At 70.0% G+C, this 103,275-nt stretch carries 95 protein-coding genes, 1 tRNA gene and 1 pseudogene (1 of these 97 cut by a window edge); 22 read left to right on the top strand and 75 right to left on the bottom strand.

Annotated elements, in window-relative coordinates; all coding sequences use genetic code 11:
- Positions 1 to 494 precede the first annotated feature (494 nt).
- From AAFO60_RS12815 to hisD, 24 genes are all read right to left on the bottom strand, one after another.
- Entirely contained in the window at positions 495 to 1,559 is a 1,065-nt protein-coding gene (locus tag AAFO60_RS12815; RefSeq protein WP_347956585.1) for an isocitrate/isopropylmalate dehydrogenase family protein, read from the bottom strand.
- The gene (locus AAFO60_RS12810; RefSeq protein WP_347956584.1) at positions 1,556 to 2,158 is read right to left on the bottom strand and encodes an SPOR domain-containing protein; all 603 of its coding nucleotides are present in this window, start codon (positions 2,156 to 2,158) and stop codon (positions 1,556 to 1,558) included. The genes AAFO60_RS12815 and AAFO60_RS12810 overlap by 4 nt, the downstream gene beginning before the upstream one ends.
- Before the next feature lie 41 nt (positions 2,159 to 2,199).
- On the bottom strand, positions 2,200 to 4,899 hold the full coding sequence (gene polA, locus AAFO60_RS12805) for a DNA polymerase I (protein WP_347956597.1): 2,700 nt from the start codon (positions 4,897 to 4,899) through the stop codon (positions 2,200 to 2,202).
- 214 nt (positions 4,900 to 5,113) lie between these two features.
- Positions 5,114 to 5,716, bottom strand: coding sequence for an ANTAR domain-containing response regulator (locus tag AAFO60_RS12800; protein WP_347956583.1), 603 nt, complete (start codon positions 5,714 to 5,716; stop codon positions 5,114 to 5,116).
- A 53-nt stretch (positions 5,717 to 5,769) separates the two neighbouring features.
- A tRNA-Leu gene (locus tag AAFO60_RS12795) sits at positions 5,770 to 5,851 on the bottom strand.
- 150 nt (positions 5,852 to 6,001) lie between these two features.
- Positions 6,002 to 6,511: a hypothetical protein gene (locus AAFO60_RS12790; protein WP_347956582.1), complete on the bottom strand. Its 510-nt coding sequence runs from the start codon at positions 6,509 to 6,511 to the stop codon at positions 6,002 to 6,004.
- A gap of 10 nt (positions 6,512 to 6,521) precedes the next feature.
- Positions 6,522 to 7,421, bottom strand: coding sequence for an acyl-CoA thioesterase (locus AAFO60_RS12785; protein WP_347956581.1), 900 nt, complete (start codon positions 7,419 to 7,421; stop codon positions 6,522 to 6,524).
- 56 nt (positions 7,422 to 7,477) lie between these two features.
- Positions 7,478 to 8,911 (bottom strand): pyruvate kinase, encoded by a 1,434-nt coding sequence (gene pyk / locus AAFO60_RS12780; protein ID WP_347956580.1) that lies wholly within the window; start codon positions 8,909 to 8,911, stop codon positions 7,478 to 7,480.
- A gap of 113 nt (positions 8,912 to 9,024) precedes the next feature.
- A complete protein-coding gene (gene lgt / locus AAFO60_RS12775) occupies positions 9,025 to 10,941 on the bottom strand; it encodes a prolipoprotein diacylglyceryl transferase (RefSeq protein ID WP_432211710.1) in 1,917 nt (638 codons plus the stop codon).
- Positions 10,942 to 11,004: 63 nt separating this feature from the next.
- Positions 11,005 to 11,811, bottom strand: coding sequence for a tryptophan synthase subunit alpha (gene trpA / locus AAFO60_RS12770; protein WP_347956578.1), 807 nt, complete (start codon positions 11,809 to 11,811; stop codon positions 11,005 to 11,007).
- Positions 11,808 to 13,172 (bottom strand): tryptophan synthase subunit beta, encoded by a 1,365-nt coding sequence (gene trpB / locus AAFO60_RS12765; RefSeq protein WP_424310415.1) that lies wholly within the window; start codon positions 13,170 to 13,172, stop codon positions 11,808 to 11,810. Before trpB ends, trpA begins: the two co-directional genes overlap by 4 nt.
- 110 nt (positions 13,173 to 13,282) lie before the next feature.
- Entirely contained in the window at positions 13,283 to 14,101 is an 819-nt protein-coding gene (gene trpC / locus AAFO60_RS12760) for an indole-3-glycerol phosphate synthase TrpC (RefSeq protein WP_347956576.1), read from the bottom strand.
- A 128-nt stretch (positions 14,102 to 14,229) separates the two neighbouring features.
- On the bottom strand, positions 14,230 to 14,931 hold the full coding sequence (locus AAFO60_RS12755) for a TIGR02234 family membrane protein (RefSeq protein ID WP_347956575.1): 702 nt from the start codon (positions 14,929 to 14,931) through the stop codon (positions 14,230 to 14,232).
- Positions 14,928 to 16,502 carry an anthranilate synthase component I gene (locus AAFO60_RS12750; RefSeq protein WP_347956574.1) on the bottom strand — a complete coding sequence of 525 codons (1,575 nt, stop codon included), beginning with the start codon at positions 16,500 to 16,502 and terminating at the stop codon, positions 14,928 to 14,930. The genes AAFO60_RS12755 and AAFO60_RS12750 overlap by 4 nt, the downstream gene beginning before the upstream one ends.
- A gap of 69 nt (positions 16,503 to 16,571) precedes the next feature.
- Entirely contained in the window at positions 16,572 to 16,751 is a 180-nt protein-coding gene (locus tag AAFO60_RS12745; protein ID WP_006895384.1) for a tautomerase family protein, read from the bottom strand.
- Positions 16,752 to 16,755: 4 nt separating this feature from the next.
- Positions 16,756 to 17,130 carry a phosphoribosyl-AMP cyclohydrolase gene (gene hisI / locus AAFO60_RS12740; RefSeq protein WP_347956573.1) on the bottom strand — a complete coding sequence of 125 codons (375 nt, stop codon included), beginning with the start codon at positions 17,128 to 17,130 and terminating at the stop codon, positions 16,756 to 16,758.
- A gap of 73 nt (positions 17,131 to 17,203) precedes the next feature.
- On the bottom strand, positions 17,204 to 17,977 hold the full coding sequence (hisF, locus tag AAFO60_RS12735; protein WP_347956572.1) for an imidazole glycerol phosphate synthase subunit HisF: 774 nt from the start codon (positions 17,975 to 17,977) through the stop codon (positions 17,204 to 17,206).
- 36 nt (positions 17,978 to 18,013) lie between these two features.
- Positions 18,014 to 18,844, bottom strand: coding sequence for an inositol monophosphatase family protein (locus AAFO60_RS12730; RefSeq protein WP_347956571.1), 831 nt, complete (start codon positions 18,842 to 18,844; stop codon positions 18,014 to 18,016).
- A gap of 8 nt (positions 18,845 to 18,852) precedes the next feature.
- The gene (priA, locus tag AAFO60_RS12725) at positions 18,853 to 19,602 is read right to left on the bottom strand and encodes a bifunctional 1-(5-phosphoribosyl)-5-((5-phosphoribosylamino)methylideneamino)imidazole-4-carboxamide isomerase/phosphoribosylanthranilate isomerase PriA (RefSeq protein ID WP_347956570.1); all 750 of its coding nucleotides are present in this window, start codon (positions 19,600 to 19,602) and stop codon (positions 18,853 to 18,855) included.
- Between the two features lie 22 nt (positions 19,603 to 19,624).
- Positions 19,625 to 19,921 (bottom strand): hypothetical protein, encoded by a 297-nt coding sequence (locus AAFO60_RS12720; protein ID WP_347956569.1) that lies wholly within the window; start codon positions 19,919 to 19,921, stop codon positions 19,625 to 19,627.
- Between the two features lies 1 nt (position 19,922).
- The gene (gene hisH, locus AAFO60_RS12715; protein WP_347956568.1) at positions 19,923 to 20,558 is read right to left on the bottom strand and encodes an imidazole glycerol phosphate synthase subunit HisH; all 636 of its coding nucleotides are present in this window, start codon (positions 20,556 to 20,558) and stop codon (positions 19,923 to 19,925) included.
- Between the two features lie 3 nt (positions 20,559 to 20,561).
- On the bottom strand, positions 20,562 to 21,206 hold the full coding sequence (gene hisB / locus AAFO60_RS12710) for an imidazoleglycerol-phosphate dehydratase HisB (protein WP_347956567.1): 645 nt from the start codon (positions 21,204 to 21,206) through the stop codon (positions 20,562 to 20,564).
- Between the two features lie 5 nt (positions 21,207 to 21,211).
- Complete coding sequence (locus tag AAFO60_RS12705) at positions 21,212 to 22,333, bottom strand: histidinol-phosphate transaminase (protein WP_347956566.1); 1,122 nt, start codon at positions 22,331 to 22,333, stop codon at positions 21,212 to 21,214.
- Complete coding sequence (gene hisD / locus AAFO60_RS12700) at positions 22,330 to 23,670, bottom strand: histidinol dehydrogenase (protein ID WP_347956565.1); 1,341 nt, start codon at positions 23,668 to 23,670, stop codon at positions 22,330 to 22,332. Before hisD ends, AAFO60_RS12705 begins: the two co-directional genes overlap by 4 nt.
- Positions 23,671 to 24,292: 622 nt before the next feature.
- Here hisD and AAFO60_RS12695 point away from each other — a divergent pair.
- From AAFO60_RS12695 to AAFO60_RS12685, 3 genes and pseudogenes are all read left to right on the top strand, one after another.
- Positions 24,293 to 24,706 (top strand): annotated as a pseudogene (locus tag AAFO60_RS12695) (hypothetical protein); the annotation flags it as partial.
- The gene (locus tag AAFO60_RS12690) at positions 24,703 to 25,458 is read left to right on the top strand and encodes an ABC transporter ATP-binding protein (RefSeq protein WP_347956564.1); all 756 of its coding nucleotides are present in this window, start codon (positions 24,703 to 24,705) and stop codon (positions 25,456 to 25,458) included. The pseudogene AAFO60_RS12695 and the gene AAFO60_RS12690, both read left to right, overlap by 4 nt.
- The gene (locus AAFO60_RS12685) at positions 25,455 to 26,249 is read left to right on the top strand and encodes an ABC transporter permease (protein WP_347956563.1); all 795 of its coding nucleotides are present in this window, start codon (positions 25,455 to 25,457) and stop codon (positions 26,247 to 26,249) included. Before AAFO60_RS12690 ends, AAFO60_RS12685 begins: the two co-directional genes overlap by 4 nt.
- Before the next feature lie 10 nt (positions 26,250 to 26,259).
- Here AAFO60_RS12685 and AAFO60_RS12680 read toward each other — a convergent pair whose 3' ends face one another.
- Both AAFO60_RS12680 and AAFO60_RS12675 read right to left on the bottom strand, forming a co-directional pair.
- A complete protein-coding gene (locus AAFO60_RS12680; RefSeq protein ID WP_347956562.1) occupies positions 26,260 to 26,718 on the bottom strand; it encodes a GNAT family N-acetyltransferase in 459 nt (152 codons plus the stop codon).
- Positions 26,719 to 26,776: 58 nt separating this feature from the next.
- Positions 26,777 to 27,724 carry a dipeptidase gene (locus AAFO60_RS12675; protein ID WP_347956561.1) on the bottom strand — a complete coding sequence of 316 codons (948 nt, stop codon included), beginning with the start codon at positions 27,722 to 27,724 and terminating at the stop codon, positions 26,777 to 26,779.
- A gap of 170 nt (positions 27,725 to 27,894) precedes the next feature.
- On the opposite strand from AAFO60_RS12675, the gene AAFO60_RS12670 reads away from it, so the two are divergent.
- Positions 27,895 to 29,343, top strand: a complete 1,449-nt coding sequence (locus AAFO60_RS12670) for a DUF222 domain-containing protein (RefSeq protein WP_347956560.1) — start codon at positions 27,895 to 27,897, stop codon at positions 29,341 to 29,343.
- On the opposite strand, the gene nadC is transcribed toward AAFO60_RS12670, so the two are convergent.
- On the bottom strand, positions 29,300 to 30,190 hold the full coding sequence (gene nadC, locus AAFO60_RS12665; RefSeq protein WP_347956559.1) for a carboxylating nicotinate-nucleotide diphosphorylase: 891 nt from the start codon (positions 30,188 to 30,190) through the stop codon (positions 29,300 to 29,302). The genes AAFO60_RS12670 and nadC overlap by 44 nt on opposite strands.
- A 5-nt stretch (positions 30,191 to 30,195) precedes the next feature.
- Entirely contained in the window at positions 30,196 to 31,251 is a 1,056-nt protein-coding gene (gene nadA, locus AAFO60_RS12660; RefSeq protein ID WP_424310819.1) for a quinolinate synthase NadA, read from the bottom strand.
- Positions 31,252 to 31,477: 226 nt separating this feature from the next.
- Here nadA and AAFO60_RS12655 point away from each other — a divergent pair, with 226 nt between their 5' ends.
- Positions 31,478 to 32,158, top strand: coding sequence for an NUDIX hydrolase (locus AAFO60_RS12655; RefSeq protein ID WP_347956558.1), 681 nt, complete (start codon positions 31,478 to 31,480; stop codon positions 32,156 to 32,158).
- Here the strand turns inward: AAFO60_RS12655 and AAFO60_RS12650 are convergent.
- From AAFO60_RS12650 to AAFO60_RS12625, 6 genes are all read right to left on the bottom strand, one after another.
- Positions 32,121 to 32,816: a DUF2567 domain-containing protein gene (locus AAFO60_RS12650; RefSeq protein ID WP_347956557.1), complete on the bottom strand. Its 696-nt coding sequence runs from the start codon at positions 32,814 to 32,816 to the stop codon at positions 32,121 to 32,123. The genes AAFO60_RS12655 and AAFO60_RS12650 overlap by 38 nt on opposite strands.
- On the bottom strand, positions 32,813 to 33,052 hold the full coding sequence (locus tag AAFO60_RS12645; RefSeq protein ID WP_347956556.1) for a hypothetical protein: 240 nt from the start codon (positions 33,050 to 33,052) through the stop codon (positions 32,813 to 32,815). The genes AAFO60_RS12650 and AAFO60_RS12645 overlap by 4 nt, the downstream gene beginning before the upstream one ends.
- Before the next feature lie 83 nt (positions 33,053 to 33,135).
- On the bottom strand, positions 33,136 to 34,179 hold the full coding sequence (gene bioB, locus AAFO60_RS12640) for a biotin synthase BioB (protein WP_347956555.1): 1,044 nt from the start codon (positions 34,177 to 34,179) through the stop codon (positions 33,136 to 33,138).
- A 95-nt stretch (positions 34,180 to 34,274) separates the two neighbouring features.
- The gene (gene bioD / locus AAFO60_RS12635) at positions 34,275 to 34,967 is read right to left on the bottom strand and encodes a dethiobiotin synthase (RefSeq protein WP_347956554.1); all 693 of its coding nucleotides are present in this window, start codon (positions 34,965 to 34,967) and stop codon (positions 34,275 to 34,277) included.
- Positions 34,964 to 36,094, bottom strand: coding sequence for an 8-amino-7-oxononanoate synthase (locus AAFO60_RS12630; RefSeq protein ID WP_347956553.1), 1,131 nt, complete (start codon positions 36,092 to 36,094; stop codon positions 34,964 to 34,966). Before AAFO60_RS12630 ends, bioD begins: the two co-directional genes overlap by 4 nt.
- Entirely contained in the window at positions 36,091 to 37,443 is a 1,353-nt protein-coding gene (locus AAFO60_RS12625) for an adenosylmethionine--8-amino-7-oxononanoate transaminase (protein ID WP_347956552.1), read from the bottom strand. Before AAFO60_RS12625 ends, AAFO60_RS12630 begins: the two co-directional genes overlap by 4 nt.
- A gap of 140 nt (positions 37,444 to 37,583) precedes the next feature.
- Here AAFO60_RS12625 and AAFO60_RS12620 point away from each other — a divergent pair, with 140 nt between their 5' ends.
- From AAFO60_RS12620 to treY, 3 genes are all read left to right on the top strand, one after another.
- Positions 37,584 to 38,141: a TetR/AcrR family transcriptional regulator gene (locus tag AAFO60_RS12620; protein ID WP_347956551.1), complete on the top strand. Its 558-nt coding sequence runs from the start codon at positions 37,584 to 37,586 to the stop codon at positions 38,139 to 38,141.
- Between the two features lie 98 nt (positions 38,142 to 38,239).
- Positions 38,240 to 40,468: an acyltransferase family protein gene (locus AAFO60_RS12615; protein ID WP_432211709.1), complete on the top strand. Its 2,229-nt coding sequence runs from the start codon at positions 38,240 to 38,242 to the stop codon at positions 40,466 to 40,468.
- 44 nt (positions 40,469 to 40,512) lie between these two features.
- The gene (gene treY / locus AAFO60_RS12610; RefSeq protein WP_347956550.1) at positions 40,513 to 42,828 is read left to right on the top strand and encodes a malto-oligosyltrehalose synthase; all 2,316 of its coding nucleotides are present in this window, start codon (positions 40,513 to 40,515) and stop codon (positions 42,826 to 42,828) included.
- 7 nt (positions 42,829 to 42,835) lie between these two features.
- Here treY and AAFO60_RS12605 read toward each other — a convergent pair whose 3' ends face one another.
- From AAFO60_RS12605 to AAFO60_RS12565, 9 genes are read right to left on the bottom strand one after another with little or no spacing between them, the layout of a single operon-like run.
- Complete coding sequence (locus AAFO60_RS12605) at positions 42,836 to 43,564, bottom strand: hypothetical protein (RefSeq protein ID WP_347956549.1); 729 nt, start codon at positions 43,562 to 43,564, stop codon at positions 42,836 to 42,838.
- 50 nt (positions 43,565 to 43,614) lie between these two features.
- Complete coding sequence (locus tag AAFO60_RS12600; RefSeq protein ID WP_347956594.1) at positions 43,615 to 44,772, bottom strand: MlaD family protein; 1,158 nt, start codon at positions 44,770 to 44,772, stop codon at positions 43,615 to 43,617.
- Positions 44,772 to 45,872, bottom strand: coding sequence for an MlaD family protein (locus tag AAFO60_RS12595; protein WP_347956548.1), 1,101 nt, complete (start codon positions 45,870 to 45,872; stop codon positions 44,772 to 44,774). Before AAFO60_RS12595 ends, AAFO60_RS12600 begins: the two co-directional genes overlap by 1 nt.
- Entirely contained in the window at positions 45,869 to 46,975 is a 1,107-nt protein-coding gene (locus tag AAFO60_RS12590) for an MCE family protein (RefSeq protein ID WP_347956547.1), read from the bottom strand. The genes AAFO60_RS12595 and AAFO60_RS12590 overlap by 4 nt, the downstream gene beginning before the upstream one ends.
- Positions 46,969 to 47,961, bottom strand: coding sequence for an MCE family protein (locus tag AAFO60_RS12585; protein WP_347956546.1), 993 nt, complete (start codon positions 47,959 to 47,961; stop codon positions 46,969 to 46,971). The genes AAFO60_RS12590 and AAFO60_RS12585 overlap by 7 nt, the downstream gene beginning before the upstream one ends.
- Positions 47,958 to 48,992: an MCE family protein gene (locus tag AAFO60_RS12580; protein WP_347956545.1), complete on the bottom strand. Its 1,035-nt coding sequence runs from the start codon at positions 48,990 to 48,992 to the stop codon at positions 47,958 to 47,960. The genes AAFO60_RS12585 and AAFO60_RS12580 overlap by 4 nt, the downstream gene beginning before the upstream one ends.
- Complete coding sequence (locus tag AAFO60_RS12575) at positions 48,989 to 50,284, bottom strand: MlaD family protein (RefSeq protein ID WP_347956544.1); 1,296 nt, start codon at positions 50,282 to 50,284, stop codon at positions 48,989 to 48,991. The genes AAFO60_RS12580 and AAFO60_RS12575 overlap by 4 nt, the downstream gene beginning before the upstream one ends.
- A gap of 3 nt (positions 50,285 to 50,287) precedes the next feature.
- Entirely contained in the window at positions 50,288 to 51,154 is an 867-nt protein-coding gene (locus AAFO60_RS12570) for an ABC transporter permease (RefSeq protein ID WP_347956543.1), read from the bottom strand.
- A 1-nt stretch (position 51,155) separates the two neighbouring features.
- Positions 51,156 to 52,001: an MlaE family ABC transporter permease gene (locus AAFO60_RS12565; RefSeq protein ID WP_347956593.1), complete on the bottom strand. Its 846-nt coding sequence runs from the start codon at positions 51,999 to 52,001 to the stop codon at positions 51,156 to 51,158.
- A gap of 289 nt (positions 52,002 to 52,290) precedes the next feature.
- Between AAFO60_RS12565 and AAFO60_RS12560 the strand changes: the two genes are divergently transcribed.
- The 3 genes from AAFO60_RS12560 to AAFO60_RS21000 are packed head-to-tail and all read left to right on the top strand — an operon-like array spanning position 52,291 to position 53,627.
- The gene (locus tag AAFO60_RS12560) at positions 52,291 to 52,737 is read left to right on the top strand and encodes a helix-turn-helix transcriptional regulator (protein WP_347956542.1); all 447 of its coding nucleotides are present in this window, start codon (positions 52,291 to 52,293) and stop codon (positions 52,735 to 52,737) included.
- 10 nt (positions 52,738 to 52,747) lie between these two features.
- Positions 52,748 to 53,155 (top strand): VOC family protein, encoded by a 408-nt coding sequence (locus AAFO60_RS12555; protein WP_347956541.1) that lies wholly within the window; start codon positions 52,748 to 52,750, stop codon positions 53,153 to 53,155.
- 43 nt (positions 53,156 to 53,198) lie between these two features.
- Positions 53,199 to 53,627, top strand: a complete 429-nt coding sequence (locus tag AAFO60_RS21000; protein WP_432211708.1) for a hypothetical protein — start codon at positions 53,199 to 53,201, stop codon at positions 53,625 to 53,627.
- On the opposite strand, the gene ilvA is transcribed toward AAFO60_RS21000, so the two are convergent.
- The 5 genes from ilvA to lspA all read right to left on the bottom strand — a co-directional run bounded on the left by ilvA (position 53,624) and on the right by lspA (position 60,479).
- Positions 53,624 to 55,006, bottom strand: coding sequence for a threonine ammonia-lyase IlvA (gene ilvA, locus AAFO60_RS12550; protein ID WP_347956540.1), 1,383 nt, complete (start codon positions 55,004 to 55,006; stop codon positions 53,624 to 53,626). The two genes, AAFO60_RS21000 and ilvA, sit on opposite strands and share 4 nt — an antisense overlap.
- On the bottom strand, positions 54,963 to 55,244 hold the full coding sequence (locus AAFO60_RS12545; protein WP_347956539.1) for a hypothetical protein: 282 nt from the start codon (positions 55,242 to 55,244) through the stop codon (positions 54,963 to 54,965). The genes ilvA and AAFO60_RS12545 overlap by 44 nt, the downstream gene beginning before the upstream one ends.
- Before the next feature lie 61 nt (positions 55,245 to 55,305).
- Entirely contained in the window at positions 55,306 to 58,845 is a 3,540-nt protein-coding gene (gene dnaE / locus AAFO60_RS12540; RefSeq protein ID WP_347956538.1) for a DNA polymerase III subunit alpha, read from the bottom strand.
- Between the two features lie 109 nt (positions 58,846 to 58,954).
- A complete protein-coding gene (locus AAFO60_RS12535; RefSeq protein WP_347956537.1) occupies positions 58,955 to 59,881 on the bottom strand; it encodes an RluA family pseudouridine synthase in 927 nt (308 codons plus the stop codon).
- Complete coding sequence (gene lspA / locus AAFO60_RS12530; protein ID WP_347956536.1) at positions 59,874 to 60,479, bottom strand: signal peptidase II; 606 nt, start codon at positions 60,477 to 60,479, stop codon at positions 59,874 to 59,876. Before lspA ends, AAFO60_RS12535 begins: the two co-directional genes overlap by 8 nt.
- Positions 60,480 to 60,562: 83 nt before the next feature.
- Here lspA and AAFO60_RS12525 point away from each other — a divergent pair, with 83 nt between their 5' ends.
- On the top strand, positions 60,563 to 61,546 hold the full coding sequence (locus tag AAFO60_RS12525) for a hypothetical protein (protein WP_347956535.1): 984 nt from the start codon (positions 60,563 to 60,565) through the stop codon (positions 61,544 to 61,546).
- 47 nt (positions 61,547 to 61,593) lie between these two features.
- On the opposite strand, the gene AAFO60_RS12520 is transcribed toward AAFO60_RS12525, so the two are convergent.
- Complete coding sequence (locus AAFO60_RS12520; protein WP_347956534.1) at positions 61,594 to 62,172, bottom strand: hypothetical protein; 579 nt, start codon at positions 62,170 to 62,172, stop codon at positions 61,594 to 61,596.
- Positions 62,173 to 62,365: 193 nt separating this feature from the next.
- On the opposite strand from AAFO60_RS12520, the gene AAFO60_RS12515 reads away from it, so the two are divergent.
- On the top strand, positions 62,366 to 63,304 hold the full coding sequence (locus AAFO60_RS12515) for an asparaginase domain-containing protein (protein ID WP_347956533.1): 939 nt from the start codon (positions 62,366 to 62,368) through the stop codon (positions 63,302 to 63,304).
- A gap of 61 nt (positions 63,305 to 63,365) precedes the next feature.
- On the opposite strand, the gene AAFO60_RS12510 is transcribed toward AAFO60_RS12515, so the two are convergent.
- From AAFO60_RS12510 to AAFO60_RS12400, 23 genes are all read right to left on the bottom strand, one after another.
- Positions 63,366 to 64,709, bottom strand: coding sequence for a DNA polymerase IV (locus tag AAFO60_RS12510; protein WP_432211711.1), 1,344 nt, complete (start codon positions 64,707 to 64,709; stop codon positions 63,366 to 63,368).
- Positions 64,710 to 64,740: 31 nt separating this feature from the next.
- Positions 64,741 to 64,926 carry a hypothetical protein gene (locus tag AAFO60_RS12505; RefSeq protein WP_347956531.1) on the bottom strand — a complete coding sequence of 62 codons (186 nt, stop codon included), beginning with the start codon at positions 64,924 to 64,926 and terminating at the stop codon, positions 64,741 to 64,743.
- A 24-nt stretch (positions 64,927 to 64,950) separates the two neighbouring features.
- On the bottom strand, positions 64,951 to 68,190 hold the full coding sequence (gene ileS / locus AAFO60_RS12500) for an isoleucine--tRNA ligase (RefSeq protein ID WP_432211707.1): 3,240 nt from the start codon (positions 68,188 to 68,190) through the stop codon (positions 64,951 to 64,953).
- A gap of 269 nt (positions 68,191 to 68,459) precedes the next feature.
- Complete coding sequence (locus AAFO60_RS12495) at positions 68,460 to 69,317, bottom strand: hypothetical protein (RefSeq protein ID WP_347956530.1); 858 nt, start codon at positions 69,315 to 69,317, stop codon at positions 68,460 to 68,462.
- Positions 69,318 to 69,373: 56 nt separating this feature from the next.
- Positions 69,374 to 70,159, bottom strand: coding sequence for a DivIVA-like cell division protein Wag31 (wag31, locus tag AAFO60_RS12490; protein WP_347956529.1), 786 nt, complete (start codon positions 70,157 to 70,159; stop codon positions 69,374 to 69,376).
- A gap of 329 nt (positions 70,160 to 70,488) precedes the next feature.
- Entirely contained in the window at positions 70,489 to 70,788 is a 300-nt protein-coding gene (locus AAFO60_RS12485) for a YggT family protein (protein ID WP_347956528.1), read from the bottom strand.
- A gap of 99 nt (positions 70,789 to 70,887) precedes the next feature.
- Positions 70,888 to 71,685 carry a cell division protein SepF gene (locus tag AAFO60_RS12480; RefSeq protein ID WP_347956527.1) on the bottom strand — a complete coding sequence of 266 codons (798 nt, stop codon included), beginning with the start codon at positions 71,683 to 71,685 and terminating at the stop codon, positions 70,888 to 70,890.
- A gap of 81 nt (positions 71,686 to 71,766) precedes the next feature.
- The gene (locus AAFO60_RS12475) at positions 71,767 to 72,522 is read right to left on the bottom strand and encodes a YggS family pyridoxal phosphate-dependent enzyme (protein ID WP_347956526.1); all 756 of its coding nucleotides are present in this window, start codon (positions 72,520 to 72,522) and stop codon (positions 71,767 to 71,769) included.
- Positions 72,519 to 73,259, bottom strand: a complete 741-nt coding sequence (pgeF, locus tag AAFO60_RS12470) for a peptidoglycan editing factor PgeF (RefSeq protein WP_347956525.1) — start codon at positions 73,257 to 73,259, stop codon at positions 72,519 to 72,521. The genes AAFO60_RS12475 and pgeF overlap by 4 nt, the downstream gene beginning before the upstream one ends.
- Positions 73,256 to 74,413, bottom strand: a complete 1,158-nt coding sequence (ftsZ, locus tag AAFO60_RS12465; RefSeq protein WP_347956524.1) for a cell division protein FtsZ — start codon at positions 74,411 to 74,413, stop codon at positions 73,256 to 73,258. Before ftsZ ends, pgeF begins: the two co-directional genes overlap by 4 nt.
- A gap of 189 nt (positions 74,414 to 74,602) precedes the next feature.
- A complete protein-coding gene (locus AAFO60_RS12460) occupies positions 74,603 to 75,304 on the bottom strand; it encodes a cell division protein FtsQ/DivIB (protein WP_347956523.1) in 702 nt (233 codons plus the stop codon).
- 14 nt (positions 75,305 to 75,318) lie between these two features.
- Complete coding sequence (gene murC, locus AAFO60_RS12455) at positions 75,319 to 76,809, bottom strand: UDP-N-acetylmuramate--L-alanine ligase (protein ID WP_347956522.1); 1,491 nt, start codon at positions 76,807 to 76,809, stop codon at positions 75,319 to 75,321.
- A complete protein-coding gene (gene murG / locus AAFO60_RS12450; RefSeq protein ID WP_347956521.1) occupies positions 76,806 to 77,993 on the bottom strand; it encodes an undecaprenyldiphospho-muramoylpentapeptide beta-N-acetylglucosaminyltransferase in 1,188 nt (395 codons plus the stop codon). Before murG ends, murC begins: the two co-directional genes overlap by 4 nt.
- Positions 77,972 to 79,807 carry a putative lipid II flippase FtsW gene (ftsW, locus tag AAFO60_RS12445; protein WP_347956520.1) on the bottom strand — a complete coding sequence of 612 codons (1,836 nt, stop codon included), beginning with the start codon at positions 79,805 to 79,807 and terminating at the stop codon, positions 77,972 to 77,974. Before ftsW ends, murG begins: the two co-directional genes overlap by 22 nt.
- On the bottom strand, positions 79,804 to 81,300 hold the full coding sequence (gene murD / locus AAFO60_RS12440; RefSeq protein ID WP_347956519.1) for a UDP-N-acetylmuramoyl-L-alanine--D-glutamate ligase: 1,497 nt from the start codon (positions 81,298 to 81,300) through the stop codon (positions 79,804 to 79,806). Before murD ends, ftsW begins: the two co-directional genes overlap by 4 nt.
- Before the next feature lie 2 nt (positions 81,301 to 81,302).
- Positions 81,303 to 82,394 carry a phospho-N-acetylmuramoyl-pentapeptide-transferase gene (gene mraY, locus AAFO60_RS12435; RefSeq protein WP_347956518.1) on the bottom strand — a complete coding sequence of 364 codons (1,092 nt, stop codon included), beginning with the start codon at positions 82,392 to 82,394 and terminating at the stop codon, positions 81,303 to 81,305.
- 64 nt (positions 82,395 to 82,458) lie between these two features.
- A complete protein-coding gene (locus AAFO60_RS12430; RefSeq protein WP_432211706.1) occupies positions 82,459 to 84,519 on the bottom strand; it encodes a UDP-N-acetylmuramoyl-L-alanyl-D-glutamate--2,6-diaminopimelate ligase in 2,061 nt (686 codons plus the stop codon).
- Between the two features lie 139 nt (positions 84,520 to 84,658).
- A complete protein-coding gene (locus AAFO60_RS12425) occupies positions 84,659 to 86,575 on the bottom strand; it encodes a peptidoglycan D,D-transpeptidase FtsI family protein (RefSeq protein ID WP_347956516.1) in 1,917 nt (638 codons plus the stop codon).
- Between the two features lie 22 nt (positions 86,576 to 86,597).
- Complete coding sequence (locus AAFO60_RS12420) at positions 86,598 to 87,386, bottom strand: hypothetical protein (protein ID WP_347956515.1); 789 nt, start codon at positions 87,384 to 87,386, stop codon at positions 86,598 to 86,600.
- A complete protein-coding gene (gene rsmH / locus AAFO60_RS12415; RefSeq protein WP_347956514.1) occupies positions 87,383 to 88,405 on the bottom strand; it encodes a 16S rRNA (cytosine(1402)-N(4))-methyltransferase RsmH in 1,023 nt (340 codons plus the stop codon). Before rsmH ends, AAFO60_RS12420 begins: the two co-directional genes overlap by 4 nt.
- A 232-nt stretch (positions 88,406 to 88,637) precedes the next feature.
- Positions 88,638 to 89,075 (bottom strand): division/cell wall cluster transcriptional repressor MraZ, encoded by a 438-nt coding sequence (gene mraZ, locus AAFO60_RS12410; protein ID WP_347956513.1) that lies wholly within the window; start codon positions 89,073 to 89,075, stop codon positions 88,638 to 88,640.
- 447 nt (positions 89,076 to 89,522) lie between these two features.
- Positions 89,523 to 89,936 carry a DUF3040 domain-containing protein gene (locus AAFO60_RS12405; RefSeq protein WP_347956591.1) on the bottom strand — a complete coding sequence of 138 codons (414 nt, stop codon included), beginning with the start codon at positions 89,934 to 89,936 and terminating at the stop codon, positions 89,523 to 89,525.
- Between the two features lie 108 nt (positions 89,937 to 90,044).
- A complete protein-coding gene (locus AAFO60_RS12400; RefSeq protein WP_347956512.1) occupies positions 90,045 to 90,557 on the bottom strand; it encodes an SAV_6107 family HEPN domain-containing protein in 513 nt (170 codons plus the stop codon).
- 256 nt (positions 90,558 to 90,813) lie between these two features.
- Between AAFO60_RS12400 and AAFO60_RS12395 the strand changes: the two genes are divergently transcribed.
- Both AAFO60_RS12395 and AAFO60_RS12390 read left to right on the top strand, forming a co-directional pair.
- The gene (locus AAFO60_RS12395) at positions 90,814 to 91,482 is read left to right on the top strand and encodes a GNAT family N-acetyltransferase (RefSeq protein ID WP_347956511.1); all 669 of its coding nucleotides are present in this window, start codon (positions 90,814 to 90,816) and stop codon (positions 91,480 to 91,482) included.
- Between the two features lie 98 nt (positions 91,483 to 91,580).
- Positions 91,581 to 92,429, top strand: coding sequence for an LppM family (lipo)protein (locus tag AAFO60_RS12390; protein WP_347956510.1), 849 nt, complete (start codon positions 91,581 to 91,583; stop codon positions 92,427 to 92,429).
- Between the two features lie 24 nt (positions 92,430 to 92,453).
- Here AAFO60_RS12390 and AAFO60_RS12385 read toward each other — a convergent pair whose 3' ends face one another.
- Positions 92,454 to 93,437 (bottom strand): methylenetetrahydrofolate reductase, encoded by a 984-nt coding sequence (locus AAFO60_RS12385; protein ID WP_347956590.1) that lies wholly within the window; start codon positions 93,435 to 93,437, stop codon positions 92,454 to 92,456.
- Positions 93,438 to 93,551: 114 nt separating this feature from the next.
- Here AAFO60_RS12385 and AAFO60_RS12380 point away from each other — a divergent pair, with 114 nt between their 5' ends.
- The 4 genes from AAFO60_RS12380 to AAFO60_RS12365 are packed head-to-tail and all read left to right on the top strand — an operon-like array spanning position 93,552 to position 98,623.
- Complete coding sequence (locus tag AAFO60_RS12380; protein WP_347956509.1) at positions 93,552 to 94,697, top strand: polyprenyl synthetase family protein; 1,146 nt, start codon at positions 93,552 to 93,554, stop codon at positions 94,695 to 94,697.
- Between the two features lie 4 nt (positions 94,698 to 94,701).
- Positions 94,702 to 96,210, top strand: a complete 1,509-nt coding sequence (locus AAFO60_RS12375) for a phytoene desaturase family protein (protein ID WP_347956508.1) — start codon at positions 94,702 to 94,704, stop codon at positions 96,208 to 96,210.
- A 6-nt stretch (positions 96,211 to 96,216) separates the two neighbouring features.
- Positions 96,217 to 97,701 carry a polyprenol phosphomannose-dependent alpha 1,6 mannosyltransferase MptB gene (gene mptB, locus AAFO60_RS12370; RefSeq protein ID WP_347956507.1) on the top strand — a complete coding sequence of 495 codons (1,485 nt, stop codon included), beginning with the start codon at positions 96,217 to 96,219 and terminating at the stop codon, positions 97,699 to 97,701.
- Positions 97,694 to 98,623, top strand: coding sequence for a phytoene/squalene synthase family protein (locus tag AAFO60_RS12365; protein WP_347956506.1), 930 nt, complete (start codon positions 97,694 to 97,696; stop codon positions 98,621 to 98,623). Before mptB ends, AAFO60_RS12365 begins: the two co-directional genes overlap by 8 nt.
- Positions 98,624 to 98,643: 20 nt before the next feature.
- Here the strand turns inward: AAFO60_RS12365 and AAFO60_RS12360 are convergent, their stop codons facing one another.
- Positions 98,644 to 99,009 carry an Rv2175c family DNA-binding protein gene (locus tag AAFO60_RS12360; protein ID WP_347956505.1) on the bottom strand — a complete coding sequence of 122 codons (366 nt, stop codon included), beginning with the start codon at positions 99,007 to 99,009 and terminating at the stop codon, positions 98,644 to 98,646.
- A gap of 94 nt (positions 99,010 to 99,103) precedes the next feature.
- Between AAFO60_RS12360 and AAFO60_RS12355 the strand changes: the two genes are divergently transcribed.
- Positions 99,104 to 100,357 (top strand): protein kinase domain-containing protein, encoded by a 1,254-nt coding sequence (locus AAFO60_RS12355; RefSeq protein WP_347956504.1) that lies wholly within the window; start codon positions 99,104 to 99,106, stop codon positions 100,355 to 100,357.
- Between the two features lie 11 nt (positions 100,358 to 100,368).
- Here AAFO60_RS12355 and AAFO60_RS12350 read toward each other — a convergent pair whose 3' ends face one another.
- Complete coding sequence (locus AAFO60_RS12350) at positions 100,369 to 101,361, bottom strand: AraC family transcriptional regulator (protein WP_347956503.1); 993 nt, start codon at positions 101,359 to 101,361, stop codon at positions 100,369 to 100,371.
- A 196-nt stretch (positions 101,362 to 101,557) separates the two neighbouring features.
- On the opposite strand from AAFO60_RS12350, the gene AAFO60_RS12345 reads away from it, so the two are divergent.
- Together AAFO60_RS12345 and AAFO60_RS12340 are read left to right on the top strand one after the other, a co-directional pair.
- The gene (locus AAFO60_RS12345; protein WP_347956502.1) at positions 101,558 to 102,769 is read left to right on the top strand and encodes a cytochrome P450; all 1,212 of its coding nucleotides are present in this window, start codon (positions 101,558 to 101,560) and stop codon (positions 102,767 to 102,769) included.
- A 3-nt stretch (positions 102,770 to 102,772) separates the two neighbouring features.
- Positions 102,773 to 103,275, top strand: the start of a protein-coding gene (locus AAFO60_RS12340; RefSeq protein WP_347956501.1) for a 2Fe-2S iron-sulfur cluster-binding protein. 526 nt of this gene lie beyond the right edge of the window; only the first 503 of its 1,029 coding nucleotides appear in the window; the start codon lies at positions 102,773 to 102,775; its stop codon lies off the right edge, out of view.

Below are 103,275 nucleotides of genomic sequence, written 5' to 3'. Positions count from 1 at the left end.
CGAGCTGACAAGTCGAGACGAAGCCCACCATGATGGCCGCACATACGACACCAGTCCCACTCGGACAAGGAGCTAGAACCAAGCCTTCCAGCTAGCACCAGACCAGCCAATACCCATTAGAGATACGTCGCCTCGCTGCGCTCGGTGACTACTCGACCACCCTGGAAGGCACACTCGGTGACGCACGACCGGACTGAGGACCAGCGACCCGACACAGGGTCTCGATACGTCGCCTCGCTGCGCTCGGTGACTACTCGACCACCCTGGAAGGCACGCTCAGTGACTACTCGACCACCCTGGGAGGCGCGCTCGGTGACCGCACAACCGGCCTGGGGCCACGCTCGGTGACCGCACGACCGGCCTGGGCGGACGCTCGGCGACCACACGACCACCCTGGGCGGACGCTCGGCGACCACACGACCGCCTGGGGCCACCCCAGGCTGATCGAGTAGTCCGCGAACGGAGTGAGCGAACGTATCGAGATCCCCGGACGCTCAGCCGACGTGCGCGCGGACCGCCTCACCGAAGGCCCGGGTGCCTGCGGTGCCCCCGAGGTCGGCGGTCGCGGTGCCGTCGGCGAGGACGTGGGCCACGGCGCCCTCGATCGCGTCGGCGGCGGCGTCGACGCGCGTGTCACCGGTGCGGCGGGCGTGCCACCGCAGCAGCATCGCCACCGAGACGATCATCGCGACCGGATTGGCCACGTCGAGGCCGGCGATGTCGGGGGCGGCGCCGTGCACCGCCTGCGCCATCGCCTGGGTGGCCGAGGCGTTGATCGACGGCGCCAGCCCCAGCGAACCCGACAGTTCGCCCGCCAGGTCGGACAGGATGTCGCCGAACAGGTTCTCGGTGACGATGACGTCGAAGTCGGCCGGCCTGCGCACCAGGTGCGCCGCCATCGCATCGACGTACTGTTCGTCGACGCGCACGTCGGGGTAGCGCTGCGCGACTTCGAGGCACGCATCGCGGAACAATCCGGTGCTCAGTCGCAGCACGTTCGCCTTGTGCACGATCGTGACGTGCCCGCGCCGTCGCCGCGCCGCCTCGAAGGCCTCCACGGCGATCCGTTCGGACGCGGCGCGGGTGATCACGCCGACGGCCATCGCCACATCGGGGGTCGGCATGAACTCGCCGCTGCCGATGGTCATGTTGCGGTCGGCGTACAGTCCCTCACTGTTCTCGCGCACGATCAACAGGTCGATGTCGGCCGCGACGGCCTCCACTCCGCTCAGCGCGCGGGCCGGCCGGAGGTTGGCGTACAGACCGAACTGCTTGCGCAGCACCGCGCCCGGCGCGGGACTGCGCAGATGCGGCGGATACGAGGCGCTGTGATGCGGTCCGACGACCCACAGCTCGAAGTCCTCCAGTGCATTGAGCGTCGCATCGGGCAGCGGCCCGCCGTCGGCGTCGATGGCCGCCGCACCGAAGTCCAACTCGGTCGCCTCGATCGTCAGGCCCTGCACGGACAGCGCCCGCTCGGCCACCGCCATCGCGACCGGCACCACCTCGGGCCCGATTCCGTCGCCTCGAAGAACCGCGATCGGCAGTGTGTCGGTCATTCTCCACTCCTCACATAGCAGGCGCCCTCGGCGAATTGAGCGCACACCTGGGCCGCTTCGGCCCGCGACGCCGCGGCTCGAACGACGACGTACCTCGTCGACAGGCTCAGCGTCGATCCGGGCAGGATGATCCCGCCGTAGTGGCGGGCCGCTTCCGCCTGCGCATTGCCGTAGTCGTTGAACGCCCCGAACTGCGCATACCAGGTGCCTGCCGTCACGTGTTCGGTCGCAGTCGGGTTCTGCCCAGTCGGGTTCTGCCCGGCCGGGTTCTGCCCAGCCGGGGTCTGCCCAGCCGGGTTCTGCCCAGTCGGGGTCTGCACGGTCTGGCTATCGGGCGACGGGGCTTGCGGCGGCAGTCCGGGTGCCGAGACGACGACGGCTTCACGCGCCGGCGCCGCCGCGGCGTCGTCGTGCATCAGCAGCCAGACCAGCAGGCCACCCAGCCCGAGGACGAGGACGCTCATCGCCGAGACGGCGATCAACAGCCAGTGCGTGCGGCCGGCCGGCCGCTGCGGGTGCAGCGGTGGGGGCGGGGGCGGCGGCAAGGGCAGCGGTTCGCCGTGCAGGGTCGGCGCGCGGCCGAACTCATCGTCGCTCATCGTCGCCTCCTCCCCGGCTCGGCGCGGTCGGGTGGGTCCCGTCAGTGCGCAGCATCGTCCCAACTGCGACCGTAGCCGACCGAGACCTCCAGCGGCACAGACAGTTCGATTGCGCTGCCCATCTCCTCGCGCACCAGCTTCTCGACCTGTTCGCGCTCCCCGGCGGCGATCTCCAGGACCAGTTCGTCGTGCACCTGCAGCAGCATCCGCGACGACAGTTGCTCGGCGCGCAGGCGGTTCTGCACGTTGATCATCGCCACCTTGATGATGTCGGCGGCGGTCCCCTGGATCGGCGCGTTGAGCGCCATCCGTTCGGCGGACTGACGTCGCTGGAAGTTGTCGGAGTTCAAGTCGGGCAGGTACCGGCGACGGCCGAAGAGCGTCGCGGTGTACTCGTTGCGCCGCGCCTCCTCGACCACGTGATGGAGGTAGTCGCGCACGCCGCCGAAGCGGTCGAAGTACTGCTCCATCTGCTGCTTGGCCTCTTCGCGGCTGATGCCGAGCTGAGCGGCCAGCCCGTACGCCGACAGACCGTAGGCCAGACCGTACGACATCGCCTTGACCCGCGAACGCATCTGCGCGTCCACCTGGTCGACCGGCACGCCGAAGGCCCGCGAGCCGACGAAGTTGTGCAGGTCCTCGCCGGTGTTGAAGGCTTCGATCAAGCCCTCGTCGCCCGACAGGTGTGCCATGATCCGCATCTCGATCTGCGAGTAGTCCGCGGTCATCAGGGTCTCGAACTGCACGCCGGCGCCACCGGACTCGCTCACCACCGCTCCCGGCGCCACCACGAAGGCGTGGCGGATCTGCCTGCCGGCCTCGGTGCGGACGGGGATGTTCTGCAGGTTGGGCTCGGTCGACGAGAGCCGCCCGGTGGCGGCGACGGTCTGGTTGAACGTGGTGTGGATCCGCTGGTCGTCGGCGATCGTCTTCTGCAGGCCTTCGACGGTGACGCGCAGCCGGGTGGCGTCCCGGTGCTCGAGCAGGTGCTTCAGGAAGGGATGCTCGGTCTTCTCGTACAGCGAGGTGAGCGCATCGGCGTCGGTGGTGTAGCCGGTCTTGGTCTTCTTCGTCTTCGGCATGTCGAGCTTGTCGAACAGCACGGCCTGCAGCTGTTTGGGCGAGCCGAGGTTCACCTGTTCACCGATGACCTCGTAGGCGGCCTCGGCCGCATCGCGCACACGCTGCGCGAACTCCGATTCCAGCGCGTCGAGGTGCTCGACGTCGACGGCGATTCCCGCCGCCTCCAGGTCGGCGAGCACGAAGGCCAGCGGCAGTTCCATGTCCGTGAGCAGCGCCGAGGAGTCGATGCGGGCCAGTTCGGTGTCGAGGGTGTCCGCGAGTTCGGCCACCGCCTGCGCCGACAGCATCAGCTGGTCGGCGGCCCGCTGGACGTCGGCGTCGTCGTCGAGCAGCGAGAGCTGACCGTCGTCGCCGCCCGGCTCGTCGGCCTTCAGCTCGCGCCGCAGGTAGCGCAGCGTGAGGTCGTCGAGGTTGAAACTGCGCTGCCCGGGCCGCACGAGATAGGCGGCGAGCGCGGTGTCGGAGGTGACGCCGGCGAGCGTCCACCCGCGTCCGTGCAGCGCGTGCAGCGCCCACTTGACCTCGTGCACCGCCTTCGGCTTGGCCGGATCGGCCAGCCACTGTCCGAGTGCGGCGTCGTCGTCGGCACTCAGCTCGGTCGGATCGACGAAGGCGGCCTCGCCGTCGGCGGCGCCGATCGCCAGGTACTCGACGTCGCTGCCGACCACCCGGCGGGGCGCGGTCACGGCCAGCCCGCTGCGCCCGGACGCGGCGTGCTCGGCGAGCCACGCGCCGACCTCCCCGGAGCCGAGGCGGGTGCCGCGCAGGTCGAATCCAGAGTCCGCCTCCGGCTCGACGGAGGTCAGCGTGGAGAAGAGGCGATCGCGGAGCACCTTGAACTCGAGGTCGTCGAACAGCTTGTGGATGCGATCGCGATCCCACGCGTGCAGAGCCAGTTCGTCGGGGCCGGCCGGCAGGTCCATCGTTCGGATCATCTCGGTCAGTTCACGGTTCATCAGCACCGACGCCAGGTTGGCGCGCAGCGAGTCGCCGACCTTGCCGCGCACCTCGTCGACGCGATCGACCAGGGCCTGCAGCGAGCCGTACTCGACGATCCACTTGGTCGCCGTCTTGTCGCCGACACCGGGGATGCCCGGCAGGTTGTCGCTCTTGTCGCCGCGCAGCGCCGCGAAGTCGGGGTACTGCGCGGGCGTCAGACCGTACTTTTCCTCGACGGCCTCCGGGGTGAAGCGGGTCAGCACCGAGACGCCGGTCTTCGGGTACAGGACCGTGATGTTCTCGTTCACCAGCTGCAGCGAGTCACGGTCGCCGGTGACGACCAGGACGCGGTAGCCCGCGGCGTCGGCCTGCGTGGCGAGGGTGGCGATGATGTCGTCGGCCTCGTAGCCCTCGACCGCCATCACCGCGATGCCCATCGCCTCCAGCACCTCTTTGGTGATGTCGACCTGGCCGCGGAACTCGTCGGGCGACTTGTCGCGCTGCGCCTTGTACTCCGGGAACATCTCCGACCGGAAGGTCTTGCGCGAGACGTCGAACGCCGCGGCGATGTGCGTGGGCTCTTCGTCGCGCAGCAGGTTGATCAGCATCGACGTGAAGCCGTAGACGGCGTTGGTGCTCTGTCCGGTGTTGGTCTTGAAGTTCTCGGCGGGCAGCGCGAAGAAGGCCCGGTAGGCCAGCGAATGGCCGTCGAGGAGCATCAGCGTCGGCCGATCCCCCGCCTTCCCCTTCGTCCGGTCGCCGCCACCCGAGGTGGTCGTGGTCTGCCCTGATCTGCTCGTCGCCTGCGCTGCACTCACGCCCCCGAGTCTAGGTGGTGGCTCCGACAACGACCGACGGCGTCGGACGTCTGCCGGCAGTCCCGGTTCGGCTCACCGACGCGTCCGGCGAAGGACCTGGACAGACGCGCGGGTCTCAGCGCTCGCCGAGCGTCTCGACGACGATCTCGGCGACGGCCTTCATGGTGGCGCGCTTGTCCATCGCATTGCGCTGAATCCACCGGAACGCCTCGGGCTCGCTCAGGCCCTGCTTGTCCATCAGCAGACCTTTCGCGCGGTCGATGAGCTTGCGCGCTTCGAAACGACCGGAGAGGTCGTCGATCTCGGCCTCGAGGACCTTCAGCTCGCGGTAGCGGCTCAGCGCGACCTCGATGGCGGGCACCAGGTCGGCCTGGGTGAAGGGCTTCACCAGGTAGGCCATCGCGCCGGCGTCGCGGGCGCGTTCGACGAATTCACGCTGACTGAAGGCGGTCAGCATCACCACCGGTGCGATGCGTTTGCGGGCGATCTCGCTGGCTGCGTCGATCCCGTCGCGCACGGGCATCTTGACGTCCATGATCACCAGATCGGGTCGCAGCTGTTCGGCGAGGTCGACGGCGACCTGTCCGTTGGCGGCCTCACCGACGACGTCGTATCCCTCGTCGCGGAGCATCTCGATCAGATCCATCCGGATCAGCGAATCGTCCTCGGCGACAACGACTCTGCTCGCTGCGCGCGTCGACTGGCCGGGGTCGTTCATCGAGGCGGCTCCGATCGACTCGGCAATGCGTTGAATCCTGTGGTGACTCTGGGTGCCCCGGGCCGGACTCGAACCGGCACCTCGTTAGAGACCGCATTTTGAGTGCGGCGCGTCTGCCAATTTCGCCACCGGGGCCGGTGGTGGTGCGAGAAGTCAGTGTACTCACACCGCCCGCCGAGCCCCGAATCCGCCCCCGCGTTCGTCTGCGGGGTATCGCACCACCTGTGTTGTGCGCCCCGTGTCGCGACAGGGAGCGCAGAACGAAAGTGGTGCGACACGCGGGCGTCAGGACAGGAGCGCGCCGCCCTGCAGGGCGGCCTGTGACGCGAGCGTCCGGTACCGGTCGCCGATCTCCACGGTGTAGAGCCCGGCGACGGGGACGTTCGGCATCTGGAAGCCGACCAGGCAGATGCCGCTGCCCAGCTTTCGGAACTCATCGAGCTTCGCCGATCCGTACAGTTCGCCGGACTTCGCATCGACGATCCGGACGGGGGCACCCTGTCGCAGATCCGGCGCGAAGGGCTTCGCCCGAGAAGCGCAGTCCACCTCCACCGCCCCGGAGGCGGTGAAGTGCGCGCTCGCGTTCACCCCCTGCGCGACGGCGAAGACCGCGGCGCCGACGAACGCCGCCCCGACGACGACGCTGCCCACGCGGATTCCCGTCTTCCAGCGTCGCTGCCAGCGCTTGGGCGGCAGCGGCGGCCCCTGCGGCAGGAAGAAGCGCACGTCGGGGGCACCGGCGACCGACGCCGGAGAGCTCGTGGTGTGCTCGGTCTCGGGGTCGCTGTCCGTCATCGTCGTGACCTCAGCCGCGCGGCGGGAAGTACTTGATCAACGCTTCCTGAACCACCGAGGTGGCGAGCGTTCCGTCGCGTTTGAAGAAGCGTCCGGACCCGATTCCGCGGGAGCCGGCCGCGACCGGCGACTCGGTGGCGTAGAGCATCCACTCGTCGAACCGGAACTCGCGGTGGAACCACATCGAGTGGTTGACGGTGGCGGCGAAGAGCCGATCGATGCCCCACGAGAGGCCGTGCGTGGTGATGATCGAGTCGAGCACCGTGGTGTCCGACGAGTAGGCCATCGCTCCCACGTGCATCAGCGGATCGTCCGGCAGGACGCCGTCGGCCTTCATCCACGCCCGATTGTGGTTGAGCTTCTCCCCGGTCTCCTTCATCACCCAGGTGGGGTCGTTGGCGAACCGGATGTCGACGGGGTGCAGTGCGTTGACGAACGCCTCGATCTTGTCCTCGTAGCCCTTGAACCGGGCCTCCAACGGCGGCAGCTCCTCCGGATAGGGCACCTCCGGGATCTCGACCGCGTGCTCGAGGCCGGCCGAGTTGTCCTGGAACGCCACCAGCATGGTGAAGACGACCTCGCCGTCCTGCTTGGCGGTGACCTGCCGGTTGGCGAAGGCACGCCCGTCGCGGTAGCGGTCGATGTGGTACTCGAGCGGTTTGGAGACGTCGCCGCCGCGGATGAAGTGGGCGTGCAGGGCGTGCACGGGCGGGGCGCCCTTGGTGATCGACCGACCGGCCGCCACCACGCCCTGCCCGAGCAGCTGGCCACCGAAGGTTCGAGCCATCACCTGCTCGGGATGCCTGCCGACGAACAGGTCTTCGTCGACTCGTTCCACATCGAGCAGATCGATCAGCTCGGCGAGATCGCCGGAAGCGGTCGCCACGTCATCGGTGTTGCCGTTGGTCATCGTTCAACCCTATGTCAGCGGTGCGACCCGCAGCCGAGCCGCACCGCCGCTCGGGGTCAGTGGTCCTGCTCACCGATCCGGTGCACGTGCACGAAGTTGGTCGAGCCGATCACCGAGGCGGGTGCGCCGGCGATGATGACGACGGTGTCGCCCTTCTTGACCCGACCGTTCGCGGTCAGCACCTCGTCGACCTGATCGATCATCGAGTCGGTGTGCTCCTTGCGCGAGACCAGGTGCGAGTCGACACCCCAGCTGACGGCGAGCTGCCGATGGGTGTCCTCGGTCGCGGTGAAACCGAGCAGCGGCACCCGCGAGTGCAGGCGGGCCACGCGGCGCACGGTGTCGCCGGACTCGGTGAACGCGATGATCGCGGCGGCACCCAGCCGCTCGGCGATGTCGCGCGCGGCGTAGGTGACGACGCCGCGCCGGGTGCGGGGCACGTGCTTGAGCGGCGGCACGTCGCGCGTGCCGTTCTCCACGGCCGACACGATGCGGCTCATGGTCCGCACCGTCTCGTGCGGGTACTTGCCGACGGAGGTCTCGCCCGACAGCATCACCGCGTCGGCGCCGTCGAGAACGGCGTTGGCGACGTCGGACGCCTCGGCGCGGGTGGGTCGGGAGTTCTCGATCATCGAGTCGAGCATCTGCGTGGCGACGATGACCGGCTTGGCGTTCTCGCGCGCCATCTGGATGGCCCGCTTCTGCACCAGCGGCACCTCTTCCAGCGGCATCTCGACGCCGAGGTCGCCGCGCGCGACCATGATCGCGTCGAAGGCCAGGATCACCGCTTCGAGGTTGTCGATGGCCTCCGGCTTCTCCAGCTTGGCGACCACCGGGACGCGGCGGCCGACCCGATCCATGACCGCGTGCACGAGTTCGATGTCGGCGGGGCTGCGGACGAACGACAGTGCGACCAGGTCGACGCCCAGTCCGAGCGCGAACTCGAGGTCGGCGATGTCCTTCTCCGACATGGCCGGCACCGAGATCTTCATGCCGGGCATCGACAGCCCCTTGTTGTTGCTGACGGTGCCGCCTTCGGTGACGGTGCACACCACGTCGTTGCCGTCGACCCGGTCGACGATGAGGCCGACCTTGCCGTCGTCGACGAGCAGCCGGTCGCCCGGCTCCGCGTCCTCGGCCAGCTTCGAGTAGGTGGTCGAGACCCGGTCGTGGTTGCCGATGACATCGTCCACGGTGATCCGCACCTGCTCACCGTCGTTCCAGTCGACGGCGCCGTTCGGGCGGCCGTTGTCCTCGAACTTTCCGAGCCGGATCTTGGGGCCCTGCAGATCGGCGAGGATGCCGACCGGCTTGCCGGTGGCCTCACTGGCCGCGCGGACGGCCTCGTAGACGCTTTGGTGATCGGCATGGGCGCCGTGGCTGAAGTTCATGCGCGCCACGTCCATCCCGCACTCGACGAGTTCGGTGATGGTGGCGAGGGTATTGGTGGCAGGACCGAGGGTGCAGACGATTTTCGTACGACGAGTCACTCCATAAGGCTAGCCGTCTGGCCGTGGCATGTCGCCTCAGTCTCAATCCCCGCTGGCTGCGGGACCACCCACCGTTTTCCGACTCTTCGGTAACCTGCCGGGAACGGCGACCGTCAGTCCTTGTCGTCGGCGCGGCGGATCTCGATCGCGCCCGCCGATCCACCCGGATTCTCCTCGATGATCGTGATGCCGGACAGCTCCTCGTCGTCGGCGGGGACGATCGTGTACCCCTGGGCCGACACCGAATCGGTGATCGACGGTTCGCGTCCCGGGATCACCCGGCCGGTCGGTTCGACGGCCGGGGTCCCGGACTCCTCGGCGGACTCCTCTGCGGAGGTCTCGCTCTGATCGGGTTCAGCTTGCTCGTCGACCGCGGCCGCTGCGTCCTCGGACTCATCGGTCTCCGGTGCCGCGTTCGCCGGCTCGCCGCCCTCAGGCCCTGCGGACTCCGCAGGCTCTGCCTCGGTCGGCCCCGCATCGGTCGATGCGACTTCAGTCGGCCCTGCTTCAGTCGGCCCTGCGTCGCCCGGCACTTCTTCGGTCGATGCCTGCGCGGTCGGCTCGGATTCGTCCTCGTCGGCCGCGAGCACCTCTGTTGCGACGGCCGGCTCTGCATTCTCGGTCTCGGGCTCGGGCTCCGCCTCAGAAGCGGTCTCCGATCCGGATTCCGACGCCGATTCCGACTCAGACTCAGACTCAGACTCGGCTGGTTCCCCCAGGTCCGAATCCTCCTCGGCGAACAGTGCAGCCCGGGTCGCGGCCACCTCGAACTCCGGCTCGGCCGCTTCCGGTTCAGCAGGCTCCGAAGCGGCGTCGTCCGACGTGTCACTCTCGGGCCGTGCCCATGTCGAGTCGGCTGTTACCGAGTCGGCCGCCGATCCCGAGTCAGCCGGTTCAGCGTCCGCGGCCTCACCAGCGGCTTCGGAAGCGTCCCCCTCCGGCACCGTCGCCGCTGCGGTAGCTGCCGCCGCGCCCGCCGCCGCTGCCGCAGCGGTGCCCTCGACCTCGTCACGATCGACCGCACCGCGGTCGCCCTCGTCCCCGCCCTCGCCCTCGTCGGCGTCCTCCTCCGGTACCTCGGGGGTCACATACCCGGTGGCTCCCTCGGCGGCGAGTTCCTCGGCGCGGTCGGGCCAGTACATCGTCAGACCGGTCTCGCGGCCCTTCGGCGCCATCACCACGTACAGCGCGGCGCAGAGGAAGACGATCGCGGCGGTGAAGACGTTGATGCGGACGCCGAAGATGTGTGTCGCGAAGTCGTCGCGCATCAATTCGACGCCGAACCGGCCGACGCAGTAGCCCGCGACGTACATCGCGAAGAGCCTGCCGTGACCGATGCGGAAGCGGCGGTCGATGAGCACCAGGGCGATCACGACGAGGACGTTCCAGATCATCTCGTACAGGAACGTCGGATGCACCACCGCGTAGACGTGTCCGGTGGACACGCCGTCGATCAGCTTGTAGGAGACGATGCCGTTGGCGTCGACGCGGTCGTAGATCTCCAGCCCCCACGGCACGGTGGTCGGGCGACCGAAGAGCTCCTGGTTGAAGTAGTTGCCGAAGCGGCCGATGGCCTGCGCCAGCAGGATGGCCGGTGCCAGCGCGTCGCCGAAGGGAGGCAGCTTGATGCCCATGTTCCGCGCACCGATCCAGGCACCGACGGCACCCAGTGCCACCGCTCCCCAGATGCCTAGTCCGCCGTCCCAGATCCGGAACGCTCCGCCGAGCCCCTTTCCACCGGGACCGAAGTACGTGTTCCAGTCGGTGAGGACGTGGTACAGACGTCCGCCGACCAGGCCGAAGGGCACCGCCCACAGGGCGACGTCGATGACCTCGCCGGGCTGCCCGCCGCGCGCCCGCCAGCGTCGGCTGCCCCACCAGACGGCGACGATGATGCCGACGATGATGCAGAGGGCGTAGGCGCGAATCGGCACGGGCCCGAGATGCCACACTCCTTGCGAGGGGCTCGGGATGTACGCGAGGACGGTTCCGTCATTCACAGCTGCCACAGTATCTTGCAACCGCGCCATGATCTTCCCCGGACCTCACGGCGCCGACCGGCGGCCGCGGCGGGTGCGCCGCGGCCGGCTGTCTCAGCTACGGGCGCGGCGCACGCCTGCGGCGAGGTCGGAGACCAGTTCGGCCACCGCGGCCTGTCCTCGATCGACCGCCGAGACGATCGCCGATCCGACGATGACGCCGTCGGCGTATGCACCGATCTCCGCGGCCTGGTCGCCGTCCCGGACACCGAGGCCGACACCGATCGGGATGTCGGAGTATTCACGGACGCGGGCGCACAGTTCCGGCGCCGCATTCGACACCGAGCTCCGTGCACCCGTCACACCCATCGTCGAGGCCGCGTACACGAAGCCGCGGCACGCGTCGACGGTCAGGGCGATCCGTTCCGGCGTGGACGACGGCGCGACCAGATAGATCCGGTCGATGTCGTGGGCGTCGGAGGCGGCATGCCATTCGGTGCCCTCCTCCGGGATCAGGTTGGGCGTGATCAGGCCCGCGCCACCGGCTGCCGAGAGGTCCCGGGCGAAGGCGTCGACGCCGTACTTCAGGATCAGGTTCCAGTAGCTCATCACCACCGGCTGGGCGCCGGCCTCGGCGATCGCCTCGGCGGCGACCATCACGTCGCGGACCCGGGTGCCGCCGGCGATGGCCTTCTCGGCGGCTCGCGCGATGGTCGGTCCGTCCATCACCGGGTCGGAGTACGGGACACCGATCTCGACGATGTCGCAGCCGGCCTCGACCATGGTCCGCACCGTCGTCACCGAGGTCTCGAGGTCGGGGTAGCCGACCGGGAAGTAGCCGATGAGCGCGGCGCGGTTCTCGGCCCGGCAGGCGGCGAAGGTGTCGCCGAGGCGCGACGCGGGTGCGGTGTGGACGCTCACTGGTTCTTCTCCCCTGCGCTGTTCTCGTCTGCGCTCGGCTCGGCTGCGTTCTGCTCGGCTGCGTTCTTCGCGCCTGCCGCCAGTCGGGCGGCGTACTCGGTCTCTGACGGCGGCTTGTCGTACAGGCCGAACCAGTGGGCGGCGGTGTCGACGTCCTTGTCTCCGCGACCGGACAGGTTCACCACGATCACGGCGCCCTCCCCCAGCTCGCGCCCGAGCTTCAGCGCGCCGGCGACGGCGTGCGCCGACTCGATCGCGGGGATGATGCCCTCCTTGTGCGAGAGCAGGGCCAGCGCCTCCATCGCCTCGCTGTCGGTGACCGGACGGTACTCGGCCCGCCCGATCGACAGCAGGTAGGCGTGCTCGGGTCCCACGCCCGGATAGTCCAGGCCCGCCGAGATCGAGTGCGATTCGATGGTCTGACCGTCGTCGTCCTGCAGCAGGTACGAGTAGGCGCCCTGGAAGGCGCCGGGGCTGCCGCCGGCGAAGGTCGCCGCATGCCTGCCGGTCTCGACGCCGTCGCCGCCGGCCTCGAAGCCCACCATCCGGACGCTCTCGTCGTCGAGGAACGGGTGGAACATGCCGATCGCGTTGGATCCGCCGCCGACGCACGCGGTCACCGCGTCGGGCAGGCGGCCGATCCTCTCCAGGATCTGCACCCGGGTCTCCATGCCGATGATCCGCTGGAAGTCGCGCACCATCATCGGGAACGGATGCGGTCCGGCGGCGGTGCCGAAGCAGTAGTAGGTGTTGTCGGCGTTGGTGACCCAGTCGCGAAGCGCCTCGTTGATCGCGTCCTTGAGGGTGGCCGAACCGGTCTCGACGGCGACGACGGTGGCGCCCAGCAGCCGCATCCGGGCGACGTTGAGCGCCTGCCGCTCGGTGTCGACGCGGCCCATGTAGACGAGGCATTCGAGCCCGAGCAGCGCGCAGGCGGTGGCCGTGGCGACGCCGTGCTGGCCGGCGCCGGTCTCGGCGATGATGCGTGTCTTGCCCATCTTCTTCGCCAGCAGCGCCTGGCCGAGCACATTGTTGATCTTGTGCGAACCGGTGTGGTTGAGATCCTCGCGCTTGAGGAACAGGCGGGCACCGCCGGCCTCGGCACTCATCCGCTCGGCCTCGTAGAGCGGCGACGGACGACCCGTGTAGTCGCGCTGCAGACGGTCGAGTTCGGCGAGGAAGTCGTTGTCGGCGCGCAGCTTCTCGTAGGTGGCGGTGACCTCCTCGATCACCGCCATGAGCGCCTCGGGAACGTGCCGGCCACCGAAGTCGCCCCAGTGCCCCAACTCGTCGGGCCCGATCGGGTGGACGTTGCTGACGCCGTCGCTGGCGTGTGGGAATTCTTCGGGATTCGCGGTCACGTTCTTCAGTATCCTCATCGTGTCGTGCGGGCGGCAAGTCAATTACCGACGGCCTCGATCCCCCTGCGGCACAGGCGGATCGAGGTTTCGAGAGTCGGTTCGGGCGCGGGTCAGCGGGACGGCTTGGGGCACGACGGGTGCGCCCCGGCCGCCACCAGGTCGGCGACCGCCAGACGCGGATCACCGCTCGTCACGACGCCCTCGCCGACGAGGATCGCGTCGGCGCCGGCACCGGCGTACGCGAGCAGGTCGGCCGGTCCGCGGACACCCGATTCGGCGACCTTGATGACGCTCGACGGCAGGCCCGGCGCGATGCGGGCGAAGCTGTCGCGGTCGACCGTGAGGGTCTTCAGGTTGCGGGCGTTGACGCCGACGACCTTGGCGCCGGCCTCCAGCGCGCGGTCGGCCTCCTCCTCGGTGTGCACCTCGACCAGCGCGGTCATGCCGAGCGACTCGGTGCGGTCGAGCAGCGAGGCGAGGACCGGCTGCTCCAGGGCGGCGACGATCAGCAGGATGACGTCGGCGCCGTGCGCGCGGGCCTCGTGGATCTGGTACGGCCCGACGATGAAGTCCTTGCGCAGGATCGGGATGTCGATCGCGGCGCGGACGGCGTCGAGGTCGGCGAGCGAGCCGCCGAATCGTCGTTCCTCGGTGAGGACGCTGACGATCCGCGCGCCGCCGTCCTCATACGCCTTCGCCAGGTCGGCGGGATCCGGGATGTTCGCCAGCACGCCCTTCGACGGGCTCGATCGCTTCACTTCGGCGATCACGGCGATGTCGGACTGGCTCAGCGCGGCCATCGCGTCGCGCGGTCCCGGCGCTGCGGCCGCGGCCTTCTTCACGGCGGCGAGGTCGAGCACCGCTTCGCGCGCCGCGACGTCAGCCTTGACACCCTCGATGATCGAATCGAGCACTGACTGATTGCTCACGGCTATCGGCCCCTTTCACTGCTTGTCATCAAGAGTAGGCACGAGCGTTCCCGCGCGGGAGTCCGGGGTCACTTCGACGCGGTCGGCGACGATCGCGGCACCCGGTGTCGGCTCGTCCACACTCGTCCTCACTTGCGGTCGGCGTCGTCGGTCGGGTCGATTCCTTCGTCGAGCGAGTCCCACAGGAGTCGCTCGTTGGTCTCGGGCGCCGACTGCTCGCCGGTGGCGGCCGCTCGCTCCCGCTCGGCGAAGATCTGCCGTTCGAGTTCGTCGCGGCGCGCGGCCGGCGAGGAGTACTTCGAGGACATCCCGCCCTGCCGGGCCGTGCGAATCATCAGGACGGCGCCGACGATCGCGCAGATCGCCGCGGCGATGACCAGGTATCCGGGCGTCGACTCGGTCGGAATGCCGAGGACGGCCTTGCGCGTGGAGACGCCCGCCATCCGCGCGACGTAGTTGTTGTCCTGCCCCTCGGTCAGCAGCGAGACGGCCGGGAAGATCGCCAGCACGCCGCCGAGCGCGACCAGGATCGCCAGCGCACGCAGCACCCAGCCGCGCACGGCGAACGCCGCGACCACCGCGGCGGCCATCGCGATCGCGACCGGCACCAGCCACGGACTCCAGTCCGACCCGCGGACGGTCACCTCGTAGCCGGGTCCCAGGTCCTCTCCGACCAGGACCGTCGCCCACGTCATCTGCGAGGCCCCCCACAGCCCGAGGGCGGCGAGCAGGATCAGTACCGAGGAGATCGCCTGGAGCCGGCGGTTCACCGGCTGCGGGGACGATCCCGAACCGGTCGTCGTCTCGGCCGCGCCCTGCTTCTCGCTCATCGGTCCTCCTCCGACACAGTCTTCATCGTGCTTGTGGCCGACACGGGTTCCATCGTGCCTGCGGCCGCGACGGCCGCGAGTACCGCCGAGGCCTTGTTGCGGGCCTCGTTGAACTCGTATTCGGCGTCGCTGTCGGCGACGACGCCGCCGCCGGCCTGCACGTAGGCGGTCTGTCCCGACATCAGCGCGGTCCGGATGGCGATCGCGGTGTCGGCGTTGCCCGCGAAGTCCAGGTAGCCGACCACGCCGCCGTACAGGCCGCGCCGGGTGAGCTCATTGGCCTCGATCAGTTCCATCGCCCGCACCTTCGGCGCACCGGTCAGCGTGCCCGCCGGGAAGCAGGCGGCGACCGCGTCGAGGGCGTGCTTTCCCTCGCGCAGGCTGCCCGAGACCGTCGACACCAGATGCATCACGTGGCTGTAGCGCTCCACCCGACGGTAGTCGGTGACGCGGACCGAGCCCGGTTCGCAGACCCGTCCCAGATCGTTGCGGCCGAGGTCGACGAGCATCAGGTGCTCGGAGTTCTCCTTCTCGTCCTCGAGCAGCCCCTTCGCCAGCAGCTGGTCCTCCTCATCGGTGGCACCGCGCCAGCGCGTGCCCGCGATGGGGTGCGTCGTCGCGACCCGATCGGAGACCGTCACGAGCGCCTCCGGCGACGAGCCGACGATCGTGAACGACTCGCGCCCGATTCCCGGCATCTGCAGCAGGTACATGTACGGGCTCGGGTTCGACGCCCGCAGCACCCGGTACACGTCGATCGGGTCGGCGTCGGTGTCGATCTCGAATCGCATCGACGGGACCACCTGGAAGGCCTCTCCGGCCTCGATCTCACCGACGAGGCCGTCGACGATCTTCCGGTAGTCGTCGAGCGATCGCTGCGACCGGTACTCGGGGGCGGGCCGGGTGAAGGTGGAGACCGTCGACGGGTCCGGCGCGGCGAGGGCGCGCGTCATCGCATCGAGCCGGGCCACCGCGTCGTGGTAGGCCTCCTCGACCCGCTCGTCGCTGCCGTCCCAGTTGACGGCGTTGGCGATCAGCGTGATGGTGCCCTCGTGGTGGTCGAAGGCGGCGAGGTCGGCGACCAGCAGCCAACACATGTCGGGCAGGTGCAGGTCGTCGACGGTCGTCTCGGGCAGCCGCTCCAGGCGCCGCACGAAGTCGTAGGCCATGAAGCCGACGAAGCCGCCGGTCAGCGGCGGCATGTCGGCGAGGGGCTCGGTGTGCAGCAGGCGCAGGGACTCCGCCAGGGCCGCGACCGGGTCGCCGCCGACGGGGGCGCCGGCGGGCACGTCGCCCCACCAGTGGGCCTGCCCGTCGACCACCGTGAGCGCCGACCGCGTCCCGGCGCCGATGAACGACCAGCGCGACCACGACTGCCCGTTCGGCGCCGACTCGAGCAGGAAGGTCCCGTCGCTCCGCTCGGTGGGCGCGTCCGCTCCGGACCGTGCCAGCTTCCGGTACACCGACAGCGGTGTCTCCGAGTCGGCCAGCACCTTGCGCGTCACCGGGACGACGCGGTGGTCGACCGCGAGGTCCCGGAAGGTCTCCAGGGAGGTGGTCTCCGCGTTCATGCTGCTGCCCCGTTCATGCTGCTGTCCCGTTCTGCTCGCGGCCGCGCGCATCGCGGCCCGTGACGGCGGTCATCCGAGCGGTTCTCCGCCGACGCCCCAGTGCTGGCGCGGCACCTCGGTGATCGTCACCCACACCGAGTCCGGGTTCTTGCCGGTCGCCTTGGCGTACGCCTCGGTGACCGCGGCGATGGTCTCGCGCTTGACGCGGTCGGACAGACCCGGGGTCTGTGAGATCTGAATCAGCGGCATGGTCTCACCGTCCCTCGTCGTCGGACAGGCTCGACGGGACCCCGAACTCCAGGGCGTCCGTGTCGAAGCAACTGTGGCTTCCGGTGTGGCAGGCGGCGCCGACCTGGTCGACGGTCAGCAGCAGGGTGTCGCCGTCGCAGTCGACGCGGATGTCGTGCACGTACTGGGTGTGTCCGCTCGTCTCGCCCTTGACCCAGTACTGCTGCCGCGACCGCGAGTAGTAGGTGGCCTGACGGGTGGCGAGGGTGCGTTCGAGCGCTTCGTCGTCCATCCACGCCATCATCAGCACGATGCCGGTGGAGCGTTCCTGCGCGATCGCGGCGAACAAGCCGTCGTCGTTCCGTTTGAGCGATGCTGCCAGCTGTGCGGGCAACGCCATGGTCTTCCTCTTTCCGTGAATAACGCCTGTGCCGGACGGGGCTGTCAGCGAACGGCGTGTCAGCCAACGGGTGTCAGCGGACGGTGATGTGCTCGGCCCGCATGGCGTCCTTGACCTCGCCGATGGTCATGTCGCCGAAGTGGAACACCGAGGCGGCCAGCACCGCGTCGGCGCCCGCCTGAACGGCCGGCGCGAAGTCGGCCACCCGGCCTGCGCCGCCGCTGGCGATCACCGGGATCGACACCGCGGCGCGGACCGCCTCGATCATCGGCAGGTCGAAGCCCGCCTTGGTGCCGTCGGCGTCCATCGAGTTCAGCAGGATCTCGCCGACGCCCAGTTCCTCCCCGCGGCGCGCCCACTCGATCGCGTCGATGCCCGTGCTGCGGCGACCGCCGTGCGTGGTCACCTCCCAGCCCGACGGGGTCGGTTCGCCGCCCGCGGGGACGGTCCGCGCATCCACCGACAGCACGATGCACTGCGAACCGAAACGCTGGCTCATCTCCCGGAGCACCTCGGGCCGGGCGATGGCCGCGGTGTTGACGCTGACCTTGTCGGCGCCGGCGCGCAGCATGGTGTCGACGTCGTCGACGGTGCGGATCCCGCCGCCGACGGTCAGCGGGATGAAGATCGCGTCGGCGGTGCGGCGGACCACGTCGAGCATGGTGCCGCGCCCCGAGCTCGAGGCCGTGACGTCGAGAAAGGTCAACTCGTCGGCGCCCTCGGCGTCGTACCGGGCGGCCAACTCCACCGGATCGCCCGCATCGCGCAGGTTCTCGAAGTTGACGCCCTTGACCACTCGGCCGTCATCGACGTCCAGACAGGGAATGACGCGGACTGCCACGCTCACGGGAGGGTCTCCTTAGTTCTCACTTGCGGGGATGATTCAGGCCGGTGCGGCCGCCACCTGATCGGGCATGGCCTCGGCGACCACGTCGAGCAGCTGGCGGTGCAGCAGCTTGTTGCCGGTGACCAGCGAGGTGGAGTGCACGGTCCACGGCCGCCCGGCGATGTCGGTCGCGACGCCGCCCGCCGCCCGGACCAGGGCCGCGCCCGCGGCGTTGTCCCAGGGTTTGGCGCTGAACGAGACGGCCCCGCCGAACACCCCGGCCGCCACGTAGGCGACGTCGGTGCCGTTGGAGCCGGTCATCCGCAACCGCCCGGCGCGATAGCTCAGCCGACGCTGCAGTTCGGCGCGCGCGGCGCCCGGGTAGCGGCCGCCCGCCTTCGCGTTGAACGCCCCGAAGCCGATCACCGCCGTCTGCAGCGGGCTGTCGGCCACCGGCGGCATCTCGACGCCGTTCACCACGAGCGGGCCGTCGACCTGCCCGGCGAAGCTCTGCCCGATCAACGGCAGGCGGGTGAGGCCGAGGACGGGTTCGCCGTCGACGGTCAGCGCCAGCAGCATCGCCGCCAGCGGCATCCCGACCGAGTAGTTGAAGGTCCCGTCGATGGGATCGAGGATCCACATCGCGCCGGTCTCCGGTGCCGGGCCGCCGAACTCCTCGCCGTGCACTTCGATGCCGGTGCGCTGCTCGAGCAGTTCGCCGATCCGACGCTCGAGCGCCAGGTCGACGTCGGTCGCGAAGTCGCCGACGCCCTTGACGTGTGTGCCCGGCGAGCCGAGTCCGTCGATGAACGCACCCGTCACCTCGTCGAGCACCGCACCCGCTGCGGCCAGCAGCTCGGGCAGGTCGAGGTCGAGGCGGTCTGTCATCTCGGAGGTCACCGGCCCCCGACCGCGGCGACGGCGTCCAGCGCCTCGCGCAGCGTGAAACGGCCCGCGTAGAGCGCCTTGCCGATGATCGCGCCCTCCACCCCGAGGCCGGTCAGTTCGGCGATCGCCAACAGATCGTCGATCTGCGAGATGCCGCCGGAGGCGACGACCGGGGAATCGGTGGCGCGCGCCACCTGCTCGAGCAGTTCCAGATTCGGTCCGGACAGCGTGCCGTCCTTGCTGACGTCGGTCACCACGTAGCGGGCGCAGCCGTCGTTGTTGAGGCGTTCGAGCGTCTCCCAGAGATCGCCGCCCTCGGTGACCCAGCCGCGGCCGCGCACGGTGTACGAGTCGCCGTCACGGGTGACGTCCAGGCCCACCGCGATCTGGTCCCCGTACTCGGCGATGGCCCGGGCGCACCACTCCGGGTTCTCGATCGCGGCGGTCCCGAGGTTGACGCGGGTGCACCCGGTCGCGAGCGCCGCCTTGAGCGAGGCGTCGTCGCGGATGCCGCCCGACAGCTCGACCTTCACCTCGACCTCGGCGGTCACCTGGGCGAGCAGTTCGCGGTTGTCGCCGCGACCGAAGGCGGCGTCCAGGTCGACCAGATGGAGCCACTGGGCACCGTCGCGCTGCCATGCGAGCGCCGCGTCGCGCGGCAAGCCGTAGGAGGTCTCCGATCCGGCCTCGCCCTTCACCAGGCGCACCGCCTGCCCGTCGACGACGTCGACGGCCGGGAGGAGTTCGAGGGTGCCCATCAGTCCAGTTCTCTTCTCTGTCTCAACTATCGGTGCGGTCCGGGGCGTCCGGGCCGCGCTTCTTGCTTTCCAATTCGGCGCGCCTGCGATCGATCTCGCGTTGCACGCCGGCCATCATCCGTCGTGACACCAGTGCGATCGCGACGACCATGCCGATCACCGCGGCGAAGGCCACGCAGAGTGCCGCAGTCGGATACGGCCGCGCCAGCAGCAGCACGATCGGCAGCATCACCCCCAGGACCAGGGCCCCGGCACCCAGCGCGTAGAACACCAGCTTCCCGATCGAGAACTGCTGGGCCTCATCGCTTTTCGCGCTCATGTCAGGCCAATCCACCGACCCAGTTGCGCAGCAGCGCAGCGCCGACGTCGCCGGACTTCTCGGGATGGAACTGGGTGGCCGACAGCGGCCCGTTCTCCACCGCGGCCAGGAACGGTCCGCCGTGGTCGGACCAGGTGAGCTTCGGCGCGTGCAGCGGCGATCCGGCGGTGTCCATCTCCCACTCCTGCACGGCGTAGGAGTGCACGAAGTAGAAGCGGGCGTCGTCGTCGAGGCCGGCGAACAGGACGGAGTCGGCCGGCGCGTCGACGGTGTTCCAGCCCATGTGCGGCAGGACCGGCGCGCGCAGCCGCGTCACCGATCCGGGCCACTCACCGCAGCCGGGGGTGTCGATGCCGAACTCGACGCCGTGGCTGAACAGGATCTGCATGCCGACGCAGATGCCGAGGACGGGACGACCGCCGGCCAGGCGACGTCCGATGATGCGGTCGCCGCGGACCGCTTTGAGGCCGGCCATGCAGGCGGCGAAGGCCCCGACGCCGGGGACCAGCAGCCCGTCCGCGTTGATCGCGGTCTCGAAGTCGGAGGTGATCTCCACCTGTGCCCCGGCCCGTTCGAGTGCGCGTTGCGCCGATCGGAGGTTGCCCGAGCCGTAGTCGAGCAGTGCAACTGAGGTCATGCTCTACAGGGCGCCCTTCGTCGACGGGATGCCGCTGGTTCGCGGATCGGGTTCGACGGCCTCGCGCAGTGCGCGGGCCACGGCCTTGAACTCGGCCTCGGTGATGTGGTGCTGGTCGCGCCCGTACAGCACACGCACATGCAGGGCGATCCGCGCATTCAGGGCGATCGATTCGAAGCAGTGCCGGTTCAGCACGGTCGCGTAGGAGACGACCGGCTTGTCGCCTCCGGAGTACCCGCCGATGACGGCGGTGAGCATGTGGTCGGGTTCGCCGGTGTGCACGCAGTAGGGGCGACCGGAGACGTCGACCACGGCTTGGGCGAGGGTCTCGTCCATCGGGATCCAGGCGTCGCCGAAGCGGCGGATGCCCTTCTTGTCGCCGAGGGCCTGACCGATGGCCTGACCGAGGACGATGCAGGTGTCCTCGACCGTGTGGTGGGCCTCGATGTCGATGTCGCCGCGGGCGTGGACGGTGAGGTCGAAGCTGCCGTGCGCGCCGAAGGCGGTCAGCATGTGGTCGAAGAAGGGCACCGAGGTGTCGATGTCGGTCTTGCCGGTGCCGTCGAGGTCGATCTCGACGGTGATCGACGACTCGCGGGTGGTGCGCTGGACGCGGGCGATCCGGCGTTCGGACGGGGCTGTGCTCACTGCGGTCACTGCTGCTTTCGGTCGGTGTCGGCCAGCTCGGCGCTGACCGCGAGGAAGGCGTCGTTCTCGGCGGGTAGTCCAATGGTCGCACGCAGCCGCCCGGGAATGCCGACGTCCCTGATGAGGACGCCGCGGTCGAGGTAGCGCTGCCAGGTGGCGGGTGCGTCGGCGAACTCGCCGAAGAGGATGAAGTTGGCGTCCGACTCGGTCACGTCGTAGCCCTGCGCGACGAGCGCGGCGACGACGCGCCGGCGTTCGGCGACGATCGCGGCGACCCCGCCCAGGGTCTCGGAGGCGTGCTGCAGGGCGGCGCGCGCGCCGGCCTGGGTGAGGACGGACAGGTGGTACGGCAGGCGCACCAGCAGCAGCGCCTCGATGACGGCGGGTGCGGCGGCGAGGTAGCCGAGGCGCCCGCCGGCGAACGCGAAGGCCTTGCTCATGGTGCGCGAGACGATCAGTCGGGCGCCGTACTCGTCGAGGAGTTCGACGGCGCTGGGCTGCGAGGAGAACTCGCCGTAGGCCTCGTCGACGATGACCACGCCCGGTGCGGCGTCGAGGATCGCGCGCAGGTCGTCGAGGGCGACGCTGCCCCCCGTGGGGTTGTTCGGCGAGGTCACGAAGACCACGTCGGGCCGGTCCGCGGCGATCGCCTCGATCGAGGCCTCGACGTCGAGGGTGAAGTCGGCGGCGCGCGGCACCGGGAGCCACCGGGTCTGGGTGCCGTCGGCGATGATCGGGTGCATCGAGTACGACGGTACGAAGCCCATCGCGCTGCGGCCGGGTCCGCCGAAGGCCTGCAGGATCTGCTGCAGGATCTCGTTGGACCCGTTGGCGGCCCAGATGTTGTCGACGGTGAGGTCGACGCCGGTCGCCCCACTCAGGTAGGCGGCGAGGTCCGAGCGCAGGCCGAGGGCGTCACGGTCGGGGTACCGGTGAAGCTGCTCGGCGGCTGCGGCGACGGCGTCGGCGACGTCGTCGATCAGGGCCTGGCTGGGCGGATGCGGGTTCTCGTTGGTGTTGAGCACCACCGGCACCTGCAGCTGGGGGGCGCCATAGGGCGACTTTCCGCGCAGGTTGTCGCGCAGCGGCAGGTCGGTCAGGCGCACCTGCTGTCCGGGGACGGTCACCGGGCGCCCCCGGCGAACCGTGCCTGGACGGCCTCGCCGTGCGCGGGCAGATCCTCCGCGTCGGCGAGCGTGATGACCCGATCGGCGATCTCGGCGAGCGCATCCCGGTCGTAGTCGACGACGTGAACGCCGCGCAGGAAGGTCTGCACCGACAGTCCCGAGGCGTACTTGGCCGATCCGGAGGTCGGGAGGACGTGGTTGGAGCCCGCGCTGTAGTCCCCCAGGCTGACCGGCGAGTAGGTGCCGACGAAGATCGCGCCCGCGCTGGTGACGCGGTCGGCGACGGCGCGGGCGTCCCGGGTCTGGATCTCGAGGTGTTCGGCGGCGTACGCGTCGACGACGGACAGACCGGCCTCGATGTCGTCGACCAGCACGATGCCCGACTGCGGTCCGGCCAGCGCGGTGAGGACGCGCTCGGAGTGCTTGGTGGCGCCGGCGGCGCGCGCGAGAGCCTCGTCGACGGCGTCGGCGAGGGCTTCGCTGTCGGTGACCAGGACCGAGGCGGCGAGCACATCGTGCTCGGCCTGGCTGATGAGGTCGGCGGCGACGACCGCGGGGTCCGCGGAGTCGTCGGCCAGGATCGCGATCTCGGTGGGGCCGGCCTCGGCGTCGATGCCGACCACTCCGCGCACCAGACGCTTGGCGGCGGTGACGTAGATGTTGCCGGGCCCGGTGATGAGGTCGACCGGATCGAGGAGCCTCGAGACCTCGGTGTCGGTGCCGGTGTCCGTTCCGCCGTAGGCGAGCAGGGCGATGCCCTGGGCGCCGCCGACCGCCCACACCTCGTCGACGCCGAGCAGCGCGCACGCGGCCAGGATGGTCGGGTGCGGCCAACCGCCGAAGTCGGCCTGCGGCGGCGAGGCGACGACCAGTGACCCGACGCCCGCCTCCTGTGCGGGTACGACGTTCATGATCACACTGGACGGGTAGACGGCGTTGCCGCCCGGCACGTACAGGCCGACGCGGCGGACCGGGATCCACTTCTCGGCCACGGTCCCGCCGGGGACGACCTGCGTGAGGGTGGTCTGCCTGCGCTGGTCGGCGTGGACCAGGCGGGCCCGGCGGATCGACTCCTCGAGTGCGTCGACGATCGCCGGATCGAGGTCGCGGCGGGCCTGCGCGATCACCTCGGCGGGCACCCGCACAGAGGTCGGACGGACGCGGTCGAACTTCTCGGTGTAATCGAGGGCGGCGGGGACACCATGTTCGGCGATCGCTTCGACGACGGGGGTCACCGCAGGAAGCACGGCGTTGACGTCGGTTCCGCCGCGCGGAAGCGCGCGACGCAACTGGCTGAGCGTCGGGACGGCACCTCGCAGGTCGGTTCGGGTGAGCATGATCGTCGAATCTCCGAATCCTGTGTCGTTTCCACAAGCCGAACCCCGGGCAGAGAACGGTACTCACCAGGATATGCGCCGCGGCAAATCCTTTCCTCGCCGGTCCCGCGAGTGACGACGACCGAGCCCCGCCGAACTCGTTAAGTTAGCTAAGCCTATGCTACTAACTTGATGGGATTGCGGTTGACTAGCGCGATCGAGGAGTCAGGAGACACCGATGGGGACCGGGGACAGCACACCAGATCCATACGACTACCCGAGTGACGAGCCGCAGCCCGATCAGCGGACCGCTCAGCGCGCGAGGCCCGCGGCCGGCTCATCGGTCAGTTGGCCGACGGTGCTCGCGGCGGGCGGGGCGGCCGCGGTCATCGCCGCCCTGGTCCTGGTCATCGGGATCACCGGGATGATGGTTGCGCGCGATCGCGGCGCCGCGACCGCAGCGCCGGCGACGGTCGTTCAGCTCGGTCAGGCCGCGGCCGCCGCCCCGACCGCGGCGACTGCGCCGACCGCGACGACCTCACCGGCGGCCGGCAGCGAAGCACCCGCTCCGGGCGCTGCGGCCGCGCCGGCGCCGCCCGCCGCGGCCTCGAATGCGCAGGCCGCGGGCTCGCCGACGTCGTCGGCGGCAGCCGGCCGGGCGTCATCGTCGTCGCCGACCGATCCGAACTTCCGCGTGACGGCCGAACGACCGACGCTCACCGACCTGACGAACATCGTCAACTTCCTGGTCGCGACCCCGGCGTCCGATCAGGCCAAGGCCGCGAACGTCGAGGGCGGGATGGCGGCGGTCGTCGTCCCGAAGACCGTGTACAGCCTCGGCCTGTTCCGGCCGCCGCTGGGCTGGAACAAGGTCACCGGTCCCCTGGTCCAGAACGGCGACACCGTCTCGGCGACGCTCAACAGCGGCTCGGCCGGACGACCGACGATCCGGATGACCATCCAGTTCAAGCGGATCGACGGCAACTGGCGGCTCGCGGCGAGCTCGATGTGCGAGGGCGTCAAGACCGTCGGCCTCAACATCTACTGCAACCGATGATCACGACCGCCGAGGTCTCGGTGCGGTACGGGCGGACCACGGTTCTGCGGGAGGTCAGCACTCAGATCCCCGACGGCCGCCTGACCTACCTGCTCGGACGCAACGGAGCGGGCAAGTCGACCCTGCTGCGGACCATGTGCGGAATCGTCCGGCCGAGCGACGGATCAGTTCGCATCGACGGTCGAGCGCCGCGCACCCTCGCCCGACCTGCCGCCGCGATCGGCGTGCACCTCGGGGCCGACGCGGCGGGCTCCCCCGCCGGCCCCGATCGCTCGCACACCGGTCGTCGTCATCTGCGGTGGCTGGCCGCTGCCGGCGGCATCGACGCCGCGCGCGTGGAGACGGTCTGCCGACGCGTCGGGCTCACCGACGCCGCCGACCGTCGCATCGCCGACTACTCCCTCGGCATGCGACAGCGCCTCGGCATCGCCGCAGCGCTGCTGCCCGACCCGCCGAATCTGATCTTCGACGAGCCGACGAACGGCCTCGACATCGACGGCATCCGGTGGATCCGGACGCTCCTTCGCGGGCTGGCCGACGAGGGTCGCGCGGTGGTCATCGCCTCCCATCTGTTCGACGAGGTCGTCCGCACCGGCGACGCGGTGATCGTGCTCGATCGCGGTCGCTTGGTCGCCGACACGTCGGTGACCGATCTGATCGGTGCCCACCCCGACCTGGAGTCGGCCTACCTCGACCTGATCCGGCCCGCCGCCGCCGGTGTCCGAGCTGCTTCGAGCGGAGCCCCGCAGTGACCGCGGTCGCGCAGCTGTGGCGTGCCGCCCGCGCCGAGTCCGTGCGGTTGGGCGGGCTCCGCGGACCGCTGGTGCTGGCCGCCCTGCCCGGAGCGGTCCTCGCACCGCTCGCGGTGACCTTCGCCATCGCCGCGGTCGCCGAACGCTTCGCCACCATGTCGTCGGGCATCCGGGTGACGTCGGTGCAGACGTCGAACTCCGTCTACTGGGTGCTGACCTTCACGGTGATGGTGTCGGCGGTGATCGCCGCGGCCGCGCAGGCCTCGTCGGCGCGCGGCGCAGCGGCCGACCTGGAGCGATGCCTGTTCCCGCGGGCGTGGACCGTCCCGGCGGCACGCTGGCTGGTCTGCGGCGGATGGGCGGCCACGGCGGGCCTCGTGTTGGTGATCGTGGTGATGACGGTGCTGCCGTCGGCGTTCCCCGCGGTGTACGGCGGCGTCGATCTCACCTCGTCGCAGGGCCTGCGCTTTCTGGCCACCGTGCCCGTCTACGCGTTCGTCGCCTGTGGCGTCGGCGTCGGGGTCGGCGCCCTGATCGGGCAGCCGGTGGTGGCCGCGGCGGTCCTGCTCGGGTGGGCGTTCCTCGTCGAGAACTCGATCGCCCTCGCCCCCAAGGGGTACACGCTGCAGGGATACATGCCCTTCCTCAACGGCCAGTTCGGCACCGGGCAGGAACTGGCGTTCACCCCGCCCTGGGGTCCCGGCGGCGCCCTCCTCTATGCGGCGGCGGTCGCCGCGGCGCTGTTCGCCGCCGGATGCGGCGCGCTCGCCTGGCGCCGCCGGGCCGCGTGAGGCGACGCCGTCATTCGGCCGCCCGCCGGCGCAGCGGCACGTGCGGGATGCCGTCTTCGACGAACTCGGGTCCGTCCGGCAGGTAGCCCCACCGCGCGTACATGTCGACCAGGTGCGACTGCGCGTCCATGACGCTGCCGTCCCGGCCGATGTAGGCGACCGCACGGTCCAGCAGGGCGGCGATCAGGCCGGTCCGCCGTCGGTCGGGGCGGGTGCAGACGCGGCCGATCCGGTACTCGCGACGGCCCGGGGAGGCGTCGTCGAGCAGGACGCGAAGGGTGGCGGTCGGGCGGCCGTCCTCGTCCTCGCACCAGAAGTGCAGCGTGGTCGATTCGGCATCGCGCCCGTCGATCTCGGGATAGGCGCACCGCTGCTCCACCACGAAGGCGTCGACGCGGAGTCGCAGGATCCCGTGGAGGGTGCGGGCATCGAGGTCGGTCAGGATCGCAGAGCGCACGGCGTGGTTCATCACGAGCCATCTTGCCCGAATCCGACGGCCCGCGATGCGCGAGGCTCTACCCGGAGGCCTACCAGGACGTCAGGGCGACGCGCCGGAAGTTGCCGCCGAGCAACTGCGCGATGTCGGAGTCGCGCCAGCCGCGGGCGGCCAGTTCCCGCCCGAGGGTCACGAAGGTCTCCGGCGGCATCCACCTGATGACGCCCCAGCGGGTGTAGCTGTCGTCGAAGGCCTCCGGGTGGTCGGCGATCTCGGCGAGGAAGTCGGCGGCGTCGAAGGAGTGGTCGGTGCTGACGCCGACGTGGTCGATGCCGATCAGGTCGACGGCGTACTCGATGTGCCGGATCATCGCCTCGATGGTCGGCGTGTTGGGGCCGAGGAAGATGCCGACCCCGGTGATGCCGACCACGCCGCCGCTCTCCGCGCAGGCGCGGGCCTGAGCGTCGGTGATGTTGCGCGGATGACGCCACACCGCGTTCATGCACGAGTGGCTGTAGATCACCGGCTTGGTCGAGATCGCGCACATGTCGAGTCCGGTGCGTTCGCTGCAGTGCGAGCCGTCCGGGACCATGCCGACACGGTTCATCTCGGCGACCAGTGCCCGTCCCCACGCGGTGAGTCCGGTGTCTTGCGCGTCGAGGCAGCCGCAGCCGGCGGCATTCGCGTGGTTGTACGACGGCAACATGGTGCGAACGCCGAGGTCGAAGAACCGAGCGAGATTGTCGAGCTCTCCGTCGAGCGGACCCGAATCCTCCAGATCGAAGCCGATCGCGATGTCGCCGGCCGCCGACACCCGGTCGACGTCAGCCACGGTCGGTGCGAGCGCCAGTCCGTCGGTGCGATCGACCTCGGACCGGAAGTGCGCCAGCAGTGCCGCGGAGTCGGCGAACGACTGCGGCGAGTAGCCGACGTTCACCGAGACGTAGGTGGGCGCGGGGCTCTGGAACCGGAGCAGCGGGTCGACGGCCGCGTCGCGCTGCAGCGGAAGGCAGGCGTGTTGATCCCAGATCAGCGTCATGACAGTGATCTTGACACCCGAGGCGAGTCGATCGCGGGGGTTCCGGGCCGGGGCCGGTCGGCCCCGCGGCGCCCGGACCCGAATTGTCGGACCCGAATTGTCAGACCCGAAACCTATCATCGAATACGAGTTCGATCGCCGTTGCCGCGGCGGAGACCGGAGGGGGAATCATGAAGGCCGACGTCTCGAACACCGGATCGCCAGTCACCGGGTCACCAGTCACCGGGTCAACCGTCACCGTGACCGACGAGGCGATCGTCATCATGATCGCCCGACCGGAGACCTCCGGCCGAGACCGGGACGGCCGGGCCGCGATGCTCGCCTTCGCCGCGCGCGCCGACTCGTACGAGGGCCTGGTCCTGTGGCATCGGTACGAGGCCGTCCACCGCCTGCTCCAGGTCAGGCTCGACGAGGCTGCGGCCCTCCCGGACGCCGACGTCTTCACGCGCCTGTACGACCCTCTCGCTCAGACGGCGGCGTCGTTCGCCGTGGCCGCCGGCCTCAGGCAGGGCACGGCCGAGAACTTCGTCGATCGGGCCGTGGCCTGCCTGGAGCGCATCCCGGCCATCGGCCGGCTGATGCGGTCCGGCGTCATCACCGCCTCGTGGTTCCATCGCGCCATCGAGCTCACCGCGCTCGTCGACGACGCCGACCTGCTGGCGCTGATCGACGCCGAGGCGGCACACCGGCTGTCCACGATCGGCGACCTCACGCGGAGCCGGCTGGAGTCGACGATCTCCGCGGTGGTCGCCGGGGTGTGCGAGAACGACCCGCGGACGCGGCCGCAGTTGCGTTCGGACGCCGCAGTCGCCGCGATGGCGCGGCGGCCCTTCGGCTGCGGCTGCGGCGAGCAGTCGTGCGCGGCGACCCTGTCCGACCACGACGTCGCCGAGCGATGCGCGCGGATCGTCCTGCACGTCGTGGTCCGCAAGGAGACGCTCGCCGGTGCCTCGACGACTCCCGCCTTCCTCGCCGGAGTCGGCCCGCTTGCGGCGCCCCGGGTGCGTGAGATCGCGACACGCCCGGACACCGTCGTCCGAGAAGTCGCCGTCGACTCGCTGCTCGGCGCGTCGGCCCAGTCGGCCGACCCCTACCGGCCCACCGCCGCCTGCGACACCCTGGTCCGCGGACTGTTCGGCGAATGCACCACAGGCGGTTGCACGGCGTCGGCGTGGCACTGCGACCTCGACCACGTGCAGGAGTTCGACCACGCCGACCCCGCGGCCGGCGGCCCCACGTGCTGGTGCAACCTCAACCCGAAGTGCCGGTTCCACCACGGCGTCAAAACGCACGTCAGCGGCTGGCTCGACGACCAGATCGTCGACGCGAACGGCGTGGTCTGGACGGAGACGACCACGCCGGAAGGACTCGTCGTCCGCGCGCAGGCGCTCAACTCCTGGCTGCTCCCCGAGCTCGGCCTGCTCTCCTGCGGGCATCCCGCGGCGAGCGCGACACGCCCGGGCTCGTGCGGTTCGAGTGTCATCACCGAACCGGCGCGTCGCCCTCGGTCGCGGACCGAGGCCAAGCACCGCTACCGCATGCAGCAGCGGGCGGCGCCAGGCCGGGTCGCGCGAGCTACATGTCCAAACCGAAGTCCAAGACGGTCACCGAGTGGGTGAGTGCTCCGACCGCGAGGTAGTCGACGCCGGTGCGCGCATAGTCGGCGGCGACGTCGAGCGTCAGCCCGCCCGACGATTCGAGCTTGGTCTCCGGCGACGTCGCGTCCCGTCGGGTGACGGCCATCTGTGTGGCCCAGGGCTCGAAGTTGTCGAGCAGGACCAGCTGGGGTGCCAGGGCGAGGACCTCGTCGAGCTGATCGAGGGAGTCGACCTCGACTTCCACCGGAATGTCGGGGGCCGCGGCGCGGACCGCTTCGAGCGCCTTGCCGACACCGCCCGCGGCGACCACGTGGTTGTCCTTGATCAGCGCCGCGTCGCCCAGTCCCATGCGGTGGTTCACGCCGCCGCCGGCACGAACCGCGTACTTCTGCAGGGAACGCAGGCCGGGCAGCGTCTTACGGGAGTCGCGGATCTTCGCCTTGGTCCCGTCGACGGCGTCGACCCACGCCGCGGTCGCCGTCGCGATCCCCGACAGGTGGCACAGCAGGTTCAGTGCGGTGCGCTCGGCGGTGAGCAACGACGTCGCGGGTGCTCGCACGGCCAGGGCGACCGATCCCGGCTCGACGCGCGAGCCGTCGTCGAGCTGCTCGGTGACGACGTAGTTGTCGGGCCCGACCACCTCGTCGAGCACCGCACGCACCACCGGCAGCCCGGCGACCACGCCGTGCTGCCGCGAGACGAACCTCGCCTCGGCGACGGTGTCTGCGGGCACCGTCGCGAGCGTCGTCACGTCGGGTCCGTACCGAAGGTCTTCCAGAAGGGCGGTTCGGATGAGGGCGAGCAGATCCTCGTCGACGTCGAAGGTGAGGTCGCCGGTGGCCTGCTGCTGTCCGATGAAGGAGTTCACCCGGCCTATTCTCCGCTACCCGGATTTCCGATCGCGATCATCCTCTCCACCGACAGGCGGGCTCGCTCGGCGACGTCGGGCGCCACGTGCACCTCGTCGCGCCCCTCGGTGAGGCAGCGCAGCAGCGCCGCGGGGGTGATCATCTTCATGTACGGGCATGCGGCCTTCTCGTTGACCGGCTGGAAGTCGATCTCCGGTGCGGCCTTGCGCAGCTGGTGCAGCATGCCGACCTCGGTCGCGACCAGCACCTGCCCCGACTTCGACTCGCGGGCGGCATCGATCATGCCTCCGGTCGAGAGGATCTTGACGCGCTCTTCCGGGACGATGCCCTCGCCCGACAGGTACAGCGCCGAGGTCGCGCAGCCGCACTCCGGGTGGATGAAGAGCTCGGCCTCGGGGTGGTCGGCCGTCTGCGCGGTCAGCTCGTCGCCGTTGATGCCCGCGTGGACGTGGCACTCCCCGGCCCAGATGTGGATGTTGTCGCGCCCGGTCTCGCGCTTGACGTGCGCGCCCAGGAACTGGTCGGGCAGGAACAGCACGTCGCGGTCCCGGTCGATCGAGGCGACCACGTCGACGGCGTTCGACGAGGTGCAGCAGATGTCGGTCAGACCCTTCACCTCGGCGGTGGTGTTCACGTACGAGACGACGACGGCGTCGGGGTAGTCGGCCTTCCACGCGCGCAGGTCGTCGGCGGTGATCGAGTCGGCCAGGGAGCAGCCCGCACGCTCGTCGGGGATCAGCACCCGCTTGGTCGGGCTCAGGATCTTGGCGGTCTCGGCCATGAAGTGCACACCGCAGAAGATGATCTCGTCCGCGTCGGTCTCGGCCGCGATCCGCGAGAGCGCCAGCGAGTCGCCGACGTGGTCGGCGATGTCCTGGATGGCGGGTACCTGGTAGTTGTGGGCGAGGATGGTCGCATTGCGCGCCTGCGCCAGCCGCTTGATCTCGGCGGCCCAGGCGGCGTCGGCCTCGACCCCGCCGTAGGCCGGCGGGATGCCGTGCCGGGGGTCGGGCATCCCGAGGTCGGTCTCGGTCCGAGTGATCACGGTTCCAGTGGTCATGACGACTCCCATCGCATGGTCTCTCCGGTGCCGGGGCTGCGGCCCGGAGGATGTACCGGGGTTTTCGACCATTGGTCGAAAACATGTCGCCATCGTAACACCTGTGACCGTCGACGCATTCCGGCGTCGCCCCGCCGACCGCCGCCGCCCCGACGGACGGCCGGCACGATGCGGCCGGACCGCTCCCCCGAGCACCCCCGCGAGCGGACTCTCTACTGTGGTTGCCATGGCCGAAACCACCGTGCGCGTCGAGGTGCTGACCGCCGTCTTCCAGGTCCGCGAACCGGAGTCGGGCGAACCCGTGCTCCGCGTGCTGCTGCGCCGCTGCGAGCACGCGGGGTGGTCGTTGCCCGGCGGGCCGATCGTCGAGCGCGAGACGCTCGGCGCCGCAGCGGTGAGGTGGCTCGGCACCCGCGCGGGGCTGACCCGCGTGGCGCATCTGGAGCAGTTGTCGGTGTTCTCCGATCCCGACCGGGTGCCGGGCGATCGGACCGTGGCCTCGACCTTCCTGGGGCTGGTCCCCAGCGACATTCCTACCGAAACGGTCGCCGACGCCGAGTGGTTCGCCGTCGACGCGCTCCCCGATCTCGCCTACGACCATCGCGACGTCATCGACCTCGCCAGGGCTCGGCTGGCCGGAAAGCTCTCGTACACCAACATCGCCTTCGCGCTGGCGCCGAGCCAGTTCCCGATGTCGGAGCTGTCGGAGATCTACGGCGCCGCACTCGGGTACCCGGTCGATTCGACGAACCTGCTGCGCGTACTCTCGCGCCGCGGCGTCGTGGTCGCGACCGGGACCGTCGGCCGCACCGGCCGCACCGGCGGGCGGCCGCCCGCGCTCTACGCCTTCGCCGACACGCGCCTGCGGGTCACCGACGAGTTCGCGGCTCTCCGTCCCCCGCTGTGACGTCCCCCGCTGCGCTCTCGCCCGGGGTGATCCCTCCTGGGGCGATCTCTCCGGGGGCGCTCTCCCCCGGAACCGCGTGTACCGCCGAGTCATCGGGCAAGACGCCGTCGGTCGGGACCGGGGTGAACTCCGACCGCTCATCGGGCAGGTCGCCGACGCCGAGGTCGGCGTGCGCACTGGAGATCACGCAGACGAGGTAGATCAGCACGCCGGCCGTCGGCGCGCACAGCAGCAGCAGCCACGGCGGGCCGACGGTGCCGTCGAGCCACAGGTTGACCGTGCCGCGATAGTCGCCTGGCACCGCCCGGTCGATGGTGTCGTGTGCGCGGGTGCCGAACCGGTCAGCCAGATCCAGGGCCAGCCCCGACGTCGCGATCGACATCAGCACGACGAACGCCAGCCCGCCCGGACCGCGCGAGGACCGGAGCCCGAACCAGGCGGCCAGGGCGATGAGCACGCCGAGCCCGAAGGCCAGGAAGGCGAAGGTCGCGACACCGTCGAAGAGTCGCGCCGGGTCGGCCTCGGTCGCGAAGCCCAATCGGCCGCCGTGCGAGACGACCAGGTCGGGGGTGGGGGCCAAGACCACCCAGAGCCCCGCGACCGCGATCGCGGCGGCCAACAGTGCCACGACCACCGCGGCCACCCGGCGCAAGTTCATCGCCGGCCCAGCTCCGCCGAGTCGACGGCGCCGTGCCGCGAGCATCGCGCGTCCCATCCGTCGGGGCGCACCTGCACGATCATCCGCCTCCCGCACTGTCCGCAGTAGCGGGGCGGTTCCAGGCCGAGTCGGGCCGCGGCCGGCACCGCGTCGGGCGCCTGCAGCTCGAGTTCGACACCGGTGTAGACGCCGTACCGCATGGGCGGCTGCAAGGGCGTGGGAATCGCACTCGTCATACCGGACGCCTCCTGAGATCGGGTGGTCGCGAACCTGACGGCTGCCGCCGACGGGCCACGACCTTCGAGGCTACCGCTGCCGGTCACAGCGTGTCGTTGAGGGCTTTGATCGGCATCTGCAGATCGTCGAGCAGATCCAGGTCGGTCTCCGCTGGCCGGCCGAGCGTCGTCAGGTAGTTGCCAACGATGACCGCGTTGATGCCGCCGAGGATCCCCTGCTTGGCGCCGAGGTCGCCGAGGGTGATCTCGCGGCCACCCGCGAACCGCAGGATGGTGCGCGGCAACGCCAGCCGGAAGGCGGCGACCGATTTGAGCGCTTCGGCGGCGGGCAGGACGTCGAGGTCGCCGAACGGGGTCCCCGGCCGCGGGTTCAGGAAGTTCAAGGGCACCTCGTCGGGGTCCAGTTCGGCGAGGTCGGCAGCGAACTCGGCCCGCTGCTCGAGAGTCTCGCCCATGCCGAGGATGCCGCCGCAGCAGACCTCCATGCCGGCCTCGCGAACCATCTTGAGGGTGCCCCACCGCTCCTCCCAGGTGTGGGTGGTCACGACCTTCGGGAAATGGCTGCGCGCGGTCTCGAGGTTGTGGTTGTACCGGTGCACGCCCATCGCCGCGAGCTCGTCGACCTGTTCCTGGGTGAGCATGCCGAGACTGCAGGCGATCTGGATGTCGACCTCGTTGCGGATCGCTTCGATTCCGGCCGCCACCTGCGTCATCAGCCGCTTGTCCGGGCCGCGGACCGCGGCGACGATGCAGAACTCTGTCGCTCCCGTCTTGGCGGTCTGCTTGGCCGCTTCGACCAGCGACGGGATGTCGATCCAGGCGCTGCGCACCGGCGAGGCGAACAGTCCGGACTGGCTGCAGAAGTGGCAGTCCTCCGGGCAGCCGCCGGTCTTGAGCGAGATGATCCCCTCCACCTCGACCTCCGGACCGCACCAGCGCATGCGGACGTCGTGGGCCACCTGCAGCAGCTCGGTGAGGCGGTCGTCGTCGAGGCGCAGGACCTCGAGGACCTGCTCGCGGCTCAGTCCCTCGCCGCGCTCGAGGACCTGGTCGCGCGCGACGTCGAGGATGTCGGCAGCGGCGGCGGCGGACTCGGCGGAAGCCGCGGTGTCGGCGGTGGTGGTCATGGTCGGGGTCTCCTCTTGCTTCGACGGATACTTCAACGGTCGTGCGATTACGTCAGCGGTCGTGCGGTGTGCGGCGGGGTCGACGCTGTCCGGGGTCAGCGCGGTGCCGGGGCGACGAGGTCGGGGTGCACCCAGCCCGGTGCCGCGGACCGGAAGTCGGGTTCGGGAAGGCGACCCGATCCCGCGGGCACCCGCGCCACGATCGGCGTGCCGGTCAGGCGCGGCAGGTCCTCGAGGTTGCAGCGCATCGCCAGGTCCGGGTCGGCGGGCCACGATCCGATCACCAGGCCGCGGACTCGCACTCCGGCCGATTCGGCCGCCCGGACGGTCAGCTCGGTGTGGTTGAGCGTGCCGAGCCCGGGATCGGTGACGACGATCAGGTCGGCGGCCAGGTGCGCGGCGACGTCGAGGACGGTCAGGTCCGGGGCGAGCCGGACCAGGACTCCGCCTGCGCCTTCGACGAGCACCAGGTCGGCGACGGCGGCGAGGTCGGCGACGGCCGCGGCGATCGCCTCGAGGGTCACCGGCGCCGTGCCCGCGCGCGCGGCAGCGGTCTCCGGGGCCAGCGGCTCGGGATACCGTGCGGGTTCGCGAACCGGAAGCGGACCGACGAGGCGTTGCACCTCCGCGAGGTCGCCGGGCTCCCCCGGCGCCACCCCGGTCTGAGCGGCCTTGCAGACGCCGACGCGCAGCCCGGCCGCGGTCGCCGCAGCGGCGAGCGCGGCGACGGCGACGGTCTTGCCGACGTCGGTCGAGGTGCCGCTGACGACCAGGAGCTGCGCGGTCATGCGGCGACCGCCTCGCGCAGGGCGCCGCGGACCACGCCGGCGACGAAGTCGAGGGTGTCGTCGTCGAGGTCGGCGCGGACGGTCAGGCGCAGGCGCGAGGTCCCCTCCGGCACCGACGGCGGGCGGAAGCAGCCGACGAAGACGCCCTGTTCGCGACACCGTGCGGCGGCGCGCACGGCAGCGGTCGGATCGCCCACGACGAGCGAGACCACGGCGGCGTCGGGCACCTGTCCGCCGCACGCCAGCGCCAGGCGACGCACTCCGGCGCGGAGCCGATCGGGCATGGCCGGGTCGGCGCGCAGCACGCGCAGCGCGGCACGGGCGGCACCGACGGCCGCCGGATTCAATCCGGTGTCGAAGATGAAGGTCCGGGCGTGATCGATGAGATGTTCGCGCAGCAGGCGCGTGCCCACCACGATGCCGCCCTGCGCACCGAGCGACTTCGATGCGACGGTGGTGAGCACCAGGCCCGGCGCACCCGAGAGTCCGTGCTCGGCGGCCACGCCCCGGCCGCCGGGACCGCGCACCCCGAGGGCGTGCGCCTCGTCGGCCAGCAGCACCGCATCGTGTGCGCGCGCCGCCTCGTAGTACGCGCCGAGCGGCGCGACCATCCCGTCGATGCTGTAGATGGAGTCGGTGACCACCAGTGCCCGCTCCTCGGTGCGCTCGGCCAGCGCGCGACTCAGCGCGACCGCGTCGCCGCGCGGAACCACCACCACCCGGGCCCGCGACAGCCGGCAGCCGTCGATGAGCGAGGCGTGAGCGCCGGTGTCACTGACGATCAGGTCGCCGCGGCCGACGAGGGAGGTGATGGCGCCGACGTTCCCCAGGTAGCCCGAGGAGAAGGTCAGCGCCGCTTCGAAACCGAGGAAGTCGGCGATCTCGGCCTCGAAGTCCAGGTGCGCCTGCGTCGTGCCCGCGACCAACCGCGACGCGGTGGCCCCCGTCCCCCAGGCGTCGAGGGCGGCGTGCGCCCCGGCGATCACGTCCGGGTGCGTCGAGAGGCCGAGGTAGTCGTTCGATGCGAGGTTGATCTGCGCCGACTCCGACTGCCGGGTCACCGGCTCGCGGTGCAGTCCCGCCTCGCGGGTGCGGTGGGCGATCGCTGCCAGCCACGGTGCGCTCATGATGTCGACTCCTGATCTCGGTGACCCCGTCGGATTCTCTGTCCCCCAGCGGATTCGGTGGCCGCCAACGATGCCGCGACCGCCGCGCCGATGCCGTCGACGAGGACGTCGAGCTGTTCGTCGCTGATGATGTAGGGCGGCATCGCGTAGATCAGTTTGCGGAAGGGCCGCAGCCACACCCCCGAGGCGACGGCGGCGTCGGTGGCGGCGACCAGGTCGACGTCGCGGTCGAGTTCGACCACCGCGATCGCGCCGAGGACGCGGACGTCGACGACCCCGTCGACGTGGGCCAACGGCGCCAGCCCCGCCGCCAGCCGCGCACCGATCTGCGGCACTCGCCGCCGCCAGTCCGACGATTCGAGGACGTCCAGGGAGGCGCACGCGACCGCGCACGCGAGCGGGTTGGCCATGAACGTGGGCCCGTGGGCGAGCCCGCCGGCCTCACCGCGGCTGATGGTCTCGGCGATCTCGGTGGTGGTCAAGGTGGCGGCCAGCGTCAGGTATCCCCCGGTCAGCGCCTTGCCGAGGCACATGATGTCGGGGCTGATCCCGGCGGCGTCGGAGGCGAACAGGGTCCCGGTACGGCCGAAGCCGGTCGCGATCTCGTCGCAGATCAGCAACACCTCGTGTGCCCGGCAGAGGCGACGGAGACCGGCGACGAGCGCGGGCGAATGGAACCGCATGCCGCCTGCACCCTGCACGACCGGTTCGACGATGACCGCGGCGAGCCGATCCCCGGCGGCCGCGAGTCGGGTGTCGAGCATCGTCAGGTAGCGCTCCTGCGCGCCCTCACCGTCCCGCGCGTCGGGCGGTGCCGGAACGAACATCTGCTCGGGCAGCACTCCGCGCCACATGGCGTGCATGCCGCCCTCGGGGTCGCAGACGCTCATCGGCGCGAACGTGTCGCCGTGGTAGCCGCCGCGCCAGGTCAGCAGGGCGTTCTTGGCGGGTCGGCCGCGGCTGCGCCAGTACTGGATCGCCATCTTGACGGCCACCTCCACCGACACCGACCCGGAGTCGGCGAAGAACACCTTCTGCAGGGGTTCCGGAGTCATCGCCACCAGACGCGACGCCAGACGCGCGGCCGGCTCATGCGTCAGGCCGCCGAACATGACGTGCGACATCCTGCCCGCCTGGTCCGCCAGGGCCGCATCGAGCTGCGGGTGCCGGTAGCCGTGCACCGCGGCCCACCACGAGCTCATCCCGTCGACGAGCCGGCTGCCGTCGGCGAGCCGGAGATGGACGCCCTCGCAGTCCGCGACCACCCGGGGTGCCGTCGAGGCCGGGAAGCCGCCGTAGGGATGCCAGACGTGCTCTGCATCGACCGCGGTGATCGTGGCGTGATCCACACCTGCCTCCTTCATGTCGCTCGACCCACCCGAACCCCACCCCTGGACACCGTACAGGAGGTTCCTGAACGCCGTACAGGCGCACCTGAACAACGTCCAGTGCAGGTCGGCGTCCAATCCGCGTCGGATAGGGTGACAGGGTGAGCAACACGAGGTCGGACATTCTCGCCGCGGCGCGCGGCATCCTGGCCGAGCACAGCCTGGCCGACCTCACCATGCGGCGCCTGGCCGCCGATCTCGGTGTGCGTCCCAACGCCCTCTACTGGCATTTCCCGGACAAGCAGACGATGCTCGCCGCCCTCGCCGAGGACATCCTGGCGGCGGTCCCGGGACCGGTCGACGACGCCGACTGGCTCGTCGAACTGCACCGACTGGCCACCGACATGCGCCGGGCGCTGCTCGCCGTGCCCGACAGCGCCGAGATCGTCTCGTCGGCCTGGGCCTCGGGCCTGGCCGCACGCGACATCGAGACCGCGATCGCCGCCGTCGCCCGCCGAGGAGACCTCGACCCCCGCGTCGCCGCGGGTCTCGCGACCGCCGTCTGCCAGTTGACCATCGGATTGACGATCGAGGAGCAGACCCGCACGCAGATGGAGCGGCTGGGCGTCACCGGGCCGTCCGGCCGCGTCTTCGACGCCGAGTTCGGCGATGCACTCGAGGTCATCCTGGACGGCGCCCGGGCCCGCAGCACCGCCTAAGGAGATTTCGCGTCGCCACCCGCGGGCACGTAGATTACGAGGCGGCCACCCGGCTCTGGAGGGCCGCGTACGCGTACCCCCGAGAAGGATCGACGACAGTGCACGCCCCGACCGACCGCAGCACGGACCCGCCCGCACCGGCGCCGACGGCGCCGACGAAGAGGTCCGGGCCGACGACAGCGTCCGGGCCGACGACGACCGCGGCGGCGGCGGCACCCGCCTACCGCACCGACCTCGACGGTCTGCGGGGCATCGCCATCGCCCTGGTCGCGTGCTTTCACATCTGGTTCGGCCGCGTCTCCGGCGGCGTCGACGTCTTCCTGACCCTGTCGGGATACTTCTTCATCGGGTCCCTGGTCCGGCACACCGTGCATGCGCAGTCCGCACGGATCGGATTCGGCGAGACCATCAGCCCCTGGCCTCGACTCAAACGCCTGCTCAAGCGGCTGCTTCCCGCCCTCTACACCGTGTTGATCGCGGTCGCCGTGCTGACCGCCCTGGTGGTGCCGCAGACCCGCTGGCTCAACATCGGCCGCGAGATCTTCGCCAGCGCGCTCTACTACCAGAACTACTATCTCGCGCAGAACTCCCAGGACTATCTGGCCGCGAGTTCGGCGAACAGTCCCCTGCAGCACATCTGGTCCATGTCGATGCAGGGACAGTTCTTCGTCGGCGCGCTGGTGGTGCTGCTGGCCGTCGCGGGGCTGATCAAGCTCGCCGGTCGTCGCCTTCCCGCCCTCACCCGCCCCGGGGTGATCCGCGCGATCTTCGCCGTCATCGTCGCGGCCGTGGCACTCGCCTCGTTCGCGTGGGCCCAGTACCGCCTGCACATCGACCAGCCGTTCAACTACTACGACACCCGCTCGCGTCTGTGGGAGCCGCTGGTGGGCGGGCTCCTGGCGATCTGGATGCCGGCGTGGCGGGTCGCCGCGTGGTTCCGCAACACGGTCACCGTCGTCGCGCTGGCGCTGATCGCCACCTGCGGTTGGTGGCTCGACGGCGTCGCGCAGTATCCGGCCGCGCTGGCCTGGGTGCCGGTCGGTGCGACCCTGATGGTGATCTGGGCCGGTCAGGTGCCCGCGGGCCAGTCCCTGCCCGCCGCCAACCGGATCCTGGCCGGGCGGCGCGCGGTATGGCTCGGCAGCCTGGCGTACGCGCTCTATCTGATCCACTGGCCGCTGTTGATCTTCTACCTCACCTGGCGGGGCACCGAGCGTGCGACCTTCGCCGAGGGCACGGTCATCCTGGTCGTCTCACTGGGCCTGTCGTGGCTGATGAAGCGGTACATCGAGGACCCGATGCGCGGCGGCGGCCGGTCGGCGCTGCGGTACATCCGCTGGCCCGCTCATCCGCGGATCACCTACACCGCCATCCTGACCGTCGCGCTCATCGCGCTGTCGGCGGGTACGGCGGGTGCGATCAAGGCGTGGGACCGGCACATGTCGACCGTCGCCGTCGACACCGCGAACCTGGATCCCACGTCGTATCCGGGTGCACGGGCCCTCTTGGAGGGTGCGCCGGTGCCCGCGCTCGATCCCCAGCCGACGCCGTTGGCGGTCGCCGACGATCTGCCGCAGACCGGACCGGACGGCTTCATGAGCGATTTCGCAGCCACCGAACCCGCCGTCGGCGTCTACGGCGATCCCGACGGGGCGAAGACCATCGCCCTGGCCGGCGGCTCGCATGCCGAGATGTGGATCGGCGCGCTCGACGCGATCGGCAAGGCCAACGGCTTCAAGATCCTCACCTACCTGAAGATGGGCTGCCCGCTGACCGCGGAACCCGATCCGACTCGACTCGAGGGCACGCCGTATCCGGAGTGCCGCGTCTGGGTCAACAACGTCATGGCCGAGTTGGCGCGCACCCGACCCGACGCGGTGTTCACCAACTCGACCCGGCCCGACCCGGCGGGTCCGGCCGATCACGTCCCGGCGGGCTACGTGGGGATCTTCGACGAATTGACCGCCCAGGGCATCCCGGTGGTCGGGATCCGCGACATCCCGTGGCCCCACGGCCCCCGCGGTGCGATCAACACGCCCGAATGCCTAGCGGCGGGCGGCACCGCGCGCTCGTGCGGCACCGACCGCGCCACCGCTCTTCACCCGATCGACCCGGCCGTCGACTACGCCGAAGGCAATCCGCTGTTTCACCGCCTCGACCTGTCCGACGGGGTGTGCGATGCCGACCGGTGCCCCGCGGTCGTCGGTAACATCATCGTCTACAAGGACTATCACCACTTGAGCGCGACCTATGTCCGGACGCTGACCCGGGAACTGTCGCGGCAGTTGGCCGCAGCGCTGCCGTGGGCGGGGCCGGAGCTGCCCTGACCCGCGGCGAGTGCAGGCGGGCGGGCGAGAGCTGAAGGAGGGGTATGACCGGGACGCGGATCGACCCGGTGGCCACCTACCGCGTTCAGCTCACCCCCGAGTTCACCTTCGCCGAGGTCGTCGGAATCCTCGACCACCTCCGCTCGCTCGGCGTCAGCCACCTGTACCTGTCGCCGATACTGGCGGCCATGCCGGGCTCCACGCACGGTTACGACTGGTCACCGCCCGCTCGCATCTCCGAGGTCCTCGGCGGCCCCGACAGCTTCCGGCTGCTCCGCGAGCACGCGCGGGCCGTCGGGATCGGCGTCATCCTCGACATCGTCCCCAACCACGTCGGCATCGCCGACCCCGATCACAATCAGTGGTGGTCGGACGTCCTCACCCACGGCCTCGAGTCCCCCTACGCCGGCTACTTCGACCTCGACACGGCGGCCACCGACGGCCTGATCAGCCTGCCGTACCTGGGTCGGGCCGATGACCTGGCCGACCTGAGCCTGGACGATCGCGGCCGACTGGTCCTCGGTGACATCGTCTTGCCGACCGCACCCGGCACCGTCGCCCCCGGCGACGACCCGAACGCGGTGCATCGGCTCCAGCACTATCGGCTGGTCCCGCACGACAGCCGCCGGGTGGGCTATCGCCGATTCCTCGCCGTCAACGAGCTCGCCGCGCTGCGCCAGGAGATTCCCGAGGTCTACGACGCGACCCACGCCTGGCTGCGCGAGCTGATCGCCGACGACCTCGTCGACGGAGTCCGTGTCGACCACGTCGACGGTCTGCGCGATCCCGTCGGCTACCTGCGCAGGCTGCGGGCCGACCTCGGAGACGAGCGGCTGCTGTACATCGAGAAGGGCCTCGCGATCGGCGAACGGCTCGACCCCGTCCTCCCGGTGCAGGGAACCACCGGCTACGACCAGCTCCAGCTGATCGAATCGGTCTTCACTGCGCCGACCGGTGCCATCGAGCTCGAGGAGACCTTCCGGGCCCTGTCGGGTCGGGCCGGCGACGGCGATGTCCTGGGAGCCCGGGCCCGCGAACTGCGTCAGATGGTCCTCGTCGACTTCTTCCCGGATCGGATCCAGCGGGCCACCGACCTGCTCAGCGCGCAGGCCCCGCAGGTGCCCGCACCGCTGATTCACCAGGCGGCCTCGCTGCTGATCTGCTCGGCGTCCGTCGCCCGCGCCGACTACCCGTCCCTGCTCGGCACGATCACCGCCGACATCGCGCGCCTGGCCGACGAGAACCCGACGCAGCGCGAGGGTCTCGCGGTGCTCGACACCGCTTACCGCGAGCCGCAGCGCTTCGGGGAGGCGATCGCCCGGATCGGCGAGGCCGCCGTCGCCGTCTACGCGAAGGCGATCGAGGACATCGGCTATCACCGGACCGCGCGACTGGTGTCGAGTCAAGAGCTCGGCTGCATCCCGCTGGTCCCGTCCATCAACCGCGCCGACTTCTTCCACCGCAACACCTGCCGGGCCGCCGACTGGCCTCAGGCCATGAGTGCGCTGTCGACGCACGACACCAAACGCGGTGAGGACGTGCGCGCCCGGATCGCGGTGATCGCCCAGACTCCGCAGCGGTGGCGGATGTTCGTGGCCGAGCTGTGGGCGCTCGCGCCGCCGCCCGACACCGTCGTCTGCTACTTCCTGCTCCAGAACGTCGTCGGCGTCTGGCCCGCCGACGGGCGGCCGGATGCCACGCTCGCGCGCCGCCTCGCCGACTACGCGCGAAAGGCGATGCGCGAGGGCGGTCTGGTGTCGTCGTGGACGGCCGTCGACGACGCGGCCGAGGCCGCCGTGCAGGACTGGCTCGCCCGACTGCTCACCGGCCCGGCGGCCGACCTCGTGGCGGGATTCGTTGCGCTGATCGCCTCGGCCGGCCGGACCGAATCGCTGTCGCGCAAGGCGCTGTCGCTGCTGCTGCCCGGTGTCGGCGACATCTATCAGGGCACCCAGTGGTGGGAGGACTCCCTCACCGATCCGGACAATCGGCGGCCGGTCGATCACGACCGCAGTCTCGATCACCCGAAGGCCCGGATCATCCAGACCTGCCTGACCGTGCGGCGACGCCACCCCGGCGCCTTCGGTCCCGGCGGGGACTTCCGGTACGTGCCGGTTCGCGGCACCACCACCTCGCACGTCATCTGCTTCTCGCGCGGCCGCGACGACGTCGCCGACGTGGTCGTCGCCGCGGTCCGGTTGGCGTTGATGTTCGACACCGCAGGCGCCCGGTCCGAGGCGCTGATCTCGCTGCCGCCCGGCCGCTGGGTCGACGCGGCATCGGGCGCCGAGTTCACCGGCGAGATCGGCGCCGACGTCCTCCTCGCCGACCGAGCGGTGGCCGTCCTGGAACGGGCCTAGCCGTACCTCAGCCGCCCGGGCTCGGTGCGGGCGCCGGCGCCGGCGCGCCCGCATTCTGCTGTGCGGCGACCGTCACGCCCGGGCCCGCTTCGATGGCACTGACCAGCCACTGGCCGTCGACCTTCTGCATGCTCAGCGCGAGCAGCATGGCGTTCTTGCCGCCGCCCGCGCTGATCGCGCTGGTGCCCGACACGTCGACGCCCAGGACGACCGTCGCACGGTCGGCGTCGAACGATTCGACCATCGACGAGGTGACCGCGGTCTTGATGTTCTCGACCTTGTTCGCTTTCATGAACTCGGTGCTGACGACGGCGTCGGACTGCAGCCGCTTCTTGAAGTCGCCGGTGCTGAGCGGACCGACCGCCTTGCGCAGCGAATCGGCGGTCGCGTTCTGCCCGCCCATCGCCTCGAAGTAGGTGACGACGAAGTTCGACGCTGCGGCCTTGCTGTCGTCGAAGGCCGCCAGCTGCTGGTCCTTCTGATACAGCTGCCAGCCGCCGACCGCGATCACGGCCAGGACCGCGATCACCACGAGGGCGGCGGCGATCCGCTTGATCAGCCGCATCGAGATCGTCACCGCGGCACCGTCGGAATCGGCTCGCTGCACCCGGCGGGCGGCCCGCCGGTCAGCATTCGTCGGATCGCGACGATCCTCGTCGGCGACGGTCTCCGTCGTTGCCGACGTTTCGTCGTCCACGTCGACCGCCGCACCGTCTTTCGAATCAGCTGAACTCATGCGTCCTTCATCACTTGTCTGCGTACTTCATCACTTGGCTGGGTTCTCGATCACTTGTCGAGCGGAACCGTTCGCGCATTCGGATCGTAACCGGGCGGCGGGCCCGCGGTGTCGTCCCCCGCCGGGCGCGGCGCGTTCGCCGCCCCGCGCACCTGCAGGCTGGGATCCTCGGTGACGCAGTACAGGTTCTTGGGGACCGTCAGCTCCAGGATCTTCGTCGGCCGCACCGGTGAGAGCTGGTAGTTGCATGACGGTCGCGGATACAGCGATGCGATCGCCCACCACGCGCCGCCGTGGAACATCTTCTGCGCCTGGATCGAGCCGTCCCGGATCGACGGGAACAAGGTCGCGAGCGCGGGTGCGCGCAGGACGCCCTGGCGGGCGACGTCGAGGAACTGCGCCAGCACGTCGGTCAGCGGATCGGTGATGGTCGCCAGCGAGCCGGTGAGACTGGTGAACTGGGCCGGACCGTTGCCGAGCAGGCTGCGCAGTTCGCCGTCGGCGGCCGCGGCCGCAGCGAACAGCTCGTCCAGACCGCCGGCCAGCCGCCCGAAGTCGGGTTGGATGTCGGCGGTGGTCTTGAAGACCGTTCCCAGGTTCGAGATGAGCTTGGTGGTCTGCGGCAGCACCTTGGCCAGGTCGGCGAAGATGACGCCGCCGGAGTTGAAGATCGACTTGAGCTGGTTGGGGCCGCGGTCGTTGAGCGCGATCTCCAGTTCCTGCAGCGTCGCGGTCAGCTTCGGCGCGTCGATCTGACTGATCACGTCGAGCGTCGACTGCAGCATCCCCGCGAAGGGGGCCGTCACGTGGGTCTGGCCCACCTGGATCTCGTCGCCACCGCTCAGGTAGGGGCCCTCGTCGGTGGTCGGGGTGATGTTGACGTACTGTTCGCCGGCCGCCGACAGGCCCAGTGCCGAGAACTTGGCACCCTTGTTGATCTTGAACTCGTCGCGCAGCCGGAGGGTCACATCGACGCTCTTCGGCGTCACCTGAATGTGTCGGACCTCGCCGATCTGGGAGCCGCGGAGCATCACCTTGCTGGTGTCCTGCAGGCCGCCGGATTCCGGGAAGTGCACGGTGACCTCGTAGGTGTTCTGCCACGGACGCCAGCTCAGACTGTTGAACGCCAGAAACGCCAGCCCGAGGATCATCACGCCGATCAGGGCCAGGTTGCCCAGCATGATCTTGCGTTTGCGCAACCACGTCATCATGAGCAGCACCCCTTGGTTCCGGTGAGCCGCGCGATGATCCGCGCCAGTGTCTGCTCCATGCTGTGCATCCCGTTGGTGATGTCGGCGCCCTCCGGCAGCCGGGTGGCCGCGTCGAAGCCGACGCCCGGCGTCAGCCAGTACACCTTCGCCGAGACCGCGGCCGCACTGCCCGAGGTGGACTTGGCCCACTTCGGGGTCAGTTCGGCAAGCCGGTCGGCGAGCGGACCGAAGATCGGCGCCGAGTTGTTCAACGCGACCAGCGTGGTGTTGAGGTGGCCGAGCAGCTCGGTGAAGTCGGCCTGCTGCGAGTTCAGGAAGTCGTTGGTCGCCGCGGTGACCTTGTTCGACTTGTCGAAGGTCGTCAGAATCATCTCGAGTTGGCTGTTCACGGTGTTGATCGCCGCAGGCAGCCTGTTGACCGCGGCGGCGATCTGCGCGCGACCGTCGGCCAGTTCCTTCGACCATGCGGCGGTCGTCGCCATCGCCTCGTCGACGGCCGCCGAGTTCTTGTTGAACTTGTCGATGGCGGTGGTGAAGCCGTCGATGGCGCCGCGCAGCTCGGGCGCGTTGCCGCCGATCGCGGTGCTGAGCTCGGTGAAGATCCGCTGCAGCGAGCTCACCGACCCCGAGTCGACCAGGCCGGTCATCGAGACGAGCAGGTCCTCGATGGTCGCCGCCGCCGAGGTGGGTCCGGTGAGCGATCCGCCGTCGGTCACGAAGCCGCGCGAGGAGTCGGCGGGCGGCTGCAGGGCGACGAAGACGTCGCCGAGCGGGGTCGCCTGCCGGAGTTCGGCTCCGGTGCCGATCGGCAGCCGCGTGTCCTTCGACACCTTCATCGTCACCTCGGCGCGATAGTTCTTCGCGACGATCGACTCCACTTCACCGACGTTCATGCCGCCGAGCTTCACCTTGGCCTTGTTCGGCAGGTTGAGCGCGTTCTCGAACGAGGTGTGCACCGTCATCGCGTCCCCGATTCCACCGGGAGCGGGCAGCGGGATCTGTTCGACGGTGACGCCGGGAACCACCCCGCAGGCGCTCAGGCAGACGGAGGTGAGCAGCGCGACGGCCGCGATCCCGGCCTTCTTGTTCAGCATCATTTCCTACTCAGCTCCAACAGTCCGGAGTAGATGCCCAGGTCCGGTCCGAAGTCCTTCAACTGGCCGGTGTTGCAGCCCTTGCGATCGAGGTTGATGGCCTCGCACAGCTTCGACAGCGACTCGTTGTCGAGCAGCGACTTGTCGAGCAGCACCGACGCCCGCCAGGCGCCCTGCTCGGCCGAGATCGAATTCGACAGGTTCTGGAACAGCAGCGGCGCCACGTCGATCGTCTCGACCACTTCGCGGGAGAAGTCCGACAGGTTCGCGATCACGGCCGCCAGCCGACCCGTCGAGGCGCTGATCGCAGCCGAGTTGCCCGAGAGAAACTCCGAGGTGTTCTGCAGCATCTGATTCAGATCGTGCAGAGAGGCGACGAGCCCGACCGACTGATCGCCGAACATCTGCGACACCTGCGTCATCGACGCCGAGAACTGCTTCATCTTGGGATAGTTGTCGGTCAGCGCGGTCGTCAGGGTGCTCAGCGATTTGATGATCGAGGCGATCGCGTCGCCGTTGTCGGCGCCGAGCTTGCCCGCCTTCGACAGCGAGTCGAGGGCCTGGCGCAGCTTCTCGCCGTTGCCCGAGGCGATCCCTGAGGTCACGTCGACGAAGTCGGCGATCGGCCCTTCGCCGGGCCTGTCCCCCGACATCGACTTGACGATCTTGTCGATCGAGTCGAACAGCGTCCCGATCTCCACGGGCGCCTCGGTGTGCTCGATGACGTCCCCGTCGCCGAGCTTGGGCCCGCCGCGGTAGGTGGGCGACAGTTCGATGTGGCGGGTGGTGACGATCGACGTGTTGACGATCGCCGCGGTCACGTCGGCGGGCACGTCGATGCTGTTGTCGACGGTCATCGTGACCTTCACGCGCGTGCCCTGGGGTTGGACCGACGTGATCCGACCGACCGGCATCCCGAGGATCGCGACGTCGTTGCCCTCGAAGATGCCGGAGACGTCGTCGAAGTAGGCGGTCACCGTGTTGGCCTGCCCGAGCGCCGCGGTCCACGTCGCGGGCACCAGCGAGCATCCGGTGACCGTCAGCGCGGTCGCCATGGTGACGGCGGCAGCGGCCAGTCCGCGCCGGAGTCGGGTCGAGGTCAGCATCCGTCCACCACCCGGGCCGCGCACAGCCAGTTGTCCGGGAACAGGCCCCACGGCAGGTAGCCGTTGGCGTACGGACCGTCGGCCATCAGATTGGTGGTCAGCCGTGCGGTCACCGGCAGCACCTCCAGCAGCTTGCGCAGGTTGTCACGGTTCTTCTCCAGCCCGTTGGCGATCGTGTTCAGGTTCGCCATCACCGGGCCGAACTGGTCGCCGTTCTCCTCGGCGACCGCGGTGGCCTGGTCGGTGAGGGCCGCGACCCCGTCGAGCATCCGGGTCACCAGGCGCTCGCGGGCGACGATCTTGCTCGCCAGCTGAGCACCCTGACCGACGATGATCGACAGTTGGAACTGACTGTCGGTGACCTGCTTGGTCACCGCATCGGTGTCCTTCAGCAGCTGATTGATCTGATCGTGGCGATTGTTGAGCACCTCCGACATCCGCGTCAGCGCATCCAGCGTCGGGCCCATGACGGCGGGCGCGCCCGCCAGCTGCGTCGAGAGGGTGCGGATGCTGTCGGTGAGTTCGTCGGGCTTGATGCCCGCCAGCACCGGCGTTCCCTTCGCCAATGTCTGCTGCAGGTCGTAGGGCACGTAGGTCTTCGCGATGCGGTGGTTCGGGGCGCTCTTCGCGCCGGTGCCCAGCACCACGTCGATGTACCGCTGTCCCAGCAGCGTCGACATCTTGATCTCCGCCGATCCGTCGTCCTTGACGTCGACGTCGTCGGAGATCAGCATGTCGATCTTGACGTGGTCACCGGCCAGAGTGGTCTTCGAGACCTCGCCGACGTCGATGCCCGCGACCCGCACCTTGTCGCCGGGACGGATGCCGCCGGCTTGCGCGAAGTCCGCGGTGTATGTGCGCTTGCCGATGCCTGCGGTGCTGAAGCCGACCACGGCCACCAGCACGACGATGATCCCGATGGCGCCGAAGATGCCGTACCAGAGACCGCGGTTGCCGTTGAACGATGCTGCCAGGCGGTTCCTCATCGACACACCACCGAATGGTTGGTGCCGCCGATCTGGGTGATCAGACCGGGCGGGAAGAAGACGTCTCCGATGGAGATGTCCAAGTCACAGGCATAGATGTTCAAGTACGCACCCTGCATCATCACGTTCGGGAAGTGGCCGAGGAAGATCGGCAGCTGGACGGCCAGGTCGTCCATCTTGGCGCCGCTGGCGATCAGCTTCGTCGTCGCCTCACGCGCCGCCGTCCCCGCCGACCGGAGGCTGGCGCGGTTCTTGGCGAAGACGTCGGCGAAGCCGGCCGCCGTCTGCCCCATCTGGTCGACGGCCCGGCCGAACTGCTGCGAATTGCCGTTGAGGCCTTCGACGAGCTTGCCTGCGCCGTCGAGCAGGGTCTGCATCTGGTTGCCCTGCGATGCGAGTTCGCGCATGACCACGCCCAGGTTGGTGATGATCGCGCCGAGCACCTGGTCGCGGTCTGCCATGTCGGAGGCCACCTGCCCGATCTCGGCGATCGTGCGCGAGAGCGACACGGAGTTGCCCTGGAAGGTCTGGATCAGACTCTCCGACAGCGAGTTCACCTGTTCGGGGGTGAGGGTGTCGAACACCGGTTGGAAGCCGGCCAGCAGCTTGGTGACGTCGAACGAGTCCTCGCCCGGCAGCCGCAGCTTCGATCCCTTCGACAGCTGCGCCTGCGGGGTCGGCCCGTCGAGCGAGAGCGCCAGATAGCGCTGGCCGATCAGGTTCTGGTAGCGGATGGCCGCACGGGTGTTGGCGTACACGCGCTGGTCGTCCTGGACTTGGAAGTCGACCTCGGCGTGCCCGCCGACGAGCGAGATCGACTCGACCCGGCCGACGCGGACTCCGGCCATGCGCACGTCGTCGCCGACCGCGAGTCCGGAGACGTCGTTGAACTGGGTGGAGAAACCGCTGGTGGATCCGGTGACCGACCGTTCCAGCGTCGACCAGATCAGGTAGGTCATCAGCAGCGCCACGACCGCGAACAGGGAGAATCCGATCAGCGGTTTGCGGATGCTCGATTTCGCCTGGCTCACTGGCCTCCCTCCTCGGGGGTGACGGCCGAGACCAGCGGCCCCAGCATCAGCTGGTCGGCCGAGGTCGGCTTGCGGCCGAGGGCTCGCTTGAGCGTCTTCCCGTCAGTGCCGGTGGTGACCGAGCTGACCGGCTTGCGGGCCGCGGCACGTCTCATGCCGGGCGGATACACCGTCAACGGTCCCGACATCGTGGGTCCGGTGCCGGTTCCGGGCCCGACGCATCCGGGACCGCGCAGCTGGCCGTAACGACCGCCGTCGTACACCGGGCAGTTGACCCGGGTGTACTGCTGGTAGGCGCCGAAGTTGACGCCGAGGTTCAGCTGCACGTGCCCGTTGACACCGGTGAACACCCCGAGCACCCGGCCGGCCAGCACGTAGAGCTGCTGCAGCGCCTCGGGCATGGAGTCCGGCTCCAGCATCATCGCGCCGAGCATCGTATTGAGGTCGCGGACGATGCGCTTGCCGCCGTCGCCGTTCTTGGCGAACAGCGTCTGGGTCTGATCGAGCATGCCCTGGCTCGCCGACAGCAGCGCGGTGAGCTGCTCGGAGTTCTCGGCCAGTGTCATCGCGGGCACCACCGACTTCCCGATGGCGTCGAGGAGTTCGGGTGTCGAGGCCGCAAGTCCCTTGATGGCGCGGTTGAAGTTGTCGAAGCCCGACGGCGCGCCCGGCGGGAACTGGTCGTTGATCGCCTTCCAATAGGTGTCGAGGACCCCGACGAAGGTCGAGAACGTGGCGCCGCCGCCCTGCAGCGCGTCGGCGATCGTGCCGAGCACCATGCCCAGATCCTCCGGCGGGACGCTGCGCAGCAGGGTGCGCAGTTCGTTCTGCGCGTCCTGCAGCCGGATCGTCGGTTCGGAGGTGTCGGCCTTGACGACGTCGCCGCCCGCGAGCGGTGTCGACGCCGGCGTCGCGGGTGCGATCAACTCCACCGAGTTGACGCCGAACAGGTTCGACGGCACGGTGCGCGCGGTGGTGTTCGACGGGATGCCCGCCGCCTGCTTCGGATCCAGGATCAGCGCGACGTCCTTGGTCGGATTGTCCCCGGTGCCCACCAGGGTGAGCGAGTCGACCGAACCGACGATGAAGCCGTTGTAGCGGACGTCGGCGCCGGAGACGAGGCCGTCGCCGACGTCGGTGAGCTGTGCGGTCACCTCGGTCCGACTGTCGAACTTGCCCTCGTACCGCGCCAGGAGCAGCCCGAAGACCACGGCGGCGACCGCGAGGAAGGCCACGCCGCGGATGAAGTACGCCTTAACTGACGGATCTCTGCCGCCGGTGTCGATTCTCATCAGCTATCCCGATATCTTGATGCCGGCGGAGGTGCCCCAGAAGACCAGGGTCAGGATCAGGTTCGCGAAGACGATCGTGATGATCGACAGCCGGATCGCGTGGCCGGCAGCGACTCCGACGCCCTCCGGGCCGCCCGAGGCGAAGTACCCGTAGTAGCACTGGATGAAGGTCGTCAGCAGCACGAACACGATCACCTTGAGGAACGAGAAGAAGACGTCTCGCGAGAGCATGAACTGGTCGAAGTAGTGCAGATAGGTGCCGGTCCCCTGCCCCGACTGCAACTGGAACATCACCTGGCAGGCGACGTAGTTGGCGGCCAGCGAGATCGCGTACAGCGGGATGATCGACAGTACGGCCGCGGCCATCCGAGTAGTCACCAGGTACGGCAGGGGCCGGATGGCGATCGATTCGAGGGCGTCGATCTCTTCGCTGATCCGCATCGACCCGAGCTGGGCGGTGAACCGGCAGCCCGACTGCGCGGTGAAGGCGGTCGCCGCCAGCAGCGGGGCGATCTCGCGGGTCGTCGCGAATGCGGACAGTCCGCCGGTGATCGGCGACATGCCCAGCAGGTTCAGCGCCGTGTAGCCCTCGATGCCGACGGTCGCACCGCCCATCACGCCGAGGATGATCATCACGCCGACGGTGCCGCCGCCGACGACGATGGCGCCGTTGCCCCACGCCACGTCGGACAGCAGTCGCCACACTTCCTTGCGGTAGTGGGTGAAGGTGATCGGTGCCAGACCGATCGATCGGACGAGGAAGGTGATCAGGTGCCCCATCGCGACGATCGCGTCGCGCGGGCCCTCCCAGAGCTTCTTGAGCCATTCCATCGGCCGCAGCAGCGGCGGCACATACCGGGAGGCGGTCATCTCACACCACCTTCGCGGGAACGACGAGGGCGAAGACCTGGGTCAGGACCACGTTGACGGTGAAGAGCAGGATCACCGAGTTCACGACCGCGGCGTTCACCGAGTTGGCCACGCCGGCCGGACCGCCGCTGGTCGACAGGCCGCGGTCGCAGGCCACGATCGCCACGATCGCCCCGAAGATCACCGCTTTGACCAGCGCGAAGAGCAGGTCGGGCACGCCGGCGAAGGACGCGAAGGTGCCGGTGTAGCTGCCGGGGGTGCCGCCTTGGAAGTACACGTTGAACAGATAGCCGGTGATGAAGCCGACGAAGCAGACGAAGCCGCAGAGCAGGAAGGAGACGACCATCGTCGCCAGCAGCCGCGGCGAGATCAGCCGCTGGATCGGGTTCACCCCCATCACGCGCATGGCGTCGATCTCTTCCCGGATGGTGCGCGAGCCGAGGTCGGCGGCGATCGCGGAGCCGACGGCGCCGGCCAGCAGCAGGGACGTCACCAGCGGTGCGCCCTGCCGGATCACGCCCAGCCCGGTCGCCGCACCCGAGAACGAGGTGGCACCGATCTGGCCGGCGATGTTCGACACCTGGATCGACACGATGACACCGATCGGAATCGCCACCAGCAGCGTCGGGAACACCGACGTCGACGACATGAACGCGCACTGGCGAACGAATTCCTTGAATGGGAACCGCCGCTTGACGATGTCCTCGATCAGAACTTTGAAGACCTCGACGAACATGGCCAGCTGACGACCGAAGGTCTCGAACGACTTCTTGATGTGCTCGTCGAACCATCTGCGCGCACCGTTGTCGGACCAGCGTCGCGCAGCAGTACGCGGCTCCGGCTCCACCGTGTCTGTGCTCACTCCCCTGCCTTCGCCTCTCCACCCACCTGGCGTCGGCGGCGGTCTCCGACTCACGTCGGTCCCCGCCGCTGCGGTCCATCGGGCCGCTCGGACGTAATATACACAGCAAATTCTTACGTGTGTGCGCGGCGCCACACATAACTTCACCTATGTAGGAAAGCCCCAGGAACGGGTCCGGATTGTGCGGTACAGAGTCGTTGGTCCCCAGCAAACCGGGGCCCTTCAGCACCCCCGGTCGAATGCGGCGAACTCGGACGAATGCGATGATGCAGTGGTGGGTTCACGCAACGACGACCGCGACCGTCGGACGGCCGCGCTGACCGCCATCCGCAGAGTGCGCGACCGAATCGACCGCGAGTACGACCGCCCTCTCGACGTCGAGGAACTCGCCCGCGGGGCCTACATGTCGGCGGGCCATCTGAGCCGCGAGTTCAAGCGCGTCTACGGCGAGTCGCCGTACTCGTATCTGATGACCCGGCGCGTGGAGCGGGCCATGACCCTCCTGCGACGGGGCGACATGTCGGTCACGGAGGTCTGCTTCGCCGTCGGCTCCTCGTCGCTCGGGACGTTCAGCACTCGCTTCACCGAGCTCGTCGGCGTGCCGCCGAGCGTGTATCAGCGCGGCGACGTCGACAAGTTGCACGGTGTTCCGCCCTGCCTGGCCAAGCAGGTCGCCAGACCGGTCAGGAATCAAGAAGCGCGGACCGGTCACACCACTTAGCGTGGAGCGCATGAACATTGAGATCAATTACGCCTTCCTCCCCCACACCGATGCCGAGGCGGCGCTCGGCTTCTATCGCGACGCGCTCGGTTTCGAGGTCCGCAAGGACGTCGGATACCAGGACATGCGCTGGCTCACCGTCGGCCCGGCCGGGCAGCCGGGCACCTCGATCGTGCTGCACCCGCCGGCCGTCGATCCCGGCATCACCGACGCCGAGCGCGAGACGATTCTGGACCTGATCGCCAAGGGTTCCTACGGCGCGCTCACCCTGTCGGCCGACGACCTCGACGCCGTGTTCGACACGCTCGTCGCCGCCGGTGCCGACGTCGTCCAGGAACCCACCGACCAGAACTACGGCGTGCGAGACTGCGCCTTCCGCGATCCCGCGGGAAATCTGATCCGGATCAACCAGAGGTGAGGCTCGGGCCGGGCGCAGACCGCGAATACGCGATCTGCGCCCGATGTCGGGGTCACCGGCTACGGTTCATCGCAATGGCCGAGCAAAGGAGCCCCGATGCGACCGACCGATACCTCGCAGCTCACCGCACCTGAGTTTTGAAGCCCGCCGCGACCCTCTCGCCGCCTACTCGCTTCTGCGGCCTGGGCGGAGGAATGCGATCCGATACCTCGGCCCCGCGTTCTTCACGAAGTTCCTGTACTTCGCCGGGGGTGGCGACCCGCATCATCGATCGTTGATCCTCGACTCCCGCGTTGCCTCGACACTGCGCACACATGGTTGGGACTCGTTGCGAGCCGGCGGCAACTGGCCTGCCGCGACGTACTCCCGCTACACCGAGCTGATCGCCAGATGGAGCAGCGAGCTGGGATGCCGTGGCGACGTGATCGAGATGTGGCTGTTCGATTCGCGGATCGCCGGAGCAGGACACTAGGTCAGGTAGCGGTACGCCGGCGTGCCGGGCTCCAGCCACTCGACGTCGAGCCGGGACCGGTTCATGCGGTCCTTGAGCCCGTCGATCCCGGTCCGGTCACCGAGTTCGATGCCGACGAGCGCGGCCCCGGTCTCCCGGTTGTTGCGCTTGACGTACTCGAACAGCGTGATGTCATCGTCCGGGCCGAGCACCTCGTCGAGGAAGCGGCGCAGCGCACCGGGCTCCTGCGGGAAGTCGACCAGAAAGTAGTGCTTGAGACCGCGGTGGACCAGCGACCGCTCGATGATCTCGCCGTACCGCGAGACGTCGTTGTTGCCGCCGGAGACCAGTGCGACCACATTGGCTCCCGCGGGAAAGTCGAGTTCCTGCACCGCGGTGACGGCGAGCGCGCCGGCCGGTTCGGCGATGACCCCTTCGTTCTGATAGAGCTCGAGCATCGTCGAACAGATCGCGCCCTCGCTGACCGTCATCACCGTGACGCTGCCGGGCGCGAAGTCGATGTCGGCCTTCGCGATCACCGGAACGTGCGGCTCGCCGGGAATCTCGTCGAACACCGGGTGCTCGACGACGCGCGCGCCCGCCGCGGCCATCACATCGTGGCCGAGACCGCCGACCCGTTTGACGGCGGCACCGTCGACGAAGGAGTCGACGGTCGCCAGGGTGTACGGCTCACCGTTCACCAGCGCCGCCGCCAGCGAGGCGGCGCCGTACGGCTCCACGCCGACGATCGCCACGTTCGGGCACGCGTCCCGCAGGTAGGTGACGATCCCCGCCATGCATCCGCCGCCGCCGACGGGCAGGATCACGACGTCGGGATCGACGCCCAACTGCTCGGCGATCTCCTTGCCGATGGTCCCCTGCCCCGACGCGGTGCGGGGGTCGTCGAAGGCGTGGATCCAGCTGGCGCCGGTGCGCACCACGTCGCTCTGCGCCGCCGACGCGGCCGCGTCGTAGGTGTCGCCGACGGCGATCAACTCGACGAAGTCCTTGCCGTGCCACAGGATGCGATCGCGCTTCTGCTTCGGCGTGGTGGTCGGGACGTAGATCCGCCCGGGCACCTTCATGGTGGCGCACGCGAACGCGACTCCCTGTGCGTGGTTGCCCGCGCTGGCCGCCACCACGCCGGCCGCCAGCTCCTCGGGGGTCAGCTGTGCCATCACGTTGTAGGCGCCGCGGATCTTGTACGAACGAACCGCTTGCAGATCCTCGCGCTTGAGGTGAATCCGCGCGCCCGTGTCCGCGCTGAGCCGGGGGCAGCGTTCCAGCGGGGTACGCCGCACCACGCCGTTCAGTCGGCGGGCCGCGTCCTCAATGCTCGCCGGAGTCAGACCGAGATCAGCGGCGGGGGCGGTTTTCGGCGATGAAGTCACGCCCTCCATCGTCCCACCGCACCGCGAGGAGACGGAAGCCGCCCCACCACACGGCCAGCACCACGACCGCGCTGACCCACATGGCGGCGACACCGGACGCGGTGATCGCAAAGGTCAGCACCGCCGCGAGCACGCCGGCGACGACGGCAGCCAGCTTGTTGACCGGCCACGGCACCCCGAACACCGGAACCGACGCGATCGAGCGCGGCGTTGCGGGTTCCGGAATCAGGTCGGTCAGCGTGGTCATGACTCCGATTGTAGCCGACCCGGCAGAAAAGTTTCGGCGACCCGAAACTCACCCCGTTCCGCTACGCCAGGCAGCCGGGACCCAGCAGCGCCTTCAAGTCGCCCATCAGCGCCGATGTGGGCGCCACCCGCAGCTCCTCGGTCAGCCGCAACTGCGTCTGCTTGCGTTCGCTGACCAGCGTCACGTGGACGTCGGACGTGCCGGGGTGACGGACGAGGATCTGCTTGAGTGCACTCACCCGGTCCGGCGTGCACACGCGCGCCGACAGGGTGAGGTTGAGCGGCTTGGTGGTGCCGACCGCCGACAGGTCCGGGACGGCGAGATCGTTGGCGCTGATCATCGTCGAGTCGTCACGCTTGTTGACGCGGGCACGCACCAGGACGATGTTGTCGGCGACCAGATCCATGCCGTACGCGACGTAGGCGCGGGGGAAGAAGTAGACCTCCACCCCGCCGACCATGTCCTCGATGGTCACCGCCGCCCACGGCTCGCCCTTCTTGTTGACCCGGCGGGTGACCGAGGAGATGATGCCGCCGATGGTGATCTGCGCGCCGTCGGCGACTCCGCCCTCCAGCAGCGAGGTGATGGAGGTGTCGGTCTGCGCAGCGAGCGCGTGCTCGACGCCGGCCAGCGGATGCCCCGAGACGTACAGGCCGAGCATGTCGCGCTCGAGTGCGAGCTTGTGCTTGGACTCCCACTCGTCCTCGGGCACCTTGACCGCGAAGACGTCGGTGGCGGCGTCGTCACCGCCGCCCGCGCCGCCGAACAGGTCGAACTGCCCGATGGCCTCGGCCTTCTTGGTCGACAGCACCGCGTCGATCGCATCGGCGTGCACCAGGAACAGGCCCTTGCGGTCGTGCCCGAGGGAGTCGAAGCCGCCGGCCTTGATGAGCGATTCGGTGACCTTCTTGCTGCAGGCGTGGACGTCGACCTTGCCGAGGTAGTCGGAGAAGCTGGTGTAGGCCCCCTTCTCCTCACGCGCGGCGATGATCGACGAGACGACGCCCGTGCCGACGTTGCGGATGGCGGCCAGACCGAAGCGGATGTCCTCGCCGACGGCGGCGAAGTCCGCACGCGAGGCGTTGACGTCGGGCGGCAGCACGGTGATGCCCATCTTGCGGCAGTCCGACAGGTAGATCGCGGCCTTGTCCTTGTCGTCGCCCACCGAGGTGAGCAGACCGGCCATGTACTCGGCCGGATAATTGGCCTTGAGGTAGGCGGTCCAGAACGAGACGAGACCGTAGCCGGCGGCGTGCGACTTGTTGAAGGCGTAACCGGCGAAGGGCAGGACCGTCTCCCACAGCGCGGTGATGGCCTCCTGGGAGAAGCCGTTGTTCCGCATGCCCTCGGCGAAGCCGTCGTAGGCCTCGTCGAGGATCTCCTTCTTCTTCTTGCCCATGGCGCGACGCAGCAGGTCGGCCTGCCCGAGGGAGTAGCCCGCCACCTTCTGAGCGATCTGCATGATCTGCTCCTGGTAGACGATCAGACCGAAGGTCTCCGAGAGGATCTCCTTGAGCGGCTCCTCCAACTCGGGGTGGATCGGCTTGATGTCCTGCAGGCCGTTCTTGCGTTTGGCGTAGTCGGTGTGCGCGTTGACGCCCATCGGACCGGGCCGGTACAGGGCCAGCACGGCGACGATGTCCTCGAAGCCGGTGGGCTGCATCATCTTCAGCAGCTCGCGCATGGCCGCACCATCGAGCTGGAAGACGCCGAGGGTGTCGCCGCGGGCCAGCAGCTCGTAGGTCTTGTCGTCTTCGAGTGGCAGCTTGTCGAGGTCGAGGTCGATGCCGCGGTTGGTCTTGATGTTCTCGATCGCATCACCGATGACGGTGAGGTTGCGCAGCCCGAGGAAGTCCATCTTCAGCAGGCCGATGGCCTCGCACGACGGGTAATCCCAGCCGGTGATGATGGCGCCGTCCTGAGCACGCTTCCACACCGGGATGGCGTCGGTCAGCGGCTCGCTCGACATGATCACCGCGCAGGCGTGCACGCCGGCGTTGCGGACCAGCCCCTCCAGCCCGAGGGCGGTGTCGTAGATCCGTTTGACGTCCGGGTCGGTCTCGATCAGCGTGCGGACCTCGGTGGCCTCCGAGTACCGCTCGTGCTTGGGATCGGTGATGCCCCAGACCGGGATGTCCTTGGCCATGATGGGTGGCGGCAGCGCCTTCGTGATCCGGTCGGCGATCGCGAAGCCCGGCTGCCCGAACTGCACGCGCGCCGAGTCCTTGATCGCCGCCTTGGTCTTGATGGTGCCGAAGGTGATGACCTGCGCCACCTTGTCGTGGCCCCACTTGTTGGACGCGTAGGTGATCATCTCGCCGCGACGACGGTCGTCGAAGTCGATGTCGATGTCGGGCATGGACACGCGTTCGGGATTCAGGAACCGCTCGAACAGCAGGCCGTGCGGGATCGGGTCGATGTTGGTGATGCCCAACGCCCACGCGACGAGCGAACCGGCCGCGCTGCCTCGGCCCGGCCCCACCCGGATGCCGACCTCGAGCGCGTGCGCGATCAGGTCGCCGACCACCAGGAAGTACGCCGGGAAACCCATCTGGTTGATGACGCGGAGCTCGTACTCGGCGCGCGAGACGTAGTCGGCGGGCGGCTGCCCGCCGTCGAAGCGGCGGTCGAGGCCGGCCATCACCTCTCGCTCCAGCCACGTCTCCTGCGTGTAGCCGTCGGGCACCGGGAAGATCGGCATCCGGTCGTGGTGGGCGAAGACCTCGGCGTACGACTGGACCCGCTCGCCGATCTCCAACGTCGAATCGCAGCCGCCGGGCACCACGTCGTCCCACAGCGCCCGCATCTCCTGCGCCGACTTGAGGTAGTAGCCGTCGCCGTCGAACTTGAATCGCGTCGGATCCGACAGCGTCTTACCGGTCTGCAGGCACAGCAGCGCCTCGTGCGCCTCGGCGTGATCGCGGGTCACGTAGTGGCAGTCGTTGGTGACCAGCGGCTTGATCCCGAGCTTGCGGCCGATGTCGAGCAGACCCGACCGGACCCGCTGCTCGATCTCCAGCCCGTGCTCCATCAGCTCGAGGTAGAAGTTCTCCTTGCCGAAGATCTCCTGCCAGCGGCCCGCCGCCTCCAGCGCCTCCGCCTCGTGTCCCAGCCGCAGGCGGGTCTGGACCTCGCCGGACGGGCAGCCGGTGGTCGCGATGATGCCCTCGGCGTGCTCGGCGATGATCTCGGCGTCCATTCGCGCCCACTTGCCCAGCTGGCCCTCGAGCGAGGCCAACGACGACAGCTTGAACAGGTTCCGCAACCCGGTCGCGTTCTCGGCGACCATCGTCATGTGCGTGTAGGCGCCCGAGCCCGACACGTCGTCGGACTTCTGATCGCGGGTGCCCCACAGCACGCGCTTGGTGTTGAACCGCGAATCGGGCGCGATGTACGCCTCGATCCCGATGATCGGCTTGATGTCGTGCTTGCGTGCGGTGTTGTAGAACTCGCTGGCGCCGAACATGTTGCCGTGGTCGGTCATGCCGATCGCGGTCATCTCCAACCGCTGCGCCTCGGCGAACAGCGGCGACATCTTCGCAGCACCGTCGAGCATCGAGAACTCGGTGTGATTGTGAAGATGAACGAACGACCCGGACACGCGGCGGCTCCCCTTTAGACGATCGGACCGGGATCAGGGACGTGCGGTGACGACGGCCGATCCCGGTTGAGACCACTCCACTGTAGAGAAGACCACCGACAGTCGTCGCTCACACCTCGCGCAGCACGTCGAGCGCGTGCTGCAGATCATCCGGGTACTCGGCGGTGAACTCGACGCGCCGACCGTCCGCCGGATGCGCGAAGGCGAGCATGCGGGCGTGCAGCCACTGTCGTTCCAGGCCCAACCGGGCCGCGAGCTTCGGATCGGCACCGTAAGTCGGGTCACCGCAGCACGGATGATGCATCGCCGAGAAGTGCACCCGGATCTGATGGGTGCGGCCGGTCTCCAGGTGCACGTCCAGCAACGAGGCCGCCGCGAACATCTCGACGGTGTCGTAGTGGGTCACCGACGGGCGTCCGTTGGCGGTGACGGCGAATCGCCAGTCCGCGCCCGGATGCCTGCCGATCGGAGCGTCGACGGTGCCCGACGAGGGGTCCAGATGCCCCTGCACCAGCGCGTGGTACCGCTTCTCCACCGTCCGCTGCTTGAACGCCCGCTTGAGGAGCGTGTACGCCCGCTCGGAGGCGGCCACCGCCATCACCCCCGAGGTCCCCGCATCGAGTCGGTGGACGATGCCCTGGCGCTCGTGGGCGCCCGAGGTCGAGATCCGGAAGCCCGCCGCCGCGAGCGCTCCGACCACCGTCGGTCCGGTCCAGCCGACCGACGGGTGCGCCGCGACGCCCGCGGGTTTGTCGACCACGATGATGTCCGAGTCGTGGTAGAGCACCTCCAGGTCTTCCACCGGCGTCGGCTCGACCGTCAGCGGGCGCTCCGGCTCGGGCAGCAGCACGTCGAGCCAGGCGCCGGCGGCCAACTTGTGCGACTTCCCGACCGCGACGCCGTCGACGGTGATGTCGCCGGCGTCGGCGAGGGTGGCCGCCACCGTCCGCGACACGCCGAGCAGCCGCGACACGCCGGCGTCGATCCGCATGCCGTGCAGGCCGTCCGGGACCGGCATCGCCCGTGAGTCACGCATCCTGGTCCTCTTCCTTGTCTGCGGCGTCGGTGTCGGCCGACGCGTGCGCACCGCGGCGGGCCGCCCAGCCGGTCCGCGTGCCGTCGTAGTCGTATCCCAGCAGTGTCAACGCCACCAGGAGCACCGCTCCGCACACCACCGCGGAGTCGGCCATGTTGAAGGTCGGCCACCAGCTGCCGACCTGAATGAAGTCGACGACGTGCCCGCGCAGCGGTCCGGGGTCGCGGAAGAGGCGGTCGGTCAGGTTCCCCAGCGCTCCCCCGAGCACCAGGCCGAGGCCGATGACCCAACCGAGCGAGCCCAGCCGTCGGGCGTAGCGGATGATCACCGCCACCACCGCGAGCGCGACGAAGGTCAGCACCCAGGTGTAACCGGTCGCCATCGAGAACGCGGCTCCGCTGTTGCGGACGAGCCGGAAGGTCAGCAGGTCGCCGATCACCGACACCGTCTCGCCCGGCTCCATCCGAGCCACGACGAGCACCTTGCTCAACACGTCGACGAGGTAGGCGAGGATCGCCACGGCGACCAGGATCGGGATCAGGGCGACCCCGTTGCGACCCTCCGGGGCTCCGGCGCGCGGCGCCGCGGGTTCGTTCATGCCTCCAATTGTCCACAACGGCGGTCGGACGTCACACCCCGCCTCTGGCGAACCGGTGGTCGCGCCACACTACGCTGGCTCGAGTGAGTGCCTTGTCCCGCAATCCCGATCACGCCCGCCCGCGCCCGCGGACGGTGGGCGCCGTGACCGCCGCCGCCATCGTCGCGGCGACCCTGACCGCCTGCTCGACGACCGACACCGCCGACGATTCGCCGTGCGCGCCGACGGCGGCCAGCAAGTCCGACGGCGCCCGATCGATCGCCATCCCCGACGCCGACGTCACCGTCGTCGACCCCGGGCAGGGCCCGGCGCAGGCGCTGACCTCGTCCCCGGCGGTCGACAGCCCCCAGCAGGTCACGCTGGAGACCTCGTCGCTGGAGACGTCGGTCGCACCGACCTCGCGCACCAGCGACACCAATCAGGTTCAGAAGACCGAGCAGCAGCTGGTCACCCCGCTCACCGCGCGGACCGTGTGCGACGACCCGGCGAGCCTCGAGTTCCGGATCGGCGCCCCCACCAGCAAGGACACCGAACTTCAGGGATTGCTCGGCGCACTCGACGGCACCACCGGCGGCATCTCGTACACGGCGGGGATGGCGCCCACCCGACTGCGGCTCAAGCCGACCGACGCGGCCGAGTCACCGGCCCGCAGCGCCCTCGAGCAGTCGCTGATCGGCGCTCTGGACTACGCGGTTCCGCTGCCCACCGTCCCGGTGGCCCCCGGCGCGGTGTGGCGGTCGGTGCGGACGGTCTCCGCCGCGGCGACCGTCACGCAGACCATGACGGTCACCCTGACCCGCCGCGACGGCGATGTGGCGACCCTCGACGTGACCGTCGACGAGGCGCCCGTCAACTCGGTCTTCGCGATTCCGGGCTCGCAGGCGACCCTGCACATCGCGCGCTATTCGATGGCCGGGTCGGGAACGGTCACCGTCGACCTGCGACGACTGCTCCCGACCGCGGGCACCTTGCGGGTCAAGGGCGCGCGCGAACTGGTCGGCGACGATCCGAACCGCCCGATCCTGCAGCAGAACGAATTCACCCTCACCTGGCGGAAGTCGCAGTGACCTCCACCCGGTGAGGGTGAATGCGGGGCTCTCGGCGCTCGGCCGGCCTACTTGCTCGTCGGCGCCGAGCTCTTGGCCTTGGTGCTCGCACCGGTGTCGACGCACAGCGGCGACTTGACGTCGGCCTGCTGCAGCAGCGGGCAGACGGTCTGCTTCGAGAGCTTCCAGCGGCCGTTGTCGAACACGATCGATGCGTCGATCTTGGTCGGCGGGTTGTTGGGCAGGGTCACCTCGACCTTGACCTTGGCACGGTTCGGGCCGTCCTTGAGGATCGGCTTCTTGATCTCGTAGGTGACGTCGGGGTTGTCCTTCTTCGCCTTCACCAGCTCGTTGAAGAGGTTCGGATCCACCTGGGATCCCTCCACCAGGTCGACCTTGTCGGCGGGCTTGATCTTGGGATCGAGTGCGGTCTGCAGCATGCCGTTGAGCGCTTCGACGCCGGGGACCTGGTTCTTGTTGGTCATCTCGGCCTCGGTCCCGGTCGCCGCGCTCGTCGTCGCGGAGGTCGCGGTCGCGCTCGCAGTCGGCACGGGCGGCAGGTCGGAGTTGCTGTTGCCACCGCACGCGGCAGTGGCGGCCAGGGCGCCGGCCAGCACGGCTCCGGTCACGAATTTGCGAATGTTCACCGAATTGTCCTCACAGTCGTCGGTTGTCGAGCAGGGCCGCGCGGGCCCGAACTCAAACCACTATGCCAAAGGTCCGGCGACGAGTGCAGGCGCCCCGGACCCGCACAGAGGTCTCTCAGGCTCGTCTCATCTGTCTCGTCCGCACCAGTGGACCTGCGCACATCATTCCGGCGGGGATGCGAGAATCGATCTCATGAGCACTCGTCAGGTCGTGATGATCACCACTGGCGGTACCGCCGCCTCCCGAACCACCGCCGACGGCGCGGTCCCGGTCCTCCACGCCGCAGACCTGCTGCCGACGACGGCCGCAGACGTCGATGTGACACCCGTGGAGCTGATGGCGAAGGACTCCTCGGCGATGAGCGTGCGCGATCAGTTCGCGATCGTCGCGGCGATCGCCGAGGCCCTCGCGGACCTCGCGGTGAGCGGGGTCGTCGTCACCCACGGCACCGACACGCTTGAGGAGACCGCCTACCTGGCCGACGTCTTCGCCGCCGATCCGCGACCGGTGGTCTTCACCGGGGCGCAGTTCCCCGCCGACCACGAACTCTCCGACGGCCCCGCCAACATCGCCGCGGCCGTCGCACTGGCCGCCGATCCCGACACCCGCGGGCGCGGCGTGCTCGTCGCCCTGGGCGGCCGGGTGCTCGGGGCGCGCGGCACGTTCAAGCTGTCGACCACCGACGTCGTGGCCTTCGACACCGTTCACCCCGACCTGCCCCGACCGTTGGTGGCCGACGTGCTCCCCGACGGCCACCCGGCCCGCGTCGACCTGCTCGCGCTGTACCCCGGAGTGTCGCCGGGCACGATCGCCGCCGCCGTCGCGCAGCGGGCCGCAGGCATCGTTCTCTCGGCGACCGGCTCGGGCAACACGCATCCGGACATCACCGCCGAGGTCAATCTCGCGGTGAAGCGGAACGTGGTGGTCGTCGTCTCGACTCGCGTTCCGTACGGTCCGGTGGAGCCGACCTACGGCGGTGGCGGCGGCGGTGTCGACCTGGCGCGCGCGGGTGCGTTGTTCTCTCCGTGGCTGCGTGCCCCGCAGGCGCGGATGGCGTTGATCGCCCTGCTGTCCTCGGGAGCCGACGCCGCACAGATCGACGCCTTCTTCCGCGCCTCGGCGCCGGCCTGATCGGCCCCTGCCCCGCTCGCCCCCACCCCGCTCGCCCCGCAGCCCGCTCGCCCCGTCTCCCTCAGTCGCCGAGTTCGGCATCGGTGAGCTCCCAGTCGAGGCTGTCGAGCGGGTCGGCGCGCGACAGCCCCGGTTCGGGCAGCCGGAAGGTGCGTGCGCGGCCGGGGCCGCTGGCGCGGGTCTCGAAGCGGACGGTGACGAAGCCGTGCCCGCCGCCCTGCACCCAGCCGTGACCGTGCTCGACGTGCACGACGTCGGTCCCCGTCGGCCAGTCCCGGACCGCCGCCGGTTCGTCGCCGTCGGGTCGCTCCTCGGGCACCGCGTCGGGCGGGGCGGCCGCCTCGGTCGCCGCCTCGCCCAGTCCGGGGAACAGTGACTCCTGGGCGGTGTCGGACAGGCCCGAGTAGCCCACCCCGACCAACCGGATGGGTCCCACCTGCAGCGGGTCCAGCGTCACGCGGTGCGCTGCCGCCGTCAACGCCTCGAGGTCGGCGGTCGCGGCCGACAGGGTGGTCGACCGGGTCAGAATCGACATGTCCGACCGCCGCAGCTTGACGACCACCGTCCGGGCGCTGCGACCGTCGGCGACGAGTCTGCGGTGAGCGTCGGAGGCCGCGCCGGCGACCGCCGCCCGCAGGTGCGGAAGGTCGACGATGTCGACGGCGAAGGTCGATTCGGCGCTGATCTGCTTGGCTTCGGCGCGCTCGGCGACCGGACGGTCGTCGATGCCCTGCGCGAGCCGGTGCAGCGACGGGCCGACGGTCGCGCCGAGCACCGACACCACTTCGGCCTCCGACAGCGCGGCCAGCTGCCCGATGGTCTCGACGCCGAGGCGCGCCAGCCGGTCGCCGGTCACCGGTCCGACGCCCCACAGGCGTCGCACCGGCAGGGCCTGCAGGAAGTCGATCTCCATCGACGGCGGAATCACTTTGACGCCATCGGGTTTGGCCAGCCCGGAGGCGATCTTCGCGATCTGCTTGCCCGACCCGAAGCCGACGGAGGCGGGCAGCCCGGTCTGCTCGCGGATCGCCGCCCGCAGACGCTGCGCGAACGCCGCTGCATCGCCGACCGCGGCGCCCGCCAGCTCCCGCGGTTCACCGAAGGCCTCGTCGAACGACAGGGTCTCGATCACCGGGACGAAGCCGCGCAGGATCGCGAACACCCGCGCGCTGACCACCCGGTACACCGCGCCGCGCGGCGGCACGACGACGGCCCCGCCGCCGACGAGCCGGCGCGCCTGGTGCATCGGCATCGCCGACCGCGCGCCGTAGACCCGGGACTCGTAGCTGGCCCCGGCGACGACCCCGCGTCGGCCCGCCCCGCCCACCAGCACCGGACGGCCAGCGAGCGTCGGTCGGGTGAGCTGCTCGACGGACGCGAAGAAGGCGTCCATGTCGATGTGCATCACCCAGCGCTGACTGCGTTCGGCGTCGGCGTCAGTCACGTCGTGCGCGGCACAGGGCCAGGACCCGGGGATCGCTGCTGGTGAACCGATCCACCTCCTCGCCGGCATCGCACCTCAGGAGCGCGATGGTCGCCGAGTCCGGACGAAGGGCGACGACCTCCCACTGCGCACCGTTGTCCTCCCAGCGCTGAAGTCGTTCCAGGTCGTCGCCGCTCATGTCCGCAGTCTATCGCCGGCGGCGTCAGGCCTTCGCGATGTCGACGCTCACCCCGTGGCTGAGCTCGATCGCCGCAGGCTCCCCGGTGACGACCTCGAAACCGGTCGCCAGCACCTCGCCGGCGATCAGCCCGGCGTGGGTCTGTGCGGTCTGCACGCAGTCGTCCGGGACCACCATCCGCACCGAGATGCGGTCGGAGATGTCCAGGCCCAGGTTGCGGCGGGCGTCCTGCAACTCGCGGACCCGGTCCTTCGCCCAGCCCTCGGCCTCCAGTTCCGGGGTGACCGTGACATCGAGGACCACCAGGCCGGCGCCACCGGGCATCTCGGCGGTCGAGTCGGGGGCCACCGCGACGAGCTTGCGGGAGAACTCCTCCCCCTTCAGCTCGATGCCGTCGGCGACCACCGTCTGCTCGCCGCTGTCGGCGTCGACGCCGAACGACCAGGCGCCCGACTTGACGGCCTTGATGGCGCGCTGGACGTCCTTGCCGATGCGCGGACCGGCGGCCCGCGCGTTGACGGCGACCTCCACGCGGCCCACCGAGTCGACGTCCTCGGACAAGATGACGTCCTTGACGTTCATCTCGTCTGCGATCAGGTCGGTGTACGGCGCCAGCTGCGCAGCGCTCGGCGAGGCGACCGTCAGTGCGGGCAGCGGCAGCCGCACGCGCAGCTTGTTGGCCTTCCGGACGCTCGAGGCGGCCGAGCAGACGGCCTGGACCTGGTCCATCGCCGCGACCAGGTCCTCGTCGGAGGTCACTTCCTCGGCGGTCGGCCAGTCGGTCAGATGCACCGAGCGGCCGCCGGTCAGGCCGCGCCACATCGCCTCGGTCGCCAGCGGCAGCAGCGGCGCCGCCAGTCGCCCGGCGACCTCGAGCACGGTGTACAGGGTGTCGAAGGCGTCGGGCTCGGCGTCCTGACCGGCCCAGAAGCGGGCGCGCGAGCGACGCACGTACCAGTTGGTCAGCGACTCGCAGAACTCACGGAACGACTCGCACGCGCCAGCGATGTCGTACACGTCGAGCGCCTCGGTCATCTCGTCGCGGGTGACCGCCAGCTTCGCCAGGATGTACCGGTCGAGCACACTCGGCGAGTCGGTGCGCCAGGTCGCCGGACGGTCGGCGTACAGCTGCAGGAAGCTGTACGCGTTCCACATCGGCAGCAGGGCCTGGCGGACGCCCTCGCGGATGCCGCGTTCGGTGACGATCAGGTTGCCGCCGCGCAGGATCGGGCTGGCCATCAGGAACCAGCGCATCGCGTCGGAGCCGTCGCGGTCGAAGACCTCGTTGACGTCCGGGTAGTTCCGCTTGGACTTGCTCATCTTGGCGCCGTCGTCGCCGAGGACGATGCCGTGTGCGGCGACCGTCTTGAAGGCAGGGCGGTCGAACAGGGCCGTCGCCAGCACGTGCAGGTTGTAGAACCAACCGCGGGTCTGCCCGTTGTACTCGACGATGAAGTCGCCGGGGTTGCGGGCGGGCTCGCCGGTCGCCGGGTCGCCGTCGAACCACGCGGTGTTCTCGAACGGGTAGTGGACCTGCGCGTACGGCATCGAACCGGACTCGAACCAGCAGTCCAGCACCTCGGGGACGCGGCGCATCGTCGACCGGCCGGTCGGGTCGTCCGGGTTCGGCCGCGTCAGCTCGTCGATGTGCGGGCGATGCAGATTGTCGGGCCGGACACCGAAGTCCCGCTCCAACTCGTCGAGGCTGCCGTAGACGTCCACGCGCGGGTGCTCGGGGTCGTCGGAGACCCACACCGGGATCGGCGCACCCCAGTATCGGTTGCGGCTGATGTTCCAATCCTTGGCGCCGGCCAGCCACTTGCCGAACTGGCCGTCGCGGATGTGCGACGGCGACCAGGTGATCTCCTGGTTGAGTTCGAGCATGCGGTCCTTGATCTTCGTGACGGCGACGAACCACGAGGGCACCGCCATGTAGATCAGCGGCTGACCCGACCGCCACGAGTGCGGGTACGAGTGCTCGATCGTCTCGTGCCGGAGGATCCGACCGGCGGCCTTCAGGTCCTTGATGATGTTGGGGTTGGCGTCGAAGACCATCTGTCCGACGTACGGCGGAACGAGCTCGGTGAAGCGGCCGCCCGGATCCAGCGGCTGCACCACCTCGATGCCGTTGGCGGTCGCGACGTCCATGTCCTCCTCACCGAAGGCGGGCGCCAGGTGCACGACGCCGGTGCCGCTGTCGGTGGTGACGTAATCGGCCAGCAGCACGCGGTGCGCATTGGGGTGGCCGAGGAAGAAGTCGAAGGGCGGACGGTAGCTCAGCCCGGCGAGCTCCTCGCCGGTGTAGGTGCCGACGGTCTCGGCCTCGCCGAGCTCCTTGGCGTAGCCGCCGGCCAATGCGGTGGCCAGCAGGTACTCGGTGCCGTCGGCCGCGCGCACGTGCGAGTACTCGGTACCCGGGTGCACGGCGATCGCGAGGTTCGACGGCAGGGTCCACGGCGTCGTGGTCCAGATGAGCGCGTTCACACCGTCGAGCGCACTCAGGTCGCGCCCCGATCCGGCGGAGGCGCCGGCGGGCACCGTCAGCGGCATGGTCACCGTGACGGCGGGGTCCTGCCGCATCCGGTAGGCGTCGTCGAGCTTGGACTCCTGATTGCTGAGCGGGGTCTGCTCGTACCACGAGTACGGCAGCACGCGGTAGCCCTGGTACACCAGCCCCTTGTCGTGCAGGCGCTTGAACGCCCACATCACCGACTCCATGAAGTCCAGGTCGAGCGTCTTGTAGTCGTTGTCGAAGTCGACCCACCGCGCCTGGCGCGTCACGTAGTCGCGCCATTCGCCGGTGTAGCGCAGGACCGAGTCGCGGCAGTACTCGTTGAACTTGTCGACGCCCATCTTCTCGATCTCCGACTTGTCGGTGATCCCGAGTTGGCGTTCGGCCTCCAGTTCGGCGGGCAGCCCGTGCGTGTCCCAGCCGAACCGTCGCTCGACCTTCTTCCCGCGCATCGTCTGGTACCGCGGGACGACGTCCTTGACGTAGCCGGTGAGCAGGTGGCCGTAGTGCGGTAGGCCGTTGGCGAAGGGCGGGCCGTCGTAGAAGATGAACTCCGGGGCGCCCTCGCGGTTCGCGATCGACGCCCGGAAGGTGTCGTCGTCGTCCCAGTACTGCAGGACGGTCTCCTCGACCTTCGGGAACGACGGCGCTCCTGCCCCGGTCCCGTCCGTCAGGTCGACGATCGGGTAGGCGTGCGCCCGCCCGGTCTGATCGAGATCCGCCTGATCGAAATCTCCGTTGTGCTCGCTCACGCACCGCTCCTCGTGCCTCATGCTCGCCGACCGACGTCGGCCCTGTCCGGCACGGGGACGCTCGACCGGCTGCCCGAGCAGCCTGGTCACGCGCGGTACCACCCCGCTTGCACACCGATGCGGCGTGCCTCTCATCATCGCGGCTGTGTCGGGCCGCACCCGCCCGGCTCTACTGGGACCCGCTGGGTCTGTTCTTCCGGGAGCTCACCGGTGATTGCCGGATCATCGCTGCGTTCCTTGGATTCTACTGCACGCGACGGGCGACCCCGTCAGCGGCGCGGCTCCCCGTCGCCCGCCTCGCCCCGGTGCTGTTCTGCATCGCCCCGGTGCTGTCGGCCGGTTCCCGCGGTGTCCTCCCACACGAACTGCATCGCGGGCAGGTCCGGGTCGGACGAGCGGACGACGATGTTCTCCGTCGGGTCGCCGTCGAGCCTGCGGCGGCCGACGTAGTCAGACGGCGGCACCGGGTCAGACGGCGGTACCGGGTCAGACGGCGGTACCGGGTCAGACGATGGTGCCGGGTCAGACGGTGATGCCGGGGGTTGCGGATCGGTGTACTGCTGCCCGGGATACGGCTGAGGCGTGTATTGCTGACCGGTTTGCTGCGGATCGATGTGCGGCGGAGCCGGCACGGGCGGGGGCGGATTGTGCGCCGGTGCCGGCGGCGCTGGGCGCTGCGCCGGGAACGAACCGGTCGATCGCAGATAGTCGTTGACGTCACCGCCCGCCGGCGCTGTAGTCGGCGGCGGGGTCGGGTTCGGCGGCGGATCCGCCGGCGCAGACACGACCGAACCCAGCCCGATGGTCGTCTCCAGATCGTCGCGGTAGCCCGAGGGGCCGTCGTCCGGCTGCGCGTCGTCGGCGCGGTCCTGCGACTCCACCGGCGGCTCGACGTCGAGCGGTTCCTCACGGGCTGCCGATTCGCGGCCGCGAATGGTGAACAGCGGCTCGGCGTCGGACCCGTCGGCACCGCGCCGGTTGGCGCGCAGCGTGTCGATCACGAGCAGAATCAGCCCGATCACGCACACCACGACGCACGCGATGGCCAGGATCAGATTGCTGGTCACCAGCGCGACCACGAGCAGACCGAAACCGACGAGGGTGGCCGCCAGCGCGATAGTCAGCATGTCACCCCCGTCGGTTCGGAGAACGATTCCGTATTCACGAAGTCAGATTCTTGGTCTCAGCCCTGCGGGTAGCCGCCCTCGGGCGCGTAGCCGCTCGCCTGGCCGTTCTCGACCGGAGCTGCGCTGCCGCGCTGCTGCAACTCCTCGAGCTGCGACTCGAGGTAGGTCTTCAGACGGGTGCGGTATTCGCGCTCGAACGTCTTGAGCTGCTCGATCCGACCTTCCAGCACCGTGCGCTGCTGGTTGATGGTCGTCATGATCTCGGTGTGCTTCTGCTCGGCGTCGCGCTGCAGGAAGTCGGCGCGTTCCTGCGCCTGGCGCACCTGCGTCTCAGCGCGCGTCTGCGCGTCGGCAAGCAGGGCCTCACTGCGCTGACGGGCGTCGGCGAGCGTCGCATCGGCGTTCGCCTGGGCGTCCGTGACCATCGCTTCGGAGCGCTGACGGGCGTCGGACATCAGGCCCTCGGCCTCGCTGCGCGCGCTGCCGGTGACCCGGTCGGCCGTGTCCTGGGCCAGCGCGAGCACGCGAGCCGCACGCATGCTGGCCTCTTCGTCGGTCGCGGCGGGTGCGGCCGGCGCCACGGGGGCGGGTTCGGGTGCCGGCTCGGGAACCGCGGTGAAGGCCTGGGTGCGGCCTTCCGGCGCTCCGGATCGGGCCTCGCCGAGTTCGGTCTCGAGTTCGCCGACGCGCTGCTTCAGGTCTGCGTTCTCATCGATCAGACGCGCGAGTTCAGCCTCGACGAAGTCGAGGAACTGGTCGACCTCGTCCTCGTTGTAACCGCGCTTACCGATCGGCGGTTTGCTGAACGCGACGTTATGCACATCAGCTGGTGTGAGCCGCATTTTCGCCTCTCCCCTTGGTGATCTTGTACGTGACGGTTGTGCACGTCATCTTCAGGCGCGGTCCGACCGGAACCCGCATCCGCCCCAGCGGGCACGAACACGTCCCAAATCTTGATCGCGTTTCTATTAATACCAGTACCACTGCGTAACTAGCGTGTCATCTCGTCACACGGGGACCAAGGCGTGTTGCCTCCCCGCGTCCTGTTCGCAATCAAATCTAGGCCGACCGGAAGTCCGCTCGCCGATGACGGAAACGACACGGTGACACCCCGATCCGCCCGCCCGAACCGTTCGACCTGGGACTATGGCGCAGCTCACATCTAGGTGATTCACATGGTGTTCATCGCGAACCCGAGAACGACGCGCATCGCGATCGACAGGACGATCAACACGATCAGCAGGGACAGATCCAGCCGCACCGGCCCCAGCGGCAGCGGCGGAATGAGGCGACGCAGGAGTTTGACCGGCGGATCGGTGACGGTGAAGACCACCTCGATCACCACGACGGCGGGGCCGGACGGGTGCCAGCGGCGCGCGAACGACTGCACCATCTCCACCACGAAGCGACCCAGCATCAGCAGGACGTAGCAGAACAGCACGAAGTACAGGATCCAAAGGAAGGTGCTCACCCCTCAAGGGTGCCTGACGCGCCGCAAACGCGCCGCGCCGCCCCGGAGATCCGGGACGGCGCGGGAACGACCCAACGGTCGCGACGATGGACGACGGCGTCAGGGCTGACTGTAGAAGCCGCTCTCGGCGATCCGCCTGCGCTCTTCCGGCGTCACGTCGACGCCGGCCGGCGACAGCAGGAAGACCTTGGTGGCGACCTTGTCGAACGATCCCCGCAGGGCGAAGACCAGTCCGGCGGCGAAGTCGACCAGGCGCTTGGCCTCGTCGTTGCTCATGTCGGCCAGGTCCATGATGACCGGGCTGCCGCCGCGGAACCGCTCACCGATCGTGCGGGCCTCCGAGTAGTCGCTCGGCCGCAGCGTCGAGATCTTCTTCATGGCATTCTCCGACAGCGGTTCGAGGTCGACCTGAGGTTCGAGTGCGACGGCGTTGGCGCCGCGGACGGCGACGTTCGACGACCGGTTCAGCGGCTCGAGACGACGCACCGACTCGGCGTCGGGTGCACGTCGGCTTCCGACGTACGGCCGGTCGCGCTCGGCGTGGGCGGCGTACCCGCGATCGTCGCCGGCCCGCGCGAACTCCGGCTCGCGGTAGGCCGCCTCGCGGTACCGGGGCGACGCTTCGGCGCGCACGCGCTGCTCGGGTTCGCCGTAGGGCTCGCGGTACTCGGACTCGCGGTCACGGTAGTCGCGGTCACGGTAGGAGTCGTCGCCGGCGTAGAAGGCCTCGCCGCGATACCCCTCCTCGCGCGTCCCGTTGCTGCGGTACTTGTCCATGTAGGCCCGTTCCCGTGCAGACATGCCCTGCGGCTCGTCGGGGTCGGCGAGGTAGTCGTCATCGAACTCGCTCGGAGGCACCATGCCGAAATATGCCTTGAACTTCTGCATCGTCGTCATTACGTGCCTTCCTCAAACGGTGACGTCGGTGGGTGTGGGAGCTACGCCTGATCGCTAGTGGTTCTGCTGTGACCAGTGTGACTAAAGCGAGAGTATCGGCCGCGTGCCCAGAATTGCGGTTCCGACACGCACACACGTCGATCCGTTCGCGATCGCCGATTCGAGGTCTCCGGACATGCCCGCCGAGAGCTCCAGCGCATCCGGATACCGCTCCACGAACCCCGCTCGGATGTCCGCCATCTGCCGCATCGCCTCGCCCGGATCCAGCCCCAGCGGCGCGATGAGCATGAGCCCGTCCAAGGTCAGGGCGTCCGGCGCCGCCAGGACCCGATCCGCGGCTGCGGCCAGGTCGGCCTCGACCAGCCCGCCCCGGTCGGGATCACCGTCCAGGCTCACCTGCAGCAGCACCCCCAGCCGGTCGTCCCGGTGGCCGGCGTCCCGAGCCCTCGTGGCCGCGCCGGACAACGCGTCGATCAACGGCGCCGAATCGACGGAGTGGACCCGACGGGCCCACCGCGCCACCGAGCCCGCCTTCTTGCGTTGGACGCGGCCGATCATGTCCGCGCTGAAGTGTTCGCACCGCGCGGTCGTCACCTCGACCATCTTGCGGGACGCCTCGGGCTCCCGGGACTCGCCGAACTCCCGTTCGCCGAGATCGATCAGCCGCACCACGTCCGCAGCCGGAAAGTACTTGGTGACCACGAGCAGGGTCACCTCCGACGGATCCCGACCCGCGTCGCGGGCCGCCGCGGCGATCCGCGACCGAGCCTGTGCCACGCCCTCTCCGAGCTGCGCCGACCGCGCGTCGGCGACGCCCCGCTCGACCTCGTCGATCATCGACGCGCCCCGCGGGTGTCCATCCAGATCACCGAGGCCAGCCGGCCGGTTGGCGCTGCGCGCCGATGACTGAACAGCGTCGTGTCCGAGATCGTGCATCGGGGATCGATCGCGACGCCGGCGACGCCCGCGGCGAGCAGCTGGCGCCGGATGCCTGCGCGCAGGTCGAGTCCGGTGGTGCCCTTGACGGTTCGGCACGCGCTGCCGGGCAGATGCCTCTCGACGTCGGCCTGCATCGCGGGCGGAACCTCGTAGCGATCGCCGCTCGCGGCCGGCCCGAGGAAGGCCCCGATCCGCTCCACGCGTGCGCCGAGTCCGACCATCGCCGACAGGGTCGCGGGCACGATGCCCACCCGTGCACCGACGCGGCCCGCGTGGACCGCGGCGATGACACCGGCCTCGTCGTCGCTGAGCAGCACCGGCACGCAGTCGGCGGTCAGGACGGCGAGCGCGAGGTCGCGCTGGTCGGTGACCAGCGCGTCGGTGGCGGGAACCGGCGCCGGCCGCGGGCCGTCGACGACGGTCACGGTGCGTGTGTGCAGCTGTTCCATCCAGACCACGTGTCCGGGCCGCACGCCCAGCTGGTCGGCGAGCCGCTCCCGGTTGGCGCGCACGGCATCCGGGTCGTCACCGACGTGGTCGCCCAGGTTGAACGAGTCGTACGGCTCGGGTGAGACGCCGCCGGCGCGCGTGGTGACCGCGCGCCGAACGGTGAACTCCGCTGATCCCCCGGTCACTTCATGAAGTCGGGGACGTCGACGTCGTCGTCGTCGAACCGAATCGAGTTGCGACGCGGCGCGGGCTCGCCGAACGGATCACCGGTCCGCTCACGCTTGGGGAACAGCGGATCCTCGGCGGGCGGCTTGGCCGGCTCGGCGGCCCTGGCTCGCGTGGCGGTCGCAGCGCTCGCCGCCCCCGGGGCCTCGTGCTGACGCTTCTGCGGTGCACCCCCGTCGAAGCCGGCCGCGATCACCGTCACGCGCACCTCGTCGCCGAGGTTGTCGTCGATGACGGTGCCGAAGATGATGTTGGCGTCCTCGTGTGCGGCCTCCTGGACCTGCGAGGCCGCGTCGTTGATCTCGAACAGGCCCAGGTCGCTGCCGCCGGCGATCGACAGCAGCACGCCGCGGGCGCCTTCCATCGAGGCCTCGAGCAGCGGCGAGTTGATCGCCGATTCGGCCGCCTTGCGGGCACGGCCCTCACCGCGTGCGGCGCCGATGCCCATCAATGCGCTGCCCGCATCGCTCATCACCCCCTTGACGTCGGCGAAGTCGACGTTGATCAGACCGGGGGTGGTGATCAGGTCGGTGATGCCCTGCACACCGTTGAGCAGGACCTCGTCGGCGCTGCGGAAGGCGTCCATCAGGCTCACCTGCGCATCGCCGAGGTGCAGCAGTCGGTCGTTGGGAATGACGATGAGGGTGTCGCACGACTCGCGCAGCGAGGCGATGCCCGCCTCGGCCTGGTTCCCGCGACGCTTGCCCTCGAACGAGAACGGCCGCGTGACGACGCCGACGGTCAGCGCGCCGAGCTTCCGGGCGATCGATGCCACCACCGGTGCACCGCCGGTACCGGTGCCGCCTCCCTCGCCCGCGGTCACGAACACCATGTCCGCGCCCTTGAGCAACTCCTCGATCTCGTCCTTGGCGTCTTCGGCGGCCATCCGGCCGACGTCGGGGTTCGCACCGGCGCCCAGACCGCGGGTCGACTCCCGGCCGATGTCGAGCTTCACGTCGGCGTCCGAGATCAGCAGCGCCTGCGCGTCGGTGTTGATGGCGATGAACTCAACGCCCTTCAACCCCTGCTCGATCATGCGGTTGACAGCGTTGACGCCACCGCCGCCGATGCCGACGACTTTGATGACAGCCAGGTAGTTGTGGGGTGGCGTCATGATGCCTTCCTCGTTGAAACAGAAACCCTAAAGCTAAACTGTAGGGTTATAGTTATGTCAAGTAGTGGTGTTGTGATTGACGGTATTGATCGCAGCGCCACGGTGCCAGCAGGCGCGCCGCGTGTCGGCGAATCCGTGCCGCTTTTCCGCGGCCCGCCGACGATTCCCGGGCTCGGACATCGATCACGGTCACCGGACCGATGCGAATTCCGGGCTGGACACGTTGTACTCGCGGCCCTCGACCGTCAGCAGGTGGCGCAGCGCCTCGGCCTTGTCCGGGGTGCGCTCGGCGTCGCCCCAGACCACCTTCCTGCCGCTGCGCAGCTGCAGCGAGACGTCGGACGGGGAACCCGCCTCGACCACCGTGACACGGCTTCGCAGCCAGTCCGGCAGCTCCTGAACCACGGTGAGCGCGGCGACGGTGGTCGGATTGCCCGCCGCCGGATCGGACATCTGCAGCATCGGCAGGCCCCGCAGATCCTTCGGCAGCGCCTTCACCGAGTCGAAGGTCAGGTAGACCATGCCCAGGCGGTCCATCACGCCGATGCCCGGCGGGCGTTCGACGACGACCGCCGGCGTCCGCTCGGTGACCTCGATCGTCAGCGTGGAGGGGTAGCCGCGTGTCACATTCACCGACTCGACTGCGGGCAGCTTCGAGACGCGCCCGGCGATCACTGCGGTGTCGACCTGCAGCAGCGGCGCACCCTGCGGAACCTGCGCGACCCGCAGCACCTCGTCGGCGCCGACGGTCGTGGCTCCGGTGACCTCCACCGACCGCACCGACATCAGCGGGGTGAAGTAGGCCAGCGCCACCAGTCCGCCCAGCACGAGCACCAGGACCGCCGCCGACACGATCACCCGCCACCGAGATCCCGGCGGGCGCTTGGCCATTGCTCGCCCGCCCATCAGACGCCGGTCCGCCGCCCTGCCGCGCCGTCGAGCGCCTCGAGGATCGCCGGCGCCTGCACCGTGATGTCACCGGCCCCGATGGTCAGGACCAGGTCGCCCCGACGGGCACGGTCGACGACCGCCTGAGCGATCTGCGACACCTCCGGCACGAACACCGCAGGCGCGGTGACCCGTTCGGCGATCAGCAGACCGGTGACACCGGGTTGCGGCTCCTCGCGCGCACCGTAGACATCGGCGACGATCACCTCGTCCGCCAGGCTCAACGCCTCGGCGAACTGCACGGCGAACTCGGCCGTGCGGGAGTAGAGGTGCGGCTGGAAGACCGCGATGACCCGGCCCGAGCCCGCACCCACCATCTCGCGAGCTGCGGTGAGCACCGCGCGCACCTCGGTCGGGTGATGGGCGTAGTCGTCGTAGACGTCGACGTCGGCGGCCCGTCCGCGCAGCTCGAAACGCCGGTGCACTCCCCCGAAGCCCTCGATGCCCTCCGCGGCCAGTTCGGGACTCTGCCCGGTCCGGACCGTCGCGATGAACGCGCCCAGCGCATTGAGCGCCATGTGCCGTCCCGGCAGCGTCACCTCCAACGACCGCGTCTGCTCCACGTCGACCAGGGGCGCACGCAGACGCACGGTGGCGGTGCTGCCCGGTCCGTGCGGTACCGCGTCCACCAGTTCCACCGCCAGGGGCACCTCCGGGACCGGATGTCGGGCCGCACTGCCGTACCCGAGAACGGTCACCCCGCGCTCGGCGCACTCGGCGGCCCGCCGGGCGCCCAGTGCGGCCGCCCCCGGATCGTCCAGGCACAGCACCAGCGTTCCGCCGGGACGGATCAGCCGGACGAATTCGTCGAAGACCCGGACGTAGGCCTCCTCGGAGCCGAAGAAGTCCAGATGATCGGCCTCGATGGTGGTCAGCACGACGATGTCCGGCGTGTACTGCAGCAGCGAGCCGTCGCTCTCGTCGGCTTCGGCGACGAAGATCTCGCCGCTCCCGTGGTGGGCGTTGGTGCCCGATTCGTTGAGCTCCCCGCCGATGGCGAACGACGGGTCGGCACCGCAGTGCTGCAGGGCGACCACCGTCATCGACGTGGTCGACGTCTTGCCGTGGGTGCCGGAGATCAGCACCGTCCGGTGCCCCTGCATCAGCAGCGCGAGGACGTCGGGACGATAGACCACCGGAATGCCCCGGCGCCGAGCCTCGACCAGCTCGGGATTGTCGTCGGGCACCGCGGCGCGCGTGGTGACGACCACCGTCGGACCGTCGTCGAGCAGATCGAGCGCTTCCGGCGCGTGGCCGACGCGCACCCGGGCGCCGCGCGTCCGCAGTGCGAGGACCCCGCGGGAGTCCTTGGCGTCGGACCCGGAGACCTGACCGCCGCGGGCCAGCAGGATCCGCGCCAGCCCCGACATGCCGGCACCGCCGATGCCGACCATGTGCACCCGCTGCAGCTGCGGCGGCAGCTGCCCGTCGGTCACCGCCGCGCTCATCGCCGGGTCTCCCGGCTCGTCGGGCCGCCGCGGTGTGCGGCGGCCGCCTGCAGGGCGGCGGTCGCGACGGCGACCGCGGCGTCGTGGTGTCCCAGGCTCGCGGCCGCCCGGCTCATGGACTCGAGCCTGTCGGTGTCGGCCAGCAGCGCGGGGATCTCGCGGGCCACCCACTCGGCGGTGACGGCGTCGTCGTCGACGATAAGCGCCGCGCCGACCTCCTCGGCGGGAACCGCGTTCAGCCGCTGTTCGCCGTTGCCGTGCGGCAGCGGCACGTAGACGGCGGGCAGGCCGGTGGCGGAGATCTCCGCCACCGTCATCGCGCCGGAGCGGCACATCACCAGGTCCGCGGCCGCATAGGCGAGGTCCATCCGGTTCAGGTAGCTGACGGCCACATACGGCGGCGCACCGGGCGGCGACACCGGCTCGACGACGTTCTTGGGCCCGTAGGCGTGCAGCACGCCGATGCCGGCCTCCCCCAGTGCGGTCGCAGCCGGCGCGACGGCCTCGTTGAGTCGCTGGGCCCCCTGCGAGCCGCCGAAGACCAGCAGTGTGGGCGCGTCGGCGGCCAAGCCGAAGAAGGTGCGGGCGTCGGCGCGCGTCGTGTCGCGGTCCAGATGGGTGATCGCTGCGCGGACCGGGATGCCGACGACGTCGGCGCCCTCCAAGCCGCAGCCGGGGACCGCCGCGAGCACGCGGTCGGCCAGGCGGGCGCCGACCTTGTTCGCGATGCCCGCGCTGGCGTTGGCCTCGTGCAGCACGATCGGCAGCCGGCGGCCACGACGGACGTGGCCGCGCGCCGCCAGATAAGCGGGCAGGGCGACGTAGCCGCCGAAACCGACCACCACGTCGGCGTCGACCTCGGCCAGCACCTTTCGGGTGGCCGCCACCGAGCGAGCCACCCGCCACGGCGTCTTGGCCAGCTCGACGCCGGGCTTGCGAGGCAGGGGCACCGGCGGGATCAGCCGCAGGTCGTAACCGCGCTCGGGCACGATCTTGGTCTCGAGTCCGCGATGGGTACCGAGGGCCGTGATCCGCGCCGTCGGATCCAGGTCGCGGACGGCGTCGGCGACCGCCAGCGCGGGTTCGATGTGACCGGCGGTCCCGCCGCCGGCGACCACCACCGACAGCCCGGTTCCATCCTCTTGCGACCGACTGCGCGTTCTCACCGGCGACCGTTCTCCCATTCACCTCGGCCGGATCGGCGCGATCGATCGCGCGGGGCCGAGTAATTCGATTCCTGCCACGACCGATTCGGCCGCGCACTCCTTGCAGGATAGTGGATCTCGCCCGACGTCGACTCGGGCCACCGGCGGCCGCGGCGAGGCGCCGGACGTTCCGGAGTCCGCGGGCGGGTGGCCCAGTTGCGCGGGGCCTCGCTCCGGGACGAACCGGCCGGGCCGCGCACCGGCGACGGCCGCCGCCCACCGCTCGGCGCGCCGGTGCGACGGGTCGCCGCACGGCGCTCCGGCGTCCGGTACGGCTCGGGCTGCGGGAGGCGCAGGAGCCGGGACAGTCCCTTCGGCGCGGGGCCGACCATCGCGGCGATCGCGGCGGGCTCGTGCCGCGCCGCATTGGCCAGCAGCCCGAGCATGGCGAGCATCGTCAGGGCCGAGGTGCCGCCGTACGACAGGATCGGCAACTGGATGCCCGTGACCGGTAGGACGCCGACCACGTAGCCGATGTTGATGAACGCCTGCACCAGGAACAGGATCGTGATGGTGGCCGACATCAGTCGCAGGAACGGGTCGACGGACCGCTGCGCGATCCGCATGCCGACGTACCCGAGGAGCAGGTACAGGCCGAGCACGATGAGTCCGCCGAGCAGCCCCAACTCCTCGCCGATGATCGCGAAGATGAAGTCGTTGTGAGCGTTGGGCAGGTAGTTCCATTTCGCCGTGCTCTGGCCCAGCCCCTTGCCGAACAGCCCGCCGTCGGCGAGCGCGTACTTGGCCTGGTTGGGCTGATAGTCGGCGCCGAGCGGATCCGAGCCGCCGCCGACGAAGCTGAGCAGCCGCGACGCGCGGTAGGACTCGGCGAAGGCCAGGGCCACACCGCCGACGGCGAGGGTCAGGATGAACGCGCCGAAGTAGCGCATCGCCAAGCCGCCGAACCACAGCAGGGTGGCCACGATCATGCCGAGGATCATCGTGGTCGACTGGTTGGGTTCGATGATCACCAGGAAGGCTACCCCGATCGCGACCGGCACCAGCGGCAGCAGCATCTCCTTGGTCGTCGCGGTGCGCGGATCGCGTGTGGAGAGCACTGCCGCCCCCCAGATGCAGAGCGCGGCCTTGGCCAGCTCGGACGGCTGCAGCGTCAGTCCACCGATCGAGAGCCAGCGACGAGCACCCCCGCCGGCGACGCCCAGTCCGGGCACCATCACCAGGATGAGCAGGACCACCGACAGCAGAAGGAAGGGCAGGGACGCCTTCTGCAGGGTGCGCACGGGCAATCGGAGAGCCACATAGAACAGCACCAGCCCCATCGCGACGAACATCACCTGGGTGGTGAACATGCCGTAGGCCGAACCGTCCTTGGCGTACCCTTCCACCGCCGACGCCGACAGCACCATCATCAGGCCGATCGCGATCAGCACGACCGTGATCGAGACGATCAGATGAAAAGAGGTCAGCGGCCGGGCGAGCAGGTTGCGGACGCCGCCGACCAGGAAGAGCACGCCGGACTTGATGTCGGAGGCACGAACCAGTCGCAGGCGACGGAGCGGTTCGCCGCCCCGGGCCGACCGATCCGAGCCGCGGCGACGCGCGGTCGAACGCCGGCGCCGCGGCTTCTCCTCGCCGGCCTGCTCACCCGATGGGGTCTCCGATTCAACGGTCTCGGGCTCGGTCGGCTCAGCTTCTGCGGTCTCACCGTCGGCGGGTCCGGCGTCTGCTGATTGGGCGTCGCCCGGCCCGTCAGCGTGCGCGACGGCTTCGGCGTCGGTCTCGGGGGCCACGACCTCGTCGGCATCGATGCCCGCGTCGTCGCCCCGAGTCATCGGTTCGCAATGCTGTCGGCGAGCGCCGCGGAGGCCGCGGCGAAACTGTCTCCGCGCTGGGTGTACCCCGCGAACATGTCCAGCGAGGCGGCCGCGGGCGCCAGCAGCACGGCGTCGACGCCGCCCGCGTCGGCCTGCGCCACCCGCCAGGCCTCGGCGACGCTCTGGCGCATCACCGCGTCCGCCGATCCGTCCGGATCGACCGCATGTGCTTGTTCACCGGTCCGCTGAGTCATCACAGAACCATCGTCCCCTGTGAATACTGTGACTGCTGGGACCTGAGGTGCGTGTCGCGCGATCGCATCGAGAATGATCTGCCGATCGGCGCCGATCGCGACGACGCCCGCCAGGCGCGTGCGCGCGGCCTCGACCAGTTCGTCGACGGGCGCCCCCTTCAGCAGTCCGCCGGCGATCAGGACCACCCGGTCGCGGGCGGCGATCGCGGCCGCCGCCGCGTGCGGATTGGTCGCCTTGGAGTCGTCGACGAAGTCGACGCCGTCGATCTGCGCGACCACCTCGCCGCGGTGGGCCGCCGGTCGGTACGCTCGCAGACCGCGCGCGACGGCGTCGGCGTCGATGCCGACGGCGCGGGTCAGGGCGGCCGCCGCCAGCGCGTCGGCCACGCCGGAGGGCCCGGCCGGACGGACCTGGTCTTGCGGGAGCAGAACGGTCCGGCCGTCACCGAAGGCGAGATCGACGAGCATCCCCTCGCTGACTCCGAGCGCGCCGGCGGCCGGCTCGCCGAGGGTGAACTCCACGCGGCGGGAGTCGCTGCCGACGCCGAGCGCGGCCGCACCGACGTCATCGGCGCCCACGATCGCGATCGGCCCCCGCAATGCACGGGCCTTGGCCGCGGCGTACGCCTCGAACGAGCCGTGCCAGTCCAGGTGGTCGGCCGCCACGTTGAGGACCACTCCGGCGTCGGGCCGGACCGAGGGCGCCCAGTGCAGTTGGAAGGAGGACAGCTCGACACACAGCACCTCGGCGCGAGGCTCCGCGCGCAGTGCGTCGACGACGGTCAGGCCGATGTTCCCGCAGGCCAGGCCGGCGCGCCCGGCGGCGTTGACGATGGACTCGACCATGCCGGTCGTCGTCGTCTTGCCGTTGGTGCCGGTGATCACCAGCCAGGTCCGCGGCGGTCCGAACAGTCCCGCCCGGTCGGCGCGCCAGGCCAGTTCCACATCGCCCCACACGGGGACGCCCGCGGCCGCGGCCGCCACGAGCAGCGGGGTGTCCGGGCGGAACCCGGGCGAGACGACGATCAACTCGATGCCGCTCGGCACCCGGCTGATCCCGTCGGCGTCGAGGAGGTCGGCGGGTGCGTGCAGTGCGATGCCGCGTTCGCGGAAGGCGGCGCCGGCGGCCGGATCGGCGAAGGTCTGATCCATCACCTCCGGGATCGCGCCCACCTCCAGCAGCAGGTCGACGACGGCGGCGCCGGTGGCCCGACCACCGGCGACCAGAACGCGGGTCCCGCCCAATGACAACGTCATGATCAGCTCGCGTGCGAGATGAACTCGCCGTAGAACAGGGTCAGGCCCAGCGCACACGAGATGGCCGTCAGCAGCCAGAATCTGATGATGACCGTCGTCTCGGCCCAACCGCCCAACTCGAAGTGGTGGTGGAAGGGCGCCATGCGGAAGACGCGCTTGCCGGTGGTGCGGAAGAAGATGATCTGCACGACCACCGAGACCATCTCGGCGACGAACAGCGCGCCGATGACGACCATCAGCAGCTCGGTACGGGTGGTCAGCGACAGTCCGGCCACCAGACCGCCGAGCGCCAGCGAACCGGTGTCGCCCATGAAGATCTTCGCCGGCGCGGCATTCCACCACAGGAACCCGAGGCAGGCGCCGCCCGCCGCGACCGCGACGATCGCGAGGTCGAGCGGATCGCGGACGTCGTAGCAGGCGCTGGCGTTCTCGGCGTTCGCGGGCAGCGGCGCACACGGATTGCGGTACTGCCAGAAGGTGATGAGGACGTAGGCGCCCATCACCATCGCGGCCGAACCCGCGGCCAGGCCGTCGAGCCCGTCGGTGAAGTTGACGGCGTTCGACCATGCCGCCACCACCAGCCAGCAGAACAGGACGAAGCCGACCGCGGTCAGCGAGATGACGTTGATGTCACGGGTGTACGACAGGTACTCGCTGGCCGGCGTCTGTCCCTCGGCGTTCGGGAACTGCAACAGCAGGACGCCGAAGATCACCGCGGCGATCATCTGGCCCACCGACTTGGCGGTCTTGTTGAGTCCGAGGTTCCGCGACTTGTAGATCTTGATGAAGTCGTCGAGGAAGCCGACCGCGGCCAGCGCGGTCGCCAGCCCCAGCACCAGCAGTCCCGACGCCGACGGCCCGCTGCCGTCCTCGAGGAAGCCGAACAGGTGCGCGCCCAGGTAGCCGAGCCACAGCGCCGCCACGATCGCCACGCCGCCCATCGACGGTGTGCCGCGCTTGGCCTGATGACTCTGGGGACCGTCGACCCGGATCTCCTGGCCGAAACCCTGCCGGGAGAACACCTTGATCAACACGGGCGTCAGCAGAATCGACACTGCCAGCGAGATCGCGCCCGCGATCAATATCTGGGTCACTGCAAGTCCTTACTCGTCGGTACCGGTAAACATCGAATCTATCGCGGCGGGCGGGGTCCGCCGGTCATCGGGTGAGCACCTCGACGGTGAGGCCGACCTCGTCGCGCCAGTAGGCCAGCAGACGATCCCCAAGTTCACCCGCCGACATCAACACGAGGTCGCCGGCGGCGGGTGCCTCGTCGGGGCGGGTGCGCAGCAGTTCGACGACGCCGTCGACCGACGGCGCCAGCACCGCCTCGTCGCCCCACGATCCCTCCATGACCGCGCCCTGGTGGAGGGCGCGAACGGCGCGCACGGTGTCGCCGACGGCGATCACCTTGTCGACCGCCAGGCGGACGATCTGCCTGCCGAGGCCGTCGTGCTCCAGGCAGCGGATGTTCTCGTCGCGGCCCTGTCCGTCGTCGAACTCACCGAAGACGACCCAGGTGCGATGCGCGCGGGCGGCGCCCCGGTGCGCGCTTCCCGCGCCGCTGTCGGCGGCCGACTCCACGAGCTCGCGGACCAGCATGCGCGCCCGACCGATGTCGGCCGTGGGATCTGCGAGCAGGACCCGCAGGGGCGCCGGCGTACCGGTCGGTGCGGCGGCCAGCAGTTCGGCGAGCACCTCGCGGTCGTCGAACGGGTGCTTGACGCCGTCGATCTCCTGCCCGGTCTCGTGTCCCTTGCCCGCCACCAGGACCACGTCGCCCGGCCCGGCCCACTCGAGCGCCGCGGCGATCGCCTCGCGGCGGTCCCCGATCTCCCGGATCTCGCCGCCCTCGCGCACCTGCCGCGCACCCGCCAGGACGGCCGCGCGGATGTCGGCGGGGCGCTCCGACCGCGGGTTGTCGTCGGTGACGATGACCAGGTCGGCCCCGCGCGCGGCGGCCGCGCCCATCAGGGGACGCTTCTCGGTGTCGCGGTCGCCGCCCGCGCCGAGCACGACGGCGATGGCACCGCTGGTCTGTCGGCGGAGCGTGGCGAGAACCGCCTCCACCGCGGCCGGCTTGTGCGCGTAGTCGACGACCGCGAGGAAGTCCTGTCCGCCTTCGACCTTCTGGAGCCTTCCGGGCACCGCGACGCGAGCCAGCCCGGCGATCGCCTCCGCCGCGTCGACGCCCGCGGCGGCGCACGCGGCGACGGCCAGCAGCGCGTTCGCGACGTTGTACGCGCCGGGCAGCGGCACCGTCATCTCCAGTTCGGCGCCCTGCGGTGTGCCGATGAGAACCGTCTGCGACCCCGGATCGCTGCGCAGCACCCGCAGCACCGACCAGTCGGCCGGACCGGTGGTCGACACGGTAATCGCCGACTCGGCCGCGGCCGCGACCACCTCGGTCATCCGCCCGCCCCACTCGTCGTCGATGCAGATCACGGCCTGCTGCGCCTGGACCGGCGAGCCGTCGGCGAACAGCCGGGCCTTGGCGGCGAAGTACTCGTCCATCGTCTTGTGGTAGTCGAGGTGGTCCTGCGAGAGGTTGGTGAAACCGCCGACCGCGAACCGGGTGCCGTCCACTCGCCCGAGCGCCAGCGCATGGCTGGAGACCTCCATGACGACGGTGTCGACACCGCGCTCGACCATGACGGCGAACAGACGCTGCAGATCCGGCGCCTCGGGGGTCGTCAGCGTGCTCGGCACCACGGTGCCGTCGATGCGGATCTCGACGGTGCCGACCAGTCCCACCACCCGTCCGGCTGCGCGGAGCGCGGCTTCGGCCAGGTACGAGGTCGTGGTCTTTCCGGAGGTGCCGGTGATCCCGATCAACGTCAGCTTCGCCGACGGATCGCCGTAGATCCGCGACGAGACCTCGCCCAGGACGGTCCGCGGCTGCTCATGGACCAGCACCGGCAGCTCCAGTCCCGCACCGCGGACCAGTTCCAGTCCGGCGGAGTCGGTCAGCACCGCGGCGGCGCCGGCGGCTTGCGCCTGCGCTGCGTAGCGGGCGCCGTGGGTCCGGTCGCCGGGCAGCGCGGCGAACAGGTAGCCCGCTCCCGCGTCCTGGGCGCGCAGCGTCGCTCCCGACACCTCGACGTCGGCGCCGTCGAGTCGCAGTCCCGACTGCTGCGCCAGCACCCCCAGTGCCACCGGTCGATTGTGCTCGGGCCGAATCGGCCCGCTGCTGCCCTCACCGGCTCGCGGCTCCACCACTACCCTCTGACCTCCGCCTCGATGTCGTTGTTGCGCCCGTTCACAGTCGGCCGCGGTCGTGTCGTCGGCGCCGCGGGCCCGTTCGGGCGCCGGTTCGCGTTCGCGACGACACATGAATCTACCGTGGATTCCGTGCCGCTCACGCCTCCAGTCGCAGGCGCGGGGCGGGTTCGGCCGAGAAGGGCACCTGATCGTGCCGCAGCAGCCATGAGCCGATGGTGCCGAACAGCGGGGCCGCCGACTGTCCGCCGCCGCCGTCCGAACTGCGCACCGGATTGTCCATCATCACGCCGATCACGAACCGCGGATCGTCGGCGGGGGCGATCCCGGCGAACGTGATGTTGTAGCTGGACCGCGAGTAGCAGTTGCACGCCGGATCGACCTGCTGGGCGGTACCGGTCTTGCCCGAGGTCTGGTAGCCGGGGATGGCGCCGGAGTAGCCGGTGCCGCTCTGCACCCCGTTCGGGTCCTTCTGCATCACGGCGCGGAACATGTCCCGCACGGTCTTCGCCGTCCGGGGGCTCACCACCCGCACCGACTCGGGTGCGGGCACCCCCGCCTCCTCGTCGTCGTCGGAGGCGATGATCCGCGGCTGAATGCGCACGCCGTCGTTGGCGATCGCCTGATACATGCCGGTCATCTGCAGCAGCGTCGTCGACAGGCCCTGCCCGATCGGCAGGTTGGCGAACGAGCCGCCCGACCACTGGCTCAGCGCGGGCACCGCTCCGGGGCTCTCGCCGGGCAGGCCGACGCCGGTGCGCTGCCCCAACCCGAACCGGGACAGCATGTCGGCGAACCGTTCCTCCCCGACCTTCTGCGCCAGCATCAGGGTCCCGACGTTCGACGACTTGCCGAAGATGCCCGTGGTGGTGAACGGGGCGGTGCCGTGCGCCCACGCGTCGTTGACCGTGATGCCCGACATCCGGATGGATCCGGGCACCTGGTGGACCTCGTCGGGATTGGTGACGCCGTACTCGATCGCCGCCGAAGCGGTCACGAGCTTGTTGACCGACCCCGGCTCGAAGGGCGAGGTGACCGATCGGTTGCCGAGGTCGGCCTTGGTCTGTTCGGACAGGGGCCGCGACGGGTCGAAGGTGTTGTCGTTCGCCATGGCGAGCACTTCGGCGGTCTTGGCGTCGAGCACGACCGCCGAGACGTTGTGGGCGCCCGATCGCTGCTTGGCGAGATTCACCTGGCTCTGGACGAACCACTGCAGATCCGAGTCGATGGTCAGGTGCACGGTCTTGCCGTCCACCGCCGGATGCACGTTGCGCTTGCTGCCCGGGATCACCGCGCCGTCGCGCCCCCGGTCGAAGGTCTCGGTCCCGTTGGTGCCCGCCAGGACCGAGTCGAGCGACGATTCCAGCCCGATCAGCCCGTTGCCGTCGAAGTTGACGTCGCCGACCAGGTTGGCCGCCAGCGACCCGCCCGGATAGAGGCGGTTGCTCTGCCGCTCGGCGCCGACCTCGGGGAACTCGTCCTGGATCTTCTTCGTCACGTCCAACGACACCAGTCGGGCCAGGTAGACGAAGTCCTTGTCGGACTTGAGCTGCGCCAGCAGGTCCGCCGACGCGATGCTGCCGCCGAGCGCGGACGACACGCCGTCGGCGATCTGCTTGAGCCGGACGTCGACCCCGGGAACCGCCGGATCCTGCCGGTGCGCCTCGGCGATCTGCTTGCGCACTGCCTTGGGTTGGAAGGTCAGCGCTCGCGCGTCGTCGGTGTGCGCCAGCAGCCTGCCGTTGCGATCGACGATGCTGCCGCGGACCGCGGGCAGGATGTCGGTGACCGACCGCTGCTGGGCGGCCTGGGCCGCGATCGAGTCCGCAGCGATCACGTGGACGTAGAGCATCCGGCCGGAGATCACCAGCACGAACGACAGCAGGATCGCCCACAGGACGCGCTGCCGCACGATGAACGGCGACGGCCCGTCGTCCCCTCCGCCGCCGGAACGCCGAGGCGGTCGGGGTGGCGGCGAGGCCGCGCGGTTGCGTCCGCCGAGTGCCGGTCCATCCGGCCTCCGACCGGTCGGGCGCGGGGAAGCAGTTCGGGTCATGATCAACCGATTGTCCCCCGCATCAACGCGCGGGTGCGGTATTGGGTCGCGGCGTGGCGGGCGGCGGCGCGACATTCGTCGTCACGCTCACGCGGGTCCGGTTGTCAGGACGCACCGACGTCCCGGGCAGCGGACCGGCCGGGACCCGCACCGTGGACGGCGTCGGGTTCGGCGCCGGCCGCGGGGCCGGGTTCGGCGCCGAACTGGGCGCCGCCGACGACTGCTGATCCGTGCCGCCGTCACCGCCCAGGCCCACCGAGTCGTCGACCTTGTTCTTGTCGATCTTCTCGACCGGGTCGGGTTCGGGGTTCAGATCGGGCAGCGCCTTGCCGGTCGCGGCGGTCGGGGTGCCGCGCAGGCGCCCCTTGCCGTCGGCGCCGACCACGATCTCTGCCGAGTCGAGGGCCGGAACCATCCCCTGCCGAGCGGCCGCCTTGGCCAGCGCCGGCGCCTGATCGCCGGCGTCGACGTCGGCCTTGAGAGCGCTGGCACGGGCCAGGAGTTCCTGATTCTGCTTACGCAGGGCATTGATCGCGTACGAGTCCTGCGCCGACTTCGTCGTCAGGAACAGGGTCAGGGCCAGCGCGCCGAGCACGAGCATCAGCACCGGGACCACCATCGGCATGCCGACGATCCGCCGGCCGGTCAGCGGGAGCTTCCCGCCCGTTCGCTCACGCCGACTGCGGCGGTCGAGCGCACGCTGCGCAGCCTTCGACCGTGACGCCCGTTCACCGGCCGCGACTCCCGCGCGGCGCGGTCGAGTGGAGTTCTCGCGCGCACCGGTGGCGGTGCGAGTGTCGGTCAGCGTCACGGCCTCTCCCTTCCTCCCGAGGTGCCGCCGTCGTCCGGATCGTCGGCGGCGATGCGTTCAATGGCACGGATCCGAACCGGCGCCGACCGCGGATTCGCTTCGCGTTCAGCGGCATCGGCCTGCTCGGCGCCGCGAGTGATGAGCGAGAACCGGGGCGCCGTCCCGGGCAGGTCCATCGGCAGGCCGGCCGGCGTCGTGTTGGCGACGGCGCGGGCGAAGTCTCGCTTGACGATGCGGTCCTCGAGCGATTGATAGCTCATCACGGCCAGTCGTCCACCGACCGCGAGCACGTCGAGGGAGGCCGGGATCACCGCGCGCAGCGAGTCCAGCTCGTGGTTGACCTCGATCCGAAGCGCCTGAAAGGTCCGCTTGGCCGGATGACCGCCGGTGCGACGGGTCGCGGCGGGGATCGTCGCGTACAGCAGTTCCACGAGGCGGCCGCTGGTGGTGAACGGTTCCTTCGCGCGTTCGCGCAGGACCGCGGAGGCGATCTTGCCCGCGAAGCGCTCCTCGCCGTACTCGCTGAGCACCCGTGCCAGCGCACCGTGATCGTAGGTGTTGAGGACGTCCGCCGCGGTGAGATCGTCGTCGGCGTTCATCCGCATGTCCAGGGGCGCGTCGACGGCGTAGGCGAATCCCCGCTCGGCCTGGTCCAGTTGCATCGACGACACGCCGAGATCGAGGAGGACCCCGTCGACGGTCCGTCGTCCCGCGGCCTCGACCACGGCGCCGATCTCGTCGTACCGGTGATGGTGGAACTCGATCCGGTCGCCGAACCGTGCGAGGCGCTCCGCCGCGGACTCCAGCGCCGCGGTGTCACGGTCGATCGCGAGCACGCGCAGGCCCGGAAGCCGGTCGAGGAAGTACTCGCTGTGGCCGCCCGCACCGAGCGTGCCGTCGACCATCACCGCGTCCGTGCCGTCGTCCGCGACTCGCGTGAGGGCCGGCTGCAGCAGCGCGAACATGCGATCGGCCATCACGGGAATGTGCCCGTGCTCGCCCTGCTGCGATGCGTTCACCTGCACCCTCCTGCCGTGAGTAGACCGTGCCGTGAGGACCTCCCGGCGGCCCTCGATGCCGAACCTGTGAAGATCACGCGCATCGCCGGTGATGAAGACTGCGATGAGACGGGGTCCCCGCCCGAGCAGACCTGACGTTGGGGAAGTACGTCAGGGCCGATCGGACCGAGGCCTCGACTCACCGCAGCGGCCGTGATCTCCGATGTTCAATTCACGTGTGATGCCGACCCCGTCAGAGGATCGTGTCGAGGGCCGACGATCCCGCAGACGAGAACGCCTCCTCGTGCTGGGCCTGGTAGTCGCGCCAACTCTGCGCGTCCCAGATCTCCAGGTGGTCGTACGAGCCGATGACCACGCATTCCTTCGTCAGACCTGCGTAGTCGCGATGCTCGGCCGAGAGGTTCACTCGCCCCTGACCGTCGAGCCGCTGTTCGTCCGCGCCTGCGAAGAAGTACCGCAGAAAGGCGCGGGCCTCCGGGTCGTTGCGCGACGCCGTCACCGCCTTCTCTGCGATGGCGTCGAACTCCTCGGCGCGGTACACCGACAGGCTCCGGTCCTGGCTACGTGTGACCATGACCCCTCCTGCCAATGCGTCGCGAAACTTCGCAGGCAGCGTGAGCCGCCCCTTGTCGTCGAGCTTGGGCGTGTAGGTACCGACGAAACGAGCCACGTCGATGCCTCCTCACCCTCCCAGGATCAGCGGTTTCGACCCCCCGTCACCCAGTGATGCCCACAGTACCCCACTTTCCACCACTTTCCACCCAACAATCCCCACCACGGTGGACTGCCAAGCGATATCCGCAGGTCAAAGGCTTGACGTTTCATGCAACTCTCAGGAATCGGCGCGCAGGCACCGCGTGTCCAAAGTGGCAGAAACATACAGAAGTGCTAGTTGTGACCGCATTTCAAGGGCGATTCACGGCTGTCGAGCCGGTTGTGGGGTGAAGTGGGGACCGGCGTGGGGCGAAGTGGGAATCGGCGTGGGGCGAAGTGGGGATCGGCGGCCCGACCGACGACGAAAGGCGGGGTCGCCGCTTCCTTTCGGAAGTGGCGACCCCGCCTCATCAGAGATCCCTAGACGGGAGTCACGAGCGCTGACGCACCCGCCGACCGCGACTCACAAGTCGCGATCTCCTCCCTCGAATCGACGATTGAATCGGTGTTCCATCCGCTGGCTCAGCGAGCCGTGACCGCCCGCAGCTCCAGACTTGCCCTTCTTCGGCGCCTGACCGGAGACCGGTCCGGGCGCCCCACCGCGTCCGCCCACGAGTCCGTAGACGGCGGCGCCGAACATCACTAGAAATCCAACGAAGCTCAAGATCTTGAGTCCGCCGACCTCGAGGTCGACCATCAATCCGCCGACCAGCAAAGCGAGTCCAGCCAATACACCGAGCGCGACCACGATCCGACGACGCGCGTTCGGCAAGCGAACCCGGTGACGGGTCACACTCGACGCGAACTTCGGGTCTTCGGCGTAGAGAGCGCTCTCTATCTCATCGAGCATGCGCTGCTCGTGCTCGGAAAGCGGCACCGCTCCTCCCTTACTGGTCATGGGTGAGTTGTCGGTTCTCAGCCCCTACCGACCATGATACGAGCCCGGGCGCCGCACTACCACTATTGCGCGACTATGCGTTGACAATCACGCCACAGTTCCGCGCACGGCACCCGGCCGGGCACCGCACTTGCCCTGCTCGTAGGCCAGGAGCGTCGAATCTGCGACGTCGAGGAACTCGACGGCACGTCGCTCGACCCGCGCACAGAGCGTCGGGTCGATGGACCTGACCAGCCCCGCCTCGACGTGTGCCCGCATCGTCGACAGTCCGCCGAAGTACTCGGCGAGTTCGGCGCACTGCGGCGCGTACGCCTTCACCCGACTCCAGGCGTCGGCCGCACCGCGACGACGCCGGGCCGGCTCGCAGACCTCCAGCACCGCCCCGGCCGCACGAATGGCCGCGAGGTAGAGCAGCCGGAAGCGTTCGGCTTCGTCGTCGCCGACGGTCGCGGCCTGGTCGAAGAGCTGCTCGGCACGCTCGAGCAGGCCGCGACCGCGGTTGACCAGACGCGGATCGGCTTCGGTGCCACGCGAGCGAGCAGCCGCGACCGAGAGATGCCGTTCGGTGGATCGCCGACCGGTGACCTGTCGTCCTCGCACCGCAACTCCCCTTCCGTCGTCGCCCCGAGCGCCCCGAGGCGTTTGACACGACCATGACAGAGGGGTACGACATCGGCCCCGCACCCGATGCGAACGACGGTGGCCCGGCGATGTCTTCCCCATCGCCGGGCCACCGGTTCCATCGGCCTGATGCGAACATCAGTTCGATGATTTATCGTAGCCGGATGCAGCCGCGGCGACAAGTGCGGTTATCCTCCCAAAGGCTGTACCGCGACACCGGAGGAAAGGACTGGCGATGCTGTCACATCTGACCTCGGCTCCGGTGCGGATCAGCGCGCTGCCCGCCGAACTGTCTCATCTGTGGCTCGACCCGGCCGTGCACGTCTACATCACCGCGATGCACTATCCGCGCGGCAGCGAGGCCGGCCGGACACCGCTGTGGCGAGACCACATCGCTCGGCCCGGCTGGGCCGCCTACGGCGCGTTCACCACGCTGTCGGCATTGGATTCGCTGCGCCCCACCTATACCCCGCTGCGCGTGCGCACACCGCTGGCGGCGTCCGACCGCGAGGTGCTGATCGGGGTGGCCTACGGCTACCGGGGCGCACCGGACCAGTGGTGGAACCGCCAGCTCTACGCGGGGCTGCTGCGGGCAGGCGTTCCCGCGAGCGAGGCCCGCGAGTTCACGCGCGACTACTTCGAGCTCACCGAACTGCACGTGCACCCCGTCGGCCAGGGCCGGGGCGTCGGCGAACGACTGCTCACCGCATTGCTCGCCGACCGCACCGAGGCCAAGGTCCTGCTGTCGACGCCCGAGGTGCGCGGTGAGGACAATCGCGCGTGGAGCCTGTATCGGCGGCTCGGCTTCGGCGACGTGCTGCGAGACTTCACCTTCGTCGGCGACGCCCGCCCCTTCGCCTTCCTGGGCCGCGGGCTCCCGCTGCCGCCGCCCCGCGCCACCTGAATCGGCGGCCACCCGCTCTCGATTCACCGCACCGCGGACTTCCGACGCACCGCGGCCGCACCGCCGTCGCGACGCTCCTCGTCTGGCACGATGAGTCGGTGACCTCGATCCGCCGCGCTCCCCTGCTCGCTCTTGTCGGACTGCTGTCGTTGATCCCCCTGCTCAGCGGTTGCCTGACCAAGTCGACGACCGTCGGCGACCAGTTCTCGGGCACCGTGATCGTCGCGACCTCGCCCGAACTGCATCCGCAGAAGCCCGCGTTCGACATCCCGGCCTCGCTCGGCAACCAGGTCTGGACGGCCGACTACCCGGCCGCCGACCAGACCTCGACGCCGCCCGCCTCCCCCGCCCCACGCAGCGGCGGCTCACCCGCCCAGTCGCCCGCGGGCAAGGTCGGCGCGGAGCTGACCTTCGACCGATTGTCTGCAGGCCAGTTCAACCAGCTCGGCGACATCATCGCGGCCGCGCTGCCCGACCCCGGCGCGACGGTCGACTTCAAGTCGACGCGCAGCGGCGACATCGTCCGGTTCCGCGGCTCGACGTCGTTGACCGGCGTCGAGGCGGAATCGACCTACTTCGAGATCACCATCACCTTCGGCGGCGACGTGGTCGCGACCAACGGTCGTCAGCTCGGCTCGAACACGGTCGTCTGGACTCCGCAGCCCGGTCAGAACGTCGATCTGCAGGCCGACTCCGAGTATCCGGACCCCGCGACCGCGGCGGTGCCCAGCTGGAGCTGGTTCATGGCGCTGCTGTGCGCGATCGTGGTGGCGATGGTCGTGTACGCGGCGTACCAGAGTCGCGACCGCACCCCGCGACCGGGCGCGACCACCGGCTCGACCCTCCGGCCCGCCGCGCTGCGCAGGCTGCGCGACCGGACCGCGGGCGCCGCCGACCGGGACGAGGTGCCCGGCGAGAAGCCCGCGTCCGACCGCAAGCCGGTCTGACCGGGCGCGGCCAGACCCCGGCGCTCAGACCCCGGCGAGTGCGCCGCGGGTGTCGATGCCGATGCGCTCGAGCACCTCGCTGGTGGCCTTGGCGAAGTTCAGCGTGCAGAAGTGCAGGCACGGCACGCCCTCGGAGATCAGCCGCAGGGACGCCTCGGCGCACAGGTCGATGCCGACCTCGCGGACGGCCGCACGATCTTCCTGGGGGCCGTCGCCTGCCGCGCGGGCCAGGCGCTCCTCGATGGCCGGCGGGATCTTGCTGCCCGACAGCTCGGTCATCCGGCGCGCCGACGCCAGGGAGGTGATCGGCATCATCCCCGGGATCAGCGGTTTCGCGCCCTGCTCCGGGTCGGCGGCGACCAGTCGGTCACGGAGCCGGAGGTAGTCGTCGACGTCGAAGAACATCTGCGTCACCGAGTACTCGGCGCCCGCCCGGAGTTTGCGGACCAAGTTGCCGGTGTCGGCCGCCAGGTTCGGCGCCCGATGATGCCCCTCGGGGAAGGATGCGACGCCGACGTGGAAGTCACCGAGCTCGGCGATCAACCGGACGAGCTGCTCGGCGTAGGAGACGCCGGCCGGGTGCTTGATCCACTCGCCCAGCGGATCGCCGGGCGGGTCGCCGCGCAGCGCCAGCAGATTCACGATGCCCTTGTCGGCATAGGCGCCGACCAGCCCGCGCAGCTCGTCGATGCTGTGGTTGACCGCGGTCAGGTGCGCCACCGTCAGCAGGGTGGTCTCCGTGGCCATCTGCCCGGCGATCCGGACGGTGCGATCGCGCGTCGACCCGCCCGCGCCGTAGGTCATCGACGCGAACGCGGGGTTCATTCGTTCGAAGATCCGGACCGCGCGCCACAGACGACCTTCCTCCTCGGCGTTTCGCGGGGGGAAGAACTCGACGGAGAACGGCACCGGCCCCGAGTGGGGGTCGGCCAGACGCTCGACCACCGACTGTCCAGCGTGAGCGCGGACATCGGGGCCGGTAAGGATCGGATCGGTCACCTGCTCCATCATACGGACGCCGGGCCGGGGCTCGGCGCCACCGCCGCCCGGCCTGTGCCGCCGGTCACCGCGGCGCCCGCGCCCGGTCGGTGCGGCCGTCTGCGACCGGTAACGTTGCCTGTCGTGGTCAACATTGCGGCGGTGCCCGCGGCAGTCGACGAGGTGCTGGCGAAGTACTTCGCAGCCAACCGAGCGACGCTCGCCGACATCTATCCGGTCGTCGCCGAAGCCGGTGAGGTGCTCACCGACTTCGTGCTCACCGGGGGCAAGCGGGTCCGGCCGCTGTTCGTGTTCGCCGGCTGGCAGTGCGGGCGCCCGGATGCAGACCCGGACGGGGTCGACCCGGACGGCGCCGACTCCGATGCCACCGACTCAGATGCCACCGACTCCGACGAGGAGTCGTTGGTGCTGCGGGTCGGCGCGGCCATCGAACTGATCCAGGCGTGCGCGCTGATCCACGACGACATCCTCGACCGCTCCGACACCCGCCGCGGCCGACCGACCGCCCACCGTCGATTCGAGGCCTCCCACGCCGCACGCGGCTTCACCGGCGACCCCGCGCATTTCGGGGTCGGCGCCGCCATCCTGCTCGGCGATCTCGCCCTGGCCTGGGCCGACGATCTGGTCCACGGTCTCGCCCCGACCGCCGACTGGGCCGACCAGCGGCCGCTGCCGCGGCCGGTCGCGCAGGTGTGGTCGCAGATGCGGACCGAGGTGCTGGGCGGTCAGCTCCTCGACATCACCAACGAGTCCGCAGGCGACGAGTCGATCGTCGCCGCCTACCGCGTGATGGAGTACAAGACCGCGGCGTACACGGTCGCCCGCCCGCTTCAGCTCGGCGCCGCGCTGGCCGGCGCCGACGACGAGCTGTCCGGGCGCCTGCACGGCATCGGCATCGATCTCGGGGTCGCCTTTCAGCTGCGCGACGACGTCCTCGGTGTCTTCGGCGATCCGGCGCAGACCGGCAAGCCCTCCGGCGACGATCTCGTCGAGGGGAAGCGGACGGCACTGCTGGCCGAGGGACTGCAGCGCGCCACCCGCGCCGGGCAGCACGTGCTGCGGTCGAGCATCGGTCGCGAGCTGACCGCCGACGAGCTCGCGGCGGCGCGGGCAGTGCTGACCGAGTCCGGCGCCCTGGCCGCCGTCGAAGCGCAGATCGACGACCGGCTGGAGTCGGCGCTGCGCGGGATCGACGCCCTCGACGTCACCGACCGGGCCCGCGCCGATCTGGCGCAGCTCGGCCGCCGCATCACCCATCGGCAGCGGTGAGCCGATGACCTCCCACGTCATCGTCATCGGGGCGGGCCTGTCGGGCCTGACCGCGGCGGCCCACCTGCGTGCGGCCGGGCACGAGGTCACCGTGCTCGAAGCGGAGTCCGGTCCCGGCGGGCTGGTCCGCACCGAGACCATCGACGGTCACCGATTCGACACCGGCGCAACGGTTCTCACCATGCCCGAACTGATCGTCGACGCACTCGAAGTACTCGGCGTCCCCCGCGACGAGGCCCGCTCGCGGCTGGCTCTGAAGAACGTCGACCCCGGGTACGTCATGAACTATGCGGACGGCTCGTCGCTGTCGATCCCCCGGGATCCGCACGCGATCCCCGCCGCCGTCGAGCAGGTGTTCGGTCCCGTCGCCGCCGCGGGCACCCGAGAGCTGCTGACCTGGCTGCGGCAGGTGTACGACGCCGAGTACGAGGTCTTCATCGACCGCAACTACGACGGTCTCGGCGACCTGGCCGGTGCGCCGACCCGTCGCGCCGCCCGGCTGCTCGTCGGCCTCGGTGCCCTCCGCGGACTGACCGGCGCGGTCGGTCGTTTCATCACCGATCCGCGCCTGCAGCGCGCCTTCACTTTCCAGGCCCTCTACGCCGGGGTTCCGCCGCATCGTGCGCGGGCGATCTACGCGATCATCGCCGACATGGACATCGGCCGCGGGCTGTCGGCCCCGGCAGGCGGCATGGGCCGGATCGGCGAGGTGCTCGCCGCCGCCCTCACCGACGCCGGAGTCGCCGTCGAGTACGGGGCCCGCGTCGATCGCATCCTGCGCCGCGTCGACGGCACGGTCTCCGGCGTCATCGTCGACTCGCACCGGCTGGCGGCCGACGCCGTCGTCGCGACCCTCGAGCGCGACACCGTCGCGGATCTGCTCGGCGCATCGGGCAGACGGCCTCGCTTGCGTTACTCGCCCAGCGCGGTGGTCGTGCACGGGCTCGTCCCGGCCGAGGTCGCGGCCGGCTGGCGGGCCGGTCATCACACCCTCGACTTCGGCGCGGCGTGGACGCAGACCTTCGCCGAGCTCACCGGCACCCCGGGCCGGCTCATGTCCGACGGCTCGTTCCTGCTGACCCGGCCGGCGGTCACCGACCCGGACACCTTCGTCGTCGACGGCCACGAGTCGGTGTCGGTGCTGGCGCCGACCCCGAACCTGCAGTCCGCGCAGCTGGACTGGGAGGTCCTGGCCGAGCCGTACGTCGCGGAGTTCCTCGCCGAGCTGGACGGCCGCCGCCATCACGGTCTGGCGTCGATGCGGGTGCTGCGCATCGACCATCCCGGCACCTGGCTGCGGGCCGGGCTGCCCGCGGGCACCCCGTTCTCGGCAGCGCACACGGTGAGCCAGACCGGGCCGCTGCGCACCCCGAACGTGTGGCCCGGCGTGCCGAACCTCGCCCTCGGCGGCAGTGCCACCGTCCCCGGCGTCGGCATCCCACCGGTGCTCGTCTCCGGCGGCCTCGCCGCGGCACGGGTCGACGACCACCTGCGTCACCGTCGGAAGGGATAGGTGCCGATGACCGACTGGATGCGTCGATATCCCGATGCGCTGATGGGCTTGCTCGGCGCCCTGCTGGTGACCGCGGGCAGCTACGGGCTCTCAGACGTGCCCCGCAACGACTCGACCCTGGCAGATCTCGGCCTGGAGCCGATGACCTACGGCCACGGCAAGACGCTGTCGGGCTTCGCGTTCTGGACCGGGGCGGCGCTGATGGTGCTGGCGTGGGTCCGGATCGGCCGCGAACCGCAGCGGATGAGCCTGCGGGCCACGATGGGCACCATCGGCGCGTGGACCGTGCCCCTGATGGTGGCCGTCCCGACCTTCAGTCGCGACGTCTACGCCTACCTCGGTCAGGCGACCGTCCTGATGGAGGGCTTCGATCCGTACACGGACGGTCCGGCGCATCACCCGGGCCCCATCGTGGATTCGATGGCCCAGATCTGGGCGCCGACCACCTCGCCCTACAGCCCGGGGTTCATGCTCCTGCTGCGCGGGATCGTCGGGATCACCGGCGACAACGTCTTCGCCGGGATCTTCCTGATCCGGGTCGCGCTGCTGCCGGGACTGCTGCTGACCATGTGGGCGGTCCCGCGGATCGCCGCGCATTTCGGCGCGAGCCGGCGCCTGGGCCTGTGGCTGGTGCTGGTGAACCCGATGCTGTTGATTCACCTGGTCGGCGGCCCGCACCTGGAACTGCTGATGATGGGCTTCCTGGCCGCCGGGGTGGCGCTGGTGCTGCAGGGCCGACACCTGCCGGGGCTGCTCACCCTGGGGTTGGCGATCTCGGTGAAGATCACCGCGGGCATCGCGATTCCGTTCGTGGTGTGGATCTGGCTCGATCACCTGCGCAAACGTCGACTGGCCGACCCGGACCGGACGGGACCGGCGATCACCTGGCGCGACCGTGCCGGGGTCTTCGCCGCCACCGCCGCGGTCCCGGCCGCGGTGTTCGGGGCGTTCACGCTGATCCTCGGACTGGGCGTCGGCTGGCTGAACGGCCTCTCGTACGCCTCCCGGATCATCAACCCGTTCACCATCCCGATCTTCATCGGGCACATCGTCACCTACGTCGCAGCGCCGTGGACCATCTGGAACCTGCAGGAGGTGCTGGTGGTGACCCGCGCCATCGGCAGCGTCGCACTGGCGATCATCCTGGTCTGGTTGTGGTGGCGATCGCGTCACGACGAACGGTCGGCGATGGCGGGCATGGCGTGGGCGATGCTGGCCCTGCTGCTGCTGGAGCCGTCGACCCTGCCCTGGTACTACACCTGGGTCGCGTGCGTGGTGGTGGCCTTCACCCTCCCGATGTGGGTCCGACAGATCGTCGTCGGCGTCAGCACCTTCTATCTGATCGTGTTCCAGCCCGACGACTCGATCCTGTTCTACAAGCCCCTGGAGACGCTGATGGCGCTCGCCTTCGCGACCCTGGCCGCGGTCTCCCTGCGCCGACGCGATCCCCTGCGCCTGCGGCGTTTCGGCTCGCTCCTGATCCATGGCTGACCTCGCGGCCGCCGACGCCGCCCGCGGCTATCGGCTCGCTCAGCACGTCACCCGCGCGGCCGGGCGCACCTATTATCTGGCGTCCCGGCTGCTGCCCGCCGCCGGACGTCGCGGGGTCTTCGCCCTGTACGCGTACGCGCGGATGGCCGACGACGTGGTCGACGAGCCGGGCACCCCGGCGGTCCAATCGGCCCGCCTCGACGTCCTCGAAGCCGGTCTGTCCGCCGCACTCGCCGGCGCCGCGCCGCCGGCGGTCGACCCCGACACCGCCGACGTCCTCGCGGCCCTGGCCGACACCGTCCACCGGTTCGGCATCCCGACCGACACCTTCGCCGCCTTCGGCCGGTCGATGCGGATGGACCTGCCCGGACATCCGAGCTTCCGGAACCGGTACGCCTCGTTCGAGGAGCTCGCCGAGTACACGTACGGGTCGGCGGCGGTGATCGGGCTGCAACTGCTGCCGATCCTCGGCGCGGACGTCGGCGACGAGGCCACCGCGGCGGGCGCCGCCCTGCTGGGCGAGGCCTTCCAGCTGACCAACTTCCTGCGCGACGTCGGCGAGGACGCCGCCCGCGACCGCATCTACCTGCCCGCCGACCATCTCGCGGCGTTCGGCGTCGACGAACAGACGCTGATGGCCGACGCCGCGCGGCGCCGCGCGGGCGAACCGCTGCGGCACGCGGTCGCGCACCTGATCGCCGTCAACCGCGATCAGTACCGCCGCACCTCGGCGGCGATCGACGCGCTGCCGCGCCGCACGCGCCCGGCGATCAGCGCCGCGGCCCGCTCCTACAGCGCCATCCTCACCGAGATCGAACGACTCGACCACGACGTCTTCGCCCGCCGCGCCGTGGTCCCTCGGCGTCGGCGGCTCGGTCACGCGACGCTCGCCCTGAGCGGGCGACCGATCACGCGGTGGTGAGGGTCAGGCGGTGGTGAGGGTCAGAAGGCCTGTGCCTGCGCGCGGCGGATCACTTCTCGCGCCGAGTGGGTGTGCAGCGCGTCGGCCGGCCGCAGTCCCAGATCCTCCTGCTCGGTGAACAGCCACTCCATCGCCTCGTCGCGGGTGTAGCCGCCGTCGAGCAGAATCGTGACCAGCCCTTCGAAATGCTTGGCCAGCCCGGCCTCGCCGAAGAACGCCTCGGGGATCACCGGGGTGCCGGCACGCGAGGCGGCGAGCAGGTTGTGCTCGCGGATCAGCGTGCGCAGCCGGTTGCCCGAGACGCCGAGGCGTTTGGCCGCCTGGTCGAGCTCCAGCACGGGAACGTCGTCGGGAAGGATGTCGATCGAAAGCGGAAGGGAACCCACGGTCAAAGCGTACCCGGCGCGGGCCCCGCACACGTAAACGCCGGGCGACGCCGCCACCCGACCCGCCGGCCGGGTACGGGTAGATTCGAACATCGTGACCACCCCCGACGACCCCCTCCTGAACCGGGTACTGGAGCGCCGCTACCGAATCGATGCGCCGATCGCGCGCGGCGGCATGTCAGCGGTCTACGTCGGCACCGACCTCCGCCTGCATCGTCGGGTCGCCATCAAGGTGATGGACTCGCGTTACGTCGGCGATCCACTGTTCCTGCGCCGGTTCGAGTTCGAGGCGCGCGCGGTCGCCGGCCTGAGCCATCCGGGGCTGGTCGCCGTGTACGACCAGAGCGTCGACGGCGACATCGCCTTCCTGGTGATGGAGCTGGTCCGCGGCGGCAGCCTGCGCGAGCTGCTGCGTGAGCGCGGCCCCATGCCGCCGCACGCGGTGGCGTCGGTGGCGATCGGCATGCTGGGCGGGCTGGGGACTGCGCACCGCGCGGGTCTGGTGCACCGGGATGTGAAACCGGAGAACGTCCTCGTCTCCGACACCGGCGACATCAAGGTCGCCGACTTCGGTCTCGTTCGCGCCGTCGCCGAAGCGGGCGTCACATCGGCCAGCGTCATCCTCGGCACCGCCGCGTACCTGTCGCCCGAGCAGGTCCACTCCACCGACATCGATGCGCGCAGCGACGTCTACTCCGCCGGCATCCTGCTGTTCGAACTCCTCACCGGACGCCAGCCCTTCCGCGGCTCGACCCCGCTCGCGCTCGCCTACCAGCGACTGACCTACGACGTGCCCGCCCCCAGCGACCTGATCGAGGGAGTGCCGCCGCAGTTCGACGAGATCGTCCTGCGCGCCACCGAACGCGAGCGCCGACACCGGTTCGCCGACGGCATCGACATGCAGCACGCGATCCTCGACGCGGCCGACGACCTCGACCTGCCCGCCTTCACCGTGCCCGCCCCGTCGCAGGCGTCCGCGCGGGTGACCTCGGCGATCGCGCGACCGGTGACGCGGTCGGTCCGCGACGCCGATCGGGACGACGACGATCGAGACGGCGACTGGTACGACCACCGCGGGGACGACGACCCCGACGGCGACGACTGGGACCGAGGAGCCGACTGGGACAGGGAGGACTGGGACAGGGAGGACTGGGACGAGACCGACGGGCCCGAGTGGGACGGGGCCGAGTGGGACGGGGCCGAGTGGGACGGGGCCGACGATGTGCTCGACTCCGGACTCGATCGCTCCAACGGTCGATTGCTGACCGTCGTCTGGTTGACGATCGTGGCCGCCGTCGCCGCCGGCTTGGGCGCGGTGGGCTGGGCCGTCGGCACCGCACTGGCCTGATCCGCCCGGACTCAGCGTCGGAACTGCGACGGCGTCACGCCGTAGCGCCGTCGGAACGCTGCCGCGAAGCGACTGGGATTGCTGAAACCCCATCGGGCCGCGATGTCGGCGACGGTGCCGACCCCGGCCGCGAGGTCGTCACGCGCCCGTTCCAGTCGGATGTCGGACAGCGCGCGACTCGGGGTCGTCCCCAGATACTCGGCGAATCCCTCCTGCACTCGGCGAATGCTCGTGCCGGACCGGGCGGCCATCTCCCCCAGCGTCCACGGATGGCCGGGGTCCGCCTCGATCGCGTCCAGCACGCGGGTCACCATCCGCGGGGTGAGGGGCCCGCCCGCACCGTCATCGGCATCGTCGAGCGCCACCAGCAGCGCCGTCGCGACCGCACTCGCCAACCGCGCGCCCACCCGCGGATCGAGGGGCGGGCTCGCGGGTCCGCACATCGAACTCGACAGCGAGTGCACCAGTTGCAGCCACGCGGCCCCAGCCCCCGCCGTCACATCGATCTGCTGCGGCAGCGCCAGCCCCGTCCGGACGCGACGCCTGCGGATCGCATCGGCCTCCGCGGCCAGGTGCTCGGCGTCCAGCTTCACACCGAGCACCTCGCAGTCTGCAGACCAGGTCGTGATGTCCGCTCCGCTGCCCGCCGTGAACACCGTGCCGCGGCCGGGCGCCGCGACCAGCTCCGACCCGTCCGCCGACCGTGAGTGCAGTCGGCCGCTCAGCGGCACGTTCACCTCGAACGCCCCGGGGTAGTCGCACGAGATCGCCACGTCGGTCCCCCACGACAAGCGACCGATCGTCACGCTCCCGAGATCGACGCTCACCATCTCCAGCCCGACCGTTTCGTCGCCGCCCAGCACCGTCAGCTCGTGCGGGAAATAGGTGTTCGCCACCGCCTGCTGTGCCGTCTCCCGGTCCTGGGTTCGATCCTGGTGCTCCATCGCCTCGGCTTCCGACTCGCTCTTGGTCGCATTCAGCCGACCTCGCTGCGCGACCGACATGCGACACCTTTGATTTGTATCTCACATCGACCCTCGATTGCGTCGTCGATCACATCCGGTCGCGCATCCGGTATCGCCTCCGCGTCTCCGGTATCGCCGTGCGTCTGTGCGGCCGGTTAGCGTCTGGACCCATCGCATCGCAGCGATCAGTGAGCCGTCGACGGCGGCTCGGCAGGAAATCGTCGAAGGAGTACCCGTGACCACCACCGTGTCCTGGTTGGACGAGATCACCATGGCTGAACTCGAGCGCAATCCGTATCCGATCTACGAGCGGCTCCGCGCCGAACACCCGCTCGCCTACGTTCCGGTCCTCGGATCGTATGTGGCGAGCACCGCGGACATCTGTCGGACCATCGCGACCAGCGACGACTTCGAGGCCGTGATCACCAAGGCCGGCGGGCGCACGTTCGGTCATCCCGCGGTGATCGGCGTCAACGGCGACATCCACACCGATCTGCGCTCGATGGTCGATCCGGCGCTGCAGCCCCGCGAGGTCGATCGTTGGATCGAGGACCTGGTCCGGCCCATCGCCCGCAGGCACCTCGAGATGTTCGAGGACGACGGAGCCGCCGATCTGGTCAGCCAGTACTGCGAACCGGTCTCGGTGCGGGCGCTCGGCGACCTGCTCGGTCTGGCCGACGTGCACGCCGACACCCTGCGCGACTGGTTCCACAAGCTGTCGAGCTCATTCACCAACGCCGCGGTCGACGAGGACGGCGAGTTCATCAACCACGAGCGGTTCGCCGAAGGCGATGCGGCCAAGGCCGAGATCAAGGCGATCCTCGATCCCAAGATCGACCACTGGATCACGCATCCGGACGATTCGGCGATCAGTCACTGGCTGCACGACGGAATGCCCGCGGGACAGACCCGCGATCGCGACTACATCTATCCGACCCTGTACGTCTTCCTGCTCGGCGCGATGCAGGAGCCGGGGCACGCGATGGCGTCGACGATCGCCGGACTGTTCACCCGCCCCGAGCAGTTGGAGCAGGTGATCGACGAACCCGGTCTGATCCCTCGGGCGATCGCCGAGGGCATGCGCTGGACGTCGCCGATCTGGTCGGCGACCGCGCGCACGACCAAGCGCGACGTCGAGGTCGCCGGAGTCCACCTCCCGGCGGGCACCGCGGTCATCCTGTCGTACGGGTCGGCCAATCACGATGCGGGCCAGTACGGCGCCCCGACGGCCTACGACCTCTCCCGGCCGCCGCTGCCGCATCTGGCCTTCGGCGCCGGCGAGCACGGCTGCGCGGGCATCTACTTCGCCAACAACGTGTGCCGGATCGCCTTGGAGGAGCTCTTCGACTCGATTCCGAACCTCGAACGCACCGTGTCCGACGACGTCGAGTTCTGGGGGTGGGGCTTCCGCGGGCCCACCGCCCTGCACACGCAGTGGGAGGTCTGAGCCATGTCCGTACGCCATCGCGTGCAGGTCAGCGGATCGGTGTCGGCGAGCGTCGAGTGCGCCGACGATCAACGGCTGCTCGACGCCTTCCTCCGCAACAACGTGTACCTGCCCAACTCGTGCAATCAGGGCACCTGCGGCACCTGCCGGGTGAAGGTCACCTGCGGATCGGTGTCGGCGCCCACCGTGGACGACGACGTGCTGACGCCCGAACTGCAGGCCGAGGGCTATGTGCTCGCCTGCCAGTCGACCCCCGACTCGGACGTGACCATCGAGGCGCCGACCGAGTCGTCGGCGCCCCGCCATCGGCTCCGCGATCTGACCGGCACCGTCTCCGAGATCCGCGCCCTCGCCCGGGACACCGTGGCGGTGTTCGTCGACGTGACCGAGCCGTTGGACTTCTCCGCCGGGCAGTACATGGAGATCACGGTTCCGGGGGCCGGCCTCTCGCGGCCCTACTCGATGGCCAATCCGCCGTCGACGGACTCCACGCTGGAGTTCCACGT

Origin of the sequence: Gordonia aichiensis (genome assembly GCF_039946255.1) — a bacterium.
Taxonomy (GTDB): Bacteria; Actinomycetota; Actinomycetes; order Mycobacteriales; family Mycobacteriaceae; genus Gordonia; species Gordonia aichiensis_A.
The sequence above is the reverse complement of the archived record's forward strand: the minus strand, read 5'-3'. Positions and strand labels throughout refer to the sequence as shown.

Excerpts from the sequence above, each read along its gene's own strand:
- AAFO60_RS12815 (WP_347956585.1), bottom strand. The coding sequence starts at position 1,559 with ATGACCGACACACTGCCGATCGCGGTTCTTCGAGGCGACGGAATCGGG.
- AAFO60_RS12810 (WP_347956584.1), bottom strand. The coding sequence starts at position 2,158 with ATGAGCGACGATGAGTTCGGCCGCGCGCCGACCCTGCACGGCGAACCG.
- polA (WP_347956597.1), bottom strand. The coding sequence starts at position 4,899 with ATGCTCCTCGACGGCCATTCGCTGGCCTACCGGGCCTTCTTCGCGCTG.
- AAFO60_RS12800 (WP_347956583.1), bottom strand. The coding sequence starts at position 5,716 with ATGAACGACCCCGGCCAGTCGACGCGCGCAGCGAGCAGAGTCGTTGTC.
- AAFO60_RS12790 (WP_347956582.1), bottom strand. The coding sequence starts at position 6,511 with ATGACGGACAGCGACCCCGAGACCGAGCACACCACGAGCTCTCCGGCG.
- AAFO60_RS12785 (WP_347956581.1), bottom strand. The coding sequence starts at position 7,421 with ATGACCAACGGCAACACCGATGACGTGGCGACCGCTTCCGGCGATCTC.
- lgt (WP_432211710.1), bottom strand. The coding sequence starts at position 10,941 with ATGGCGCGGTTGCAAGATACTGTGGCAGCTGTGAATGACGGAACCGTC.
- AAFO60_RS12755 (WP_347956575.1), bottom strand. The coding sequence starts at position 14,931 with ATGAGCGAGAAGCAGGGCGCGGCCGAGACGACGACCGGTTCGGGATCG.
- AAFO60_RS12750 (WP_347956574.1), bottom strand. The coding sequence starts at position 16,502 with ATGAACGCGGAGACCACCTCCCTGGAGACCTTCCGGGACCTCGCGGTC.
- AAFO60_RS12745 (WP_006895384.1), bottom strand. The coding sequence starts at position 16,751 with ATGCCGCTGATTCAGATCTCACAGACCCCGGGTCTGTCCGACCGCGTC.
- hisI (WP_347956573.1), bottom strand. The coding sequence starts at position 17,130 with ATGGCGTTGCCCGCACAGCTGGCAGCATCGCTCAAACGGAACGACGAC.
- AAFO60_RS12730 (WP_347956571.1), bottom strand. The coding sequence starts at position 18,844 with ATGACAGACCGCCTCGACCTCGACCTGCCCGAGCTGCTGGCCGCAGCG.
- priA (WP_347956570.1), bottom strand. The coding sequence starts at position 19,602 with ATGGGCACCCTCGAACTCCTCCCGGCCGTCGACGTCGTCGACGGGCAG.
- AAFO60_RS12720 (WP_347956569.1), bottom strand. The coding sequence starts at position 19,921 with ATGAGCGCGAAAAGCGATGAGGCCCAGCAGTTCTCGATCGGGAAGCTG.
- hisH (WP_347956568.1), bottom strand. The coding sequence starts at position 20,558 with ATGACCTCAGTTGCACTGCTCGACTACGGCTCGGGCAACCTCCGATCG.
- hisD (WP_347956565.1), bottom strand. The coding sequence starts at position 23,670 with ATGCTCACCCGAACCGACCTGCGAGGTGCCGTCCCGACGCTCAGCCAG.
- AAFO60_RS12690 (WP_347956564.1), top strand. The coding sequence starts at position 24,703 with ATGATCACGACCGCCGAGGTCTCGGTGCGGTACGGGCGGACCACGGTT.
- AAFO60_RS12680 (WP_347956562.1), bottom strand. The coding sequence starts at position 26,718 with ATGAACCACGCCGTGCGCTCTGCGATCCTGACCGACCTCGATGCCCGC.
- AAFO60_RS12675 (WP_347956561.1), bottom strand. The coding sequence starts at position 27,724 with ATGACGCTGATCTGGGATCAACACGCCTGCCTTCCGCTGCAGCGCGAC.
- AAFO60_RS12670 (WP_347956560.1), top strand. The coding sequence starts at position 27,895 with ATGAAGGCCGACGTCTCGAACACCGGATCGCCAGTCACCGGGTCACCA.
- nadA (WP_424310819.1), bottom strand. The coding sequence starts at position 31,251 with ATGACCACTGGAACCGTGATCACTCGGACCGAGACCGACCTCGGGATG.
- AAFO60_RS12655 (WP_347956558.1), top strand. The coding sequence starts at position 31,478 with ATGGCCGAAACCACCGTGCGCGTCGAGGTGCTGACCGCCGTCTTCCAG.
- AAFO60_RS12650 (WP_347956557.1), bottom strand. The coding sequence starts at position 32,816 with ATGAACTTGCGCCGGGTGGCCGCGGTGGTCGTGGCACTGTTGGCCGCC.
- AAFO60_RS12645 (WP_347956556.1), bottom strand. The coding sequence starts at position 33,052 with ATGACGAGTGCGATTCCCACGCCCTTGCAGCCGCCCATGCGGTACGGC.
- bioB (WP_347956555.1), bottom strand. The coding sequence starts at position 34,179 with ATGACCACCACCGCCGACACCGCGGCTTCCGCCGAGTCCGCCGCCGCC.
- bioD (WP_347956554.1), bottom strand. The coding sequence starts at position 34,967 with ATGACCGCGCAGCTCCTGGTCGTCAGCGGCACCTCGACCGACGTCGGC.
- AAFO60_RS12630 (WP_347956553.1), bottom strand. The coding sequence starts at position 36,094 with ATGAGCGCACCGTGGCTGGCAGCGATCGCCCACCGCACCCGCGAGGCG.
- treY (WP_347956550.1), top strand. The coding sequence starts at position 40,513 with ATGACCGGGACGCGGATCGACCCGGTGGCCACCTACCGCGTTCAGCTC.
- AAFO60_RS12605 (WP_347956549.1), bottom strand. The coding sequence starts at position 43,564 with ATGAGTTCAGCTGATTCGAAAGACGGTGCGGCGGTCGACGTGGACGAC.
- AAFO60_RS12600 (WP_347956594.1), bottom strand. The coding sequence starts at position 44,772 with ATGACGTGGTTGCGCAAACGCAAGATCATGCTGGGCAACCTGGCCCTG.
- AAFO60_RS12595 (WP_347956548.1), bottom strand. The coding sequence starts at position 45,872 with ATGATGCTGAACAAGAAGGCCGGGATCGCGGCCGTCGCGCTGCTCACC.
- AAFO60_RS12590 (WP_347956547.1), bottom strand. The coding sequence starts at position 46,975 with ATGCTGACCTCGACCCGACTCCGGCGCGGACTGGCCGCTGCCGCCGTC.
- AAFO60_RS12585 (WP_347956546.1), bottom strand. The coding sequence starts at position 47,961 with ATGAGGAACCGCCTGGCAGCATCGTTCAACGGCAACCGCGGTCTCTGG.
- AAFO60_RS12575 (WP_347956544.1), bottom strand. The coding sequence starts at position 50,284 with ATGAGAATCGACACCGGCGGCAGAGATCCGTCAGTTAAGGCGTACTTC.
- AAFO60_RS12570 (WP_347956543.1), bottom strand. The coding sequence starts at position 51,154 with ATGACCGCCTCCCGGTATGTGCCGCCGCTGCTGCGGCCGATGGAATGG.
- AAFO60_RS12555 (WP_347956541.1), top strand. The coding sequence starts at position 52,748 with ATGAACATTGAGATCAATTACGCCTTCCTCCCCCACACCGATGCCGAG.
- AAFO60_RS21000 (WP_432211708.1), top strand. The coding sequence starts at position 53,199 with ATGTCGGGGTCACCGGCTACGGTTCATCGCAATGGCCGAGCAAAGGAG.
- ilvA (WP_347956540.1), bottom strand. The coding sequence starts at position 55,006 with ATGGAGGGCGTGACTTCATCGCCGAAAACCGCCCCCGCCGCTGATCTC.
- AAFO60_RS12545 (WP_347956539.1), bottom strand. The coding sequence starts at position 55,244 with ATGACCACGCTGACCGACCTGATTCCGGAACCCGCAACGCCGCGCTCG.
- AAFO60_RS12535 (WP_347956537.1), bottom strand. The coding sequence starts at position 59,881 with ATGCGTGACTCACGGGCGATGCCGGTCCCGGACGGCCTGCACGGCATG.
- lspA (WP_347956536.1), bottom strand. The coding sequence starts at position 60,479 with ATGAACGAACCCGCGGCGCCGCGCGCCGGAGCCCCGGAGGGTCGCAAC.
- AAFO60_RS12515 (WP_347956533.1), top strand. The coding sequence starts at position 62,366 with ATGAGCACTCGTCAGGTCGTGATGATCACCACTGGCGGTACCGCCGCC.
- AAFO60_RS12510 (WP_432211711.1), bottom strand. The coding sequence starts at position 64,709 with ATGCACATCGACATGGACGCCTTCTTCGCGTCCGTCGAGCAGCTCACC.
- AAFO60_RS12505 (WP_347956531.1), bottom strand. The coding sequence starts at position 64,926 with ATGAGCGGCGACGACCTGGAACGACTTCAGCGCTGGGAGGACAACGGT.
- AAFO60_RS12495 (WP_347956530.1), bottom strand. The coding sequence starts at position 69,317 with ATGCTGACTATCGCGCTGGCGGCCACCCTCGTCGGTTTCGGTCTGCTC.
- wag31 (WP_347956529.1), bottom strand. The coding sequence starts at position 70,159 with ATGCGGCTCACACCAGCTGATGTGCATAACGTCGCGTTCAGCAAACCG.
- AAFO60_RS12480 (WP_347956527.1), bottom strand. The coding sequence starts at position 71,685 with ATGACGACGATGCAGAAGTTCAAGGCATATTTCGGCATGGTGCCTCCG.
- AAFO60_RS12475 (WP_347956526.1), bottom strand. The coding sequence starts at position 72,522 with ATGATCGACGAGGTCGAGCGGGGCGTCGCCGACGCGCGGTCGGCGCAG.
- ftsZ (WP_347956524.1), bottom strand. The coding sequence starts at position 74,413 with ATGACGCCACCCCACAACTACCTGGCTGTCATCAAAGTCGTCGGCATC.
- AAFO60_RS12460 (WP_347956523.1), bottom strand. The coding sequence starts at position 75,304 with ATGGCCAAGCGCCCGCCGGGATCTCGGTGGCGGGTGATCGTGTCGGCG.
- murC (WP_347956522.1), bottom strand. The coding sequence starts at position 76,809 with ATGAGCGCGGCGGTGACCGACGGGCAGCTGCCGCCGCAGCTGCAGCGG.
- murG (WP_347956521.1), bottom strand. The coding sequence starts at position 77,993 with ATGGGAGAACGGTCGCCGGTGAGAACGCGCAGTCGGTCGCAAGAGGAT.
- ftsW (WP_347956520.1), bottom strand. The coding sequence starts at position 79,807 with ATGACTCGGGGCGACGACGCGGGCATCGATGCCGACGAGGTCGTGGCC.
- murD (WP_347956519.1), bottom strand. The coding sequence starts at position 81,300 with ATGACGTTGTCATTGGGCGGGACCCGCGTTCTGGTCGCCGGTGGTCGG.
- AAFO60_RS12425 (WP_347956516.1), bottom strand. The coding sequence starts at position 86,575 with ATGACCCGAACTGCTTCCCCGCGCCCGACCGGTCGGAGGCCGGATGGA.
- AAFO60_RS12395 (WP_347956511.1), top strand. The coding sequence starts at position 90,814 with ATGCTGTCACATCTGACCTCGGCTCCGGTGCGGATCAGCGCGCTGCCC.
- AAFO60_RS12385 (WP_347956590.1), bottom strand. The coding sequence starts at position 93,437 with ATGGAGCAGGTGACCGATCCGATCCTTACCGGCCCCGATGTCCGCGCT.
- AAFO60_RS12375 (WP_347956508.1), top strand. The coding sequence starts at position 94,702 with ATGACCTCCCACGTCATCGTCATCGGGGCGGGCCTGTCGGGCCTGACC.
- mptB (WP_347956507.1), top strand. The coding sequence starts at position 96,217 with ATGACCGACTGGATGCGTCGATATCCCGATGCGCTGATGGGCTTGCTC.
- AAFO60_RS12365 (WP_347956506.1), top strand. The coding sequence starts at position 97,694 with ATGGCTGACCTCGCGGCCGCCGACGCCGCCCGCGGCTATCGGCTCGCT.
- AAFO60_RS12350 (WP_347956503.1), bottom strand. The coding sequence starts at position 101,361 with ATGTCGGTCGCGCAGCGAGGTCGGCTGAATGCGACCAAGAGCGAGTCG.